The following is a 115,343-nucleotide window of genomic DNA, read 5'->3' on the forward strand; positions in this document are numbered from 1 at the left end:
GTTACAGGATCTACAGAAACCTACACAACAGAACTTAATTATTTATCAATACCTATAAACAATAAATTTTATATTAAAGATAGCGGTATTAATTTTCAGATCGCACCTGTAATCGACATTTTATTAAGTCATAAAAACATCTACAAACCACAATCTGTAGATATCGCTTTTGCTGCAGCTGTAGGTTATGATATTAGTAATGGATTAGTTATGTCTATAGGTTACAAACAAGGATTAACTGATTTATTTGGTAGAAATGTAGATGATGGTTATGGCTATGAAACGACAGAGGTTAGTGACTTAATCTTAAACAATGTTATTCAACTAAGTGTTGGTTATCAATTTAAACTATAAGCTTGTGCTCATTAAAGATTTTTACACTAAATTAACAACTTCTATTGTTGATACAGACACAATCCACGTTACTATTAAACTGAATAAGGATCACGATGTGTTTAACGGTCATTTCCCTGGAAATCCAATAACACCCGGCGTTTGTATGGTTCAGATTATTAAAGAAATCACTCAAGGTTATGTCAATAGTCCTTTATTCTTACAGAATATTTCTAACATAAAATTCACAGCTTTAATTAACCCAAATGCAAACGAAGATCTCATTTTAGAACTTTCTATTATAGAAGAAAACGACACGGTTAAGATTAAAAACATCACTAAATTTACAGACGGTACTGTTGCATTAAAATGTAATGGTACATTTATAAAAAACAAAGAATTAGTTTAATCTTACGCCTAATTCTAACAACAAAATGAAGGATATTACCACACATCATAAACTAAGCAGCTTAAAATGTTGTGTAATTGTACCAACCTTTAACAACCCTAAAACTTTACAACGTATTATTGAAGGTGTTTTAAATTACACAGAAAATATTATAATTGTTAATGATGGATCTACGGATAATACGCCAAAAATTTTAGAAAGTTTTTCTGAATTAGAACAGATTCATTTTGAAGAAAATAAAGGCAAAGGAAAAGCTCTACGTACCGCTTTTAAACATGCCGAGAATTTAGGGTATCACTATGCAATAACTATAGATTCTGATGGACAACATTTCCCTGAAGATATACCTCAATTTATAGAAGCATTAGAAAGTTCTGAGGATAAAAATTTACTACTTATTGGCGCAAGGAATATGAGCCAAGAAAGTGTTCCTAAAAAAAGTAGTTTTGGAAACAAGTTTTCTAATTTTTGGTATTGGGCAGAAACCGGAATTAAACTGCAAGACACACAATCTGGATTTAGACTCTACCCTATTCAACATTTAAAAAATTTAAAATTTTATACTTCAAAATTCGAATTTGAAATAGAAGTCATTGTAAAAGCTGCTTGGTCTGGTACTAGCGTTAAAAATATTCCAATTCAAGTTTTATATGATGAAGATGAGCGTGTTTCTCACTTTAGACCTTTTAAAGATTTTACACGAATAAGTATCCTAAACACATGGCTCGTTATACTTACTTTACTTTATATAAAACCTCGTGATTTTTTCAGGAAATTAAAAAAAAAAGGATTTAAGCGTTTTATAACTGAAGATGTTATTGGCAGTAAGGATTCTCCTCAAAAAAAAGCACTATCTATAGCTTTGGGTATTTTTATTGGTATCACACCTCTATGGGGAGTTCAAACTGTGACCGTTATTTTTTTAGCTTTGATATTTAAACTGAATAAAACTATTGCTTTTGCTTTTTCAAACATTAGTCTTCCGCCTTTTATTCCCTTTATTATCTTTACAAGCTTTCAGTTAGGAAACTTTATTCTAGGCGAAAATGTAACGTTTCATATTACTGAAATTGTAGCTGATTTTGAAGTTTTAAAACATCTTAAATCTTATATCATCGGAAGTTTAGCTTTAGCATCTCTATCAGCAATATTTATTGGAATTTTAAGCTATTTACTTTTTTTGATTTTTGAAAAGAAAAATGTAATCCCAACTAATGTATAATATATTTTACAATACATACAACTATTTTAATTCTAAAAAATGGCTTGGTTTAAGCATTTTAGGAATCTTGCTATTGACTTTAGTTTTTGTGGCTTCTAAAATTGAATTTGAAGAAGACATCACTAAACTAATACCTAGTAATGCAGAAAATTCAGAACTACAGAAGGTTTTAAAAAACGTCAACTTTACAGATAAAATTATTGTAAACATCACTAAAAGTAAAGATGGTTCTGTTGAAGATTTAACCCAGTACGCATCGCAATTTATTGACAGTATCAATGCGTCTTCAAGTCCATATATAAAACAAATTCAAGGACAGATTGATGATAAAGAAATTCAGAAAACAGCCAGTTTTATATATGATAATTTACCGCTTTTTCTAAATGAAGCAGATTATAGAACTATTGCGAACAAAATTGAGAAAGATAGTATTGATGCTATTACTCTAAAAAACTATAAAACACTAATTTCCCCTTCGGGCATTGTTGCTAAAGATTTTATCTTAAAAGATCCTTTAGGATTATCATTCATTGCTTTAAAAAAGTTACAAGAGTTGAGTTTCGGTGAAGATTTTACGCTACAAAACGGTTTCTTAGTTAGTAAAGATAAACAGCATATACTCTTATTTATCACACCTGCTTTAGGTTCTAACGAAACCGCTGAAAACACACAATTTGTAAAAAATCTCTACGATACTAATGCGAAATTAAATCTCACTTTTAAAGATAAGGTTAATGCTGAATATTTTGGAGGAACTTTAATTGCTGTCGCAAATGCCAATCAAATAAAAAGCGACATTCAACTTACGGTTGGGATAGCTTTAACGGTTCTATTACTCATATTTATACTTTTCTATAAAAAATTAACAGTCCCAATTATCTTATTTGTGCCTACTATATTTGGTGGACTTTTAGCCATTGCTTTACTCTTCTTAATCCGCGAAAAAATATCTGCCATTTCCTTGGGGATTGGCTCAGTACTTCTCGGTGTTACACTCGATTACTCTTTACATATCCTTACCCATATTAGAAGTAATAACAATGTAAAAAACCTCTATCAAGAGATTACAAAGCCTATTTTAATGAGTAGTCTAACTACGGCTTTAGCGTTTTTGTGTTTGTTATTTATCAACTCACAAGCTTTACAAGATTTAGGGATTTTTGCAGCCATGAGCGTTATGGGTTCGTCTTGTTTTGCTTTACTTTTTATTCCTCAAATTTATAAAGAGCAAACTAAAACGATTAAAAAAAGCACCGCTTTAGACAAAATAGCCTCTTACAATATTCATAAAAACAAATGGGTAATCATAGGCGTATTCTTATTGTGCTTTGGTAGCTTATTCACTTATAACACCGTTATTTTTAATAATGATCTAAGTGAAATGAATTACATGCCAAAAGATATCGAGGCTGCAGAATTAAACTTAGATAAACTTATTAATAGCACCTCGAAATCTGTATACATTGCTGCTTATGGTGATTCTGAAGAAAAGACACTTCAAATTAATGACGCCATTTTAACGAAGCTTCAAAATTTAAAAACCGAAGGCAAACTTATTAACTTTAGTTCTATCAGTACATTTGTACATTCTAAAAAACAACAAAAACAACAAATTGAACGTTGGCAATCTTTTTGGAATAGAAATACTATTGAAAACACAAAACAACAGATTATAGAAAGCGGAACTGCTTTAGGTTTTAAACCCGAAACTTTCAACTCTTTTTACACGCTTTTAAACACCAAATTCAAACCTCTAGAAAGTAAAGATTACAAAGCAATAAACATCTTTTCTGTGGATGATTATATTGCTACTAAAGACAATTACACCACCATTACAACTTTAGTAAAAGTAGAACAAGCAGATGCTGTAATGGATGCTTTTAAAGCAGATTCTCAAACGTTAGTGATTGATAGAAAACAAATGAATGAGACCTTATTAGGGAATCTAAAAAACGATTTTAATAGTTTAATTGGGTATTCACTAATTGCAGTCATTCTTATTCTTTTACTTTTTTACAGAAGCCTTTCTTTAACTTTAGTAACGGGAATTCCTATTTGTTTAACTTGGTTATTAACCATTGGAATAATGGGATTATTTCATTTAGAATTCAATATTTTCAACATTATCATTTCAACTTTTATTTTCGGGTTAGGGATTGACTATGGCATTTTTATGACCAACGGTTTATTACACGAATATAGAACGGGTGAGAAATCTTTAACCACACATAAAACGTCTATTTTACTTTCGGTAATCACTACCATTTTAGGTGTTGGTGTTTTAATTTTTGCCAAACATCCTGCATTATATTCTATATCTTTGGTATGTTTAATTGGCATTACATCTGCCGTTCTTGTTGCATTTGCTATTCAACCTTTATTGTTCAAATTATTTATTGGTAGTAAGACCAAACGACCAATATCATTACGATTATTAATTCATTCTATCATCTCATTTACCTATTTTGGCTTAGGCGGTATTTTATTATCTCTGTTTAGTGTTACCATTTTAAAAATCATTCCACTTCCTAAGAAAACAAAGATGAAATGGTTTCATGTATGCATTTCAAAATTCATGAAATCCGTATTGTACACACATCTTTTTCTAGTAAAAAAAGTGATTAATGAACCGAAAGAGGATTTTAAAAAACAAGCCATAATTATAGCAAACCACACGTCGTTCTTAGATATTTTAGCTATTGGAATGTTACACCCAAAAATTATTTTCTTAGTAAATGATTGGGTTTACAATTCGCCTGTATTTGGAAAAGCCGTACAATTAGCTGGCTTCTATCCGGTATCTAGTGGTATTGAAAATGGATTAGACCATTTAAAGAAAAAAGTAGAACAAGGTTACACTTTAATGGCTTTCCCTGAAGGCACACGCTCTAAAACCCATAAAATAAAGCGTTTTCATAAAGGCGCATTTTATTTAGCAGAACAATTTAATTTAGATATTGTACCTGTACTTATTCACGGTAATTCCGAAGTGATTCCTAAAGGCGAATCTATGATTAGAGATGGTCATATTACTCTAAAAATAATGGATAGAATTACACCAAACGATTCTAGATTCAGCAATAATTATTCGCAGCGGGCTAAACAAATTGGCGCTTATTTTAGAACTGAATTTAGCACCTTCAGAAAAGAAAGAGAAGGTGCAACTTATTTTTATAAAACACTTTTAGATGATTATAGATATAAAGGAGATTTACTTTACAAATGCGTTAAAAACGATATTAAAATTAACAAAGATATTTATTTAAAGGTGCTACATACGGTTGGTGTAAAAGATACTATTTTACATTTGTCAGACGATGCAGGTCAGCTCGATTTCTTATTAGCTTTAGATGGTGTAGATCGAAAAATCGTTTCTTATATTAAGAATATTGAAAATAGAATTATTTTCAAAAACAGCTTTATCACCAATTCTCGAAATATTACTTGTCCAGATTCTATAGAAGAAACATTCGCTTTTAAACCAAATACTTTAATCATAAATAATATTGATATTACAGAAACACAACTAAAATCGATGCTACATCCTAACTTAAATTATATTATATTTTTGAAAGAAAACAGTTCTAAATTCACTTTAAATAAAATTGATTTGGGATTCGTTAGCACATACGAAACAGAAAATTTGACTATCTTATCAAAACAGTAAAAAAGCATGAAATCTCATTACGATGTTGTTATAATAGGAAGCGGTTTAGGTGGTTTAGTTTCTGCCAATATATTAGCAAAAGAAGGCTATAGCGTTTGTGTTTTAGAAAAAAATAATCAGTATGGTGGTAACTTACAGACCTTTGTTCGCGATAAAACTATTTTTGATACAGGAGTCCATTACATAGGAGGCTTAAACAAAGGTCAAAATCTATATCAGTACTTTAAATACCTAGATATTATAGATGATTTAAATCTAAAAAAACTAGATGAAGATGGTTTTGATGTCATTACGTTTGACAATGATGACAATGAATACAAACATGCACAAAGCTATGATAAATTCATTAAAAATTTACTAATTGAATTTCCTGATGAAGAAAAAGCCATTGTAACCTATTGTGATAAACTTCAGGATATTTGTAATCAATTTCCTTTATACGGATTGAAGCACGGCAAGCCTTACTATGAAAATACAGATATTTTCAGCTTAAAAGCAAAAGACTATATCGACTCTATAACAGATAATAAAAAATTACAAGCTGTCCTGGCTGGCACCAATTACCTATATGCAGGTGATGCCAATCGCACACCTTTTTACGTGCATGCGCTTACCGTCAATTCATATATAGAAAGTGCTTACCGTTGTATAAATGGAGGTAGTCAAATTTCTAAATTATTAATTAGACGTTTAAAGGAAAATGGTGGTGATGCTTTTAAGCATCATGAGGTGGTTAAATTTGGATTCGAAGACAAGAACATCAATTCTGTTTTTACCAAAAACGGTAAAGAAATTAAAGGAGATCTATTCATTTCTAATATTGAGCCAAAGCTGACTATAAAATTAGTTGGTGAAGATAAATTTAGAAAAGTTTACACTAAACGCATCAATAATATCGAAAGTATCATCGCTGGTTTTAGCCTTTATATTGTTTTAAAACCAAATACTTTTAAATATCAAAACAAAAATATTTACCACATAAAAGATCCTAACAAGATTTGGGACGGACAAGATTACACTACAGAAACTTGGCCTGAGGGCTATATGGCATCTATGGGGATCAATAAAAAAACAGACCTTTATGGAGAAAGCTTAACCGTAATGACCTACATGCGCTATGAAGAAGTAGAAGCTTGGGAAAACACTTTTAATACAGTCGCAAATAAAAATGACCGTGGACAAAACTATGAAGAGTTTAAAGCTGAAAAAGCTGAAAAACTTATTCAAGAATTAGAAAAAAAATATCCAAATATTAGAGACTGCATTCAAGAAACATATACCTCAACACCATTATCGTATCGCGATTATATTGGCTCTAATAGAGGCTCTATTTATGGCTATGTAAAAGATGCTAATAATCCTTTAGCGTCCTTTGTTTCACCACGTACAAAAATTAAAAATTTATTACTTACAGGACAAAGTTTAAACATGCATGGCATTTTAGGAGTTACCATTAGCGCCGTACTCACCTGTTCTGAAATTATTGGTATGGAACCCTTATTAGAAAAAATATTAGATGCTAATAAAATCGACGAAAGCATCGAAAATTAAATGCTATGAAGATTAACTTAAGCATATATTACGGGCTTTTACTTCTTCTTTTTGTAAGTCTAACCTCGTGCGGAATTTCAAAATCATTACATGATGTTCCCGATGTAAGTGCTTATAATTCGGTAATTCCAGAACGCGTTAAAACTTCTGATTCTACCTTCACCCTAGGAAATAATCACCTAAGCAAAAACCAACAAGGTTTATGGGAACTTTATGTTGAAGGAAATCCTTATCAGAGAGGTTTAATTACAGGAAGTCTTACTCAAGAATTATTCCATAAGCAAGAAAGTATTTTTGTTTCTAAAATAGACAAATTTGTACCTTCTAAAACTAAACAAGCTTTATTAAGACGCTTTTTGGCTTGGTATAATAGAAAACTATATCTTAATGTTCCATTAGAATATAAAACAGAAATTCTAGGCCTTTCTAAATATGCTTCCCCTGATTATAATTACATTGCAGATCCTTATTTAAGAGTTCTTTATTTTCATGGCGCCCACGATATTGGACATGCCTTACAAGATTTAGCCTTAGTTGGTTGCACATCATTTGCTGCCTGGGATGAAAAAACCGCAGACGGAAGTCTAATTATTGGTCGGAATTTAGATTTTTATGCTGGCGATGATTTTGCTGAAGAAAAAATTATATCCTTTACAAATCCCACAGAAGGCAATAAATTTATGTCGGTAACTTGGGCCGGAATGCTAGGTGTTCTTTCAGGTATGAATGAACACGGCTTAACCGTAACCATAAATGCAGGAAAATCTAAAATTCCGCTCATAGCAAAAACACCTATTTCTATTTTAAATCGTGAAATTTTACAATACGCTTCCAATATTAAGGAAGCCATTGCTATTGCAAAAAAACGTCAAGTATTTGTTTCCGAATCTATTTTAGTGGGAAGTGCTGAAGATAGAAAAGCTGTAATAATTGAAGTGTCACCTCATAATTTTGGTGTGTATGACGTTGAAAACTCAAATCAATTGATATGCTCTAACCATTTTCAAAGTGAAGCTTATGCAAATGATAAAAATAATTTAAAACATATAGAAGAAAGTCATTCGCAATACCGCTACGAACGCATGGAAGAACTTCTGGACCAGAACCCAAAATTGACACCAGAAATAGCCGTAGATATTTTAAGAAATAAAGAAGGTTTACACAACAAAGCTATTGGTTATGGTAATGAAAAAGCTTTAAATCAACTATTAGCACATCATTCAGTCGTTTTCAAACCCGAACAACGTTTAGTTTGGGTATCTTCAAACCCTTATCAATTAGGCGAATTTGTCGCATACGATTTAAATGAAATATTTAAAACCCCCACAAAAACTGCTCTTGCAAATACGGCTTTAAATATTGAGGAAGACCCTTTTCAATACACAGAAGCTTATAAAAATTATCAAAGCTATAGACATCTTAGACATGAAGTACTCACAGCAATTGGTAATAATGACACTATAGATTTAGAAAAGCTTTTACAGTTAGAAAAATTAAATCTAGAATACTGGGAATCCTATTATATCGTTGGCACTTACTATTATAAAAAAGGATATTACACAGCAGCTTTAGAGGCTTTCAAAATCGCTAAAACAAAAGAAATTACTACTGTTCCTGACGAAGAACAAGTAGATAAATACATTAAAAAATTAAAAAGAAAGTTAGAATTATGATTCCTGAAATAGAATATGCTTCCAAAGCTGAAATAAATAACTTTCAAGTTGAAAAACTAAAGGTTCTTTTACAGTATTTAAATACAAATTCTGCTTTTTATAAGCGTTTATTTAGCACTCATAAAATTGATATTTCAACTATTAATTCGCTTGAAGATTTAGCTGCAATTCCAACGACCACAAAAGACGATTTACAGCAATATAATGACGATTTTATTTGTGTCCCAAAAAACAAAATTGTGGATTATGTAACGACTTCGGGTACTTTGGGTGATCCAGTACTTTTTGGACTCACAGATAACGATTTAGACCGTTTAGCATATAACGAAGCCATCTCTTTTGCTTGTGCTGGAGTTGGACAGGATGATGTGATTCAGCTTATGACCACAATAGATCGACGTTTCATGGCAGGTTTGGCTTATTTTTTAGGAGCAAGAAAACTTGGTTCTGGAATTATTAGAGTTGGTAATGGTATTCCAGAACTACAATGGGATTCTATTTTAAAATTTAAACCCACATACATTATTGCAGTGCCTTCCTTTTTATTAAAATTGATAGAATATGCCAAACAGCATAACATAGACCTCAACAACTCAGGAATAAAAGGAGCAATTTGCATTGGTGAACCTTTAAGGGCTCAAGATTTTTCGTTAAACACCTTATCTAAAAAAATAAAAGAAAGCTGGAATATTGAATTGTATTCTACTTACGCTTCTACCGAAATGAATACAGCTTTTACGGAATGCGAACAACAAAAAGGAGGACACCAACACCCAGAATTAATTATTACAGAAATATTAGACGATAACAACCAACCTGTAGCCAAAGGAGAGTCTGGAGAACTTACCATTACCACCTTAGGTGTAGAAGGTATGCCTCTACTTAGATTTAAAACAGGAGATATTGTAAAAGCACATTATGAAAAATGTGAGTGTGGCAGAAACACCAAGCGATTAGGACCTGTGATTGGCAGAAAAAAACAAATGATAAAATATAAAGGCACAACTTTATATCCACCAGCAATGCATAATATTTTAAACGATTTTAACGAGGTAGAAGCGTTTGTTATAGAACTTTCTCACAATTCCATAGGAACTGACGAAATCCTCATTAAAATAGCCGTAAACACACCAAGCGAAAGCTTGTTACAAAGCATAAAGAATCATTTTAGAGCAAAGCTACGCGTATTACCAAAAATTGAATTTAGCGACAAAAAGGAAATTCAGAAATTACAATTCCCAAAAATGAGTAGAAAACCAGTAATGGTTATTGATAAGCGGAAGTAATTTTAGAATAATAAATGGTGCTCTATCGAGTATTAATGGTAATCTATAAAAAAGCAATTCAAAGTACGGAATTGCTTTTTTTTAGATTTTAGAAATCCATCAACTAGTATTCCTGAAATTTTAAAATGAAAAAAGCCTCTATCTTTCGATAAAGGCTTTAGTACTGAAGACGGGACTTGAACCCGTACGTCCTAATGGACATTGGATTTTAAGTCCAACGTGTCTACCAATTCCACCACTTCAGCATTATAATTACAAATAAATGTAATCAAATTGGTATATTTTTGTATTCAGAGCGAAAGATGGGATTTGAACCCACGACCTCCACCTTGGCAAGGTGATGCTCTACCCCTGAGCTACTTTCGCAATTTTAATGAACGTTTCGCTCTGTAAGCGGGTGCAAATTTACACTTTATTTTAGAATCACAAAACATTTTTTAAAAAAAATTAAAAAAAATTTAACCTTGCTTTTTCTTCATCAACATTCTTTTAATTTCATTGAGCTTCATTAAAGCCTCAACAGGTGTTAAGGTATCTATGTCCGTATGGATGATTTCGTCCTTAATTTCAACGAGTAATGGGTCATCTAAATTAAAAAAGCTGAGCTGCAAATCGTCTTTTAAGCCTTTTACTTTATCAGTTAGCTCTTCACTAGAATGCGATTTCTCTAATTTCGATAAAATTTTGTTTGCACGTCGGATGACTTGCTGAGGCATTCCCGCCATTTTAGCAACATGAATACCAAAACTATGCTCGCTTCCACCTTCAACCAATTTCCGAACAAAAAGCACATTGTCTTTTAATTCCTTTACAGCAACATTGAAATTTTTAATACGACCAAAAGTCTCAGTCATTTCATTTAACTCATGATAATGCGTTGCAAAAAGCGTTTTAGGCTTAGAGGGATGTTCATGTAAATATTCACTAATAGCCCAAGCGATAGAAATACCATCGTATGTACTAGTTCCTCTTCCTATTTCATCTAATAACACTAAACTTCGGTCTGAAATATTATTAAGAATAGAAGCCGTCTCATTCATTTCTACCATAAAAGTAGATTCACCCATCGAAATATTATCGCTAGCTCCTACTCTAGTAAAAATCTTATCTACTAATCCTATACGCGCTTCGCCTGCAGGCACAAAACTTCCTATTTGCGCTAATAATACAATTAAAGCAGTTTGTCTTAAAATAGCCGACTTACCAGACATGTTAGGTCCGGTAATCATAATAATCTGTTGCGTTTCTCTATCTAAAAAAACATCATTTGCAATATAAGGTTCACCAATGGGTAATTGTTTTTCAATCACCGGGTGACGACCATCTTTAATTTCTAAATCGTAACTATCATCAATTTGTGGGTAGACATATTTATTTGCATTTGCTAAACTTGCAAAACCACATAAACAATCTAATTGCCCAATAAGTTGGGCATTCTGTTGTACCGAAATAATAAATTGATGCATCCAAGTGACCAACTCACCAAATAATTGTTGCTCTATAGCTAAAATACGTTCTTCTGCTCCTAAAATCTTTGCTTCATACTCTTTAAGCTCTTCAGTAATGTAACGCTCTGCATTTACTAAAGTTTGCTTTCTAATCCATTCTTCAGGAACTTTATCTTTATGTGCATTTCTAACCTCTATATAATACCCAAAAACGTTGTTCGACGCTATTTTTAAAGATGTGATCCCCGTGCGTTCGCTTTCGCGCTTTAACATATTATCTAAATAAGTTTTTCCGGATTGAGACAAACTTCTTAATTCATCTAACTCTTCTGAAAAACCAACAGCAATTGTATGCCCTTTCAAAACATTTACAGGAGCTTCTTCGTTTAAGGTTTCCTTAATTTTTTCGCGCAATAAATCACAACGATGTAAATTATCACCCAGTATTTTTAAAGCTTCATTCTCGCAAGTTTCTGCTACCGATTTAATAGGCACAATAGCATCTAACGAGTTTTTAAGTTGAATAACTTCTCGTGGGGAAACTTTTACCGTTGCTATTTTTGAAATAAGACGTTCAATGTCTCCTATTTGTTTTATTTGTGTTTGAACCTTTTCTAAAACCGTTTCGTTTTCAAGCAAATATTTAACGACTTCATGACGCTGTTTTATTTTTTCAGCATGCTTAAGAGGCAATGCTAACCAACGTTTTAGCATACGCCCACCCATTGCCGAAATCGTTTTATCAATAACGTTAATTAAAGTTACCGCATTGGCATTGGTAGAATGGTATAATTCTAAATTCCGGATAGTAAATTTATCCATCCACACATAATCATCGGTAGCAATTCTCGAAACCGTAGCAATATGTTCTAATTTATTATGGCGTGTTTCTCCTAAATAATGAAGCACTACCCCTGAAGCAATAATTCCTTCATATAAATCTTCAATTCCAAAACCTTTAAGCGTTTTTGTGTTGAAATGCTTGGTTAAAGTTTCATTAGCATAATCGGCTTGAAATACCCAATCCTCTAAATAAAAGGTATGAAAATCATTTCCGAAGGTTTCAGAAAACACTTTTCTACTTTTCTTAGAAATTAAAACTTCACTTGGATTAAAATTTTGAAGTAACTTATCTACATATTCCGCATTTCCTTGCGACGTTAAAAATTCACCTGTAGAAATATCTAAGAATGCAATTCCGATACGTTCCTTTTCAAAATAAACAGCTGCTAAAAAATTATTCGATTTAGAGTGTAAAATATCATCATTAAAAGCCACACCAGGCGTTACTAACTCTGTAACTCCACGTTTTACAATAGTTTTGGTTTGCTTAGGATCTTCTAATTGGTCGCAAATAGCCACACGTTCACCTGCTCTAACTAATTTAGGTAAATAAGTATTTAAAGAATGATGTGGAAAACCAGCCAACTCAATTTCACTCTCACTACCCGCACCACGCTTGGTTAAAATAATATCTAAAATTTTAGACGCTTTAACAGCATCACTACCAAATGTTTCGTAAAAATCACCAACTCTAAACAATAACAATGCATCCGGATATTTCACCTTAATGGCATTATACTGTTTCATTAGTGGGGTTACTTTTTTTGCGGATTTAGCCAATGGTAATCTGGTTTTAAGTTATATTTTTGCCTTGAAAAATTTCAGAATTGCAAGTTTGCTAAATTACTTATATTTTGAGGCTTATTAAAACCGAAAGACTAGAAGTTATTTACAGATATTGGTAATTACACTTTTCAGACCTGCAAGGTTTTAAAAATCTGCCAGGTCTCCAAAACGATAAAAATGCGTAAATTAAAAAACGAAGAACTAGACCGATTAGAAGTTTCAGAATTTAAAACCGCTGAAAAATCGCCAATCATTATTATACTCGATAATATTAGAAGCCTAAATAATATTGGTTCTGTGTTTAGAACTAGTGATGCTTTTTTAATCGAAAAAATCTATTTGTGTGGTATTACTGCACAACCTCCACATAACGACATTAGAAAAACAGCCCTAGGAAGTACAGAAACCGTGGATTGGGAATATGCAGAAAACACTTTAGATGTTATTGAGAAACTAAAGGCAGAAAGCGTTAATATCTGTTCAATAGAGCAAGCTGAAAATGCTACGATGTTAAACAAATTTGCACCTCAACCTCATAAAAAATACGCTTTTGTATTTGGAAACGAAGTAAAAGGTGTTGCACAAGATGTTGTGGACGCAAGTGATGTTGTGATTGAAATTCCGCAATACGGCACCAAACATTCCTTAAATATTTCTGTGAGTTGTGGTGTGGTGATTTGGGATGTGTTTTCGAAGATAGAAGATAGAAGATAGAAATTTTCTATTTAGGCTTTTATTTCTTGAATGAAGCTGAATAACTTCGCTTTTTATTTACCTTAATAAAAAACAAATGAAAAACCCTTGGCCTACTAAAGCCGTAATGGAACAGATTTACGACAAGAAACTTTGGGGCGGAAAAGACTTTGATTTTTATTCAGGTGAAGGTTCTCATCTTACAGAAATCACTCAACCTTATTTATATTCGGTTATTAGCTTCCTAAAATCTCATGATAATGATTTAGTGGTTTGCGATTTAGGTTGCGGCGATTTTAATATTGGAAAAAATTTAACCAAATACACTAAAACATATATTGCGGTTGATATTGTTGAAAGTCTTATTGAAAGAAATAAAACACTTTTTAAAAATGAAAATTTAGAATTTCATTGTTTAAACATTGTAGAAGACGAACTTCCTAAAGCAGATTGTGCGATTATAAGACAAGTACTTCAACACTTATCGAATTCTGAAATACTTAAGATTGTAGAGAAATTAAAAAACTATAAATACATTATACTAACAGAACATTTACCTATAGGTGACTTTGAGGCTAATAAAGATAAAATTGCAAGCCAAGGCATTCGATTAAAACAAAATAGTGGTGTTGATCTATTGAAAGCACCTTTCAATTTAGAAATTAAAAAAGAAAAACAATTAGCTGAAACTATTTTAAAAAACAGTAAAATAGCTACAAAATTGCAAATCTTACAAACTACCAACCTTTAAATATAAACCTCTACATATAATTAAAGCAAAGCACCGAAGCAAATACATTTAACGCACCCTACTTTTCTTAAAGAAACCTTGCTTCATGCGTTCTGAGTATGTTCTTGTTTTTCCAGATTCTGGATTAGCTCCTTTATCTATCTCAATATTTAAATTAGATTCTTCTTGATTTGGAATACTATCCTCAATTGTTGATTCAATTTCCTTTAACAATATAGTATCTTCAGAAATAACAACCTCACTCACATCTGTTATTTCCGCCAGTTTTTCATCTACTTTTTCTTCATCTTTTTCTTCATCTTTTTCTTCTTCTTCTTTTTCTGGAATAAAATCAACTTGTTTAAACTTATCGAAATCGCCAATTATATCATCGAATTCTTCGGTAAAAACATATTCATTCTCTTCACTCGGGCTAACCCTAAATGAATTAAACTTTTTTTTCCTTTCATTCAAAATCCTAATTAACTCTGACTTAATAATAATAACCATTCTTGAAATATTTTAAAAATCAAAAGTAGTAGTTTTTTTTAATATTTAGACACATCTACGTGAGTTAAATATTACAAATTATGTTTTTTTGTCTGAAAAAATTGCATTTCATAGGATTTATATTACTTTTGTCGAAGAAAATTACAATAATAAAATGATTAATCTAGATAAAGTAAAACAAGATACAGGTGCCACCATCGCAATACTGATGGATGAAAACGGCAAATTATTAGACTCTACAACCACTGATTACGCAGAAAATTTTGCCCTCATGGCAGAAACGGCATTCTCCATGTGCAACGATTTGTTAAATGACTTAAAAAACAGTGATCTACAACAATTGATTGCAAAATCAGATGAACATTACTTTATAATAAATAAATTAAAATCTAATTCTTTTTTATTAATAACATCTAGTGACTTATCAAAATTAGGCTTATTAATAAAATACATGAGCTCATTAAATAAATAACCTTAATTTCTAATTAAAAATAACCAATTATGTCAAATTTTTTAAATCAATTTACAAAAGACGTTGAAGCCAACTTACCTGGATTTATCGCAGTATGTGTTACTGAAGTTAGTACAGGTATCTGCTACGTATCTCACTCAGTTAAGGCTGATTTTGATCCTGAAATAGCAGCTGCATTTAACTTAGAGGTAGTAAAAGCAAAGAAAAATGCAATAAGCCAACTTGGTTTAGACAGTAAGATTCAAGATATTCTTATTACATTAGACAATCAAATTCACATAATTGATGTTTCTGAAAATGGTGAATATTTTATATACTTAGCTGTGGATTCATCTAAAGCCAACTTAGGTATGACTAGAGCGTTATTAAAAAAATACAAGAAAGATATAGTTAGCGAACTATAGTATTCTACAAAAGCAAGCATGGGATTAGATAAATAATTTATTTAATCCCATTTTATTGTTTACAATTTAAATGGTTATCTCATTAAGTAACCATAAATAATCTTCACGAGATTTTACAAAATCCTTATCTGAAATATCAATAATCTTGACATTCATATCTTGTTGACTCTTTAAAAATTCAAGATAACCAGCGTTTATTTTTTCGAGATAATCGTCTTTAATATCCTTCTCGTAATTGCGCCCACGTTTTTTTATATTAGCTTGTAAACGTTCTGTATTTTGATACAGATAAATGTACAAATCTGGCTTAGCAATATCTTTATAGACTTGGTAAAATAATTTTCGGTATAATCTAAATTCATCTTCTTGCAAAGTAATCTTAGAAAAAATTAAAGACTTAAAGACATCATAATCACTTACCATAAAATCTTTAAATAAGTCGAGTTGCGATAAATCGTCACTAATTTGTTGGTAGCGATCTGCTAAAAAAGACATTTCTAAAGTAAAGGCATAACGCTCTGGTTCTTTATAGAATTTTGGTAGAAATGGATTATCTGCAAAACGTTCTAAAATTAGTTTTGCATTAAAGTCCTTGGCTATCTTATTTGCTAAACTAGTTTTACCAGCACCAATATTTCCCTCAATAGCTATATAACTGCGGTTATTAAAAGTGTATGCTTTTCCTGGATTTTCTAAGCAAAAATTTAAAGGTTCAATTTCAGAATCATCATTACATTCTGAAAGTAATAATTCAACAGATTTCTTCAAAACAGGATGTACAAAATCTTTTGAAATATCTAAAAGTGGTTCTAAAACAAATTTTCGTTTATGTAATTCTAGATGCGGAATCGTTAACATTTTTTCTTCAAGGATTTCATCTTCGAAAAATAAAATATCTAAATCAACTTCACGAGACTCATAACCTTTGGTCATTTTTGGTTTTCGTCCTAATGCTACTTCAATGGTTTGAAGTTCTTTCAGTACTTTTTTAGGTTTTAGATCCGTTTCTACCGCAATACAAGCATTATAAAAATCATCTCCTTCAAATCCAAAAGCAGGTGTTTTATAGACCTTAGAAATTTTCACCACTACACCAATACATTTAAAGACCGCATTAATAGCTAATTGCAAATACTGCAATTTATTGCCTTTATTACTTCCTAATGCGATGTGAATGGTTTTGGTTGGCTTCATAAATAGATGCGGATTCTATGCAGAATCTAGATAAACAAAATAACTAAAACAAAATCTATTATACTAATGATTTAAGGACAGTTCTTTTAAAAATAAAATCTTTTGCTTTTCATCATACTTTTCTAATCTAGAGTAAAACTTAAGCATTAGTCGCTCTTGCAACAGAATCAAATTCTATATCTTTACAGAAAACAACTTATAACCACAGCTTAATGACATTAAGAGACAAACTTTTAGCACAACGCATTTATCTCTTACTCGGTAGCCTTTTTATTACATCGCTTGTCGTTTCAAATTTAATATTTCAAAAATTCTTTTATTGGTACCCGCTAGACGTAGAAATATTCGGTTCTAAATTATTTGAAATTTCTGTCGGAATACTTCCCTACCCTATCACTTTTCTAATTACCGATTTAATTAGTGAGATTTATGGAAAAAAACGAGCCAATGATATTGTCGTTGTTGGTATTTTTGCTTCCTTATTTTCATTATTAATAATTTTTATTTCAAGCAATGTGCCGGCCACAGAATGGTCTTATGTAGACAATAAAATGTTTGATACCGTTTTTGGAAACACCACTATTGCTGTTTTTGCAAGTATGCTAACTTATCTGTTTGCCCAATTTATAGATATTCAAATTTATCATTTTTGGAAACGTGTTACCAAAGGCAAACACTTATGGATTCGTAACAATTTTTCCACATGGTTTTCTCAATTTATAGATACCTTTACTATTGTCTTTTTACTTTGCAGCTTTGACATTATAGATTGGGCTAATTTTAAAGGCTTACTTTTAAGTGGTTTTATTTTTAAAGTTATTGTCGCCATATTAGACACTCCATTTTTATATTTTGGAGTCTATTTATTCAGAAAACGTTTCAATTTAAAAGTGAATCAAGAACTAAATTTACTATAGTTAGAATTTTAGCCTGAACAAACAGACGCGTATAAATAGATTCTTAAATCATTAAAATCTTCTTAAACTTATTGACAATAGAAACTTTTATGCAGAAATTTGCGTATCTAGTACTGAGAAGTTATTTTACCAATCCAAACACAGCTTATGAAAAAATTTTTGAAAATTATCGGAATCGTATTAATCTTTTTTATTGCAATTCTTGTAGCGATACCTTTTGTCTTAGAATCTAAAATAGATACGATTGTTCAAAATTATGCAGATGAAAACCTAAATGCCGATTTATCTTTTGATGATATTAGTCTTAGTCTTATAAGCAGTTTTCCGCAAGCTGAGGTTAGTATAGAAAATTTAAAAGTAATAAATAGAGCACCTTTTGCAGGAGAAAGTTTAGCGATAGCGAAATCAATTTCTTTTGAAATGGGAATGATGCAACTATTAAAAGGAACAGAAGATCCTTTAGAAATCAATGAAATTATTGCTAACGAATTACTTTTGGTTATAAAAACTAATAAAACAGGAGCCGTAAATTACGATATAGTAAAAGAAAGCGAAACGACTACTGAAACACCAACAGAAACTGAAAGTTCAGCTGGTTTTAGTTTTGATATTGATAACTACGAATTAAACAATAGTGCCTTTACATATATAGACGAAACATCTAATATGGCATTTTATCTTACAGAAATTAACCATAAAGGAACAGGTATTTTCTCTGGTGGAAAGTCGGAATTAGACACCAATACAGATGCAAATGTTAGTTTTGTAATGGATAGTACCTCTTACCTAAATAACACTCATATTAAATTAGATGCATTAATTGATCTAGATTTAGAGCAACAAAAATATACGTTTAAAGAGAACAAAGCCTACATTAATGCATTACCATTAGAGTTTGATGGCTATATACAATTAGTGGAAGCAGGACAACAAATAGATATTTCTTTTAAAAATCCAGGATCAACTTTTAAAGATTTTTTAGCAATAATACCGGAAGCTTATGCTAAAGATGTTGCTGAAGTAAATACTACAGGAAACTTTTCATTTACAGGAATCGTAAAAGGACTGGTATCTGAAGAGACAATCCCTACTTTAGATATTAATTTACTTTCTGAAAATGCTTCTTTCAAATTTCCACAACTTCCAAAAAGCGTTAAAAATATTGGCATAGATGTCTCAGTAAAAAACACAACTGGAAATGTAGATGACACCTTTGTTAATATTGACAAGTTAAATTTTCAAATTGATGAAGATATTTTTAAAGCAGAAGCCTCTATTAAAAATTTAACTAAAAACATGTTGGTCGCAGCCAAATTAGATGGTTCTTTAAATTTAGCTAATATCACCAAATCATACCCAGTTGAGTTAGATAATGAACTTAGTGGTATTTTAAAAGCGAACATAAGCACCTCTTTTGATATGGATGCTATTGAAACTAATGCTTACCAACGAATTAAAAGTGTTGGTAATGTATCTTTATCTAATTTTGTATTTTCTTCAGATGACATCTTAAATCCGATTCAAATTAATAAAGCAGACTTAAGCTTTAAACCAGGAACCGTAAGTTTAAATAGTTTTGATGCTTTAACTGGTAAAAGTGATTTTTCTGCAACAGGAACCATCAATAATTTACTCGGTTTTATGTTAAGTGATAAAAACTTGGAAGGAAATTTCAACTTAAACTCTAACACGTTTGCACTTTCAGATTTTATGTCTGAAGATACTGTTACTACTGAAACAGAAACTTCTACTAATAACAAATCAAACGAAACTGCAGCTATTGCAGAAGCCCTTAAAATCCCTGCCTTTTTAGATTGTACCATAACCGCCAATGCTAAAACCGTTATTTACGATAATCTAAACTTGAAAAACGTAAAAGGTCAATTGGTAATAAAAGACCAAACAGCGAGTCTTAACAATATGACTACAGATATTTTTAATGGTCAGTTAGGAATTACAGGTAATGTTTCTACTAAAGGAGAAAAACCTACGTTTAATATGAAGCTTGGAATGCAAAATTTTGACATTTCACAATCCTTTTCTGATCTAGAAATGCTAAAAGCATTAGCACCAATAGCAAAGGTATTACAAGGCAAATTTAATTCAACTATAGATATTAGTGGCTTATTAGATGATAGTCTTTCCCCAGACTTAAGTACTATTTCTGGGAGTGCCTTGGCTAAAATTTTAACGGACAAAGTTGATACAAGTAACAGTCCTTTATTAACCAGCTTAGATAGCAAACTAGATTTTATCGATTTTGACGGACTCAACTTAAAAGATATTGTTGCTAATTTAAGCTTTGAAAATGGTAATGTTTCTGTAAAACCATTTTCAATCAATTATAAAGATATTCCTATTGAGATTTCAGGTTCTCATAGTTTCACAAACGTTATGAATTATAGCGCTGTTTTACAAGTACCAGCTAAATATTTAGGAAGTGAAGTCAATCAATTAATAGGAAAAATTAACGATAGCGAAGTAAGTAACCTTACTGTTCCAATTACAGCAAACATTGGTGGTACATTTACGAGTCCAAATATAAAAACAGACTTAACAAGTGGTGTAACAAACTTAACAAAACAATTAGTTGAAATTGAAAAGCAAAAATTAATTGGGCAAGGAAAAGATAAGGTTAAAGATCTATTGAGTGGCCTTGTTGGAGGAAGTTCTAATACAACTAAAACAGATTCTACAGCGACAACTACAGATGAAACCACAAAGCAAACCACAGAAGATAAAGTAAAAGAAGGTGTTGGTAGTATTTTAGGTGGATTATTAGGAGGTAGTAAAAAAAGCAACACTAATAAAACACAAGATTCGACCAAAAATTAACCGTTCATCGCATAAAATAAATAAATTTCCCTAAATTGTGTTAATAAATGCACAATTTTTTGGAATTCTTAATAATTAGGTTACATTGAAGGTTCACAAAATTTCAAAGGATACATGAGGCAATTAAAAATCACCAAGCAGGTTACCAATAGGGAAGATAAATCTTTAGATAAATATCTACAAGACATCAGTAAGATTCCGTTGATAACTGCTGATGAAGAAGTGGAATTAGCACAACTTATTAAAAAAGGTGATCAAGCTGCACTAGATAAATTAACAACAGCCAACCTTAGATTTGTTGTTTCAGTTGCAAAACAATACCAGAATCAAGGATTAAAGTTACCCGATTTAATTAATGAAGGTAATGCAGGTTTGGTAAAAGCAGCAAAGCGCTTTGATGAAACTAGAGGTTTTAAGTTTATTTCTTATGCTGTATGGTGGATTAGACAAGCTATTTTACAAGCTTTAGCTGAGCAGTCTCGTATTGTACGTTTGCCTTTAAATAAAATTGGTACTATTAATAAGATTAATAAAGCCTTTTCTCATTTAGAACAAATAAACCAAAGACCACCAAATGCAGATGAGATTGCTGGCGAACTAGATCTTAGTGTTCGTGAAGTAAAACAATCTATGAAAAACTCTGGTCGTCACCTTTCTATGGATGCTCCATTAAAAGACGGGGAGACGTTTAGTTTATATGATGTAGTAAGCTCTGGTGAATCACCAAGACCAGATCACGATTTAATGCGTGAGTCATTAAATGTAGAAGTAGAACGTGCTTTAGAAACATTGACACAGAAGGAAAGCGACGTTATTCGTTTAAACTTCGGTATTGGAGATCAACCACCAATGACATTGGAAGAAATTGGAAGCATCTACGATTTAACACGCGAACGTGTAAGACAAATTAGAGAAAAAGGAATCCGTAGATTAAGACACGCAAGTAAGAGTAAAATCTTAAAAACATATTTAGGATAGATTAACTGTTTCAGAATAAATCTATTTTTAAAGTCTGAAACATAGGTCACACTGCTAATAGTTTAGGTTTAGACTGTTATTTTTAGAGTTGAAACTTTTAAATATGAAAATAAATGTTTAAAAGTTTCAATTAATTTTTTATTTTCAAATAGTTAAAGTATATTTGCCGACCATTTGCAAGAATTAGTTAACAAAAATATATCGATATAATGATTAAAATCGAAATCAAAGAAGGAGAAAATATAGAACGTGCACTTAAGCGTTACAAGCGTAAACACAGAAATGTGCAAATTATGCAGAACTTAAGAGAAAAGCGTTATTTCGCTAAACCTTCTGTAACAAGAAGAAGAGAAATTCAGAAAGCTGAATATATTCAAGGCTTAAGAGATGCTGAAAACGTATAGTTTTCTCATTCATAAAATTTAAGATTAAAGAGTAGCAAATATGCTACTCTTTTTTGTGTCTTATTTTATCATATTCGAGTTTTTCATTTTATCTTTAAGGTATAATAATTCACTAAAAAAGAAGTTATGCCACTTATAAAAACTGTACAAGGAAAACATCCTCAAATCCCAGAAGATTGCTACGTTGCAGAGAATGCAACTATTGTTGGAGACGTTATATTAGGAAGCCAATGTAGTGTTTGGTTTAATGCCGTAATTAGAGGGGATGTGCACTACATAAAAATTGGAAACAAGGTAAACATCCAAGACGGAGCTATCATACATGCCACATATCAGAAATCACCAACAATAATCGGTAATAATGTCTCTATTGGCCACAATGCAATGGTGCATGGCTGTACGATTCAAGATAACGTGCTTATAGGCATGGGTAGCATTATTATGGACGATTGCGTTATTGAAAGCAATAGCATCATCGCTGCAGGGGCTGTGGTAACTAAAAATACAATCGTAAAATCTGGAAGCATTTATGCTGGTGTTCCTGCCAAAAAAGTAAAAGATATTAGTAAAGAATTGATTTCAGGAGAAATTGATCGTATCGCAAACAATTACGTTGAATACTCGAGCTGGTTTAAAGAAGAGTAAAAAGGGGAATGAAATCTTAATCTTTATAAAAATCTAAAGACTCTCTTTTAATTTTTCAATTAAAGTATCTACAGAAGAAATTTCCGTTAATATATCTGGAGTTAGAACCGTAGTAAACTGTGTCATTTCAAGTTTTAAAACTGTAGGATAATTAAGCTTTACTTTAGGAAATTTAGTTTCAAATTCATCTTTATGATAAAATTCCATTTGAAACTGACTTTCCGCTCTAAAGTTCTTCCATGTTGTATTTTCCTTAAAAACATCATGTGTTAGTGCACAAAGACTGCATTGGTATGTTGAGGGACTTAATAACTTATGGCCAATATCGAATAAGCCATTTAACTTTCCTGAATTTGCGTTATATATAAATAGTAATTTCATAAGGTCTTAGTATATAAAACTTAATGAACCTTACTAAAATTTTAAATGATTTACATTGAATTTATTTTCCAATATTGCATTTAGAACCGTAATATCACTATTTGAAAAAAATTCAATTTTTGGAATTTCTGAATAAGTATTAAGCAAGTCTTGAGATGCTAACACTAAGTTTGTTTGATTTGCTACAGCCCTACCTGAATCAATTATTTTAATATGCTCTGGAAGCATTTTAGAGAGCATAGGTATGAGATATGGGTAATGCGTGCAACCTAGCACTAGGTAATCAATATTTTGCTCTAACATAGGCTTTAAATAAATTTCTAAAAGAGACTGCAACTCTACCGAATTAAGTTGACCTGCTTCTATTAATGGTACAATACCATCACCTACTTGTTCTATAATCTTAATTCTTTCTGAATAAAGATCCGTAGTTTTATGAAAAAGTTGACTACTTAAAGTGCCTTTTGTAGCTAAAATACCAATTGCTTTAGTTTGCGTATTTAAAGCTGCTGGTTTAATTGCTGGTTCTATTCCTATAAATGGAATACTATAATTTGCTCTTAAGTAATCAATAGCATTTGTAGTAGCCGTATTACAGGCTATCACAATAATTTTGCATCCTGTATTAATCAGATATTCCGTATTCTTAATACTGAGTCTAAGAATATCTTCTCTAGATTTATTTCCGTATGGTGCATTTATACTATCTGCTAAATAAACACAACTTTCATTTGGCAATAGTGCATGAATCTCTTTAAATATTGAAGATCCACCAATACCAGAATCAAATATACCGATAGGTTGTTTATTACTCATGACTACAAAAATAAAAAGTCGCTTTATAATAAAAGCGACTTTCTAAATAATTATTTTATTAAAGATTACATCGCTAATTGCTTCTTAACATCTGCCATAAGATCTTTTCCATCGGCTACAATAAGCATTGCAGAATCTACAACATACTTAATACCTTGAGCTTTTGCAACAGCTTTAATTGCGTTATCAGCCTTTTCTACGATAGGCTTTAAAAGATTAAATTCTTTTTCTTGCAAATCTTTCTGAGCTTGTTGCTGAAACTCACCTAAGCTTTGCTTAATGCCTTCAACTTCTTGCATACGCTTCATGTTTTCTTCTTCTGTCTTAGTTTCAGCTTCAGCATTATATTGCTTTAACTTAATATCTAATTCTTTAATTGAAGTTTGAATATCAGCCTCATATGTTTTACCTAATCTTTCAAGCTCAGCTTGTGCTTGAGCATAAGCTGGCATTGCTTTAATTAATTCTTGCTTATTAATATGAGCAACACTACTCTGCGCAGAAGTATAACTTGTAGCTCCAATAAAAAGTACTGCTGCAAATAATAAAGATTTTAAATGTTTCATTTGATTTAAATTGATTTTAATGTATTATTAATTATTCTCTTCGTTTTTCTTAGCTTTCGCTATAGAATCATTTCTTATAACTTGTTCTTCACGCTCTTTTCTTGCCTGTAAGCGTTGTTCTATAATTTTTTGTTTTCTTTCTTCTAATTCTCTCTGTCTAGCTTCTCTTTCCTTCAATTTTTTAGCACGTTCTTCCGTTGCTATTTCTTTGGCCGTTTTAGGTTCTAATAGAGATAATGAATCACTCTTTTCAACTGTATTAACTTTTGTACTATCTGTTTTAATTATTTGCTTAACCTTAGATGTTAGACTATCTGTTTCTATCCTTTTAGATTCAACTTCACTAGATTTTTCATCTGAACTAATGCGTTTGGCATCTTCAATAGCTTGTCTTCTTTCTTCAGCTTCTTTCGCTCTAGTTGCTCTAAGCTCCTCTTGTGCTTTCTTTCTCTCTTCAACTGCCTTTTCACGTTCTGCACGTTTGGCTGCCAATTGACTTTCTCGTTGTGCTTTACGATCTTCTAATGCTTGTTGACGCGCATCCTTATCTCCATTTACCTCTGGCACCACTTCCTCTTCTTCTAAAGCTTTACGTTCTTTTTTATTCTTAGCTTGTGTACGTTTCGACGTTCTGGTAATAGTTCTTAAAACCTGCTCACTCATATCGTAACGTTCAGCGGAATATAACATAACAACATCTGCAGATCTATCAAATACAAAATCATAACTTTTAGTTTCTGCAATTTCTTGAACTGCTGCAAAAATTTGATCTTGTATAGGTTCAATCAACTGACGTTTCTGAATCATTAAATCACCTTCTGGCCCAAAACGTTTTTGTTGATAGTCTAAAACTTCAGCTTCTTCAAATGAAATATCTTCAAAACGCTCATCATATAATTCTTTTGTTAGTAAAACACTTTCATTATCGAGTTCATTTTTTTTCTGTTGAATAGCATTAAGCTTTGTTTCAATCTCAGACTTCCACTGTTGTACTTTTTTAGCTAACTGAGAATTAGCTTCTTGATATTCAGGAACATTTTGTAATATGTATTCTGTATCTATATAACCTATTCTAACTCCACGTTGCGCATTTGCACTGAAGCCCATAACAACAACTATTAGTAAAAAAAGAACTTTAAATTTCATCATTTTAATTTTCATATTTTGAGACAATTTAATTGTAAAACTAATTGTGTAATCAAGTTAGAGTTACTAATCTTCAAATTTAACGAAATATATTCTTAAAAATTTTAACAATGTGATGAAATACTTATTTAGATATTAGAAAATATCATGCCAAACTTAAAATTGTTGCCCTATTATAAAGTGTGTTTCCCAATTTTTAACCGTAGTTCCAAAAGGAGACTCATCAAATGCATGACCAAAGTCAATACCAAGTAAACCAAATGCTGGCATAAAAATCCTTAGACCAAAACCTGCAGATCTTTGAAGTTTGAAAGGGTCAAAGTCTTTAAATTCATTTACAGAAGAACCGGCTTCTACAAATGATAAAGCATATATCTTAGCTTGTGCGCCTAAAGTAATAGGGTAACGAAGCTCTAATGAGAATTTATTATAAATAGATCCACCGTCTGTATCTGAAAGTGATTGATTAGGATAACCACGCAATTGAATAACTTCTCTACCATCTAATGAGTAGTTTGCTAAACCATCTCCACCTAAGAAGAAACGTTCAAAAGGAATTACACCACGATCATTATTATAAGCTCCAAGGAATCCAAATTCAACACTTGGGCGTAAAACAAGCTTTTTAGTTAAAGCTTGATACCAATCTGCTTTAAATTTAATCTTATAAAACTCTAACCATTTAAAACGTTCTTGATCAATCTCTGAAATTCTTTCAGCTGTAGTATTTGAATCTTCTCTTTCTTCAGCTAAAGCTTCATAATCTACACCGTTAACCAATGAATATGGGAATGAAAATTTGGCTGATACAGATATATTAGATCCACCTGTTGGATATATCGGGTCTGTGTAAAGGTTATTTCTACTTAAACCAATAGTATAAGATAAGTTATTTGCAGAACCATCACCAAATGTAAATAGACCAGTGTTATAATTTTTTAGATCATAATGTTGATAACTTACCGCCTGAGATAACACAAAATAATCATCTGGTTCTGATAATCTAGTTGACAGCCCTAAAGTTAAACCTGTAATATTGAAACTACTATCTCTATCTGCACTTCCAGTTGACGAATTATATAAGAATTGTCTTGAATACGAAAGTGAAGATGATAATTGAAAAGGTTTTTTACCACCTAACCATGGCTCACTAAAAGAAAAACTATAGGTCTGAAAATATTGACTCGCCTGAAGCCTTAAAGCTAAGCTTTGACCATCACCTCTAGGTACAGGCTTATAAGCATCTTTTTTAAAGACATCTCTTATTGAAAAGTTGTTAAATGACAGCCCTAAGGTACCAATGAAACCACCACCACCATAACCACCTTGTAGTTGTATCTGACTAGATCCTTGTTCTACAACAGAATACTCAACATCTAATGTTCCGTCTACTGGGTTTGGGTTTTTAACATTTGGTACAATCTGTTGTGCATCAAAAAATCCTAATTGACCAAGTTCTCTAATTGTTCTAATTATTTGAGATTTTTTATAAAGCTCACCTGGACGTGTTCTAATTTCTCTATAAATAACATGATCATTAGTAATATCATTACCGACTACTGTAATATTATTGTAATATGCAGGTTTACCTTCAACGACACGAATCTCCATGTCTATAACATTCCCTTCTGCACTAACCTCTACTGGATTAATACTAGAAAACATATATCCATAATTCTGATAAGCGTTTGTTATATCATTTGCATCTGGATTACTCTCATCTGCAATTCTTTCTCTTAATTCAACTCCATTATAGGTGTCACCCTCTTTAATTCCGAGTAACAGAGATAATTGCTGATCTGTGTATACTGTGTTTCCAACAAAAGTTATCTTACCAAAAGTATATTTATCTCCTTCTTCTACTTTAATATCTAAACTAATAGTTTTGTCATCTAAATATGAAATAGAATCAGATATGATTCTAGCATCTCTGTAACCATTTTCTTTATAATAATCTACAACACTAATTAGATCGGTTCTGAATTCATCTTCAATGTATTTAGAACGTTTTAAAATTCTTAAAAACATTTTTTGCTTCGTACTTTTCATTGCTTTACGAAGCTTTTTGTCAGTAATTTTCTCATTACCTTCAAAATTAATTGACTTTATTTTTACTTTCTCACCTTTATCAATAACGAGGCGCATATCAACACGCTCTTTTTCTATAGAATCAACAACTGCTGAAGTTATAATTTTAACATCTGTATTTAAAAACCCTTTTTTTCTGTATTTATTAGTAAGGTAATTTTTAGTTGTTGCGATTAAGTTTTCGGTAACTTTTTGCCCTGGCTTAAGTTTATTTTCATTTATAATCTCTTCCTTTTTGTTTTTCTTTACACCTTCAATAGTTAACTCTTTTAACTCCGGAAGATCACTAAGATTAATTTCTAAATTAGCAGTTTTTCCTTCTATATTAGTTATATAAATATCAATACTACTAAACAAGTTAGATTTCCATAATGTTTTTACGGCATTGGCTATCTTTTCTCCACCAACTTGAATTTCTTCATCTTTTCTAAGTTTAGAATAGGCAATGATAGTTTGAGCACTAAAATTAGTGTTTCCAGTAACATTAATTTCCTTTATTAGATAAGTCTCACCGTCTTCTACTTGACCGTAACTACTAATTGAAATTGTAAAAAGGAACGCAATAAAAATTCTTTTAATAAATGAATTCAATACTACGTAATTAGGTAAGTTGTTCGCTTGTTTTTCCAAATCTTCGTTCTCTGTTTTGATAATTTATAAGGGCCTCGTATAGATCTTCTTTTTTAAAATCTGGCCATAAAATATCTGTAAAATATAATTCTGCGTAAGCTATTTGCCATAGCAAAAAGTTACTTATACGCTGCTCCCCACTTGTACGTATAAGTAGGTCTACGTCTGGTAAATTTTGCGTGTAAAGATGCTTATTAATAATTGATTCGTCAATACTTTCAGAAGAAATTATATTATTTTTAACTTTAACTGATAATTCCTTAATAACATTAACAATTTCCTCACGAGAACCATAGCTAAGCGCTAGTGTTAATGTCATTCTCGTATTATTTTTGGTTTTCTCAATGACATCCAAGAGTTCTAGATGAGCTTTCTTAGGTAAATCATTTAAACACCCAATAGCACCTAACTTAATATTATTGTCTTGTAAAGTTTTTATTTCTTTCTTAAGAGACTTTACTAAAAGCTTCATTAAAGTTTGAACTTCTAATTTTGGCCTGTTCCAATTCTCTGTAGAAAATGCATAAAGCGTTAAATTCTTAATTCCTAATTTGGCACAGCTTTCAACGGTTTGTCTAACAGATTTTGTTCCGTTTTCATGACCTATAACACGCAATAAGCCTTGTTGTTTAGCCCAACGACCATTCCCATCCATAATAATTGCTATATGATTGGGCAACTTCTCTATATTTATTTGTTCTCTTAAGCTCATTTAAAAATTGCAATAGCATGGTCTTCTGCCAAAGGTGTAAGTTAATGTAATTCCTGAAAACATATACCAATCATTATTATTTGTATTTCCAAAACTTAATGATTCTAGATCAACTGAATCTGGAACACTACCATCTAATTCATCAGAAAAGGTATAACGTGCGCCAATTTCTGCTGCTAAAATAATATGATTGCTAATGTTTGTTTTATAACCTAATGCCATAGGAATACCTAAAGCCCAACTGGATGTATCTTCTGAAGTATATTCTCCTGTGTTAGAAAAATAATAATTATCATGACTTGTTAGCGTTATTCCTGAATATAGATAAGGAGTTCCTTTCATCCCCGAAGAATGCAGATCGAAATCTAAAAATGTAAACTCCATACCTGCTGAAAGCTCTATGATGTTTGAATTAAACTCGTACCCACGTTCTTGCCTTCTTGGATCGTCAGACTTTAAATCATCACCATTTAATTCTGAAAATATTATGGAAGCTCTAAAGGAATGTCTCGGACTTCTGTTCCATCTTGCCAGAACACCCAATGCCAACTGATTTGGTGATATATAATCAGTAGCACCCACATCTCCAATAAAATTACTCCCACCAGCAAACACGCCAATCTCATAGATTTGAGCATCAACGTTATTCGTGATAAAAACACTTAATATAAACAGTAAAAAGTACTTCATAAATTTTTCAAAGTTTGCAAATATAACAATTCTGATTTGTGTAAAGAAACTTGACACAAATAGGTACTACAAATAAACAGCTTTTGGAAGTAATTATTGTACTAAGAAGTGCTTAGTTACGACGATCTTCGCCCCAAAGTAATTTTTTACGGAGTGTTGCTAAGAAAGATTCATCTAAGAGTTCTACCATTTTAATTACAAAATCAGCTTTTTTAACCGTTACAGTAGTAATATTAGAAAGTGTAACAATTCTTGAATCTAAAGACATTAAAAACTGATCTTCTCTACCATTCACTCTTAATTTTACAGTTTTACTATCTGGTATAACTAACGGACGCGCACTTAAATTATGAGGAGCAATAGTTGTGAGCACAAAATTTTCGGCATTAGGTGCTATAACTGGCCCTCCACAACTTAAAGAATACCCTGTAGAACCTGTTGGCGTAGACAAAATAAGTCCATCGGCCCAATATGTAGTTAAAAACTCATCATCGAGATGGGTTTCTATTGTAATCATAGAAGTGGTATTTTTTCTACTTATAGCAATTTCATTTAGTGCAAAATGCGTATTTACCACATCTTCGTGTTCTGGATCTGTTGAGACACTAAGCAATGATCGCTCAGAAATTTTGTATTCTCCTTTAAAAATTTCTGTTAAGGCAGATTGTATATCATCTATTTGAATGGTCGCTAAAAAACCTAGACGACCAGTGTTTATACCAACAACAGGAATATTTAAATCTCTAACATAAGTAATAGCTCTTAGAATAGTACCATCACCCCCAACACTTATCAATAAATTAAAACTTGTATCTAATTTCTTAAACGTGCTTAATCTAGAATTTTCTTTAATATGATTAAATTGTGTTTCTAAAAATGCTTCTTCAACATAGACTTCAGCATCTTTTTCTAACAAGACTTCTATTAATTTCTCAACTGCTTGCTGAGTAATTTCTTTTGAATAATTCTGACCGTAAACTGCTACTTTTATCATTACATATTAAGGTATTTGTCTAAATACTGAGAGCGCGATTTTAAACTTTCTATATAAGAATCATCTTCATGACCAGAAATAACATTATAACTATAGCGCCTAAAAGTTTGAATCACTTCATTTAAACTAACATTTCCTATTTTCAATGTTATTCTTGCCAACTCCCCTTCAATTTTAGACACAAACGCGCCTAATATTTTAGCATCATTAGATTCTACAATTTGGCTGATTTCACTAAATGAATAATCGTTAATTCCTTTTTCAACAATTATAATTCCACCTGGCTCAGCAAAGAAAGGTGTTTCATTAAATAAGTGAATAACATCGTTTAATTCATAATATCCCTGATACTTATTATTAATGTCTAGAATAGGCATTATATTAGTATCGTTCTGAGCAAAAGCTTCTAAAACATCTAACCAAATTGTCTCTGGTCTAACAAAAAAACCTTCTATGGCATAATGGCAATCTTCTATCGTTTTTTCAGACTCAAAACAATGGGCATCAGTTTCCGAAATACATCCCATATATATACCGTCCTTTTCGATAGGAATATGCGAATAAGTTAACTGATTAAAGAGCATTTTTATATCACTCACTTTATCAGTAACACTTAGTGGTTTTATATCGTTTATTATATAGTCGTGAAGTTCCATAAAACTGTATTAAAATATAATGCAAATTACTGAAAAATAAACACAAAAAATCATGAGTTGACCTGAGAACTCAATACAATTTCTCTTTTAACGTTAAAATCAAGGTTTCGGCTTTAAAGACTCTAAATTAAATCTTGTTATTAAGCACATATTACCTTTAAACAAAAGTGAAACTTTTAAGATTACAATTAAAACTAAACCTGAGTTCTGTATTTTTGCATTATCAAATGATAAGCAAATGACCAAATTAAGTGTTAACATAAATAAAATCGCTACGCTAAGAAATAGCCGAGGCGGAGATGTACCAAATCTAATACAGTTTGCAAAAGACGTTCAACGCTTTGGTGCAGAAGGCATAACGATTCACCCAAGGCCAGATGAAAGACATATTCGTTATCAAGATGCATACGATTTAAAGCCTGAAGTTTATACAGAATATAATATTGAAGGTAATCCTATCCCAAAATTTGTGGACATGGTTTTAAAAATAAAGCCTACACAAGTTACTCTAGTACCAGACTCTATTGATGCTATAACTTCTAACGCAGGTTGGGACACAATTAAGCATAAGGATTTTTTGGAAGAGGTCATTAAAGAATTTAAAGACAACGGAATAAGAACTTCAATATTTGTAGATCCGGATTTACATCAAATAGAAGGAGCAAAAGCTACAGGTGCAGATAGAGTTGAATTATATACAGAAACATTTGCTCACCAATATAATTTAGGAAACAAAGATGCTATTAACCCATATATGGAATGCGCTGGCTTAGCAAACACATTACAAATGGGCATTAATGCTGGTCACGATTTATCCTTAGATAATATTAAATTCTTCAAAGAAAACATTACGGGGCTATTAGAAGTATCCATTGGCCACGCATTAATAGCTGAAAGTTTATACATGGGTGTTGAGAATGTAATTAATATGTATCTTAAAAAATTGAAATCATAATCCTAAGAAATTCATAAAGAAAAATAACATGACATTACATTCTAATATAATAGGAGAAGGAAAACCATTTATTATTCTTCATGGGTTCTTAGGAATGGGAGACAACTGGAAAACTTTGGCTAAGCACTTTTCGGAATCAAACTTTGAAGTTCACCTTGTTGATCAACGTAACCATGGTCGCAGTCTTCATTCTGATGATTTTGATTATGAATTATTAGCAGAAGATTTAAAAACCTATTGCCAAACCAATAACTTAGAAGATATTATTTTATTAGGGCATTCTATGGGAGGAAAAACAGCAATGCTTTTTGCTTCAAAATACCCCGAACTGTTAAGCAAGTTAATTGTTGCCGATATTTCGCCTCGCTACTACCCTATTCATCACGATGCTATTTTAGATGGGCTTAGTCAATTAGATTTCACTACAATTAAAACAAGAGGAGAAGCAGACCAAGTATTAAGATACTATGTTAGTGATACAGGAACACGAATGTTTCTGCTCAAAAATTTATATTGGGTAAAAAAAGGACAATTAGGGTTACGTATTAACTTACAATCTCTAAAAAAGCATGTTTCTGAAGTTGGAGAAGCACTTCCTATACACGCCACCTTTAATAAAGACACTTTATTTCTTAGAGGAGATCGTTCAGAATATATCGCTGAAGCTGATGAAGCTATAATTCATCGTCATTTTCCAAATGCTAAAATTACAACCATTTCAAATGCCGGGCATTGGTTACATGCAGAGAATCCTAAAGATTTTTACACAGCTGTAATGAATTTTGTATCTTAGATAGATTAAAAATAAAAAAAACATGAATTTAATAATAAGACTTTTACTAAATGCATTAGCCGTATTTATATTAGCTAATATTCTTAGCGGCGTTAATGTAGATGGTTATTTAGGCGCTATAATTGTAGCCCTTGTAATCTCTATCCTTAATTTATTAGTAAAACCTATATTGGTTATATTAACATTGCCTGCAACAATATTTACTCTGGGTCTTTTCCTTTTAGTCATCAATGCTATAATCATATTACTAGCAGATAAACTAATCGATGGATTTAGTGTTTCTAGTTTCTGGACAGCCCTACTATTTAGTATTCTATTGTCTATTTTACAATCTTTATTACAATCTTTCTTAAAAGATGATAAAAAGTAGCTTAAAGCCAAACATTTAAAACAATTGTTGGGTTGTAAAAAATATTGTATTTTTGCAGCCCAATTTTAGTTTCAATAAAAATGAACATTACAAGAGAAAATATCGATGCATTAAATGCAGTTGTAAAAGTGGATATCGCTAAAGAAGACTATAGCGACAAAGTAGAAAAAATCTTATTAGATTACCGTAAGTCTGCTAACATTCCTGGTTTTAGAAAAGGCCACGTACCAATGGGAATGGTAAAAAAGCAATATGGTAAAGCGGTATTGGTTGATGAAGTAAATAAATTATTACAAGATGCTCTAGGTAAATATTTAGTTGAAGAAAAACTAGATGTTTTAGGTAATCCTTTACCAAAAGCACAAGATGATTTAAACTGGGATGCTGAAGCATTTACATTTGAATTTGAATTAGGTTTAGCACCAGAATTCGAAGTAGAATTGAAAGGTAAAAAAGCTATTACGCACTATAATATTGTAGCTGATGACAAGATGATCAATGATCAGATTGAGCACATCCAAAAGCAATATGGCAAAATCATTTCTCAAAATGAAGTTACTGAAGCTTCTGAAATTACAGGAACTTTTGCTAACGAAGAAAAAGAAATCGATAATACTACAATGATTACTTTAGATAAATTAAAGGGAAAAACAAACCCTAAGAAATTTATCGGAGCTAAAGTTGGAGACGTTATTACATTAAAGACAAAAGGATTATTTAACGATGATCACGATTTAATGAATGCCCTAAAAGTATCTCATGATGATGTTCATGGTTTAGAAGTTGAGGTAACTTTTACAATCACTGAAATTAACGAACGTGAAGCTGCTGATTTAGATCAAGAATTATTTGATAAGCTATTTGGAGAAGGGAAAGTAACTTCTGTATCTGAATTAAAAGATAAAATCAAAGAAGATTCTGAAAAGCAATTTACACAACAAGGTGATCAAAAATTATTAAATGACGTTACTGAGAGCTTAGTTGAAAACACTAAATTCGATTTACCTTCTACATTTTTACAAAAATGGATGCAAACAGCAGGTGAAGAAGTAATGACAGAAGAGCAAGCTAAAGAAGAATTTGAAAAGTCTGAAAAAAGCATGCGCTACCAACTTATTGAAGGTAAATTAATTCAAAAGCACAACTTACAAGTTCAGTTTGAAGAACTAAAGTCATTTTCTATGGAAATGATAAAAGGTCAAATGGCGCAATTTGGTCAAATGAATCCTTCAGATAAAGAATTAGAAGACATCGCGGCACGTATCTTAGGAAACCAAGAAGAAGTAAAACGTATGTCTGAGCAGTTAATGAGCCAGAAATTATTAAGTTTATATAAGACAGAGGCTAACACAAAGACTAAAGAGATCACTTACGATGATTTTGTAAAAGAATTCTATAGTTAGTTTTAATTTTTTTAAGACAAAGTCTTAAAAAGTTAAAATGTCATTACCGTGAAAACGTTAACCTAAAAATTATTAGTATCTTTAAGGCGTAAAACTGCAATAGTTTTACGCTTTTTTTAGCACTATGTTTTATTGAAACTCGTGCAACTCTGACTTTACATCTGTCAGAGTATAAAAAATAACCTTATCATTAATTAAAAGCATTAGAATTTATATGGATTACGGAAAAGAATTTGAAAAATTCGCAACTAAAGACCAAGGCATCAATGGTAATTATTATCAAAAGATAATTACAAGTATGAATCCTACTAATTTAACGCCAAACATTATTGAAGAGCGCCAAATGAATGCGGTTTCAATGGATGTGTTTTCACGTTTAATGATGGATCGTATTATCTTTTTAGGAACAGGTGTTAACGATCAAGTTGCAAATATTATACAAGCACAATTATTATTTTTACAAAGTGTAGATGCCGTTAAAGATATTCAGATTTACATTAACTCTCCAGGAGGAAGTGTATATGCTGGTTTAGGTATTTATGACACTATGCAATTTGTTAAACCAGATGTAGCTACAATTTGTACAGGTATCGCTGCATCTATGGCAGCTGTATTATTATGTGCTGGAGAAAAAGGAAAGCGTTCTGCTTTAAAGCACTCTCGTGTAATGATTCATCAGGTAAGTAGTGGTACTCAAGGACAATTAAGTGACATGCAAATTGCCTTAAAAGAAACCATTAGAGTAAAAGAAGAATTGTACGAAATAATAGCAAACCACTCTGGTAATACTTTAGAACAAGTAGAAAAAGATTCAGATAGAGATTATTGGATGCGCTCTCCTGAAGCTCTAAAGTACGGAATGATTGATGAAATTTTAGAACGCAAGTAAGTCACATTACTTTCGACTAATAATTTAAAAGTAAAATGAGATTTCTGCTTAGGCAGAAATTAAAAAAAATAAAAATGGCAAAGGAAGAACTAGAATGTTCATTTTGTGGTAGGAAAAAGCCAGAAACAAGTCTGCTTATAGCAGGTTTAGACGCTCATATTTGCGACCGCTGTATTGAACAAGCACACGGTATTGTAATAGAAGAGTCTAAACAATCTGATAATTCAGATTTAAGTGCAGAGTTAATGCTTAAGAAGCCTAAGGAAATTAAAGGCTTTTTAGATGAATATATCATAGGACAAGAAAACACTAAACGTGTAATGTCTGTTGCAGTATACAACCACTATAAACGTTTATTACAACCAGCAACTGATGATGATATTGAGATTCAAAAAAGTAACATCATTATGGTTGGGCAAACAGGTACTGGTAAAACATTAATGGCAAAAACTATTGCTAAAATGTTAAATGTACCATTAGCAATCGTAGATGCAACGGTACTAACTGAAGCTGGTTATGTTGGTGAAGATGTAGAAAGTATATTAACGCGTTTATTACAAGCAGCAGATTACAATCTTGAAAAAGCAGAACGTGGTATTGTTTTTATTGATGAAATTGATAAAATTGCACGTAAAAGCGATAACCCATCTATTACTAGAGATGTCTCTGGTGAAGGTGTACAACAAGCATTATTAAAGCTTTTAGAGGGAACAGTTGTTAACGTACCACCAAAAGGTGGACGTAAACATCCAGACCAAAAATTCATTGAAGTTAACACTGAAAATATTTTATTTATTGCAGGTGGTGCTTTTGATGGTATAGAGCGTGTAATTACAAAACGACTAAACATGCAAGCTATTGGTTATAGCGCCATGAAAACAGAGGTTGTTGACAAAGACAATATTCTTCAATACATCATTCCTAGAGATTTAAAAGACTTTGGACTGATCCCTGAAATCATTGGACGTTTACCAGTATTAACTTACATGGATCCTTTAGATGCAAAAACACTAAGAGCAATTTTAACGCAACCAAAAAATGCTATTATTAAACAATATCAAAAATTGTTTGAAATGGATGAAGTTGAGTTTACTATTACTGATGGTGCTTTAGATTACATCGTAGGTAAAGCCATTGAGTATAAACTTGGTGCTCGTGGATTAAGATCGCTTTGTGAAGAGATCTTAACTGAGGCTATGTTTGATCTACCTAGCTCTGATGAAACTAAGCTAAACGTTACAAAAACTTATGCTGAGGATCGACTAAATAAATCGACACTAAAGAAATTGAAAGCAGTTTCATAAACTTTAGTAAAACATCATAAAAAAAACCACAATTTCAATTTTAGAAATTGTGGTTTTTTTATTTTTTTAGGAAATGGTTAATTAATAATAGTAGCTCAATTTATACTTCGACAATTTATACGCTTAAATTTAAGTTTAAGCCAGCCATGTTTATTATTAGTTGATTCTACCTAAACTAACTACACAATTCAACTGTGTCTTAAATATGTTACTTAAGAATATTAAAACTAGATGCTTTTAAATATTATTTAGAAGTAATAATTCTTCCATATAAACTCTAGAATTAGATAATCGCGGTACTTTATGCTGCCCCCCAAGTTTGTTATTATCTCTCATCCAATCATAGAACAAATTAGCTCTTCCTATATGAATTTTAGGTTTGTTCAACGTCATATTATTAAAACGCTTAGCTTCATAATCTGAATTTAAGGATTTTAATGCATTATCAAAAAGCTCTTCAAAATAAGGCATATTTTCTGGCAGAGTTTTAAATTCAATAACCCACTCGTGTGCCCCTTTCTCTTTGCCTTCCATAAATATTGGAGCAGCTGTGTAATCTACAATTTCAGATAAAGTACGCTTGCAAACATTTTTAAATGCTTCTTCTGCATTTTCAATAATTAACTCTTCACCAAAAGCATTAATATGATGTTTTGTTCTACCAGAAACCCTAATTCTATGAGGACTTAAGCTTACAAACCTAATAGTATCACCAATTTTATACCTCCATAAACCTGCATTAGTTGTGATTACCACAGCATAATTGGTATTCAATTTTACATTACCTAAAGGAATTACCTTTTGTGTTTCAGTTCCGTAACCATCCATTGGTATAAACTCATAGAAAATACCATAATCTAGCATTAATAATAAATCCTTAGAATTATTCTGATCTTGTATTGCAAAGAACCCTTCAGACGCATTATAAATTTCATAATACCTAAATTTATTAGATGGCAATATGGCTTTATACTGTTCTTCGTAAGGATTAAAACTTACACCACCATGAAAGTAAACTTCTAGATTTGGCCAAATATCAAAAATACTATCTTTACCTGTTTTATCTAAAACATTATTTAATAACACCAACATCCATGAGGGAACACCCGCAAGACTGGTAACGTTTTCTTCAATTGTTTCTTCAACAATAGCTTGCATTTTAGTTTCCCAATCACTCATCAGAGAAACACGATTACTAGGTGTGCTACTAAATTCTGCCCAGAAAGGCATATTATCAATAAGAATAGCACTTAAATCACCAAATACAGTTCCGTTTTCTTTATAAAGTTCTTTACTTCCACCCAAACGCAAACTCTTCCCCGTAAATAGTTGAGCATCTTCATTATTATTTAAATACATGCACAGCAAATCTTTACTCGCCGCATAATGACAGTCTTCTAAAGATTCGAAACTAACAGGAATAAATTTACTTTGAGCATTAGTGGTTCCACTAGATTTAGCAAACCATTTAATCGGCCTTGGCCAAAAAATATTTTGTTCACCGTTTCTAGAACGTTCAATTAAAGGATGAAAACCTTCGTAATTAACAACAGGAACACGTTCATTAAAATCTTTATAGCTTTTTATAGAATCGAAATCAAATTGCCTACCTATTTCAGTATCTTTTGAGAGCTTTAATAAACTAAAAAGTAATTCATTCTGTACTTCATTAGGGTATTTTAAAAACAATTCTATTTGATGGAATCGTTTTTTCAAAAACCAAGACGCAATAGAATTTACAATAGGAATTGGCATGGATTGGCTATCTTTACGCTATTAATTAATGATAAAAATACTAAATTCTTTTATGGTTTACTCAGGAGTTCTCACAAAAATGCAAACTGAATTTTTAGAGCCAATTCAATATTATCTTGTCTTTAAAAATGACTTTATTAATGTGAACCAATTACTCAACAAAACCATTGAAATTAAGCTTATTGGACACCAATGTTTAAGTTGCGGATTAGATAGACCAATATACCGACAAGGTTTTTGTAAATCTTGTTTTTTTGATAAACCTTTTGCTGGCGACTGGATAATGCGCCCTGAATTAAGTACTGCACATTTAAACAAAGAAGATCGGGATTTAGATTACGAAAAGAAAGTACAACTACAGCCACATATTGTATATTTAGCTAACTCTAGTAACGTAAAAGTTGGAGTAACTAGAAAAAGTCAAGTTCCTACACGTTGGATTGACCAAGGTGCACACGAGGCTGTAGAAATTGTAGAAGTACCAAATCGATATTTAGCAGGAATAACTGAAGTAGCACTTAAAGATTATGTTGCCGACAAAACAAATTGGCGAACAATGTTAAAAAATGATGTTAAGGATGAAGACCTACTAGAATGGAAACAAAAATTAAAAGCTTTTATTCCCGAGGAAGCTCTGCCCTATTTTATAGAAGGTAACACAGAGACACACATTAAATTTCCAGTAGCACAATACCCTGAAAAATTAAAAAGTCTCAATTTAACTAAGACACCCGAGTACAAAGGCAAACTGGCAGGTATAAAAGGACAGTATTTAATTTTTGAAGATAACACCGTTTTTAATGTAAGAGCTAATGAAGGATCTGTTGTTGAGTTAAGCATGTAAAAAATTCTGATACCTGTAAGGACTTTGATTACTGATTTTAAATTTAACAATTGAAATAAAATTGGACTATAAAATACTTTATCCTTTTTGTAATTTAGAATACTTTTATGAGACTTAGTATTCAACTATGATACATGCCTTCAAAGAATTTTCTACAAACGCCATTTTTAATATAGGGAATGAAACTGACCTGATCCCTTTTAAAAAAGCGAAACAAAGTGAATTCTATACTTTTATTTGGGCAAAATCTGAAGCTGTAGATTTAATCATAGACAGTGTTCCTTTTACGGTTCAACCACATAGTATATTAGCCCTAACACCTATTCAATATCTTCAATATATTAATGGTAGTAATATCACCATTTACCAATTTAATCAAGAGTTTTATTGTGTTAAAGATCATGATGAAGAAGTTAGTTGTGTAGGTATTCTTTTCTTTGGAAATATTAATATTCCCATTATCCATTTAGACCAAACTGAACAAAATAAATTTGAAACACTCCATGAAGTCTTTATAGATGAATTAGAAACAAAAGACAACATTCAGGCTGAAATGCTTAGGATGCTTATGGCAAGATTTATCATTAAAAGCACCCGATTATTAAAAGCAAAAGAAGGTATCATAGAAACTCCTAAAAGTTCTAAAGTAGACTTACTAAGAGAGTTTAACTATCTTGTTGAACAACATTTTAAAACAGAACATGGGGTTGCATTCTATGCAGACAAACTGTTTAGATCACCAAAAACTTTATCTAATAATTTTGCCAAATTAAACAGAAGTCCATTACAAATTATACATGAACGAATAGTTTTAGAAACACAGCGTTTATTAAGTTACACCGATAAAACAGCTAAAGAAATTGCTTATGATATTGGTTTTGATGACGCTTCACATCTTAGTCGTTTATTTAAAAAGCACACTTCTTTATCTCCTTCTGAGTACAAAAAACGGTTAAAAACATTAAGTTAGGAAAAATTGACATGCCCTAGGGCAAATTCTTCATTTTATAATATCGGCTTCCATCGCATCTTTGCATTGTAATATTAAAACAATAAAAAGATGAAATTTAAAAACATATCCATATTCAATCTAATAGAGATCTTCGCAAACAATAAAAAACGCGTTATAAATACTATTAGCCCAAAAACACATTGTGCACAAAAACACATTCATGACTACTATTGTGATGCAGAAAAACCCTTTATAAGCTAAAACAGAAACAAAGGAAAAAATGACATGCCCTAGGGAATAAACACCATTTTAGAATCCTATTAATAATCAGAACTTTGTATTATCAAAAAAAAATTAAATCTCTGAAAATTATTTCAGAATAAAAATATTAAATATGAATATAATTAACGTCCCAACCAAAGAAGAAGTAAGTACTAATAATCAAGTTATCTTTGACAATCTTGACAATGCCTTAGGTTTTGTTCCTAATTTATATGCAACATTTGCACATAGCGACACTGCTTTAGAAAACTATCTATCCTTTGCCAACGCAAACACTTCACTTTCTGCAAAAGAAAAAGAAGTTGTAAACCTAGCTGTAAGTCAAGTAAACGATTGTATTTATTGTCTTTCAGCTCATACAGCAATTGCAAAAATGAACGCCTTTACAGATGAACAAATCTTAGAATTAAGAGCTGGATTTTCTTCTATAAATAACAAATTAGATGCTTTAGCGAGATTAGCTAAAAATATTACCGAAACAAGAGGTAAAACCAACGACTCAGTATTAAAAAACTTTTTTAACGCTGGTTACACAACAGGAAATTTAATTGATACTATTGCCCTAGTCGGGGATAAAACAATATCTAATTACCTACATAGTACAACCAAAGTACCTGTAGATTTTCCAATAGCACAACCTCTTTAATTAAAAACTTATAATCCAAAATAATCTTTAAAAATTCAAAACAAAATGAAAAAAATCATCACAATTATCGTTATTGCATTAACCTTTACATTAACAGGAAATGCCCAAGACGCAATGAAAGTTAAAACAGTTTCATTAGAACAAACCTCAGGAGAATTTACTCAAAAATCACTTAAATTATCAGAAGGCGATTATATCTTTGAGATTGCAAATAAAAACGTTGGTCATCAAGTTGGTTTTGTATTAGTTCCTAAAGGCAAAGATGCATCTAAGCCAGAAAATCACATAAGCACAGCTTACGTCACTAAGGCTGTAGAAAATAATACAAAAGAGACAAGTAAAGTAACCTCATTAACTAAAGGCGAGTATGTTTATTTCTGTCCTTTAAATCCAACTCCTCAGTATACATTAACAGTAGAGTAAATAAGACCACAAGTTTTAGCTTATAAAAAAGAGTAATCTATTAGATTACTCTTTTTTTTTGTTTAAATATTTAGATCAATTAAACGATTGTTAACTCAACACCTAACTCTAATAACCTCTGTTTCGTTTTTTTATCAATGCCAGAATCTGTAATAATCTGATCTACTTCGCTTAATTCACAAATTCTTCCAAATCCTTTCTTATTAAATTTAGATGAATCTGCCAAAACAATAATTTTCTGAGATGATTTTATCATCTCTTTATTTAGCGAAGCTTCCATTAAATTAGTTGTTGTTAGTCCGTAATCGAGATCAATACCATCAACGCCCAAAAACAATTTGGTAAATGTAAACTCCGTTAACATTTTCTCTCCTATAGGACCAATTACTGAAGCAGAGCTTGGTCTTACCATACCACCCAACTGCATAACGTCAACTTCCTTTATTTTAGACAAAATAAGCGCAATATTTAAAGACGCGGTCAAAACAGTCAATCCTTCTAGCGGTTTTATTCGTCTAGCAAATTCAATAACAGAAGTACCAGAAGCAATAATAATACTGTCATGCGGTACTAAAGTTTTCACTGCAGCTTTAGCAATCCTATTCTTTTCACTAGCATTTATCTTTTCCTTTATTTTAACTGGGTTTTCAGTTATATAAGGATTTACTGGTATTGCCTTTCCATGAGACCTGAATAATAATTTTTTTTCTTCGAGTAGCTTAAGGTCCTTTCGTATCGTAACTAAGGATACTTTAAAATCATCGCTTAAGTCTGTAACATTCACAAATCCATCTGCATTTAATTTCTTTAAAATAAGCTTGTGGCGATCTATGATATTGAGTGTCATAACCTTCATTTTACACAAAAATAACAGATATCACAATCATATTAATAATTAAATGATTTTATTTTCAAATTATTTCGGTCAAAACGAAACTCCAATTTATAAATTCCAAAAAAATATAACAAAATTATCCTAATTACTAAATGAAATCATCAAATTTTTACGAAAATCTAACTTTTTAAAATGTAAAAACTAAAAATAACAATAAAAAACTTTTTTTTAGTTTCGTTTTGTTGTAGTTTTATACTCAGAAAGAAAAATAACAAAAAGATAACAACATATTAATCTAGCTAGTCATGGATAGAAAAAAAATGATAAATAAGTTGAGAAGCGATTCTACAACTTATGATTTCGTAATTATAGGAGGAGGAGCAACTGGAATAGGTATTGCTCTAGAAGCATCAGCGAGAGGATATTCAGTGGCATTACTTGAGAAATCAGATTTCACAAAATCCACATCAAGTAAAGCAACAAAATTATTACACGGTGGGGTAAGATATTTAGCGCAGGGTGATATTGGCTTAGTGAGAGAAGCTGTTATAGAAAGAGGATTGATGTTAAAAAACGCACCTCACATAACTAAAACTCAGTCTTTTATAATACCAACACATGGTCTTTGGGATGAAATACTTTACACTGTTGGATTAACATTTTATGATTTATTAGCAGGGAAATTAAGTTTAGGTAGATCTAAACGTATCTCAAAAGAAAAAACTCTAAAACGAATTTCTCTAATAAACCCAGATAAGATATCTGCTGGAGTTGTTTATTATGACGGACAGTTTGATGATTCTCGTATGGCAATAAATGTTCTTCAGAGTTCTGTTGACATGGGAGCACTAGCCGTTAATTATTGTGCAGTTGAAGGTTTAACCAAAGATGTAAATGGTAAAGTAATAGGTGTTAAAGCATTAGATGAAGTAGACGGAACAACTTTCGAAATAAAAGGAAAGCAAGTCGTTAACGCCACAGGTGTTTTTGCAGATGACATCTTAAGAATGGATCATCCTGAAGCAGAAAAAACCATTGCACCAAGTCAAGGTGTACACTTAATGTTAGATAAATCTTTTTTACCTGGAGATGATGCTATAACAATACCAAAAACAGATGATGGACGTGTATTATTCTTAGTGCCTTGGCATAATAGAGTAATTGTAGGAACAACAGATACACCCTTAGAAAAAGAGTCATTAGAACCAGTTGCTCTTGAAGAAGAAATTGGATTTATTTTAAGTACAGCAAGTCGTTATTTAACCAAAGCACCTCAAAGAAGTGATGTATTGAGTGTATTTGCTGGCTTAAGACCTTTAGCCGCACCAAAAGCCAAAGGAAATAAAACGAAAGAAATTTCTAGAAGTCACAAGATTTACACAGCAGAATCTGGACTATTAACTATTGTTGGAGGTAAATGGACAACTTTTAGAAAAATGGGAGAAGACCTAGTAGATAAAGCTGAGCATAACCACCAATGGAAACACATACCTACTAAAACTAAGCATTTGAAAATACATGGTTATAAAGAAAATATTAACCATAATGATCCTTTGTATTTCTACGGAAGCGATGAAGAAAAAGTTTTAGAATTATCTAAAGAAAATGGTTGGGATGCATCGTTAAGCGATTCAATGGGTGTTATAAAAGCACAAGTTGCTTGGTCTGTAAGACACGAAATGGCTTTAAACGTAGAAGATTTCCTTGCAAGACGAGTGCGTTGTCAACTATTAAACGCTAAAGAAAGCATTGAAATGGCACCTGAAGTAGCAAAAATAATGGCAAAAGAGCTTGGTAGAGACGAAGCTTGGCAAGCCCAACAAGTAAAAGACTATACAAAAGTAACCTCTAATTATATCTTATAACAACAATTCAAATAACTAAATTTAACTGTAATGAAAGACAAACTAATTTTAGCCTTAGACCAAGGGACTACATCGTCTCGAGCTATTCTGTTTAACCACAGCGGAGAGATTGTAAAAGTTTCACAAAAACCATTTGAACAAATATTTCCAAAACCAGGATGGGTAGAACATGATCCTAATGCTATTTGGTCTTCACAAATATCTGTTGCTGCAGAAGTTATTGCACAACATGGCATTAATGGAGAATCTATTGCGGCTATAGGTATTACAAACCAAAGAGAAACTGTAGTAGTATGGGATCGTGAAACTAGCGAACCTATTCACAACGCAATTGTATGGCAAGATAGAAGAACAGCAAGATACTGTGACGAGTTAAAAGATGCAGGTCATACAGATATGATTAAAAAGAAAACAGGCTTAGTTATTGACGCCTATTTTTCTGCAACTAAATTAAAATGGATTTTAGATAACGTAGAAGGAGCAAGAGAAAAAGCTGAAGCCGGAAAACTATGTTTTGGTACTGTTGATTCTTGGCTTATTTGGAAGCTTACTCGAGGAAAAATGTTTATTACAGATGTTTCAAACGCAAGTAGAACAATGTTATTTAACATTCATACTATGGCGTGGGATGAAGAATTAATGGAGTTATTTAATATTCCTAAATCTATGCTGCCAGAGGTAAAACAAAGTAGTGAGGTTTACGGAACGACAGCAACAACTTTATTCTCTACAAAAATTCCAATCGCAGGTATTGCCGGTGATCAACAAGCTGCATTATTTGGACAAATGTGTACTAAACCAGGAATGGTTAAAAACACTTACGGCACAGGGTGTTTCTTATTAATGAACACAGGTGAGGAAGCTGTTTACTCTAAAAACAACTTACTAACTACTGTAGCCTGGAAAATAAACGGAAAAACGACTTACGCTTTAGAGGGTAGTGTTTTTGTTGGTGGTGCTGCAATACAATGGTTACGTGATGGTGCTAGAATGGTAAGAACTGCTCCTGGTATAAATCATTTAGCTGAAATGGCAGAAGATAATGGAGGTGTATACTTTGTACCTGCTCTTACAGGTTTAGGCGCACCATACTGGGATCAATATGCACGTGGGGCTATGTTAGGAATTACTCGAGGAACTACTGACGCACACATTGCGCGTGCAACTTTAGAAGGTATTGCTTTTCAAGTTTACGATATCGTTAGAGCTATGGAAGCTGATGCTGGAAAGAAAAGTATTGAACTTAGAGTTGATGGTGGTGCAGCAGCAAGTGATTTACTAATGCAAATTCAATCTGATTTATTTGGGTTTAAAATTATTAGACCTAAAACCCTAGAAACAACAGTTATGGGTGCTGCATATTTAGCAGGTTTAGCAGTTGGCTATTGGGAAAGTATAGACGACATTCAATCTCAATGGGAAGTTGACAAAGAGTTTTATCCTAAAGCTCCCCAAGAAAAAGTGGACAACATGCTGCATTACTGGCATAAAGCAGTTAAGTGTGCCCAAAACTGGATCGAAGAATAAACAAACTCTAAACAACAACTATAAACTCAAAAACCATGTCAATATTATTAGCAGAAATATTAGGCACCATGATCCTCATTATATGTGGTAATGGTGTCGTAGCAAATGCCATATTAAAAGGCACAAAAGGTCACGGCTCTGGCTGGATTGAAATTACCACAAGTTGGGCATTAGGTGTCTTTCTCGGTGTTATCATTGCTGGCCCATATAGTGGAGCTCACTTAAACCCAGCAGTAACTGTAGCTTTAGCTACTACTGGCGGTATCTCTTGGGCTGTAGTCCCTGAATATCTTGCTGGAGAATTAATTGGAGCTATGTTAGGTTCATTTTTTGTGTGGTTGGTTTACAAAGACCACTTTAAAATAACAGATGATGAAGGAGCAAAATTGGCTTGTTTTAGCACAGGACCAGCAATAAGAAACACGGTCTCTAACTTAACTAGTGAGATTATTGGAACATTTGTTTTAATATTCGTGATTTTTTACATCGCAGGACCAACTATCAATTTAGGAGTTTCAGGAAGTACTGAAGCAGCTATAGGACTAGGATCAATTGGAGCAATACCCGTTGCTTTTCTTGTTTGGGTAATTGGTTTAGCTTTAGGTGGTACAACTGGTTATGCTATTAATCCTGCAAGGGATTTAGGACCAAGAATTATGCACACTATCTTACCTGTAAAAGGTTCGAGTGATTGGGGTTATTCATGGATCCCTATAGTAGGCCCTATTATAGGTGCTTTAATCGCATCGTTTTTATACATGGCTATAAACTAATATATTTCTCTTATAACAAAAACAATGAAAAAAATATTCATAATATTCGTAGCACTAATGGCTGTGCAAATAGGCCATGCTCAAGATACAGAGCTAAAAGACAGTCCTATTGACTTTCATTTAGATATAAAAACAAACCACTTATGGAGAGGTTTAGTAATTACAGATAAGCCAATGGCTGCTGTTTTCTCAAAATTGAATCTGAATGAATCCGGAAGTTTTACTACTGGTTTTTGGGGCGGAATGGCCTTCTCTAATGACAGTGACGGAACATCATATAAAGAGATAAATTATTATGTTCAGTATGCTGACAATGGTTTCTCTATTGCACTGTGGGATTTATTTAACACCAGAAGCGTAGAGAATCCAGATGTTTGGAATTACGATGAGAACACAACGACTCACTTAATAGACCTACGTACTTCTTATGCTTTTCAGGGAGATTTTCCTTTAAGGTTAGAAGCTGATGTGCTCTTATATGGTAGTGCTGACTCTCAAATTAATGAAAATGGAGACAGAGAACAAAGATACTCTACTTATGTAGAAGCATCTTATCCAATAATTACAGAGTCTAAAGTTAACTTGAGCGCTTTTGCAGGTGCTGCATTTTCTTTAAACGGGGACACGCACTTATATGGTGATGGTGAACAAAATTTTGATTTTGTAAACGTAGGCCTAACAGCTACGAAAGTTTTAAAATTTTCAGATTTAACTTTCCCTGTATCTGCTACAACGATGTGGAATCCTTCACAAAAAATAGCTAGAATACAATTAGCAGTTAGCTTATTCTAACATATCTAAATTATTTATTTAAAACCCATAGTTTGATAAAAATCAAACTATGGGTTTTTTACTATTAAAACGAAAAAAACAACGATATAAAAAAAAGGATCCAATATATGGAATACTAAACTTTTTAAATTCTGAAAAAAATTACCAAAATTTAATCTTTATACATAAGCACCGTATTACACCCTCAATTAAGTTAATAAGGTTTTGTGTGTTCGTGCGAAGCATAAAAAACAAAAACCTCTGATGGAGCCTATAATATTAACTATATCCTACAATCAAAGGTTAAATCTTAAACTATTTATCAAGCTATAGTACAGTTAATATACAATCACTGTATCATCTTGCACTAGTTTTTAAATCATTTTTAAAGTATTCACTTCTTGCTCTGTCAGGTGTTTCCAGTGACCACGAGGAATATCTTTTTTTGTTAAATGACCAATAGCAACACAATCAATTCTAACGATATCATAACTAAGTTCATCAAATATGGTACGTAAAATAGTGTTTCCTGTATTTTTAATTTTAATACCTACTTGATTTTTAGATTCCCCTTGTATGTAGCTGATTTCTTCTACAGAAACAAGTTTACCTTCAACTTTAAACCCTTCTTGTATCTTTTTTAAATCTTCGTATTTCAAATTCTTATCTAACTCTACTTGAAATAGACGAGCTACACCATTTTTAGAATTAGTGAATTTTTGTACTACTTTATCATCGTTAGTAAATAACAACAATCCTACAGAGTTTCTACCTAAACGGCCAATAGGCTTTATACTAGCATTAGTAGCATTAGCAACTAAATCCATAACGGTTTTACCTTTACCTTCTGCGGTTGTTGTTGCAAATCCTTTTGGTTTGTTTAATAAGACATAAACACTAGGCTCTGGAGTAATACGTTGACCATCATAACGCACCTCATCAGTACGTTTTACTTTGTGCCCCATTTCGGTAACAACCTTACCATTAACCGTCACTAAACCAATAGCTATATTTTCATCAGCTTCGCGACGCGAGCAGATACCAGAATTCGCTATATATTTATTTAAACGCATCTCATCGGGATTAGATGGCTTACTTGCTGCTGTTTTCTTTTTTACGGGAGCATTACCTCTAGCTAAACTATCGGTTTTACTATTAGCATTTCCTCTTCCTGAAGTTTTTCCTTTTCCTTTCCCTTTGCTATCTTGATTTCTGCTCATGTTCTAAATTTTTCGCAAAGATAAACAATAGTTTACATCTTGCACTTAATTATTAAAGTTGTTTAATCCCTTTGACTTACAATACTCTAAAAATAGTAAGTGAGCACTCTAAATTCTATTTAACACTATGGAAACATCAATTAGTAAAATTGAAAAAACACCACTAACAATTATAAATTTCAGAGTATTATGGAGTATTAAATAATGGGTTTTCGTATTTGATTTTAATAGTATAATAAGATAAACCAGTAATAATACAATACTGAGATAAAAGAAATAATACATGTGTCCAATTTTAAAAAAAAGTATCAGTATTACTGCCGAAATAATAGTTAAAACAGCAACAATAGTCAGCATTAACTTAGACATTTTTTCACCGTAAACTACAGGAATCGTTCTGTAATTTAAAGCTAAATCCCCTTTTATATTTTCTAAATCCTTAGTGAGCTCTCTCATTGAGATTAATAAGAATAGAAATATACCATGAGCAAAAACAACATGTTCAAAATTCTGATAATAAATAAAAATTGCAAAAAAGGGTGTTACAGTAAGTATTGCCGACACCAAGTTACCAACTAAAGGTCGCTTTTTAAGACGATGAGAATAAAACCAGATTGCAAAAATGTATATTGAGAAGAAAACAACAGCTTTAAATGATACGTAACTAGCAAAAACAACAGCAACAAAATTCAATACAAAATAAAAAGACAGTTTTGTGTTTTGACTAACCAAACGGTCAAGCATTGTTTTTCGAGGTTTGTTTATTAGATCTTTTTCAGAATCGTAGAAATTATTAATAATATAACCCGAAGCAATTGTTGCAGAAGACGCTAGAACCAGCATTAATAAATTAATATCTAAAAGCACTGATTTTACAGGTTTATTATGTGCAAAAATATAAACCGATGCTAAATACTGAGCTATAACGACAACTAAAACATTGTAACCTCTAACAACAGAAAAGAGACTGAAAAATTTTAATAGAATGTGTTTCCGCCTTCTAGTTAACATAATTTGATTAAGAAAAATTAGAAATAAAACTTCAATCTACTTTAGTAAAACCCATTACTTAAAGCATACTTGAATAACGGAGTACTAAGTCTAGAAATTGTAAACAACTTCTAATTTCTGACCTTTAAGTGCTTCTCTAGCTTTATCTATATTTTCAGTGAACCCTAAGATATAACCTCCACCACCAGAACCACAAAGTTTTAAATAGTAGTCATTAGTATCTAAGCCTTTTTTCCATAAGTCATGAAATTGAGCAGGAATCATAGGTTTAAAGTTATTTAAAACAACTTTAGATAATTGCTTCGTATTTTTAAATAACGATTTCATATCACCCTTTAAAAAATCATCTACACAAGCATCTGTATGCTTTATAAATTGATCTTTAAGCATGCTACGGAAACCTTCATTTTTCATGCTTTCCATAAAAATACTTACCATTGGTGCAGTTTCGCCAACAATACCACTATCAATTAAAAATACAGCCCCTTTTCCTTCTGCTTTCTGTGAAGGAATACCTGTAGCTTCAATATTATCTTTTGAATTGATTAAAATAGGAAGACTTAAATAACTATTTAAAGGATCTAATCCTGAAGATTTACCATGAAAAAATGATTCCATATCAGAAAAAATGGCTTTTAACTTTAAGAGTTTTTCACGTGTTAAATTTTCTAAAACTGTAATTTTATCACTTGCATATTTATCATAGATTGCAGCAACTAAAGCACCACTACTTCCTACTCCGTAACCTTGTGGAATTGAAGAATCAAAATACATTCCGTCATTAAGATCACTGTGCAATTGATTGGTATTAAAAATCACCAAATTCTTATCTAAGCTTTCTAAATACGTTGCAAACCGTTTTAAACTAGCATTAGAATCTAAAGCTTCTTTAGTTTGGTTATCGCTAAGCTTTAGCGCACCATTATAAAAATTATATGGAATAGATAAGCCTTTAGAATCACGAATGATTCCGTACTCTCCAAATAAAAGAATTTTAGAATAAAATAATGGTCCCTTCATAAATTAAAAGCAATTACTTTAACAAATATACGTATTAAAATTAGATTTGGTTCGCACCCAAACCAATTTGATCGCAAATATAATGTTCATTTTGACAATAGCTAACCAATTCATTTTTAATAAATTCAAGAACAATTTCGGTTTCACTTTCAGGATATAAAACATGTACATTTGCACCTGCATCTAGCGTAAAACAAACTTTAGAATCTGTCTTTGCTCTAAAAGCCCAAATTTTATTAATAATTTCTAATGTATTTGGTTTCATTAATATAAAATAAGGCATACTTGTCATCATCATAGCATGAAGCGTTAAGGCTTCACTTTCTACAATTTTTACAAATTCATTTAAATTACCCGAAGCTAAAATTGTTTTTAAATTCGCTAAATTATCATGTGCTTGCTTAAAACGTTCTTGAGCAAATGGATGTCCGTACATTAACTGATGACCAACTGTACTACTCACCTGCTTTTCTCCTTTATCAACTAACAAAATAGTGTCTTGGTAATTCTTGAAGTTAGAATGTACATCACCTTCAAATTTTACACCAAATAAATCTGAACTATCGGCTATACTTTCATTCTCTCCCCAAACAACAAGTTCTCCTTCAATACTTCTGCATGCACTCCCAGACCCTAATCTTGCTAAAAAAGATGCTTTTTGATTAAAATAATTAATATCGGAAGACCTTTCGACTGTATTCAACTTATCTTCAATACTCATTAAACACAAAGCAATTGCACTCATACCAGATGCAGATGAAGCAATACCAGAACTGTGAGGAAATGTATTTGAAGTATCTATTTTAAAATGATAATCTCTTAAAAATGGCATATAAGTTTCTATACGCTCAAAAAATGTTTGAATTTTTGGTTTGAAAGCTTCATTTTTTTCACCTTCAAAATATACATCAAAACTAAATTCTTTGTCTTCCTTTTTAGTATAAGTAACTTCCGTTATAGTTTTACAATTAGAAAGAGTAAAACTTATAGATGGGTTTTCTGGAATTTGATCTTTCTTTTTCCCCCAGTATTTTACCAAAGCAATATTACTTGGTGAAGCCCATTTGACTGAACCTGTTTCAAAATTAGTGTGGTATGATTTTAGAATAAAGTCTTGTGCTGTCATTACATATTAAATATTGGACAAAGATAAGAGTTTTACCATTGTTTTATAGTTTCTGGCTGTAGCATTGACATCTAGATTTTTTTCGAAGTAACTTAAATTGAATTTAGATTTACCATAACCTTTAGAACAGAACAAATAAATACAGTTATTTAAAATCTTATAAACATCATCTGGATATGTTTTTTCTGAAGTTGTTTTTATCAAATTTTCATTTGGAATATTACTCAAAATAACAAAATAACTACTCTCTTTTTTATCATCACTAAAAGGGCAATTATTAAATATAATTTCTAATTCACTTCCTAAAAGCACCAAAACAGGAACTTCAAAACCAAAATGAGTTAATATTAAATTTTGAATCTTATTTTCTAAAGCTGTTTTATCATCTATATGCGATTGAAATAAAATATTACCACTTTGAATGTAAGTTTGCACATTTTCTAATCCAGATTTAGATAATAAAGTTCTAAGCTCTTGCATTGAAACTTTTCTATGTCCACCAACATTAATCCCTCTTAAAAGTGCTATATAATTTCGCATATTACATCATGTTAAAGTATTAGCTATTGCTTATTAATAAAACTTATTGTGAATAATATTCATTTTACAAAAATCTACTAAAATATATTTACACAACAAAAAGACACAATACCACCAATATTATAGGCACTTCATGGCTTTTAATTATTTAAAAACATTATCAATTAACTAATTAATATCTTTAAAATACAAATAAAATCGATTAAATGTTGCAAAAGCTTCGTAAAAGTTTAGTTTTACACTCTTAATAGTTGAATTACATGTGTTTCCCCAGATCCAATGCTATTATTATTTTATTTGTTTCCTTTTTTTTTACAGCTTTAAATGTAAATGCGCAAAAAAAGAATCTAACAGATAATAAAAGTGCATTTTATTCTTTTGATAGTTATACACTAGATCGGTTAGTTTCTAAAGACAGCCTCTACAAAGCTACTATACTCGTTAATGAAGCTATAGATTTCTCGAAAAAAAATAATTTCAAATTAACTGAAGCCAAGGCCTACAACGCTTTAGGGACAGTTCTAGTTAAAACTTCTAATTTTAAAAAAGCGGAAAGTTATCATGAAAAAGCATATCAAATATTTGATTCACTGCATAATAAAAAAGGAAAAGATCTTGCTCTAGCAGGATTAGTAAATACTTATGTTCACGAAAAAAACTATAAGAAATTTGATAGTATATACCCTATAGCTCAAGCATTATCAAAATCTTTGAATAGTGAAATTTATTTTATAAATTTTGAGAATTTAATTAAAAGGAACTATTACAATTTAAAAAACAATAGTCTTTTAGAAACTTCTACAAAAGGATTAGAAATTATCAATAATACAGATTTCAGTACTCTAAACAACTCAAAAGATTATCGTACCGAAAATTTAAAGCAAGCTTTAACTTTATCTTATAAATACTACAACAGTATTGCTAGAGTAAAAGTGGACAACGTTACTTCTGAAGATTATACGGCTCTATTATCAATAAATGATAAGGATTTAATGTCTGTTTTAAAAACAGATATGAGTACTTATAGAAAAGTTGCTACACTAAATTATTATAAATATTCATATTTCACTTATGCTAATAAAAATTTAGACTCAGCAAATAAGTATCTTTTAAAGTCTGACAACTACAAATACACTGCATTAAGACTCAATGAAAAAAAAGAGGCCCGAAATGGCGAGTTAATTTCTAAGATAATTAATGCTGAACAACAACTAAATTTAGCTAATGAGATTCAGAAAAAAGATATTAATAATTCTAAAATTTTTCTACGAAGTACAATCATAGTTAGCATCTTATTTATTATTACATTGGTTAGTTTCTTTTTCTACTTTAAAGTTAAAAAGAATATTGAAAAAATGAATAAAGCATTAACAGCTTCTAATTTAAAATTTGCAAAAATTGACAAAGATAGGCTAGAGTTTTTCTCTATTTTAAGTCATGAATTACGTACACCAATTTATGGCATTAATGGTTTAGCGACACTTATTGACCAAGAAAAGGATGATAAAAAGAAACAATCTTACTTAGACTCACTTATATCCTCAAGTAACTATTTATCTATTTTAATTGATAATATCCTACAAGCTAATCGCTTAAAATTTGACAAACAAAGCCTCCGTTTAAAACCGGGGAAAATAAATACTATTGTCAATCATGTAGTAAGTACCGTTGCCGTTGCTGCAAAGAATAAAGGTTTAGATCTTAAAATTCATATTGATAAATCTGACGAACAAGAACACATTTTAATAGATAAAGTAGCCTTTAGTCAAATATTAATAAACTTAGCATACAATGCTATTCGCTATACAAAAAAAGGCCATATTGGTATTAATGTTTTTGAAAAAAAGCGAGACGCAAACAATATCACCTTACGTTTTGAAGTAAAGGATACAGGTATTGGAATAAGGGAAGAGCACAGGTCTATTGTATTCAGTGCCTTTGAAAATAAGGCGTTTTTAAATAAAAATAGTAGTGGCTCTGGATTAGGTCTTCATATTGTAAAAACATTACTCGAAAGTCATAATTCGCAAATAGACTTCACATCTGTTCTTAATGAAGGCACTTGTTTTTTCTTTGAAATTACATTTAAGCTTGTCAATATCTCTGATGAAACTCAAAAAATAATATCTATATTACCGCATAGAGAGATGCGCGTATTGGTTGTTGATGACAATAAAATTAATCTTTTAATTACCAAGAAAAATATAGAGAAAATTGAAGGTTACAGTTGCGAAACAGTATCTAATGGCAAAGAAGCTATAGCTGTCATAAAAAATAAAGATTTTGACATCATCTTAATGGATATAAACATGCCAGATATGGATGGCTACGAAGTTACTAGACACATTAGAATATTTAATTCTGGAACTCCTATTCTGGCACTAACGGCTTTAAATTCTAATGAAATTTTACAAAAAGCTGAAGAAGCAGGTATTAATCACATCATTACTAAGCCTTACATTTTTGAAGATTTTAAAGCTGTTATTATGTCGTACAGTGGCGATAACGACAACTACTGTAAAATTATCGATGTCGATGCAATGTAAGCACTTGTCCAAGCATTCTGAAAGTTAAAACCACCCGTTACCGCATCTACATTAATGACTTCACCAGCAAAATAGAGATTAGGAATTCTTTTGCTCTCAAAAGTTTTAAAATTTACTTCCTTTAAATCAACTCCGCCAGCTGTAACAAATTCATCTTTAAAAGTACTTTTTCCTGTGACCTGAAAAACAGCACTTGTTAATTGGTTAGCTAATGCTTCTAATTGTTGCTTATTAAGATCTGCCCAACGTTTATTATCTTCAATATCTGAAGCTAAAACTAATTGTTTCCATAACCGTTTTGGTAAATCGAAATGCGATAGATTAATTACAGTCTTCTTTGCAAATTCTTGTTTAAAAACTTTTAGTTCGTCTAAACAAGATTCAAAATCTAGATTAATAAAATTGATTTCAATCTTAAAATCATAATCCATTTTCGCCAATTCTACAGCTCCAAAAGCAGAAAGTTTTAAAATGGCAGGCGCACTCATACCAACATGGGTTACAAGTATTGGCCCCTGTGATTCTAGATCCGTGCCAACAACTTTAATGTTTGCATTTTTAGCAACAACGCCAGGAATATCTTTAATGCGTTTATCTTTTATATCGAAAGTAAAAAGTGATGGAACGGGATTAATAATAGTATGCCCTAAACCTTCAATAAGTTTCCAAATTTTAGGATTACTACCCGTAGCGATCATTACTTTATGAGACTGAAAATCGCCTTGAGATGTTTCTATTTTAAATCCACTTTCTAAAGCATCCATAGATTTAACCGAGTGATTATATAAAATCTCTACGTTATGCTTTTTAGCTTCATATAGAAAACAATCGATTATAGTTTGAGATGAATTTGATGCAGGAAACATACGTCCATCTTCTTCAATTTTAAGTTCTACACCACGTTCTTCAAACCAAGCAATTGTATCACCTGTCATAAACTTATGGAAGGGTCCTAAGAGTTCTTTTTCGCCTCTTGGATAGTTGTGCACCAATTCTGAAGGAATAAACTCAGCATGTGTTACATTACAACGCCCTCCTCCAGAAATCTTTACTTTTTGCAAACCTTCTTTACCACGCTCTAATAAAGCAACTGATAATTCTGGGTTTTGTTCGGCAATATTAATCGCTGCAAAAAAACCAGCAGCACCTCCACCTATAATAATGACATCTTTGATAATAGACATAAATTTATTTAAGAAATTGAGTAATTCAGTCTATCAGCTACTAATTTCACCTGTTAAATCTCTAAGGAGTATTCTGAAGGAATTACGGTTTTAAGTTTTGCAATATAGGATTTAATCACCTCAATATCTCTATCATTCTGATGATTATTTAAAGCATCATTTCTGAGATTTACGACTTCTTTTATAATAATTTCTTTGTAATTTTCTTTTAAAACATCATTTTGCTGCAACAAATATTGAAACATGATAAATAATTTTTGAACAATTATAATATCATGTTTACAATAAGTCCTCATGGCAGCCATTACATTATAAAGTAATTCCTCAAAATCTACAGTTTTAATAGAAATAATTGCTTTATCATCTTCATTAAAATAGTAACTTTTATCTTTTTTAGTCATCCTTAACGCAAACAATTCCGTTAAATAATCAATTGCATTGATGCATGTACCTGGATCATTAACTCCTGGCGACATTGCTTTTAATGCAATCTCAGTAATCTGCTTAAAAGCCAAAATATAATTATCTTCAATAAGCTCACTGTTAGAAAATGTAACAGCTTCTATCAACTTTTTTTCAAGATCTATGTGATCTTCTTTTTCCTCAGCGACTTCACCTTTGTATTTTAGAACAGGTATACCTTTAAGAATATACATTCCTTTTACAGGCACAATATCAATTTTTAAATGATGTTCTTCTGCTAGTGTCGCCAAAGTCTTCATGTTTACATCTTGCATGTAACCTGTTGTGTTAGCGATAATACTCTTCCAGTCTGAGGAATCTTCAAATTCTACATCAATGTACTTTTCATTTTCAATTAACCCTTCTAAACGTTGCTTCGATTTTTTAAATATTTTATCCATAATTGTATTCACTTGAATTTCTTGAGAAATAGAATGAATAAAATAAATAAAAGCTCCTAAACTAAAGGTCATGAAAATAATAGCCAACAGCACAGAGAACCCTGGTAGTTGGTATTTATCTCCCTCTGGTGCAATTGAAACTAAAGTAAAAATACAGTATAGTAAAGAAGAATTATAAATACCAAGTATCACTTGATGTCTACGATTAGAAATTAATCCTGGCAATACTCTAGGCGAAAAATTACTTGAAGCTTGGTTGAGTAAAATCATTACCAAAGAAAAACTAAAAACCATTATTGATATAAGCCCAGCAATAAATGTGGTTAATAAACTTCTAGCAGTCTCGGTATTATTAACAACCAAAATTGGCGCATGCTCTACTAAATATTTAGAAATCCCTATGCTCTCTAAATAGATCATAAAAAAAGCAAATAACACCCCAAATAGGCTAATTATTGAAGGATAGAAAGCAATATTACTTTCTAACTTTTCCAACGTATCCCATATTTTATAAATGTAGTTTTTCAAATTATGTTTTTAAAAACTAAGCCCTAAGCCAAATGAAAATCTAAGACCATCTTCTCCAGTAAATAAATTAAAAGTTCCTGAAAGAGATTCTGCTGCAGTAACCCAAAAACCACCACCGTAGTCATTATGCCATTTATCTGAAACATCATTTTTTAACCAAACTCTACCAACATCAAAGCCTCCAAAAACACCAATTTGTAATGGCATTACACTTGTTCTAAACGAGTCGAAGCTATATCTTAAATCCGCACTACTAACAAAAGATTTTTTACCTGTAAATCGTTCTGTTCTGTAACCACGTAAACCTGTATCTCCACCAATATTAGCGGCTTGATAAAAAAGCATATCATCACCAATTCTAAATTGACTTTTTACGTCTGTTTTTAAAACCAGTTTTCTGTCTTCAGATAGTGCATTGTAAAAACCTAGATTTGCATTAATATAGCCATAAGTATTATTAGTATCCTCTAATTCGGTCTTAGCCCCTGCATTGATCATGAATTTCATTCCTCGTGTTGGATTTATTTCAGAATCAAAACTCTTATAATTGAATTGCCCCTCTAAACCACCAAAATATTGTCTTTCATAAAATTCTGATGTAGCATCTGGTATAAAATCTGTAATAAATCGATTATCTGTGGCTTCTAATTCTATGCCTTCAAATATTGCTTTTACTCCATAATCACTACCAAAATCACCTTTTTTAGAAATCCCTGCATAGGCCTGAATAATACTGGTTTTTACACGGTTATAATCGCGATCTAAATCATCTTCAAGATTTACAGTTTCGTTTCCATAACCAAAGAAATTATTAGTGTAATTTTCTGAAGTAAATTGCCCTCCAACTTGTAAATTCCAATTACCAAAGATATTAGAAAACTCACCATCGTAGGTTAAAGAAAACCCATCCGTTGCAAAGAAATAACCTCCATTAAATCTATGTTGACTAGAAAATGGATTGCGTTGAAAACCGTTTTTAGTAATTACATGAGATATACCAAGAGAAATACCATCATCTGGATTATAACCTATAGCTGGGGTTGTAACACGCTGATTCAGAATGTTTTTGTTAAAATCGAATAAATTAAGATTATAAATATCTGTTAATCTTACAGCAGCTCCGCCCTTTTCTTCAATTATATTCTTTTTACTTTCGTGATCGTAAATCTTTATTTTACTCCCCGATTTGATTTTATATGTATCGTTTTCTTGACCGCCAATTAGCCGTGTAAAGATCTTATGACTTCCATTTCCTGTAACTTCAAAAATATCTTTATCATCTAATCCGTAAATCCATAGCTCTTTTGTTACATCTTTATTCAGTACCTTATCTACAATAACATCGGCTTTTTCACCGCCTTTAATTCTAGATATAATAACACGAGTTTCTTTATCTCCTTGACGAATCACCTCAATATAATCATCCTTATCTGTTCCTGTTAAAATGACTAATTCATTTAAATATTCGTAATATCTAGTAGCAATATCTACAAGATTTTTGCGACGTCCTTTTAAATTTCTCTTAATATCTTCTAAGGTTTTATCTTGAACTTCTTTAGGAACTTTAGAAAATGCTTTTTCTATCACCTCATCCGTAATATGCTCTTGAAGAAATTTAGCATGCTCTAACCATTCTTCTTTTCCTGATTGTTGGATTAAAGTACGATCTAGTTTTATACCAGCGTTATTCATCCATTTTATATTCTCTAATTTATCATCATAAATCTGAAGTTGGTTAGCTGCACCTGCAACCACACGAGCGACATCTAATAAGGCTCCATCAAAATTAGAAAACACCTGATCTCGGTCTCTAGGGATTGGTCTGTATAATTTGTCTCCATTTGGCTGATCGAATTGTGCCCAACGCCACTGATCTTGATGCCTATCCCAATCACCAATTAACATATCAAATAAACGTGCTCTTATAAATGCGTTCTCATCAATTTTATATTCTTCATCCTCTCTTACTTTTTCAATAATATCATGCGTACTTTCAATATCATCTGCATAACCAAAATTACGTTCATCTGTATAATTTTCTTCAGGTCGCTCTTCAATCATATAGAGCTCATCCCCATATTCTTCATTAAAATCACCTAAATATTTATGCTTAGGTATAAAGAAAAGTCTTGGATTGGTATGGTAGACCTCTGCTGCATCTGATAAATCTGGCACCACAGTAAAAGCATAAGGGTGTGCTGCTGTATAGAAATCTAAAACTAAACCTTCTACTTGTGTGCGTTCAAAATCATCTTGAATGTAATTCTCTTTAAATAGAACCGTCTGCAAGTATTGCGTGGCACTTTTCTTTAATGCTCGCATATTTAATTCTCTACCATCTTTAGTCTTTAGACGTAAAGACCTTGTTTGGTGCCCACCACCTTTACGCACAATCTCTAAGCCACCGTATAGAGTATCTAATGTGGCTACTTTCGCTTTTATTTTAGTACTGTAGACTTCTCTGTAATGATCCCCCCAAACGGATTTAAAAAAACCTGTTCTATCCGTCTCTTCTTCATCATAAACAGAAACACTAATTTCATTTGGAAATGTATCGGGTAAATTAGAAACATCGTAAGGTTCTTTAACACCTATTATTTCATGTTCAAAAACAAGTTTTGGATTGTCATTTTCTACACTAAAAAACTTAACCCAAGAACTGCCGTCTTTATAAACCACAAGTTCTGCAAAACCTTGCCCACCGTAACTAAATAACCCTTTTGTCCCTAAAGCTGCTGCACCGTCTTTAGACCCCGACCCTGATACAATTTGTTTTATATTTTCATTTTCGAGATATTGAAGTGTATGCTCGTGACCAGAAACAAATACAATATTTTCTTTATCGAACGTCAGCGTTTCAATACGTTTCATTAACTCGTTGTAACGTTCGTTATAACGATCTTGAATTGAAACACCACCTTGCGTCCTTACTTGTGTAATAAGAGTTGCTAAAATTGGCAATGGCACATTACCTTGCGTTGGATAAAGGTGTTTTTTTGCACCATAATAACCACCATGAACTCCATTGGTATACATTGGATGGTGCATGGCTATAATGGTTGTTTTATTTTGAGCTTTTTTAATTTCGCCTTCTAATTCTTCAAAAAAACGATCTCTGGTCTTTATTTCACACTTATCATTTATAGTAGGATTGTTATTCCAATTTTCTAAATACCACTGTGTATCTACCACAATAAGCTTTATATTATCTCCTATATCAATATCCTCAATTGGGCAACCATTTTCTGGTTGAAACGTATTTTTACCTAAGGCATCTTCAATATATTTCTCTTGACGTTTTAGCCCTTTTAGTCCGTTTGAATACCAATCATGATTTCCAGGAATAAATAAGACCTCTCCTTCAAAATCTTTTACCGCATTAATTTGTACATCTAAAGCCTGTTCTGCCTCTGCTCTATCTGAATCATCTTTATCTGGCAGACCTACAGGATAAATATTATCACCTAGAAAAAGAGCAACATCGTCTTTTGTTTCCTTTGTTGAAATATAATTTTTGAAGGCAGACAAGGCACTAGACATGCCACCATTATCCACTAAACCAGCATCACCTATTAAGTAAAATCGTCTATCAACGTCCTTTTCTGGTGATTTATTTACTTTTAATTTTTCTTCTTTATACTGCGCTTCGTATGTAGCACAAGCATTAAAAAACAAAGTAAAAAGTATAACAAGTAGTGTGTATTGTTTTCTCATATTTTAAAGTAAATCACAAAATAATGCTATTTTTATTGAAGAACTTGACTGTTATACAATGAATTTTAGTCTTTATACTTTCTCCCAAAGACTATCTGTAAAGTAATGTTTACAATCTAAGAAATTAGATTTGACATCAAAATTAGTAGCACCTGCTAATTTTTCAATTTCATTGAGTGCATATTTTTTTGATAGCTCTGTCCATATTAACTCATTGTAACCAAAGGTAATCGTTTTATTTATAGCTTTGAGCTGCACCGTTTGTTCTCTAAGGCTAACAATATAACTTTTTACATCGCCTGTTAAAGGATTGTAATGTGCATAAAAATCGAAATCATCAATTTTAAAATCGGCATCTAATTCTCTATTGATTCTTATTAGTAAATTAAGATTAAATCTTTTGGTTATTCCATGTTTATCGAAGTAAGCATCATGAATAGTGATCGGATTTTTCTTTAAATCGAAACCAATTAAAAGCTTATCTCCCTTTTTCATGTTTTTATTAAAAAGCTGAACCAATTCTTTAGCTTTATCTTCAAGATAATTTCCAATATTACCGCCTAAAAACAATAATAGACTAGGATGTTCACTTTGTTTATTTTCTTTTAAAATCTCAAAATAATCACCTACCTGTGGCTTAATACTAATACCTGGCAAACGTTCTTTTAAGCGCTTTTCTAATATATCCATGGCCTCTTTAGAAATATCAATAGGCAAATAATTAAAATCGATATTATTAGCTACTAAATATTCTAAAAGCTTGAAGGTTTTTAAGCCATCTCCTGCTCCTAATTCTAAAATATTAAACGGTGTAGAAAACTGTAAAGCCTCTGTAATTTGCTGACATTGCATGGATAAAATCTCAAATTCAGCGTTAGTGAGATAATATTCTGGCATATTCATTATATCTTGAAATATGCGACTACCATTATCGTCATAAAAATATTTTGAAGGTAAATGTTTTTCCTTAGCGGTTAAGCCTTCAAGGATATCTTGTGCAAATGTATTAGTCATAAAAAAGTTTAAAGTTTAAAACGGATCTAAAGTTCTTTGTATAATGATTGTGGTTATTTGGCAAGTCTGATTCCTGAAAACTGCCAGCGTAAGTTTGCTTGAAAAAAGTTACGATAAGTAGCTCGGCTATGATTTTTAGATGTTGCTACTGAGGCGCCACGCAAAACCATTTGATTCACCATAAATTTACCGTTATACTCTCCTAAAGCACCATCTACTTTGGTGTAATTAGGATACGGTAAATAAGCACTATTGGTCCATTCCCAAAGCTGACCATATTTAAATTGAACGGAAGCCACTTCCCATTCAAATTCCGTAGGCAAACGCATACCTTTCCATTGTGCATAAGCAAAAGCTTCATAAAATGTAACGTGACTTACCGGTAAATTACCATCAACTTCTACAAAACCATTAAGTGTATATTGCATCCATTTCTCTTCTACATAATGCCAATACAAGGGTGCTTTGAGTTTATTATTTTGAACAAAATCCCAGCCTTCCGCATGCCAAAGATTAAAATCGTTATAACCACCTGCTTCTATAAATTGAATATATTCTGCATTAGTAACCAATCGGTTGGAAATTTGATACTCATGAAGATACACTTTATGCCTTCCTAACTCGTTATCAAAACAAAAGCCATCGTTATTATGTCCAATTTCATAAACGCCTTCTTTGATTGGAATAAATGTTTGTGTTTGTGTTTCTACCTGTAATTGAATTGTGTAATCTAATTTTGGAAATGAAGGTTGATTACCAAAAATATATTTAATATCATAAATTAATAATTCTTGGTGTTGTTGCTCGTGCTGAAGGCCAATTTCAATAATATTTGAAATTTCTTCTGATATTCCTTTCGCTATAAATTGTGCTAAGTGCTCATTTACATAAGCTCTATATTCTAAAACCGATTGTAATGTAGGTCTAGTCATTAAACCTCGTTCTGCTCTCAAAACACGTTTTCCTACATTATTGTAATAACTATTAAAATAATAGGCATAATCTTCATGAAAAATCTTGTAATCTGAACAAAAATCAGACAGTATAAATTGTTCAAAAAACCAGGTGGTATGTGCTAAGTGCCATTTTGGTGGCGACACAAAATCGGCTGGTTGAATAGAAACATCTTCGGGCTCAAGCGAACTACAAATTTGTTCCGTTTGTTGTCTTATTTCTAGAAATCGTTCAGATGTTATGGTGTTGGTGGTTATAGCTTGCACGTGTATAATTTATAGGATTTCTGTTTCAAAAATAACTTCGCTAGCAATCGTTTTATGTACTGGACAACGCGATGCTATTTCTTTTAATCGTTGGGATTGTTCTTCACTTATATCTCCTATAAATTTTAGCTTTTTACTAATATGATCTAAGTACTTAGGCTTTTCTAAAACAAGATTTAAGTCGTCACTATGTTTTCTAGAGTGCGATATGTAAACATAAACCTCTTTTAAATCCCACTTTTTTCGTTCGGCATACATTTTTAAAGTCATCACCGTACATGCAGCTAATGCAGCATTTAGGTATTCGTATGGTGAAGGTCCAAAATCCTTACCACCAACACTTGCTGGTTCGTCTGCAATTAGCGTATGATTTTTAGTTTGAATAGAAGTGGTAAAATTATCTTCTACAATATTAAGATGCCCAACTAATTGATCTCCTTCGGTATCGAGCATTACATTTTCCACCTTAGGGAAATATCGTTTTGCCCAAGTCCCTATAATTTCACCAACATACTGACTATCCTCTTCTTTAGTTAATAAATGATCTGCATTATCTAATGAGACAAAGCTTTTAGGGTGATGTGCATTTTTATATAACTGCTCTGCATTTGCTATACCTACTGTTTTATCAAAAGGCGAATGCATTATTAACAAAGGTTTACGCAGTGTTTTTACAAGTGCTGGTAAATCTGTTTTATCAAACTCTTCAACAAAGTCTTGATTAATAACAAAAGGGCGTCCTCCAATATTAACTTTAACATCTCCCTTTTCTTCCGATTCTTCAACCTGATGAGAAAATAAATGTTTTACATGATCTACTGTAGCTGGTGCTCCAACGGTGGCAACTGCTTTTACAGCTTCTATTTCTGAAGCCGCTACCAATACTGCTGCACCTCCAAGAGAATGACCAACAAGTAAACTTGGTGCTTGATAATGTTGAGACATATAACTATGTACGTCTAACAAGTCCTCTACATTTGCAGAGAAATGACTATCGGCAAATTCGCCTTCACTTCTTCCTAGTCCTGTAAAATCGAAACGCAGAACCGCGAATCCATTTTGCGTTAATGCTCTACTCACATTTCTAACAGCTTTTAAACTGCTACTACAAGTAAAACAATGTGCAAAAATGGCGTAGTAATTTGGTTTCTGATTGGCTGGTAATTCTAAATTAGCATTTAGAGTTAGACCTTTTCTATTTTGTATTTTAAGCTTCGTACTTTTCATTACCTAATTTTAATCTTCAATTTGCACACCGCGCCAAAAAGCCACATGATTTTTAATCCCTTTTGCCAATTCTGATACTTCTGGATAAAACCAAGCTGCATCTTTATTTTGTTTTCCATCCACTTCTATAGTGTAATAAGAAGCAGTTCCTTTCCAAGGGCATACGGAGTGTATTTCACTCGTTTTGAAAAATTCTTTATTGATACTCTCGTGAGGAAAATAGTGGTTTTTTTCAATAACTATCGTTTTATTACTTTCTGCTATGACTTTATTATTCCAAATTGCTTTCATCTTTGTTGTTTTTTAATACCTAATAAGGACTTTTATATTACCCTATTTATGCACACGTAATTTCTATCTGTATTCAGGATTTTCGAAAGACCAATGCGTCCCACTATCCCAAGCTTCTCGAGAGTTACCATAATTACTGTAACCTTTGTTTTCCTTTAATAATTTTGCCAAGTGTAATAGATTGTAAGTCATAAAGGTCGTGTTTCTATTTGTAAATTCCGAATCAAAACCTACAGGTGGATTAATGGATTTATCCTTCCATTTTGTATCACCATAACTAGGCCCAGGACCAACTTCACCAATCCATCCAGAATCGGCCTGCGGCGGAATAGAATAGCCAACATGTTGTAAAGCATACAATATACCCATTGCACAATGTTTTACCCCATCTTCATTACCTGTTACCATACATCCACCAACTTTACCGTAAAAAACATATTGGCCCTTTTCGTTGGTTTCTCCACTCATTGCATACAAACGTTCTATTAACTTTTGAGCCTCTGAAGATTTTTCACCTAGCCAGATTGGGGTTCCCACTATTAAAACATCTGCCTCACTTACTTTTTTATAAATACTTGGCCATTCATCTTTATCCCATCCATGCTCTGTCATATCTGGATAAACACCAACAGCAACATCACGATCTATAAATCGGATAGTTTCAAACGAAACTTTTTCCTTTTTTAGAATGTTCTGTGACACTTGCATAAGCTTTTCTGTGTGGCTTACAGCTGGTGATTTTTTTAACGTGCAATTAATATACAATACTTTGAGTTTCGAGAAATCCATTATTTTGTTTTTTTAATTATTAATTTTTTTTAAGAACTACATGAAAGCATTGAGCAACCCACTTTATGTCTTGCCCACTCTGGTCGTTTGGCAAACCATTTTTCGTTTTTGGGTTGCTCATCGTATGGTTTTTTTAATAGTTGAAATAATTCATCTATTAAACTATAATCTCCTTCATCAGCTTTATCAATGGCTAATTGCGCCATATAATTACGAAGTACATATTTAGGATTTACAGCATTCATCTTTTGGTGACGTTCGGCATCAGTTGCTTCCTCCTTCTGCAATCTTTGGTCGTAAGCATTAAACCAAACTTTCCATTGGTCTAGAACTTTACTTTTTACTTCTTCTAACTTATAAAATGCTTTACGTATAATTTCTATCCCTTTTTCAACATCACCTTTTTTGTAATGACCTAATTGTCTGAAGAAAATAGTCATATCTGTTTCCGTAAGAAGCAAACAATCTTCAAGATCTGCCATTAATTTTGCATCCTTTTCAGCTTCAAATTTTAATCCTAACTTAGAACGCATCATTTGAAGCGATTGCTTTTCAAAATCAGTTTGGTATTGATTTAAAATAGTCTCTATCGGTTCTGCTTCTTCTACAAGTAGGTAAAGTGCATTGGCGAGTTGTAATAAATTCCAAAGCCCAATGTTTGGTTGGTTTCCATAACGGTAACGTTTATTCTGCTTGTCTGTAGTATTTGGCGTCCAACCAAAATCAAAATCTTCTAACCAGCCGTAAGGTCCATAATCTATCGTTAATCCTAAAATAGACATATTATCGGTATTCATAACTCCGTGTACAAAACCTACGCGTTGCCAGTGAATAATCATCTCTAAAGTCTTTTTAGTAACAGCTTCAAAAAACTTAATATACGTTTCTTTTGAAGGCTTACCTAATTCTGGATAAAAATATTTTATAGTATAATCCGTTAGTTTTTTTAAATTTTTAATATCATTTCTTGCTGCGAATAATTCAAAATTCCCAAATCGAATAAAGCTTGGAGCTAACCTAGAAACAATGGCTCCTTTTTCATAATCGGGATTTCCATTGTAAAGCATATCTCTTAACACAGCATCTCCAGAAGTTATTAAGCTTAACGCCCTAGTAGTTGGCACACCCAAATAATGCATGGCTTCACTACACAAATATTCACGAATAGAAGATCTTAAAACTGCAAAGCCATCACCTTGCCTTGAATACGGTGTTTCTCCAGAACCCTTAAGTTGTAGCGCCCAACGTTTATTATGATGTTCTAATTCAAATAAATTAATTGCTCGTCCATCTCCTAATTGCCCTGCCCAATTACCAAACTGATGACCAGCATAAGCCATAGCGTAGGGATTAGTTTCTGGATAAACTTTAGCACCTGAAAAAACTTCTAAAAAATCATTTGATTTTACATCAAGTTCTTCTAAACCTATTGCTTCTAACATCTCATTTGAAACATGAAGCAATTTTGGTTGCGATGGAACCTTTGGTGTCACATAAGAATGTGTCGCTTCAGAAACCTGCCGTCTAGAATTTTGAGTATTAGGATCTGAAGGTAGCTCTTTGTTAAAAGAATCTTTTATATTTAATTTCATGTACGGAAATATTGCGCTTTGTAAAATTCAGTAAAATAACATTGAAATGTTACTGCATATAAGTCGACTATTGACTCAGATCATTTCAAAATTTGAATTTTTATAAAAATACGATTTGATTGTAACTCATATAGCAAACAAAATGTTAAGTCTTAGAACTTTTTTGTAATTTCACATGATTCTTAAAAATTATTTAACCCAATGTCACAATCTCTAATTGAAGAAACTCAAGAATTTGTTTTTAACTTACTTAAAGACGAGCTCCCTAATACCTTTTTGTATCATAATTATACGCATACACAACGTGTATTAAAAAGTACGAAGGAGATTATTGAGCATTCTTCTTTGAGTGAAGAAGAAATCTTAATTTTAGAATTAAGCGCTTTGCTTCATGATACTGGCTATGTAAAAAGTTGCGAAGAACATGAAAAGGAAAGCGTTAAGATTGCTAAGACGTTCTTAAAAGACAAAAAAGTTGATGAAACTATTATTAATGCAATCTCAAGTTGTATTATGGCAACAAATGTTAACGTTGAGCCCCAAAACGAGCTTGAAAAGATTTTAAGAGATGCAGATGGCTCTCATTTTGGAAAAACATACTTCAACGAAGCCAGTGAGTTTTTAAGAAAAGAACTCGAATTACAGGGAAAGAAAAACTTTTCACCATCTGAATGGAGGAAGGAAAATATTAAAGTTTTAACTGAGAAACATCATTACTATACCGATTATGCTCTAAAAAACTGGCAAGCGGTTAAGGAGGAAAACTTAGCTAAACTTCTTAAAAAGAAGAAAAAGCATAAAAAGAAACTTAACGTAGAGAAGCTAAAAGCGAAGTACAAAACGCAATATAAAAACGAAAGTCCAGAGCGTGGTGTACAAACGTTCTATAGAACAGCATTGAGAAACCATATTAAGTTAAGTGATATAGCAGATACAAAAGCTAACATCTTATTATCTGTAAATGCTATTATTATTTCTGTAGTCTTAGCCAATCTTATTTCTAAATTAGATAACAACCCATATTTAACATGGCCAACGGTAATATTTACCTTGTTTTGTGTTATTTCTATGATCTTATCTATTATTGCTACTCGCCCTAATGTAACTAGCGGACAATTTACCAAACAAGACGTTATAGACCAGAAAGTGAATTTAAGTTTCTTTGGTAACTTTCATAAAATGAAACTTGATGAATTTGAGTGGGCCATTAAAGAAATGGTAAAAGACAAAGATTACATCTATAAAGCCCTCACTAAAGATTTATACTTCTTAGGTGTTGTGTTAGAACGAAAATATAGGTTATTGAGGGTCACTTATACCGTTTTTATGGTTGGTATCATAGTCTCTTTAATTTCATTTGCTGTCGCTATAAAAAATAACCCTGGCGTTGATATTGATGATGTGATTCCTGAATCTGTCCAAACCAATTCCTTTAATAATTTACCACCAAAAACCATCCCTATTAAGAGGCTATCGTAGTTATTAAATCATCGTAAGTATAAAACATCTTCTCGTCGTTCTCATTATGATATAATAGACTTACGCGTAATGCCTTTAAGCCAGTTACACCTTGTAAGTCTTCAAGCTCTATAAATTCTAAATCGTCTGACAATATATTTTTAGATTGTAAAAACTTAATATATCTTACATATTCGGCTTCATCCTCTTTTTGAGAATACACTATTGTTATCTTTCCTTTTTGAGTGATACGTTCTTCCGTACCTTTTATAAAGGCCTTATCTACACGTTTTTTAACCACTTCGTAGCGCGCGTTATAAGTACCATCTACATCAAAACGCTTCTCATCCATTCTAAAACGAACAGACAGAGGTTGATTGAAAACCAAGATCATAGAAGCCACATCTAAAGCCATAGGATAGTTGTGCTGCTCATGGTAATATTGATTCTCCATCTCGCACATTACCTGTAATTGCCATAACCTTAAATTATAAAGATAAAGCATATTGAAACTGTCTTCTTTGGTTATAGACTCACCGATATACATATTGTGCTCTACACCATCAGTCTTAAAACGCTCAAAGAAATGCGGATACATTTTTTGTGCTTCAACTTGTTTTTCATCTAATAATGAAGACATATTTCTATTGATGAGCTTAACAGTATCATCATAATGTTTTCTGTAATAATAAATAACTCCTAAATCGGAATCTATTTTATTAAAGTAATCTTCAATTTCATATTTAATTGAAGATTGTGTTTGTGCTATTAATTCAAAAATCGGTTTAATTTCTTCCTTTAAATAAACAGTAATCTCATGTTCACTATCAACTTTAAAGTTTGCATTTAAATCATTAATATACTCAGTAATCTGAAACTTAACCTGTTCATATATAGGCAATTTTTTTTCTTGAATACTATTTTCTAAAACCTTTTTAACTAGATTTAGTTGTAGCGATAAATCTTTTTGAGTCGCAGAGTTTCGAGCGTCAGAAGATCCTTTTACATCAATTTGTCCATATAAAGGGTAAACATTTTCAAAGGCTATCTTCTTAAACGTTGCCGATTCATTAGAAACCGCTTTAGCTCTTATGTAACTTTTAGCTTCTTCAACAAACTTCCAATACACACTAGAGTGAATAGACGTACATTCTTTCTGAATAACGGCTTCAATTAAATTTTCTTCCTCGTTTTTAGAACGTTGTATAGCCGATTCTATAAAAGGCATTACATCTTCTAACTTATTGGCATTAATACTATTTAATACTTTTGGTTTTTCCGAAACAATTTCAAGAATTCCCATTAGACCGTTATCGTTTGCTATGGGAGCAAAAATAGCACTTTGTATACCTTGTTTGTCTAAAACCTCGATATGCGGTGGGCTAGATTTAGGGGTTTTCAATGTTTTTTTCACATTAGAAACAGAGAAATATTTTTTTTCATTAAGCAATCTGTTGTAAGACCAATCACAAAGCGCATCAGAACATTGAGCTGTATCTAATTCATTAAGTAAAAAGCTATTTACACCAACACCATAAAGTCTCTCAAAAGTATCCGTTTCTTTATTATACATTGAAAAACCAACTTTTACAGACTTCAACCCTAAGAGTGAACGAAATATTTCTTGAAAATTATCTAGAAAATTATTATCCTTCCCTTTAACTTCTTTAATTAAACCCGACTTAATATTTGAAATAGACTGATCATCTGTAACATCAAACATGTTTGAGATTATAAATCCATTAAACTCATAGCTATTAGGCGGAAATTTTTCTTTCCAAAGATCTATATTATCGAAGTTATCTAATAACTCATCATAATCTTCTTGAGTTATTTTTGGTGCGTGAGCCTTAGGTTTTATCTCAGTAAAATCTGCATTATACAAAATCTTGTAGTAATGCATCACTCCGTTTTCATCAGGAATTTCATAAAAAAATGGACGTTTAAAATTTAAAGAGTATCCATAGCAGAAATTTAAAACAATACTACAGGCAATAATATAAGTTTGCTCGGTAGGCATGTTTCGTATTTCTAACTCATAATTATCTCCTGCAGCTTCTATAATAGATTTGAAACGCTCAGTAGGATTAAATATAAAATTATAAAAAGGCAATGCTGCTGTTTTAATTTCATTATGAGTTAGTAGCGGATTAAAGGTATCTTGCAGAATCCCTTCTATTTCCTTTTCATAAGTTTTAAATACAGAGAACTTACTAAAACCTTCCCTTAATATAGGATTATTTTCAGCAATTTTAAGCACACGCCGCGCACTAGCTGCAATAAAATCGTTATCAATATGAATTAATTCTTCATACTTTTCTAATAATTTATTAAAACTAACCTTAATTGTAAAAGGGGATTCTATATGATTGTTAATGTCCAATACTTTATTTTTGATGTTAACCTAAGTTACGAATATTTTTTTAGTCGTAAAACAAGGCGCTTTATTACATTGCAAAATTAACATTTAATCTCAAATAGAGCAGCTATTATTTCTTCTTTAAGCTGATAGCAAAACCACCTCCTTCAGCTAATTTCACACTTAATTTAGAATCTTTTTTAACCTCTATTTTTTCGATAGAAATATCTAAAGGATTGTTATCCCAATGCGCATTTTCACCATCTTTATAAATAACAACCTCATACTCTTGATTCTCGCCTAAAAAGTCGAATGTTAAATCTACAGTTCTAGCTTTTTCATCTGTAATTCCTCCAACAAACCAGTTTCCTGTTCCTCTTTCTTTTCTAGCAATAGTAACATAATCACCAACCTCACCGTTTAATACTTTGGTTGTTTCCCAATCTACTCCAACATCTTTTATAAACTGAAGTGGTTCTGGATTCGCTTCGTAATGCTCTACCAAATCGGCAGCCATTTGCACCGGACTATAAATCACCACATACAATGCTAATTGTTGAGCAATAGTAGTATTAACTTGATTATCCTTTTTGTACTCATCAAATTTAATATTAAAAATACCAGGTGTAAAATCTATCGGTCCCGATAACATTCTTGTAAAAGCAACAATTGGTAAGTGCTCTGGTGGATTTCCGCCATCTGTAGCCCAAGCGTTAAATTCTTGCCCTCTTAAACCTTCTCTCGATATAATATTTGGATACGTTCTACGCAATCCTGTTGCTTTTATAGGCTCGTGCGCATTAACAGCAACCTCATATTTTGCGGCCTTAATTGCTGCGTTATTATAATGATTCACCATATATTGTCCATGATGATATTCACCTTTTGGTAAAATCTTACCAACATAACCAGATTTTACGGTATGCATGCCGTATTTCTGCATCAATGCATAAGCAGTATCTTGTTGTTTAGTATAGGTTTCCGTTGCTGCAGAAGTTTCGTGATGCATAATAATATCTACACCTTTTTCCTTTCCGTAACGCACTACTTCATCTATATCGTAATCCGGATAAGGGGTTACAAAGTCAAAAACACCTTCGCGGTCTTCAAAACCAATCCAATGCTCCCAACCGGTATTCCAACCTTCTACTAAAACACCTCCCATGTTATTTTTAGCGGAAAAATCAATAAATCGTTTTACGTTTTCAGTATTAGCACCGTGTGTTCCATTAGATTTCCCTCCGTCAGTCCATGTACTCATATCTTGCGTCATTCCATAATCCCAAGATGATTTACCCAAGTGCATTTCCCACCAAATACCTGTGTATTTCATGGGCTTAAACCAAGATACGTCATCAAGTTTATTAGATTCATTTAAATTTACAATAAGTTTCGATTCTATTAAATCTGGCGCATTATCTGAAATTTGAATCGTTCTCCAGGGCGTATTAAACGGCATGGTACGTTTCACCTTATAATCCGTGTTTTCAGAACCTACTAAATTACTTACTAAGTTTAAATTTTCTGTATCTACTTTTAAAGTCATACCTGAATAATCCACTAAAGCAGCTTCATGGAAACTTAAATGTGTTCCATCGCTACCAACCATCGTTACCGGTGTATTTACAGCATTTTCAGGAATATACGTTTGTGCTAAATTAGCATGATTTGCTAATTTTAAAGCATCAATTTCAGATAACTTAGTTGTATTATACAAATGCTCGTAAATATCCCAATCTCCAGGAATCCAAAAGGTTTTGTAATCTTCAGTAAGATTAAATTCAGTATGTTCTTCAGTTATAAAAATATCACCTTTTAATCGTGCTTGCTTTGGGAATTCGTATCTAAAACCAATACCATCATCATAGACTTTAAATACAATATTTAAAAAGCGTTCTGGACTTGTTTTTTCTTGAAGCTCAACCTTTAATTCGTTATAATGGTTAACTACATCTAACTGTTCTCCCCAAGGCATTTGCCATGTTTCATTAAACGTTGAGGCTGTCGTGCTTTTAATTATAAAATTCTTATTAAAAGATGGAACATCTTTAAACTCGAAACCTAAGTAAGAGGTATCAACAACCGTTTTATTATTGAATTGAACCGTATAAAATGGTCGTCCTTCATTATTAATATTGAAACTAATGGCAACTTCTGAGTTTGGCGACTTAGCTTCTAAAATTGTTTTTTCTGTTTTAGAACAAGAGAAAAAACCAATAGTTATTAGAAGTATGGCGAATTTAATTTTCATGTTTATCTTTTTTCGATTAATACTATATTGAAATCTGAGTCTACCGTTATTTTTCCATTTTCTACAGTTGCTGTTTCTCCAGAATATGCATCACGTAGCATTACTCTTTCTTGAAAAACTTTAGAGACATCAATTACTTTTTTACCTTTTTCAAGATCTAAACCAATGACAACTCTATCTTTAAAATCCCCTTTTTTAAAGCTTCTAGAAAAATAATAAGGCGAAGCTAAAATCATCTGATGAGTTCCTGCACCAACTGCTGGATGTTTAGCTCTAAATTGTCCTAATTTTTGCCAATGCGTTAATACTTTTTTCGTTGTTGGATTATTAGCTATAGAATCCCAATTCATAAATGAGCGTAATGTTGCATCTCCTTCTGTTCCTTCAATAACTAAAGACCTAGCCGATTCATCACCATAATAAATTTGAGCTGTTCCTGGTGCCAATAACAATTTATTAGCCGTAACATAAGGCTTTTTTCTTAAAGCATCAAACGGACTGCCATCATCATGAGAACTTAAGTAATTTAAGGTTCCAAAACCTTTTAATTCATGTTGTAAAATCTGAGAATAATTAGAAAATAAATCTTCATAGCTTTTATCTTTTGAATTGTATTTGAACTCAAAATTAATCAAACTTTGAAAACTTGGTGGATTAAAATAATTCACTTTTTTATCTCCAAAATCATAAAATTGACCGCTACTAATTCCGTAGTTATAAATCTCTCCAACTAAATAAAAATTGTTATCATCTATAACTTTATCTGGATTGCTTTTCTTGAATTCTGCAAACGCATAATCACATTCTACTTTAAATTCTTGCCAAACATATTCTTCCGTATGCTTTACAGTATCTGCTCTGTAACCATCTACACCAAATTCTGTAATGTAATCCGTTAACCATTTCATAATATAAAAACGCGGTGCCCTTGGGTGACCTGTACGCTCAAAAAAATCATCGAGCTCTTTTACTTCTTGATCGTAACGTCCTTCTGCTTTCCACTTTTCTACTAATTGTGGTGGTAAAGCAACAGCTTCATTACTTTCGGTTCTAATATCTGGAAGATTTGCTACCAACGTACAACTGATGGTATTGTTGTAATTCTCGTAAGAACATTGTTTGTCCGTACGTACCCATTCTTCTGGCCAAACTGGGTCTTTTTCCGTTACTGGACCTGTGTGATTTATTACAGCATCTAATACAATTCTAATCCCTTTAGCATGTGCTTCTCTTACTAACTCATGCAAATCTTCTTTGGTTCCAAAATTTGGATCAATAGTAGTCCAATCCTTAGCCCAATACCCATGATAACCATAAGTAGTTCCTGTTCCTTCATCAGTTCCACCATGAATTTGCTCTACAATTGGCGTCATCCAAATAGCATTAATTCCAAGATCGGTAAAATAACCTTCTTTTACTTTTTGTGTAATCCCTTTAATATCTCCACCTTCAAAACCTCTCAGCTTTCCTGCTTCTTTTGTTCTATCAAAATTGAGATCATTAGACGTATCACCGTTATTAAAACGGTCTGTCAATAAAAAATATAGATTTGCACCTTCCCAAACAAATGGCGTTTCTATAATATCCGATACCTCTGTAGCAGTTGTCTTTTTTTCTGTATCCTTATTTTTACAACTCAAAGTGATTAGGATTATGGTGAATAAAATTAGTTTTTTCATGTATTTTTATTATTTCTTCTCGATACAAATTTGTTCATACTTCTCAAATTCACTCGAAGTGACGATTGTTTATTATTGTAAGACTTACTAAAGCTTTATTTAATTTTTAGGATGAACGACTCTAAAGGCTTCACATCAATTCTCACTTCAGCCTTACCATTTGCTACTTTTAATGTTGAAGTATAGGTATTGTATAATTGATCTTTTACTTCATATTCTCCATCTTGAAGCTGTAATTTCTGAACTAAATCTTCAGGTAACTGCAACTCAAATCCGTACGCATTATCTGCATTAAAATTTGAAATAATAATCAACTTCTCATCTTCACTCCAACGCACAAAAGACAATACTTTATCGTTATACCATTCCGTATGTTCTTGATTATACCATTGAATATCTTGATAATCTCCCATCAATGCAGAACTATTAATGGTGAAGTTTAATAAACGCTTATAAAAATCACGAAGTTCTTTTTCTGCTTCAGTAGATTGTCCGCCATCAAACCAATAATCATTTACCCAACGCACTTGACTTGGCACAGATCCATAATCAAAAATAGAGGTTCGGCTTGGATCTCCAAAACCTAAATCTTCTGCTCCTGGCTCTCCTAATTCTTGCCCAAAATAAATCATCGTTGGTGCTGTAGACGAAGTTGCAGAAACCACCATTGCAGGTTTTCCTTTAACTGCACTGCCTGCAAATTCGGGACTTGCAATACGTTGCTCATCATGGTTTTCTAAAAAGTGAAGCATTTGGTGTTCAATATCACGCAATTCATTTAAAATTGGTGGAATATTATTTGTACTTCCGTGACCTTGCACCACGTTTTTTAATGTATCGTACAACTGAACTTTATCGTAGAGATAGTCCATTTTACCTCTTTTAATATAATCTCTATATAAACTTGGATTGTAAACCTCAGCTAATAAAAAGGCATCTGGATTTTTCATTTTTATATGAGAATTCATATAACTCCAAAACTCCACAGGCACCATTTCTGCCATATCATAACGAAAACCATCAATACCTTTTTCTGTCCAATACAGAGCGATATCTTTAAATTTTATCCATGAACTAGGAACGATTTTATCACTCCAAAATTCATAATGTTTTTTGTAATTTTCATTCTCAAAACCATCTGGCAATTCGTCAAAGTCTTTTCTCCCATCTGGACTAATTCCGTAATTAACCTTTACGGTTTCGTACCAATCATTCATATCTGGTTGCGATGCTCTTGAGCCATTTCCAGTCCATTTTGCCGGAATCTCTTCAAACTTACTGTCTGCTAAAACTGTTTTTTCACCACCTAAAGGTTGGTAACCATTTTTCCATTTGGGTACTTTAAAAGCTTCACCTGGATTGTAATAAAAGTTATTATTAACGTCGTAAGTTTTGGTTTTATCATCTTCTGCTCCAAAATCGGTAACACCCTCAGGGTTGGATAAACTTTGGTAATTACGAGCCACGTGATTAGGCACTATATCAATAATCACTTTTAATCCTGCTTCATGAGAACGCTTTATTAAGTTTTCAAATTCTAGTAATCTATGATCAATATTTATCGCTAAATCCGGATTTACATTATAATAATCCTTTACCGCATATGGTGAACCTGCTCTTCCTTTTACAATATCTGGATCGTCATTTGAAATGCCATATTTAGTGTAATCTGTAATCACATCATGATGTGGAACGCCTGTGTACCAAATGTGAGTGACTCCTAAATCTTTAATTTCAGCTAAAGCTTTATTTGTAAAATCATTAAACTTCCCAACACCATTCTCTTCCAAAGTTCCCCAAGGTTTATTGGTGGTATTTGTGTTTCCAAACAAACGTGTAAAAACCTGATAAACGACTTCCTTTTTCTTCATTTCCGTTTTAATTACTTCTGATTTTGGCGATTCTTTTACTTCATTTTTACAACCGACAAACACCGTAAAAACAAGAGCAATTAAGATAAGATTTTTTATGTGCATTCGTTTATTTTTTTAGTTTGATTTTAATTTCTTTTACTTCAGTAGTATCCCAAGTTACAGGAACTATCAATGTATTTGTTTCTTCATTATAAAAGAAAGGAATTTTACTACCAATAATCTTTACATTTTTTGGACTCTCTAGAATATTATGAATAATTAAATCTATTGATTTAGTTTTCGATTCAAACTGAGAATCCTTACTTGTTTCGAATTTAAATTGCAGGTTAGGCCCTTTAAATGTTGCTTTAAAATCTAGTAATTCAAAATTCTCTGTATCAGCTTCAAGTCCGTTATCATTGTATAATTTGTATGTAGTTTTTGGCGTACTTGAATCGAAATAATAATGTAACTCAAAATTATCACTATTAAAATCCGTTGTCGATTGCATCGGTTTTGCCATCGGAATAAAAGCACCTGCTCTTACATAAGTTGGAATCGTATTTTCTTTTAGTTGAACGGTTTTACTTTGTCCACCTTCTACTTTTTCATTGGTATAAAAATCGAACCATACATTATCCTTTGGAAAATAGATTTCTTGTTCCGTAAGCTCAGCTTCCAAAACTGGCGACACTAAAATAGCATCTCCCCATAAATAGGTTTTTGAATAATTAAATAGAGCTACATTATCCGCTTCTTCAAAAAACAAAGGTCGCATTAAAGGTTTACCAGATTGGTTATTTTCATAAACCAAATTGTAATTATATGGCAATAATTTATAACGCAACGTAATTGCTTCTTTGGCCAATGCTTTTGTTTTTTTACTTCTAAAAACGGGTTCGCTTGGTACGTCTTCTTGCGCGTGTGGTCTAAAAATAGGGTTAAAAACTCCGTATTGTAACCAACGCACATATAATTCATCATCTAAATTAGCGCCTGCAAATCCGCCTAAATCACTATGCATATAAGCCAAACCTTGCATGCCCATTTGTAGGGCAATTTCAGGTTGACTTTGTAAACCTCCCCAAGTTCGGTTAACATCTCCAGACCATGGAATCATTCCGTAGCGTTGTGAGCCTGAATAACCTGCTCGCATTAAAATGAAAGGTCTTGCATTTGGAAAATCACGTTGATAACCTTCGTGGATTAATCGTGCCCAATCGTGTCCATAAATATTATGAACCTCATCTGCAGAACCTGTATGATGTTGTACCCAACTTGGATGTACTTCTGGCTCTCCTAAATCACCCCAAATACCTGCAACACCCATATTAGCGATATCTTTATAGATGTTCCAAAACCATTTTTCGCCTTCGGGTTTATATATATCTATGAGTCCCGTATTTCCGAAATAGAAATCATATTTAGCAGGATTCCCTATAGAATCTTTAGCTAAAACATCTTTTTCAACAGCTTCTTCCCATTTTTTAGACGTAGTAAGCACAAAAGGTTCTGTAATAGTTATGGTTTTTACACCTTTATTATTAAGACGTTTTACCATGCCTTCAAAATCAGGAAAAGAATCTCTGAAGACTTCCAAATTCCCCATCGTTCCTTTTAAGTCTTTTCCGAACCAATATAAATCTAGAATGATAGCATCAACCGGAATTTCTTCTTCTTTAAATTTATCGATGGTCATTTCTACTTCTTCCTGCGAATGATACCCAAAACGACTAGAGAAATTCCCCAAAGCCCAACGTGGCAACATAGGCTGTTTCCCTGTTAGATTTGTATAATTATTAGTGATGTCGTACCAAGATTCCCCTACGATGACTTGATAGGTTTTTCGTCCTGAAATCGTTTCATATTTCAACGTATTATCGCCTTTACTATCTAAGTCTAAGAAACCAATTGGTGCATTATCAAAGTGAATCATGTATTGGTTAGAAGACAATACAATTGGCAAAGTAAAGTTCATTAATTCACTATGGGTTTCGTAACCATAATGCGCTCTATTATAAAGCTGAAGTCGATATCCACGACGATTCATACCTAAAGCTCTTGCGCCTCCTCCATATAAAACCTCATCTTTAGTAAGGTTAAATTCTATGGTTTCTAGACTGTCGTTTTTAACATAACCTCCTTTTTCAGATGTTATGAGTTTGTCTTTGTAGTAATATGAAATTTGAAATGGATTTTTAGTGATTTTGATAGCAATACCATCTGTTTTAAGATCTATAATTTCTTCACCTTCTAAAACTTCAAAAATTAAAAAATTAGGTTTTGCTATAACGGCATGAGAATCTGAATTTATAGTTTCACCATTTGGAATAAATGAAGTTTCTACCACTTCTGAAGCATAAGCTTGAAAAATATAAACACCATCATTTACTTTTATAGATGGCACACCTTTATTTACCCAAGCGAAGGATTGAAATGTGCGTTCTGTATTTTGTGCATTAATTAAAAATGAGCAAAGTATACATGCTAAGAATAGAATTATTTGCTTCATATTAAAACTTATAATTACAGAATTTATTTCTTCAAACGCAACGAAAAATTTATTCTATTTCATTTCATTATGAAAAAATACCTACAAGGTTTTAGAAACCTTGCAGGATATTAAATTTATTTGGTTTTATACTTCGTTTGCACTTAACTACCGACTAAATCTACAGTATTACACCGTCATTAACTTATTAGGACTGATAGTCACTTCTTTTCCGTTGACAAAAATCTGTAAATCCTTATCGCCTTCTAATTCAAATTTCGTTTCATTTTGATTGACACTTACTTTTACAACTTGGTGTCTAAAATTCACTTTAAAAGAGTAACCATCCCACTGTTTTGGAATTTTTGGCTCAAATGATAAAGTGTCATTTTTAACACGCATACCTCCAAAACCTTCTACAATACTCATCCACGTTCCTGCCATGGAAGTAATATGTAATCCTTCGTGAACTTCGTGGTTATAATCGTCTAAATCTAAACGCGAAGTTCTTAAATAGAATGTATATGCTTGGTCCATTCGGTCTAACTTAGCCGCCTGAATACTGTGTACACATGGCGATAATGAACTTTCGTGAACGGTGAATGGTTCATAAAAATCGAAATGACGCTCTAATTCTTCCGTTGTAAATTCATCTTCAAAGAAATACATCCCCTGAAGTGTATCGGCTTGTTTTATATATGGTGAACGTAAAATTCTGTCCCAAGACCATTTTTGATTAATTGGACGTTGCGACTTGTCTAAATCTGTAACTGTAATTAATTCTTTATCTAAGAAACCATCTTGCTGTAAGTATACATTATGTTTTTCAGAATAAGGAAAATACATATTGTCAGCAACCTTTAACCATTCGCTAACTTCTGCTTTAGATAGCTTGGTTTTATCCATTACACGTGTGTAGTCCGCACTGTACTCTGCCTCTACTTTTTCTATACTTTGAGCTGCATATTTAATACACCATTGCGCGATATAGTTGGTATAAAAGTTATTATTTACGTTATTTTCATATTCGTTTGGCCCCGTTACACCTAGAATAACATACTTATTTTTATTCGTAGAGAATGTGGCGCGTTGATGCCAGAATCTTGCAATACCAATAAGTACTTCTAATCCCATTTCGGGGATATAACTATAATCTCCAGTATATCTATAATAGTTAAAAATAGCAAAAGAGATAGCTCCGTTTCTATGGATTTCTTCGAATGTAATTTCCCATTCATTATGGCATTCTTCACCATTCATCGTTACCATAGGATACAATGCAGCACCATTTTTAAAGCCTAATTTTTCAGCATTTTCAATAGCTTTTTGCAAATGATTATGTCTGTAAGCTAATAAATTTCTTGCAACACTTTGGTCTTTTGTAGCCATGTAAAATGGTATACAATACGCTTCTGTGTCCCAATACGTACTTCCACCATATTTTTCACCTGTAAATCCTTTTGGACCAATATTTAAGGTTTTATCAGTACCTAAATAGGTTTGATTTAAGTGAAATATATTAAAACGAATACCTTGTTGTGCTTTTACATCGCCTTCTATTGTGATATCTGCGGTATCCCAAATATTAGCCCATGCTTGTTTTTGATCTTCTAATAATTTAGTGAATCCTATTAAGGTCGATTTATCTAAAGTTGATTTTGCTACCGTAATTACTTCGGTTTTATCAAGATTTCGATCTACTGTATAACCACCAAATTTATGGATAGAAAATGTATCGCCTTTAGTTACCTTTTGTGTATATGAAAATGCAATAGTCGTATCTGTTTCTTCTTTTTCTGAAGCAATTTCTACTTGATTTCCATTATGAAATAATTGCGATTCCATAAACGTACAGGTATAAAACTCAGTTTTCATGGTTTTAGCTTCTATAAAAGCTTTTTCACCTTCTTGAGATACTTTTACGGTATCCCAAAATTTATCGTCCCAGTTAGTATCTTCATTAGTGATGCCACTATCTAAATAAGGTTGGTAAGTTATAGTTGCATCTGCATTTAATGGCTTAACAGAATAATCAATAGCACCTAATTCGTCTATATCTAAACTTAAAAAACGCTTTACATTGACTTCTACTTCTATATCATTTGGAAGTGTTGCCGTAAAACTTCGAGATAACCAACCTTCTTTCATGTTAAGTTCTCGCTTAAAATTTTCTATGTTTTTACACGTATGAAGATCTAAAGCTTCTCCATTAATAGAAACATTAATCCCAATCCAACTTGGTGCATTTAATACCTTTGCAAAATATTCTGGATAACCGTTTTTCCACCAACCTACTCTAGTTTTATCTGGATAGTAAACACCCGCGATATAACTACCTTGAAATGTTGGTCCTGAATAGTGTTCTTCAAAATTAGCACGTTGTCCCATAGCTCCGTTTCCGATACTAAACAAACTTTCTGATGCCTTAACTTGTTGAGGATCGAATCCTTCTTCTAAGATTGACCAATTGTTTGGTATGATATAATCTAGATTCATTATGATGATATTTTAAACCTCTTTACGAGATACTTATTTTTAATTTATTTTTCTATTAGAGATTTTAAAAAATCTTCTGATATTTCTGTAAAATCATTGAATACATAATCCGCATGACCTAAAATAGTTTTGCTTCCTATTCCGATAGAAATCATATTTGCTGTGTTCGCAGCTTCTACTCCTGCCACTGAATCTTCAAAAACAATACAATTTTCTGGTTTCATATTAATTTCCTTAGCCGCAATTAAAAACACCTCAGGATCTGGTTTTGCTTTTGTAACATCATTTCCATCTACAATAGCATCGAAATCAGACATGATATGAACACGTTCTAAAATTGTTCTCGCATTTTTACTTGCCGAGCCTAATGAGATGGGTTGTTTATTTTCTTTTAAAAACTTTAAAACCTTTGGTACATCTGGTAATATTTCGCTTTCATCCATTTCTGCGATGTAACCTAAATATTCTTCATTCTTTTTTCCCATAAGGTCATTGAACAGCTCTTGAGAAATGGTTTTATTTCCCCATGCTAATATCTTTTCTAAAGAACGTACACGGCTAACCCCTTTAAGTTGCTCGTTTTCTTCCTCAGTAAAATTTATACCTAAACCTTTAGCGAGTTGTTGCCACGCTAAAAAGTGATATTTTGCAGTATCTACGATGACACCATCTAAATCGAATATGAATCCTTTTTTGTTCATTTACTTTTATTTTTGAATAACGTCATCAACGTCTTTTACTTTTGATACTAAAGCTGCAGCGATTAAAAAGCTGACACCACTCATTACTAATGCAAATATGGCTTGGTCACCATAAGCGTATTTTATAAGAGGTCCGCCAATTAATGCGTTAATTATTTGTGGAATTACTATGAAGAAATTAAAAATCCCCATATAAACCCCCATCTTTTTAGGTGAAATGGAACCTGCTAAAATAGCGTAAGGCATAGCCAAAATACTTGCCCAAGCAATACCGATACCAATCATAGAAACGATAAGCCAATTTTTATCCGGCATAATATAAATGGAAAGTAATCCGAGTCCACCAATAATTAATGAAATAGAATGGGTACGTTTTCTCCCTATTTTCTTAGCGATATAAGGCAATGCGAAAGCATAAAATGCAGATACAAGATTATAAATACCAAACAAAATACCTATCCAATCGCCAGCATCTTGATACGCAGAACTAGTGCTATCTGTAATTGGCAATCCATAAATATGCTGTGCTATTGCAGGTGTGGCAAATACCCACATACCAAAAAGACCAAACCATGAAAAGAACTGCACCCAACTTAATTGGCGCATGGTTGTTGGCATTTTTTTAAAATCTTCTAAAATATCTAAAAGACTAGATTTTTCTTCTGCTGGAATTTCGAGGTTATCAGTATTTTGATGTTCGTTTTCAAAAGCATGTAATTCTTCTGGTGAATATTCTTTAGTGGTAATTACAGTTACTAAAATTGAAATAATCAGCATCACTGCTCCTACAACAAAAGACCAAATTAAATTTGAAGGCACAACACCTGCTACAGTTTCATTTGAAACACCAAACCAATTGGTTAATGCATAAGGTAACCAAGACCCAATTACAGCTCCGAAACCAATTAATGCTGTTTGTATACTAAAACCGGCTGTACGTTGATCGGTTCTAAGATTGTCTCCTACTAAAGCGCGGAAAGGTTCCATGGCAATATTGAAAGAGGCATCCATAATCATTAACATCCCTGCTCCAACCCAAAGTGCTGGCAAAAAAGCAATAAACATATCTGCTTGTGGCATAAGTACCAAACCAACAGACGCTAAAATAGCACCGACTAAAAAATAAGGTTTTCTACGACCGAATTTCCCCCAGGTTTTATCGCTATAATGACCTACAATAGGCTGAACGATTAACCCCATTAGAGGTGCAATGATCCAAAACCATGACAGTTCGTGAACATCTGCTCCGAAAATTTGAAGTATTCTACTTGCGTTGGCATTTTGAAGGGCGAAACCCATCTGTATTCCTAGAAACCCAAAACTCATGTTCCAGATCTGCCAGAAATTTAATCTACGCTTTTCCATTAAATAGTATATTAGTATTAATACTATTCTGACAAGCTTAGCTTATCAAAACTTTTTTCATTGAGAAGTGAAAATATAAGTTTTGATTATGGTACAAAGATATAAAAGATTTTAAAATAGCAATGTTAAATTTCTATTTGGTGGATTCTCGTTCAATTAAATCAGTCGTAATAACCACTGTTTGAAATTCTTCATCGGCACTATTAAATTCACTTTCTAACTTATCTATTAAAAGTTCTGCCGCCTTCTCTCCCATCTGTTGTGCATGTTGGCTAACTGTAGTAAGACTCGGGGTTGCGTGCTTAGAAAGTACTCCGTCTGTAAACCCAATAACCTGAACATCGTTAGGTACATTTAGTCCTAATTTACGCGCTACTTTCATAGCCAATAAAGCATAGATTTCATTGACTGCAAAAACACCATCCAAAGTAGGATTCGACTGAAATAATTGCTCTATTTCTTTTTCAAGTTCTTCTAAATGGGCTTCATAATCGAGAGATTCATCAATTTTAAGAATTAATTCAGCTTTAGGCGTCATTGTATGCTCATCCAAGGCTTCAAGATACCCTTGAGTTCTTAATTTACCCACACTAACATAATCCTCAGTAGTAATTAAAGCAATAGATTTACAGCCGTTTTCTATTAATTTTTTAACCGCTTTTTTAGCCCCATTAAAGTCATCAACGATTACTTTATCACATCTTAAATCAGACACCACACGATCAAACATCACAATAGGCATACCCTGTGTCATTGTTTCATTGATATGATGATAATCTTGCAGTTTCAAAGTTTCTTTAGACATAGAAAGCACAAAACCATCAATACTACCATTAGCCAACATTTCCATGTTAATAACCTCTTTAGCAAAAGACTCATTAGATAAACCTATAATAACATTATATCCTCTTTTATTTGCCACAAGCTCTACACCACTAATAACCTTTGAGAAAAAATGGTGAACAATTTCGGGTATAATTATACCTATCGTATTGGTTCTTCTGTTTTTAAGGCTTAACGCAATATTATTAGGCTTATAATTATAGAGTTTGGCAAATGCTTGAACTTTCTGTTTTGTATCATCACTTATTTCTGCACTATTACGTAATGCTTTGGATACTGTAGAAATAGAAACATCTAGTTCTCTTGCTATTTGCTTCAGTGTAATTTTCCTTTTCATGCGTTTAATTTAATATTTGATAATCTATTTATTGAGCTTGGCTTTTATGGCTTATTTCAGGCGATAAAGGACTGCAATTTACCCTCTATAATTGTAGCTAAGATACGGCGAAAATAAACGAAAAATTAGTTTTATAATTTATGACTTCGTAATTTTTAGATATAATTAATAAAATATGCTCAGTATTTTGTAATTGTTCTGAGAATCTCAATATTTTTAAGAAAGTTTTTAACACGAAAACGTTTTCGTGACTTTCGTCATGTTTATTAATAGCTGATTGATATTAAATTTACATAGATTTAACCCGAGAAGTGAAAATATAAACTAATTAAATAAGCAATTAACTTAAACATATTGTATGAAAACAATCTTAAATGCTTTACTATTCTGTCTCATATTATTACCAGCATCCTTGATGGCACAATCAACTGCCATTGGTAATGTTACAGATAAAGCGAACGCCATGCCTCTACCTGGTGTAAACGTTATAATAAAGGGAACTTCCCGAGGAACATCGACGGATTTCGACGGTAATTATTCAATAGAACTTAATCAAGGTGAAATTTTAGTAATCTCTTATGTAGGCTACACCTCGCAAGAGGTTGTATTTAACGGTCAATCTCCAATTGATGTTGCCTTAGTCGAAGATTCAGCTCAATTAGATGAAGTTATTCTTATTGGATATGGTTCTGTAAAAAAGGATGATTTAACTGGTGCAGCAGACTTATTAAAGGCCGAAGATTTTAATCAAGGACCTTTAGTTTCTGCCCAACAATTAATTTCAGGAAAGATTGCAGGTGTGTCTGTAACTTCTGCAAGTGGGTCTCCAGGAGATGGTCAAAATATTGTAATAAGAGGGAATGGGTCTTTATCTTTATCTAGTAATCCTCTTATTGTATTAGACGGTATTCCTTTAGATCAAGGAGGTGTTGGAGGATCTAGAAATCCATTAAACCTTATTAACCCGAATGATATTGAAAGTATGACGGTATTAAAAGATGCGTCTGCCACATCTATTTATGGATCTAGAGCGGCTAATGGAGTTATATTAATTACCACCAAAAAAGGTAAAGACTCTGAGTTTAAATTTAATGCATCAAGTTCTACAACAGTACATACATCTGTAGATAGAGTTGATGTTTTAAACGCAGATCAATTTAGAAGTATTGTTAACAATCACCCGGGAGCAAATGCAGAAACAATCGCACTTTTAGGCAATTCTAATACAGATTGGCAAGATGAAATTTACCAAACAGCTTTTGGACAAGACCATTCATTTAGTGCTTTAGGTAGTCTTTATGGAGTACCAATGAGAGTTTCTCTAGGACACTCTGATCATGATGGTAATTTAAAACGCGATAATTTTCAAAGAACAACAGCGTCTTTAAATTTATCACCAAAATTATTTGATGATCATTTAAAACTTGATATTTCAGCAAGAGGAAACTATACAGAAAATTTCTTTGCAGATCGAGGCGCTATTGGTAGTGCTAATAATTTTGATCCAACACAATCTATATATGATTCTAGCTCACCTTACGCAGGTTATTTCTCATGGATTGATGCTTCAACAGGCAATCAACCTACATTAGCAGGCACAAATCCTGTTGCATTACAAAATTTAAAAGATGATAGTTCTGAAGTAAGACGTTTTGTATTAAATGCAAAAGCAGATTATAAGCTACATTTCTTTCCAGATTTAACAGCAACAGTTAGTACTGGTATTGATCAATCTAATAGTCACGGTAGAACACTTGTTTCAGAATTAATTCCGACATCAGATCTTACTTGGAATGGATCTAGAAGTACATTCACTAATGAGTCTACTAATAAATTATTTGATGCCTATTTTACATATAACAAATCCCTGAGTGACATCCATAATATTACAGCAGTTGCTGGGTATTCTTACCAATCTTTTGAGTATGATAACTTTAGTTATGATAGTGAAGCAGAAGAAGATGGAAATGATTTTGAATTTATAGACAAATCTAAAAATGTATTGCTATCTTATTTTGGTCGTTTAAATTATGATTATGATGGCAAATATTTATTAACGGCTACTTTAAGAGCCGATGCATCTTCAAAATTAAACCCAGATGATCGTTGGGGTTACTTCCCTTCTGTTGCATTAGCTTGGAATTTACACAATGAAGATTTCTTAAACGATATCAATAACGTAAATGAACTTAAATTACGTATTGGTTATGGTGAGGTAGGTAATGTAAATGGTTTAGGTGACTATTTATTCTTAACACGATATACAGGAAGTCAATCTACGGCTAATTATCAATTTGGAAATTCTTTTTACCAAACCTACAGACCAGAACCTTTAAATGAAGACTTAAGATGGGAAATTGGTAACACATTTAATCTTGGTTTAGACTATAGTTTCTTTAATAGAAGAGTCTCTGGTTCGATTAACTTATACCAAAAACAAACTAAAGACTTAATTGCTTTCGCTTCTGTAGACCCGTTTACAAATTTTGGTTCTAAAATTCAGAAAAACATTGGTGATATGCAAAATCGTGGAATTGAGTTTGCACTAAACTTAATACCTATAAGAACTGATGATTTTGAATGGTCTGTTAATTACAATGTTTCATTCAATGATAACGAGATAACTAGCTTACCTTTTGATCAAGATACAGGAGGAATTAGTGCTGGAACAGGTAATAACGTTCAAATACATACTGAAGGTGCTGCCCCTTATAGTTTTAATGTTTTTCAACAAGTTTATGACAATAATGGAAAACCAATTGAAGGAGCTTTTGTAGATCGAAATGGAGACAATGTTATAAATGATGAGGATAAATACTTATATAAAGATCCTTATGCAGATATTATTATGGGTTTAAACACTAACCTGAGTTATAAAAAATGGGATTTGGCTGTTGTAACGAGAGCCAATATTGGAAATTATGCATACAATGATGTATCTGCAAGTAACTCTTATTTAGATGGAGTAATACCAACCACCAATAACTTCTTAACAAATCTACATTCTAGTTATTTAGAAAATGGATTTACAAACCAATCTAATGAAAACACTTTTTTAAGTAGTCATTACATTCAAGACGCTTCATTCTTTAAAATTGATAATATCACGTTAGGTTACACTTTAGATAACGCAATTAAAAACGTATCTCTACGACTTTATGGTTCCGTTCAAAATGTAGCAACAATCACAGATTATGAAGGTTTAGATCCAGAAATCACAGGTGGTATTGATAGTAATTTTTACCCAAGACCAAGATCTTATGTTTTTGGAGTAAATGTAGATTTTTAAAAAAATTGAATTATGAAAAACAGAATAAAACAAATTATATTTTTAGCAACGATCTCACTTTTTATGACCGCATGTCATGATGATTTAGATCAAGATCCTATTGATCCAGATAGTTTTACAGAACAAGATGTTTTTGCTAATGCTACAGAAGCAAAAGGAGCTTTAGCTAAACTTTATGCTAGTTTAGCATTAACAGGGCAAAAAGGACCTTCTGGACAAGCAGATATAGCAGATATTGATGAAGGCTTTTCACAATACACACGTATGCTATTTAACTTAAATGAATTAACAACAGACCATGCAGTAGTGGGTTGGGGAGACGCAGGTTTACCAGATCTACATGGTTTATATTGGTCAGCTGGTAATGATTTTACTGGTGCCATGTATGTGCGCTTAGCTCAAGAAGTTTCTTTTACCAATGCTTATATTAAAAATGCCTCTGAATTGCCAGACGCCGAAGCACAAACCTTTATTGCTGAAGCTCGTTTTTTAAGAGCTTTTGCATACTATAACCTCATTGATTTTTATGCTAATGTGCCATTGGTAACTGAAATTACCACAGACTTACCTTCTCAAAATTCAAGAACAGAACTTTTTGATTTTGTTGAATCAGAGTTATTAGAAATTCAAGATCTATTATTAGAGTCTAATGAATACGGACGTGTAGATAAAGTAGCTGCATGGGCATTACTTTCTAAGTTATATTTAAATGCAGAAGTATGGACAGGAACACCTAGATATACCGATTGTATTACGTATTCTGAAAACGTACTGAACTCTTCATACTCTATTAACACAACTGATACTAACGGAAATGGCAATGCTTATGATGAATTATTCTTAGCAGATAACAATACTAACGGAGCTCAAAACGAATTTATTCTTGTCTTAAATTTCGACGGCATACAATCTCAAACTTTTGGTGGCTCAACATTTTTAGTTCATGCTGCAACAGGCGGAAGTATGGATCCATTGAGTTTAGGTATCAACGGTGGTTGGGGTGGTTTAAGAACAACCAAAGCTTTAGTTGAAAAGTTTGAAACAAGTGAAATTAATATTCCACAATTAAATAGTCAACTTGGTGGTACACTTTCTAACTGGGGACTTATAGGTGATTTAAATGAATGGGGAGATGAAGATGTAAAATTATACGAAACTTCTACAGACCTATACAAATTATATGTTGAATTACCTGATGGAGAATTAAAATTCAGATTTGATGAAAACTCGGGTAATAATTATGGTGACACTGGCGCTGATGGTATATTAGAATTTGGTGGTGATAACATCGTAGTAACAGCAGGCACATACTTAGTGACTTTTAATTTAGCTAATCTAACTTATAGTTTTGATCCTGTTATTTCAGAAGGTGATAAAAGAGGTATGTTTTATACTGATGGACAGAATTTAGAAATAGGGAGTATCCCTCCATTTGCTGAAGGTTATGCTGTTACTAAATTTAAAAACATAGACTCTAACGGTAACCAAGGAAGCGATAGTAGTGGTGATTTTGTAGATACCGACTTACCTATTATTCGTTTAGCTGAAATATATTTAAACTATGCAGAAGCTCACTTAAGAGGAGGAGGCGGAAGTCTAAGTACAGCCGTTGAAAAAATAAATGAATTAAGAACAAGAGGCTATGGCGACAATTCTGGAAACATAATATCAGGAGATCTAGACTTAGATTTTGTATTAGACGAACGCTCAAGAGAGTTATACTGGGAAGGGCAAAGACGTACCGATTTAATTCGTTACAATTATTTTACAACGAACTCTTACTTATGGCCATTTAAAGGAAACCAAGCTAATGGAACTTCTGTAAGTACATTTAGAAACATATTTCCTATCCCTACAAATACAATTTCAACAAACCCTAACTTAATTCAAAACAACGGGTATTAATAAACTAATTTAAACAACAACACTATGAAAACAATTAAATATCTAGCGCTACTGCTTATCACCGTAATCAGCTTCAATGCTTGTGAAAGTGACGATAGCATAACATATATAGCACAACCTACAGGAGACTTAACATTTACAAATGCCTTCTTAGAAGAATACATTCTAATACCTTCTGCTTCAAGCAACATAGGAGAACGTTTTACTTGGAGTGATGCTGATTTTGATATACAAACAAATATTAATTATGAATTACAAAAATCTATAATTGGTGATTTTACGGATACAGAAGTTATTGGTACAACTGGAGATAACTCTTATGCGGTAACAATTGGAGACTTATTAGGTTATGCAGAAGAAGCTGGTTTAGATAGTGATGATGCTACAGAAATGCCAGATACTGGTAATGTTTATTTTAGAGTAAGAGCCATTTTAGGAACGGATGCAGCTTTAGAAATAATTTCTCCAATTCAAGCATTAGTTTTAGTACTTCCTGGAGTTAATGAAGTTGAAGTTCCTGAATTACCAAAATTATATGTTGTTGGTAGTTTTTTAGAAGCTAGTGGTTACGGTAGTAACTGGACTGCGAGTGACGCGGTACCAATTGCCGCTTCTGAAGTTGGAGATAACAATTATGAAGGGTTTGTATATATGAATATGGATACTACTGAATTTAAATTCTTACCAACAAATGAATCTTTTGATGGTGATTATGGTGACGATGGCACTTTTAGCGGTGTATTACTTCAAGAAGGTGAATCTAACTGTTCTATTACTGGTTCTGGTTATTATTATGTAAAGGCTAATTTAGATGATCTTACTTACACCACCGAAGCAACAAGCTGGGGCATTATTGGTAACGCTACTCCAGGTGGCTGGGATTCTGACACAGATATGACCTATGATCAAGACTCTAAAACATGGTCTGTAATAATAGAATTAACTTCTCAAGAAGCACCTGATAATGGGTTAAAATTCCGTGCTAATGATGATTGGGCTTTAAATATTGGTGATACTGATGCTGATGGTACTATGGAGTTTGATGGACAAAACATTGGTATTGATGAAGCCGGAACTTACTTAATCACATTAGATTTGAGCAACGCAAGACAATATACATATTCTATAGAATTACAATAGTTTAATATTAAAAAAAAAGGCTATGAAAACTCATAGCCTTTTTTTAGATATCAAAAATATTATGAAAAAAATATTACTTAATATATTGTTGCTATTACCCTTAATTGCAATAGCACAAGTAACAACAAATCCTAGTCCAATCTTAATTGACGAGTCCGTTACTATAACTGTAGACATTAATAGTAGTGATACAAATTGCAATAGCATCAGCAACCCTTCAAAAGTATATGCTCATTTAGGAGTTGGTAATGATAGTGATGAATATGGCATTGGTGTTGTTGGAAACTGGGGCGAAGATGATGGTATTGGAGAAATGACCAACAATAATGATGGTACATGGAGCATTACCTTTACACCTAACACTTATTTTAGCCTAACAAGTGAAGAAGAAAGCCTTGTTACCAAAATGGGAATGGTTTTTAGAAGTGCTGATGGATCTCAAGAACTTAAAGCTACTGATTGTATAAATTTTATATTTAACATTGGTGCTTTCCAAGTTAATATGATTAATCCTTCTTCAAGTTCTAACGGAATCATAGTTGCAAATAATGGAGATAACACTCAAATTTTAGCACAAAACACAGGAGGTGCTGCAGACTACGAACTCTTTGTTGATGGAGTTAGTGTCCATACACAAAATAGTACAACGTTTTACAATGGTTATATCTTTACAAATTTAACTGAAAATAAATCTTGTGAATTAGTCATTACCCAAGATGGCGTAAACATCATAAAACCATTTTCAATTATTGTAAACAACACGGTATCTGAAGCTTTACCAGCAGGATTAAAAGATGGTATTAATTACGATTCTACAGACAATACAAAAGCGACTTTAGTTTTAACAGCACCAAATAAAGACTTTGTATACTTATTAGGTAGTTTTAACAATTGGGAAGCGTCCAATGAATATGCTATGAAAAAAGATAGCGCTACAGATCAATTTTGGATTGAGTTAACAGGTTTAACTTCTCAACAAGTTGAAACTTATCAATATTGGGTTGGAGACGCAAGTCCTATATCTGGTTCACCAGCATTGGTTAAAGTAGCAGATCCTTATTCACCTCTAGTTTTATCACCTTTTGATGACCAATACATCCCTGAAGCTTCTTACCCTAATATGCCTGTATATCCAGCAGGTCAAGAGTTTGAAGTAACTGTTTTACAAACCGGTCAAACACCATACGATTGGCAAGTTTCTGAATTTGATAAACCATCTAAGGAAGATTTAGTGATTTATGAAGTTTTAATTAGAGATTTTGATACCGATAGAAACTTTCAAGATATTATAGATCGTATCGATTATTTCAAAAATCTAAACATCAACGCTATTGAGTTAATGCCAATTATGGAATTTGAAGGCAATGAAAGTTGGGGTTATAATACCGCTTTTCATATGGCTATTGATAAATTTTATGGTAGTCAAGAAAAATTTAAAGAACTCGTAGACATTTGCCACCAAAATGGTATTGCCGTAATTTTAGATATTGCATTTAACCATGCTTACGGTAGAAATCCGATGGTTAGAATGTGGATGGATGATCCTGATGGTGATGGTTGGGGAGGACCTTCAACAGAAAACCCATACTTTAATGTTCTACCTACACACTCATATAGTGTTGGTAATGATTTTAATCACAGTTCTACATACACTAAAAACTATGTAAAACAAGTTGTAGATTTTTGGATTGAAGAGTATAACATTGATGGGTTTCGTTGGGATTTAACCAAAGGATTTACTCAAAATTGTGGTAACGGTAGTGATGGTGGAGATGAAGGTTGTACAGGTAGTTACCAACAAGATCGTGTTGATGTTTTAAAAGAATATGCAGATCACTCTTGGAATATAGACCCTGATCACTACGTTATTTTTGAACATTTAGGTTCTGATAACGAAGAAAAAGAATGGGCTAATTACCGCCTAGATGAAGGTAAAGGAATTATGATGTGGGGCATAATGAATTCAGCCTACAGTGAGCTAACAATGGCAGAATCGGGTAATAAAAACATTAGCCGAATGGGACATAATGCACATATTGGTTTTAATGGACCTCGCGTTGTTGGTTATGCAGAAAGCCATGATGAAGAGCGTCTAATGTATAAAAACATTGCTTACGGTAGCACTAGTAATTCATCTCATAATGTGAGAGATCTTAATACCGCTTTATCTCGAATGTCTGCTTTAGGTGCTGTTTCTGTTATGGTTCCGGGTCCAAAAATGATTTGGCATTTTGGAGAATTAGGTATGGAAAATTCAATTTTCACTTGTGAAGATGGAAGTTACAGTAACGACGGTTGTAAACTCTCTACCAAACCGCAACCACAGTGGACAAACAATTGGATCACCGAAGCTTTAAGAAGTGAAATTTATAACGATTGGTCTAAGCTACATCTATTAAAAATTGAAGAGCCAGTATTTGAAGGAGATTACACCATTACTTCTGGAGATTTAACGCCCAGAATTGATATATATGATAATTCCATACCTGCTTCTCTGCTTAGCAACGTTATTATTTTAGCGAATTTTGATGTCGTTTCTCAAACGGTAAACACTAATTTCCCTAGTGGAGTAACAACAACGTGGTATGATCTTATGGATGCTTCAGGAAACACAACTGTAAGTAATTCTTTGAGTACAATTACAATTCCTGCTGGGCAATTTAGAATATTAGGAAATACTTCTTCAAGTGTTTTAAGTGTTGATAACGAAGCATTACTTAACTTTAGTATTTACCCTAACCCAACGCAAACATCTTTTAGTATTAATACTAATGCTTCTAATCTTGAAGTATATGATTTAACAGGAAAATTAGTGAAATCATTTAAAGGTGATTTTACCAATACAGATACTTTTGATATTTCATCTTTAAATTCTGGAATGTATATTGTTAGAATTGAAAAAGGAACAAATCAAACGTTAACAACTAAATTAGTAAAACTCTAATTACTAAATTAACAATCTATAAATATGATAAAGGTGCTCAATTGAGCACCTTTATTTATTAAAATTAAAGTCTAAATGTTTTAAAAATTAAACATAAAATGTATTTGATGAAATATTCGAACTAGAGATTAGATCACTTAATACTTTAAAAATCTTATTGAATTTGAATGGTACAAAATCAAATTTTAATACAACCTCTGAAGATTCTTGATTATTTATAAGAAGTCCTCCTTCAATTTGAAAATCTAAGTATTCTAAATTAGAAATACGCTCTAATGATCTATCACTTGTTTTAATACTATTATTTTCAGCATCTAAATAAAATCTAAAACTTTTATAACTTCCAGCACTTAATTGTAACCCTGTACTTGCATTTATAAAAAGTCCTGCATGCTGCCCTTTTAAGTTTAAAACTTGAGGATTAAAACCTGATACTAAATTTTCATTGTTATTAGTGTCCAAGGCAATTAATTTTATAGTATTCAACGTCATTTCGCTAACTTCTTTACCAAGAAAAAGATTATTTTTAAGAACTAAATCTTTTGAAGTATTACTTGTCTTCGTTTTATTTTTATACCCACTAACAGATGTAAAAACTGTTGGCTGCCAAATTGTTGGGTTAATTGCTATATTTTTCATAATATTCTATCCACTTTTTTTATTAGAAATACGTCATATTTCTGTGGCAAATTTCGGAAGATAAACACAAAAAGAACATTACACTTTTATCAGATAACTATACTATTTTAACCACTTCAAAAAAACCACAAAACAACAGTTGTTAATATAGAATACTTTTATGGTAATTACGCAAATAAAACTGAGGCTAAATGAAGAGAATTTAAATTGAAGACATACATTAAAAACGCAATAACATCCTAAAAATGATACAGGTTACTTTTAAGTTGCTATTACTTTTTATGTTGTCTATAAAGTAATATCAAAATTGCTATTATTGCACCAGAAAAAGCAAGAGCACTGCCAACCAAAGAAGACGACATAACGCTGTAACCATAGGCAATTGGTAAACCTGCTAAATAGGCACCCATAGCATTTCCCATATTAAAAGCACTCTGATTCATGGAAGACCCTAGCATTTCTGCACCTTTTGCTGTATTAATTATAGCCATTTGTATCGGTGTAGATATTGTAAAAGCAATTAACCCTATTAAAAATGTCATTACTAAAGCTAATATTCCATTTGAAGCAAAAAATGAATTTATAATTAAAATAACGGTCATAGCTAAAAGACTAATCATTACAGAACGTAGAGGTGTAAAAGCATCTGCCATTTTAGCTCCTAAAAAATTACCAATAAACATCCCCAACCCTGCAAGAATCATAGCATAGCTCACGACATTTTCAGAAAAATGTGCCACATCTGTTAGCAAAGGAGCGATATAACTATACCACGCAAAAAAACCACCTGTTCCAATTGTGGTCAGTGCTATTAACGCCCAAAGCTCAGGGTTTTTAAGCCCTTTATGATCTTCATCTTTAGGCTGCTTTCCTTCTTTTTTAAAGTGTGGCATCCAATAAAATATACTTCCCAGAGTAATAATACCCACAACACCCACCATTAAAAAAGAAGCACTCCAATGGTATTGATTCCCCAGATAAGTTCCGATAGGGACACCAATAACATTAGCCACCGTTAGTCCTGAAAACATAATAGCAATGGCTTGTGATGATTTTCCTTTCTTTGCTAATTTACCTGCAATTACGGCTCCAACACCAAAGAACGCTCCATGTGGAAGTCCTGATAGAAAACGCATTATAAGTAACATGTTATAGCTTGTAGAAAAAGCTGAAAGTGTATTAAAAACGGTAAACCAAACCATAAGAAATAAAAGCATACGATTGGCAGGAAACTTATGACTAAAACTAGTTAACAAAGGAGCCCCAACAACAACACCTAAAGCATAAGCCGAAATAAAATGACCTGCTTCTGGTATTGTAATCGCTAATGCGTTTGCAACATTGGGTAAAATTCCCATAATTACAAACTCTGTAAGACCTATTCCAAAACCACCAATAGCTAAGGATAACAGTGCTTTTTTATTAGAAAACCCCTCTTTCATATTACGTTATTTACTTTCTAAATTTTAGACTGCAAATTTCCGTACAAAAATTTAATATAACTATTAATTGTTTATCAGATACACTGTTTAATCAGATTGATATTCTTTAAAGCTAATATTCAGATAGGTGGAAAATAACATCTGATAAAAAAACTGAGATAATCAGCCTCTTATATATAATAAAAACACTCAGTATTAATAAAAAATATTTTCAGATTAACAAACCCCTATTTTATTAGCTTGATAGTGAGCAATTAGTTCCGATAACTCTATGATTTTTAATTGAATCTCTTTTTTTAATTTTAAATATTCCTGTAATCGTTTTATATTACAACAATCTTTAGAAGCCAACTTCACTAAAGACTCTTCTATTCCAATGATAAAATCCAAATGATTTAAACTCTTGTTAAGCTCCATCTTTGCTTCTCTTATTTTGTCATCTATATTAGGAGTATCATTTACAAAATTGGTTTTTAATCCATTATTTGTATTATTTACGCTGTCTCTACTGCTCGAAAAACGATGAACATAATGTATTTTTAAAACAAAATTTGGATTAAAAAAAACCACGTATGCATATTCTGCTAAAAGGAAAAAAGAACATATTAAAAGTATTGAAAAAAAAATTATAATTAGCATAGAGTTCCATATTAGATTACACTAGTAAAATTACTTTGCTATAATTCCACTGCTGTAAATATAATTTGAAGAAAAAGAAGTAAGTATACAAAATCGATGGAAGTAAAACATAGTGTAGACGAATGGTATTTCTTATAAGGTAAATAGATTTAGGACCACCTAAAGCAATTCTAAACGCTAAAAATTCAAAATTCTTAAAACGATATTTATATATGAAAGTAATTTATATCTAAATCTTATAACAAAAAAAAAGCTAACTCGTTAAAGTTAGCTTTTCTTACTCTGTACAGGCGGGGAGACTCGAACTCCCACACATTGCTGCATTAGATCCTAAGTCTAACGTGTCTACCAATTCCACCACGCCTGCAGGATCTCCAATTATTATCGGGATGCAAATATAAACAATAGTTTTAATATACAAATATTAAATATTCAAGTTTTAGCAATGAATTTGAATTATTTTACACTATCGAAGTAAACAATTGATTATCAGAACCTATTAACGTCAGTAAAATTCCATTTAAATAAAACTTAAAATTTAGAGCAGTCACCCTTATCCATCTTATAATTCTTACTTTTGTTACAAACCGAATTCTTAATTATGCAAACCATTCAATCTTATATCGAAGAGAATAAAGATCGTTTTCTAAGCGAGCTTATCGATTTATTAAAAATACCGTCAATCAGTGCCGACTCTGCTTATAAAAGAGATGTTTTAAAAACTGCCGATGTGGTAAAATCTAGTCTTGAAAAAGCAGGTTGCGACCATGTTGAAATCTGTGAAACAGAAGGCTACCCTATTGTTTACGGTGAAAAAATTATAGACAAAAATTTACCAACTATTTTAGTTTATGGTCACTACGATGTGCAACCACCAGATCCATTAAACTTATGGAATTCACCACCATTTGAGCCTGTAATTAAAGCTACAGAATTACACCCAGAAGGTGCTATTTTTGCTCGTGGTGCTTGTGATGATAAAGGACAAATGTATATGCATGTGAAAGCCATGGAATACATGACTACGAATAACGAATTACCTTGTAACGTAAAATTTATGATTGAAGGTGAAGAGGAAGTTGGTAGCGTTAATCTTGCAAAATTTGTTGCAGCAAACAGAGAGAAGTTAACCAATGATGTGATTCTTATCTCAGATACTGGAATGATTTCTAAAGAAGTACCTTCTATAACTACAGGACTCAGAGGTTTAAGTTATGTGGAAGTTGAAGTTACGGGTCCAAACCGCGATTTACATTCTGGATTATATGGAGGTGCAGTTGCCAATCCTATAAATGTATTAACAAAGATGATTGCATCGCTTCATGATGAGAACAATCATATTACTGTTCCTGGATTTTATGACAAAGTAGAAAACTTATCGGATGCTGAACGTGCTGAAATGGCAAAAGCTCCATTTTCACTTGACGCTTATAAAAAATCTTTAGATATTGATGCTGTTTATGGTGAAGCAGGTTACACCACTAACGAGCGTAACTCTATCCGTCCAACGTTAGATGTTAACGGAATTTGGGGAGGTTACACAGGCGAAGGAGCTAAAACAGTAATTGCAAGTCAAGCTTTTGCTAAAATATCAATGCGTTTAGTGCCTAACCAAGAATGGGAAGAGATCACTGAATTATTTAAAACGCATTTTGAAAGCATTGCACCAAAAGGAGTAAAAGTGAAAGTAACACCGCACCATGGTGGCCAAGGTTACGTAACTCCTATTGATAGTTTAGGTTACAAAGCAGCTTCAAAAGCCTATGAAGAAACCTTTGGAAAAACACCAATTCCACAACGTAGTGGAGGAAGTATTCCTATTGTGTCGCTTTTTGAACAAGAATTAAATAGTAAAACAATCTTAATGGGCTTTGGCTTAGATAGCGATGCGATTCACTCACCAAACGAACATTTTGGAGTATGGAATTACCTAAAAGGCATTGAAACTATTCCATGGTTTTATAAATATTTTACAGAATTATCAAAATAATTAAGTGATTTAAAAACACTTATTTAATTTCAAAAAAGCCTTATGATTAGCACTAATCATAAGGCTTTTTCATTTTAAATCACCCAAAACTAATCACTTAATAAAACTATTCACACACTTAATTCCAACTCTACACTTGTAGAATTAAAATATATATTCTACATTTATAGAGTTAATTCTAAAAACGTAGAGCATGCAACTATCAAAAACCGAAGAACAACTAATGCAACACCTCTGGAAACTCGACAAAGCATTTATGAAAGATTTGCTAGAGAGTTACCCGGAACCAAAACCTGCCACTACAACCGTTGCCACCTTACTAAAACGAATGATTGGTAAAGGTTTTATTGATTATAAAACCTTCGGTAAATCTAGAGAGTATTTTCCATTAGTAAAAAAAGATGATTATTTCTCTAAGCATGTTAACGGACTCATTAAAACCTTTTTTAATGATAGCGCCTCACAGTTTGCATCCTTTTTTACACGTAAAACGGACTTAACAACAGAAGAGTTAGAGGCGTTAAAGAAAATCATAGATACTGAAATTAAAAACCGATAAGTATGGAAACGTATGTATTAAAATTTTCAGCATGTTTAGGTGTATTTTGGCTAGTCTATGTGTTCTTTTTAGAACGCCAGAATATGCACCGTTTTAAGAGGTTCTATTTACTAGGTGTATTAATCTTGTCATTAGTAATCCCTGCGTTAACCATAACAGAATATGTTGAGCCGATTGTTACCAATTTTGAAACTGCTCCTGAATATTTTCCAATGGAATTAGCATTAGAAGAAGCAACCATTGAAGAGACTCCTTTCCTTAATTTAGAAACCACACTTTGGTTCATTTACGGTTTTGGTGTCTTATTATTTACATTACGTTTTGTTATAAATCTATTTAAAATGCAACATCGGATTTCTAAGAATGAAACCGTAAAAAACCAATCTTTCATTTATGTGTTGCTGCAGGAAAATCTGATTCCACATTCCTTTTTTAGATATATCTTTCTTAATAAAACAAGCTATGAATCTAATCACATTCCAAAAGAAGTATTGTTACATGAAGAAACCCATGCCAAGCAATTACACAGTTTAGATATTATTATTTTAGAAGTATTACAAATTGTATTTTGGTTTCATCCATTAATATATATTCTGAAACATCATGTTAAATTAAATCATGAGTTTTTAGCAGACCAAGCCGTTTTAATGCAAGGTGTGAACACTAAAACCTATCAAAATATATTATTACAATTTTCATCAAACACTCAAGATTATCAATTCTCGAGTGCCATCAATTATTCATCAATCAAAAAACGATTTACAGTTATGAAAACACAAACCTCAAAAACCAGAGTTTGGCTAAGTACTTTATTAGTGCTGCCCATTATTGCGATTCTTTTTTACAGTTTTGCTGAAAAGGAATATGTTGAAAAAGAAGAATCATCCACTATTGACCATGTTGAACACATTAAAGATGAATTAAAAAAAGCGAAGGAGTTGCAAATTCATTATGTAGACCAAAAGGTTGTTGAAATCTATTTAAAAAAATACGATATCTATGAAGCGCTTAGAACTACTGAACCACATTACATTAACAAATCAAAGCAACAACAAGAAGGGTTAGATGATATGTTTTCAGATTTAGGAGGCCTATATTTTAGAATATCTAAAGAAAATAAAGCAAAAGTAAAAAGACCTATTTCACCAATAAAACCTTATGTGCAAATTACCCTTAATGGTAAAACATATTACAAAAAACGTAATGAGTTAACAGCAGAAGAAATAGCGACTTTACCTCCACCTCCTCCACCTCCTGCAAAACAAAAAACATCTAAAGGAGGCCCCAACGCAAATGACACTCAAAGTATATATAATCCTTCCTTTTTAGAATTTATAATAGAGATGGAAAACGAAGGTGCTTCTTTCTATTTAGATGATGAAGAAATTTCTGCTAAAGAAGCAAAAGCTATTGCAGCAAATAATAAAGGTAAGCGTACAGATATCCTAACACAATTAGACGCTAATGAAAAGTATGTTGTAAAGCTATCTAATCGTAGAAATAATGTATCACCTGATAAAGAAGTAAGCGAAGACAAAGAAATCCAAGAAAAACCAACACTAAAGGAAGTGGCAGAATACAATGATTGGGCTAAACAACTAAAAAAAGAAACGCTGGCTGCTCAAGAAGACGAACGTAATGGCAAAACTGACAACTATCCTATTGTAAAACAAAAAGACTTAATTAAATATGTTGGAATCTACAAACGTATGACTTCAACCCAGAAAGAAAATTCTGTAGAATTACCAATTGCGGATGATGAACTAAAGACCACGGGCTTAAAATTTCCACCTCCGCCTCCGCCAACAAAACTAAACCAATCATTTACCAATACCAATGATAAGGGGGAAATTATGGAAGTGGTGGAAGACCCTCAGCCAGAAAAACAAGAAAGCATCTTACCCATAGTTAATGCTAAAACAATTAAAACAGGAAAAATATCTTTGACAAGAAATGAGATTAAGGATATAATGCTCAGCACTAAAAATGGAAAAGTAACTGAATTTAAGTTTAAAATTCCTGGTCAACCAACACAACATATAAAGAATAATGTGCTAGATGCTGATGCCCTAAAACATCTTGTAAGTGCAAAAAAAGATGATCAGCTTGTGCTGTTTGCACTTAAAGATGGTACTAATTCAGAGATAGCACCTATAGTTATTACTGTCACGGATTAAATCTAATTACAGTACCACTAATTTTAAAATTTTCATGACTAAAGCCTCTTAATTGAGGCTTTTTTTTATCTAAAAATGTAACAAAAAGTATGTTTTAGCGTTCTAATAGTCAATCAATCAGCCTGAATTTTAGGTCAATCAAAAAACAAACACGTATGTTAAAGCAATTCTTCATCCTTTGCTCTGGCGCTGACACCGACATTTTAAATGACTGCTCCATTGGCGAACAGAACAAATATGCTGGTATTGGAGCTACCGTTTTCTTTACCGCTGTTATGGCAACCATTGCAGCTAGTTATGCACTTTTTACCGTATTTGACAATCTCTATACTTCAATTTTATTTGGACTCATTTGGGGTTTACTCATTTTTAATCTCGATCGCTATATTGTTTCAACGATTAAAAAACGCGACAATATTTTAGATGAAATCCTTCAAGCGACTCCACGACTCTTTTTAGCGTTAATTATTGCTGTAGTCATTTCAAAGCCTTTAGAATTAAAGATTTTTGAAAAAGAAATTAATCAAGTTTTATTAGAACAAAAAAATGATTTAACCTTAGCGAATCAGAATCAAATCGCTGAACAGTTTAGCCCTAAAATTGCTGCGCTTGACAATGAAATTTCAGGCTTAAATGCTCAAGTTGATGCCAAAGAAGCGGAAGTCAATGATTTATATAATACTTATATTTCAGAAGCTGAAGGCACAACGGGTTCTAAACTTTTGGGCAAAGGTCCTGTGTATAAAGAAAAGCGCGATAAACACGATGCTGGATTAGCCGAGTTACAAGAATTAAAATCTGATACTAAAACTAAAATCGAAGCGCTTGAAACCCAAATTGCAACGCTTCAAACGGATTACACCACTAATGTTGAAACCTCACAACCTATTATTGATAATTTTGATGGCTTAATGGCTCGCATTACCGCTTTAGGCGAATTACCTTGGTTACCATCCTTCTTTATTTTTCTATTGTTTTTAGCGATTGAAACCTCTCCAATCATAGCCAAATTATTAGCACCAAAAGGTGAATTCGATTATAAATTACAAGATCAAGAAACCACGATTCAAACCTGGACCATGCAAAAGGTTGCTGAACGCCAACTCCTTTTAAAAACGGATAACGCTATCAACAATAAAATTTATAATGAAATTGCTGATGAAGAAGAAGTGATGAACTATAAGCGGAAACAAGCAAAAATTCTTATGCAAAATCAAGCCGATGCGTTTTTAAAACAACAAAAGGGTATACTTTAGAAAATTAGTTGTTATTTTTAAATGATAAATAACAACCAATTCTTATGAAATATATTCTCCCCATTGCCATAGCCTTATCGTGTTTTAGCTGTATTAGTATTAAGACTGATGTAACCACAGAAACAACGCACAACAGTGAATCTAACGAACTTGCTGAAGCAGGAATCCGTATCGTTATGGCCGAACAAGAAATTGCTTGGAACAACCACGATTTAGAGGGTTTTATGCAAGGCTACTGGAAAAGCGATTCGCTTAAATTTTATGGTAGCAATGGACTTACTAAAGGCTGGCATCAAACCTTAGCGAATTACAAGAAAGGCTATCCGACAAAAGCAGAAAGTGGCACCTTAAAATTTGTGATTAATGATATTTCAAAAATTGAAGGTGATAATTATTGGGTAATGGGTGAATACCATCTAAAACGTGAAGTTGGAAATGCCAATGGTGTTTTTATGATAATTTTCAAAAAAATAAGTGGTGAATGGAAAATAGTCGCTGATATGTCTTGTTAAAGCTTCCCTTTAAAAGCTATAATCAACAAATACTAAATCAATAAATAATGAGAATAATTTAATAATCTTGTATCAATACTAAGAGGTATTAGAGTTTCAAAATAAAGCTATATTATTTCATTTAAACCTGTGCAATTTCACTTCGGAATAAAAAAAGGAATTGTAAAAATTCATATTTTTACAAAATGAAATATAAGTACAAAATAATACTAATGGTGTTACTAGCAGCTTTAACTATTTATGGCTTAGTAACCAAAAAATACTTATTTATGGTATTTCTAATACCTCTTAGTTTCGATTTTTTTAATAAAAAAAATAAAGATTAAGTTTTTTTAACGTATTCTGTTATAATTACAATTTGCTGAGCACCAACGCGGCCTTCAATGTAAGTTTCGTTTTCGTGATCTAATCTAATATTTCTAACTGCAGTACCTTGCTTTGCAACCATGCTAGAACCTTTTACCTTAAGGTCTTTTATTAAAACGACAGAATCCCCATGTTCTAAAATAACACCATTAACATCGCGATGAATTAGTTTATTCTCTTCATCTTCTCCATCACCAGAAGCTTTAGCTAACTCTAAGATATCATCTTCCATATATATCATACCCAACAAGTCTTGTGTCCAATCTGCTTTAATACGATTTAGCATTCTCCACGCCATAATTTTTACGGCATCGTGCTCACTCCACATACTATCATTTAGACACCTCCAATGGTTGGCATCAATAGCATCTGCATCGTTCATTTGTTCTATGCAAGTTTTAGATGCATATAATGCTGTTTTTAACCCATTTTCCGGTATATCTGGAACGATATAGACCGATAGGTTTTCTTCGCTTCCACTGAGCTCACATTTTGAGCCGCTTCGTTTCTGTAGTTCTCTTTCTAATGACATAATAAATTCTTGTATTCTGCAAATGTAAAATTATTATGATATTTTGATTGGTTTTTTGAGTAAACCTTTTATGATCACTGTTTCAGGCTAAGCTATAAACACTTCTAAAAGTTTTGCTTGTTGTGAATTGAAACTAACTGCTTTTGCGTTTGCAGGAATTAAAATAGTTTCGCCCATCTTAAGCTGTTCAGTATAATTATCTACTGTAATCTCTACGCGGCCTTCAACACACATAAAAATTATAAAACTATCGCGATGATTATATTCCCTTTTCTGAAATGCTTTAACTTCAAAAATATTAGTAATAAAGTAGTCGCATTCTACAAGATTACTGGTTGTATTAGGTTGTAATTGATAATCACTTTTTCCGTTTGAAGCGAAAGATTTTGTTGCTTTTTGAGCTAATTCGGTATGTAATTCTCTTTGTACTCCGTTAGCATCTGCGCGGTCCCAGTCGTAAACACGATATGTTACATCACTTGTTTGCTGAATTTCGGCTGCTAAAACACCTGCGCCAATGGCATGAATTTTTCCTGCGGGAATAAAATAGCTATCTCCTTTTTTTACTTTTTCAGTATTAAAAATAGCATCTACATTAGAAGCATTAATATCTGCTAGCACATTGTTGTCTAAAGTTTCATTCTTTAAACCCAAAACAATTTCAGCATCATCATCGCTATTCATTATATACCACATTTCTGTTTTCCCAAAAGCGTTATGATGTGCTTTTGCCATCTTATCGTCTGGATGTACCTGCACTGATAGATTAGTTTTAGCGTCTAAAAACTTTATTAGTAATGGAAAATTCTCTCCGAAGGTCGCAATATTAGATTTCCCTAAAAACTCACTTTTATACGTCTTTATCAAGTCGTTTAGTGTTTGTCCTTTGTAGATTCCATTTGCTACGACAGAAATATTATTATCTACTCCAGAAATTTCCCAACTCTCACCAATATTTTTAGAATTTGTAGATTTATTTAGAAGTGTAGATAGTTTTTCTCCTCCCCATATTTTTTCTTTTAAAATGGGTTCGAATTTTATAGGATAAGCATGCATAATTTAATTAGGTTATAAGTTATGTCATTGGAATTACTTGAGGGGAAGTTTCAATATTTTGCAAATATTCTACAACAGAAAAAACACTTTTAAAGAATGTTTTCTTAATCTCTTGATTTTTTATTTTATTCAAGTTAAAATCTATAATTAGATCTTTATGAATACAAAAACTCTTAATTAATGTATTTAAAGTAAGCCCTTTTTGTTTTAAAGCATTCGCATTAATATATCCAATATGCTTTAAATTAAACTCATTAAACATATATCTGGCACCTGCTTTGGTTGCTGCAATCTCTGACACATTTCTTTTAATTTCTATGACAGAAACCTTAGTGGGACAGACTTCTTTTATGTCTTCTAAAAAACTTATGGTTTCATCTTTACTTTCGTTATCGACTAAACATAATTCAATATGCTCTGAGCTCTTAATTTGGTCTATAAAAAACGACTTATCTATGTCTAATTCATTGTTATGAAATATGATTATAATTCCAATCTTCATTAATCTTTATCTTAAATAGGTTATGCAACCTCAATTTTAGCTGTTTTTGTATCTGATTTCTTAGACCTATACACCCAAGCAATTTGCGCTAATTGACCAACAATTTTTATCGAATCTTTCATAGACAGTTTTGAACCATCGGCATGAATCCAGCGTTTTAAAGGTTGTTCGCACAACATAGATTTAGCTTTTTTAAGACCAAAGTGAATACTCATTCTTTTAAATATTTCAACATCAAAAATCCATTGCGTTACAAACTTTTCACCAAATGCAATCTCAATACTATCTTTACTAAAAATTTTTGCACCACATTGTGTGTCTTTAAAGTCCATTTTTAAAATCTTTCTGATAATAAAATTGATGGTAAGGCTTATTATTTTTCGTGCAGATTCCTTCGTAATATCTGCTCCCATTCTAGAGATTCTAGATCCACTTACAATTTTGAAATCGGAAGTTTCAATTGTTTTTACTAAATCATCAAAATCTGCTAAATCTGTAGACAAATCAGCATCCAAAAATCCTATATAATCTAAATCTAATTTTTTAGACATATGTAACATTCCTAAGCGTACAGCTTCAGCTTTTCCTCCATTTTTCTCGCAATCATAAACAGTAATAAAATCTTCTCTCCCCTTCTGTAGATCTTTTAAAAGCTCTAATGTTTTATCCTTACTACCATCATTTACAAAACATAAATGATAACCAGAATTTTTATCTATATAATTAATAAATTCATCTGTAAATAATCGTTCTTCTTCATTATAACAAGGAATTACAACACCTACACAACGTTCTTGAATCATTACATCACTCTTAGCGACAGAGCTTTGGATTTCTGGCGCACCAATTAAACGTTTTACTCGTGCACTAATTTCATTAAGACTCAATGGTTTTTTCATGTAATCATTAATACCTAACTCAAAACCTTCTGTGATAGTTTCATCTTGTGTATTACCAGACAAAACCATAATTGGAGTTTGCGAATTCTTAGTAATTCTAATATGTTTTACAAAATCTAACCCAGATATACCTGGCATATTAATATCTACAATTACTAAATCTGGTTGAAACGATTCATACAACTTTAATCCCTTAGTTGCATCTGTTTCTATTTTTACCTTATAACCTAATTCAACTAACCTTTTTTGTAAAGGAAGTAATACTAACTGTTGGTCATCTACGGCTAAAACTCTCATAATAAGCAGGTTTTTATATTATTGATACCTCAAAAGTACTCTACAGGGCGTTTACAAAATTCTTATTTAGTTTAACCTATAGACAAGTGTAGATGAATGGTAGATTACTGTAGATAATTAAAAACAGAAGCACTATTTAAATTCTATATCTTTACCATGTTGTTATAGCTTAGGCTTTAAATGAAGGAAACCTCGAATAAATACTTAATATCTGCGCTTCTCCTAGGACTAGCTTTTCATGGTAGTGCCATATTTTTTACGTTGGAAACAACTTATGATGCTTTAATACATCTATTTTTTGCAGACCATTATGCTAATAGTTGGTTTGAACCATGGAACTATGAATGGTATACAGGTTTTACAGTTCAAAGTTATCCACCTTTAGTACATCAATCTATAGGTTTACTCTCTTTAATTGGTGGCCTAAAATTCGGAATGTTTAGTGTTGCATTAATTGCTATTGTTCTATTTATTACAGGCACATATCGTTTTTCTTTAATGATGACTGGGAATAAAACGGTTGCTGGTTATGCCTCTGTTTTAGCTGTATTTTCATCCTCTTTTGTAGAAACACTTCACATATTTGGGCAATTACCTAGTATTATTGGTGTTTCGGTTTTAATGCATGCTTTACCAGAAATCTACTTATGGTTGAAAACAGGTAAGAAATGGTATTTGGCAACTTCATTATCACTGATTGCAGTTACGGTTACGTCGCATCATGTGACACCCATTTTCGGAATGGTCTTCTTTATCTTTCCTTTAATAGGTATGGTTATTATGGATGTGTCGAGAGAGCAAGTCAACTCAATGAAAGAAGTGACATTCAAACTCTTCTTAAATACTTTTTTCAAACTTTTTAAACGCATTGTAAGCTTTGGAATGCTGTCCTTAGTTTTAATTATAGGCTGTATTTTTCCGTATTGGTTAAATTCTAAAGCCAACCCAATTACCCAAGTTCCTATTCCACATGGTTCTCGTGATAACTTTTTAGAAATCACATCTTCTGGATTAGTCTTCTTTTTAATTCCTTGGGGAATTTTACTCGTCCTTTTACCGTATATATTTTACAGATATTACAGCAAACGCTATTTGTTTTTTGGTTTATCTGTTACCATTTGTACCATTTTAGGAACTGGTGGAACAACACCAATTCCTCTAAAAATTTTAGGCGAAACTGCTTTCAATATTTTAACATTAGACCGATTTACGCTTTGGGCTTCTATCCTATCTATACCATTAATGGGTGAATTTACCTATCGTTTTGTTGAAGGTGATTTAAAAACACTCATTCAGTCTAAATTCGGTGCTGTATATCACAGAATTATTGGTGGATTATTAGCAGGATTAGCTGTATTTATGGTCGTTTTCACCATGAGCTTAAACTACTTTAGACCATCGCAACCTCAAAAAATAAAGATGTTACCTATTGTGAATTTCTTAAACCAAGATGACCACGATAAATGGCGCTTTTTAACACTAGGTTTTGGCGACCAAATGGCTTGGTTAAGTGCACAGACTAATGCAATGACAGTAGATGGAAACTACCATTCTGCAAGACGATTACCAGAATTAACGACAAGACCAATTGAGCGTTTAGAGAATTCTAAATTTAAAGGTGTTGCAGGCATCGGTTCTTTACAACAATTTTTAACCACACCAGAAAAATACAATCTCAAGTACATATTTTCTAACGATAAATTTTACGACCCAATCCTCTACTTCTGTGGTTGGCAACGTTTACGGCAATTAGAAAATGGCATTATGGTTTGGGAACGGCTCAATATTCCACCTGTGTCTTCTATTTTACCCAAAGAAGATGTTGCCACTTGGTTAAAAATAATGTGGGGAGTTATTCCTTTTTTAACTGTATTAGTAGCCTTTGTTTTAAACATACAGATGCTCTGGGTAAATATGTTAAAGACACGATTTAAACCTTTGCCAGACTTTTTAAACTATTCGGTTACCTATGATAAATTTAATCGGAATGTCTTACGCGTCACACATATTTGGTCGCTCATATTAATCGTTGTGGTTTTTTATGGCATCTATTTGTTCTATCTCAAAAATGACTCGCAACGCAGTCCCGAAAATGCCATTATTGCCTATTACGATGCTTTAGATTTTAAAGAATTTGAAAAAGCACATAGTTTAATTGACCCAGAAAGTCAACTACCAATTGCGCAATACATGTTAGAAATTTCAGTTACCGATGGGCTTTTGAGTAGTTATGCCAAAATGGACGCTATTGAAACTGAAATCACCAAACATAACGACAGTACGGTTTCTGCCAAAGTGGTTAGTCAATGGATTACACCTTTAGAAAAAATTGAAAAAGTAGATTACAAAACACTATCTAAACACAAAGGGAAATGGTATATACAGCCAGATGATTTAAACAATGATTTGCCACCAGACCAACTGTATTCTGATAATACAACCAAATATTTTAACCAAGGTAGACGACGCATTACCACAGAACAAACACATCATGAAGACATTTTAAAACAACCTGTTTTAGAAGTAGTTTCGGCTAAATTGGTACAACACGATGGTAGCTATGCTATTATTGGTGAAGTACAAAACATAGATAATGTCCCTGCAGATATTATTTTGAAAGGTACTTTGTACAACGACGATAACAAAGAGTTGGCAACATACAACGCCAAATATCATGTGAAGCATAAATTAATGCCAAAAGAATCGAGTAGTTTCCGTATTAATTTTGAGGGTATTGCCTGGTCTAAAACACAAGATTCTATTCCAGATACTTTTAATCCAGATGAATTTACGCCTATTGAATTTGAAGAACAACCCACAAAATTCAATTTGCAAGTCGCAGGAAATGTTTCTGGTTCTGATTTATACAAAAATGTAGTACTAAGTGCTATTGATATTAAAGACAACCTTATAAACGGGAATTTATTTAATAGTGGCATCCAAGAAATTACCATACCTCAGCTATTAATCACCTATTATGATGCTAACAAAAATATGGTTTGGGTAGACCATTTATTTGTAAAAGAAGGTGTAAGACAACAACGAAAGCAAGATTTTGAATACGCTATTTTAAACGATGGAAAAGTAAACATCATAAATGATAGCATGAAAAACATTTTTGTAAACGGTTTACCAAACGAAAATATATCAGATAAAATAGTACCAAACAGAATACAAAATCATACCAATGCGCAATTACAAGCTATTGAGCATCCTGATTTTAGTTATATTAAAATAGAAATTAACACGTATATAGGAAGCCCGAATTAATGCAACTTAAACGCACATATCTATTTCTTTTAGGTTTGATTTTATTATCATCATTTGCTGTTGTACAGCAAAATGAAACGGTTAATACCATTGAATTACTTACCACACAAACCGATTTTAAAGTTGGCACTAACATCGTTTTAAAATTTTCAATTTCTGAAGTAGAACAACCCTTATTGTATTGCTCTAATAGTTATGGCTCAACAGTGATTTCTTCAACTTTAAAAAATAACACGTTAGAATATTTTATTCCTGAAAACATCACTAAAAAAATAGGTGTTGTTAATTGGAAATTGTTGACTAAAAACGAATCTATTTCAGGTCAATTCAACATCAATCCAAAAGCAGAAGTTGCGACTTTAGAAACCTATATTGGACCACCAAGTATTGAAGCTGGCGGAACAGATTACACCATGTTGGTTGTAATCCCAACAGACTCACTAGACAATCCTGTACCAACGAATACATTGGTAAAAACGAAGCATCAATTTTTAGCCTCAGAAGAAACCAATGATATTTACACGAAGAATTTAATTTCGTGGAGGAATATGTATTCTAAAAAAGAAAGTGGACGTATGTTGGTCTCTTCAGAAAGTCTTGGCATCAATTCTAAAGAATTTACCGTTAATGTGATGCCTGCAATTCCGACGGATTTCAAAATTTCGGCATCACGACCTCATAATTATGCAGATGGCAATCAAATCACAACGTTCACCACGTCAATATTAAAAGACAAACAAAATAATGTGATTAGCGATGGTACTTTCGTCACCTTTTTTATCACCAATTCTGAAGGTAATATTTTAAAAACCACAGGCACAACAATAGATGGTGTTGCGACTTCAAAAATGATTCATCCAGATTATGAAGATACTTGGAACATTAAAGCCTATGTTGATGGCATGGCAGAAAGTGATAATATTTCTCTTAACTACAAACAAGTTATTGAAGATTTCGACGTTGCTTTTTCAGACCAAAACAGAACCATAACCGTTGGTCCTTTGCAAAGTTTTATGCAACAAATGATTCCGGATGGATTGCATGTAAAATTGAAAATATATCAAAACGAAAAACTCATTAATACCATAACCAAAACATCATTTAATGGTTATGTAAATTTCAAATTAAAACCAGCTATTTACAACAATGGCACTTACAATTTTATCATTGAAACGGCTGGTTTATCAAAAGAATTTAAATCAAAAGAACTATGGTAGGTCTTAACAAAAACATACTACGTTCTATATTAATTGCCTCATACATTATGATTGTAGCCCTAATCATTTCTGGTGTAAGCGCATTATTTAGTTATCTAAATACAGGTGCAGACCGAAGCACCATGTTGCACACAGAAATACAGAAAGTAGAACAGTATTTACCCAAAATAGATTGGGAACCTTTACAAAATGAAGGTCGGTCTATGGACAACCAAACGTTAAACGCTTTACAAAGCAATTATTTAGACGCTTGGTATGTAAAACAAATAGCCTATAAAACCAATAAACCAGCCGGAATTAAAGATTATTACACCGATAGCGCTAGAGAAAATTTATACCGTTTTATTGAATTAAATAAAGCCGAAGACATTACTATTGAAGCGACGACACTAAAACACAATCCTACTTTAGAATTTTTTAGTGAAGACGGCCAAATGGCTGTGATAACAGACCGAAATGTTATAGAATACAAACGTGTTTTTAAAGCTGAAAAGGTCATTTTAGAAACTACCGAAACGTCTAACTACAAAATGGTGTTTTTACTAGAAGATGGCTTTTGGCGCATTAGACATTTAGTAAAGGAACAAGCTGAGACTTATGATGCTAAAACGGAACCTATTTCGGTTGATGATTTGAATATAAAAGGCATTAACTATTATCCGCAGGCCAATCCTTGGAATATGTTTGGTGCCGAATTCTCTGCAGATACCATATCTAAAGATTTTAAGATTATTAAGGATGCTGGTTTAAATTCGGTACGATTATTTGTGCAATATGAAGACTTCGGCAAAGAACATGTAAATCCTAAAAAACTTGAAAAGCTTAAAGAAACTTTAGATTTAGCAGAAGCGCATCATTTAAAAGTGGTGTTAACCTTATTCGATTTTTATGGCGATTATTCTGTGATGAGTTGGACGTTAAACCAACGTCACGCAGAAACCATAGTTGAAGCCGTAAAAGACCACAGCGCACTCTTAGCTTGGGATATTAAAAACGAACCCAATTTAGATTTTGAATCTCGACAAAAAGCCGTTGTGATTGCTTGGTTAGATAATATGATTGATTTGGTAAAATCGGTAGATACTATTCATCCTGTAACTATTGGTTGGTCTAACACGCAAAGTGCTTCCACATTAAAGGATAAAGTAGATTTTATATCGTTTCATTATTACGAAGATTTAGAACATTTAGACGATGCCATAGAAACCATAAAAACTGAAATACCTAATAAACCCTTAGTACTTCAAGAATTTGGAATATCTTCTTACTCTGGTTTTTGGAAACCTTTTGGCTCATCTGATGAAGACCAAGCTAATTACCACAAAAAAATCCAAGAACAAATTGCCGCTAATAATTTGCAATTTATGTCTTGGACTTTATATGATTTTACGGATGTGCCAACGGATGTTGTAGGTAGTCGTCCTTGGCGTCGTAATACCCAAAAACACTTTGGGTTTATTGATAAAAATGGGGCAAAAAAGGCATCGTTTAAATATATTTCTAATTGATTAAGATTAATTAGAATAAGTTCTGTTTTTGAAATTAAATTTACCTAGTCATGGTAGACTTCAAATGCACTGCGTTTTCTGTTGTTTTTTTTGTTATGATATCTGAAAAGGTTTCTAAATACATCTCTGCTATTTGAGACATTGGATGTGCTGTTGCTGCATTATAATTAATTTTAGAAAGCTTTACTCTGTAAGCTTCATTTGTTAATATAGCTTCTATAGCAGACGCTAAACTTTCAACACTAGTGGGGTCAAAAAATTCACCTCCATAACCTTCATCTTGTACTAATAAAGCTAAATCTCCTAAATCTGGCATTACAACTGCTTTACCGTAACTTCCTGCTTGGTGTAAAACCCCTGAACTCCCGGTTGTAGAAGTATAAGGAAATACGACTACTGCACTTTCATTAAATAAGGTAGGCACTTCGTGTTCTTCAACGTAACCTGTAAACCTTACCTGAGGGACGTGTTTATAATCTTCTTGTACTTTAGCTAAATAACCTGGCACATTAGGGTTATCTGTTCCTGCAATGACAACTTCTAAATCGAGTCCTGTTTTTGCTCTAACTAACTCTACTGCTTCAATCATACCTTCTACTTTTTTGTAACTTCCAAATTTTCCGAAGGTCATAATTTGCATTGGCCCTTTTGGTAATCTATAACTAGGTTCTGCTGCTATTTCAAAAGTACCGTGAGGTATTAATTTTACATTAGGGGCTAAATATTTTATCTCTAAAATATTCACATACTTCTGCATTGTTACTGCTACTGTATCAGCTTGCAAAATAAGTCTTGTTAAGTTAGTTCCTATAAATCCATAGATTTTCTGCATTAATTTATTAGATGTAAAACCTGCACTTCCTAAATCTACTTCTTCAAGAATATTGTGTAGTAGAACGATGTTAGGAATCTTTTTCAACTTGCACACTAATGGTAACATAAGGCCCAAGGCAGCTGCTATTTTTTTATCACCAAACTTCATGAACTGTAAATTAAACAATACAGCATCTGGTTTTGTGTTATTGATGGCTTTTGTTACTAAAAAGATATTTTTATAACTATTAAAAGACCAACATTCTTTTACGGTTATTTTACAACCTTGCTCTGTAAATTGAATATCCTTAGCTCCTTCTGTTTTATCTGTTAGTAAGATCAGTTCTGTAACTGCTTCCTTTTGTCTAAACTGTTTTACTAAATGGTAAGCATACTCATTTAGAGTGACTTTACTTGGAGGGTATGCTGTTACTATGGCTAGTTTCATAATAGATGAAATTTAAATGTTTTAATTAATTACAATGCAAATTTCAGATTTTATTTCTCTAAAAATCAACACTTTCTTTCGAAGACACTTTACTGTCGACGAATGGAATTATTCTTTAGATAAAGCTTTTTTATGTGTCGTTATTTCAATCTTAAAAAA

The 115,343-nt window shown here is 32.2% G+C and carries 90 protein-coding genes and 3 tRNA genes (2 of these 93 running past the window's edge); 44 read left to right on the forward strand and 49 right to left on the reverse strand.

The window, feature by feature from the left end:
- The 7 genes in view from HM985_RS04415 to HM985_RS04445 are tightly spaced (at most 25 nt apart) and all read left to right on the forward strand, a layout consistent with a single transcriptional unit that may run on beyond the window.
- Nucleotides 1-354 carry the 3' portion of a porin family protein gene (locus tag HM985_RS04415; RefSeq protein WP_179375096.1) on the forward strand. The gene continues 249 nt to the left of window position 1, outside the view, so the window shows 354 of its 603 coding nt (coding positions 250-603); the start codon falls outside the window, past its left edge; it ends in the stop codon at nt 352-354.
- Nucleotides 355-358: 4 nt separating this feature from the next.
- Nucleotides 359-742: a 3-hydroxyacyl-ACP dehydratase gene (locus HM985_RS04420; protein WP_179375097.1), complete on the forward strand. Its 384-nt coding sequence runs from the start codon at nt 359-361 to the stop codon at nt 740-742.
- Between the two features lie 25 nt (nt 743-767).
- Nucleotides 768-1,964, forward strand: a complete 1,197-nt coding sequence (locus HM985_RS04425; RefSeq protein ID WP_179375098.1) for a DUF2062 domain-containing protein — start codon at nt 768-770, stop codon at nt 1,962-1,964.
- Complete coding sequence (locus HM985_RS04430) at nt 1,957-5,631, forward strand: MMPL family transporter (protein WP_179375099.1); 3,675 nt, start codon at nt 1,957-1,959, stop codon at nt 5,629-5,631. Before HM985_RS04425 ends, HM985_RS04430 begins: the two co-directional genes overlap by 8 nt.
- A gap of 6 nt (nt 5,632-5,637) precedes the next feature.
- Nucleotides 5,638-7,182, forward strand: a complete 1,545-nt coding sequence (locus tag HM985_RS04435) for a phytoene desaturase family protein (protein ID WP_179375100.1) — start codon at nt 5,638-5,640, stop codon at nt 7,180-7,182.
- Nucleotides 7,183-7,187: 5 nt separating this feature from the next.
- Nucleotides 7,188-8,855, forward strand: coding sequence for a C45 family autoproteolytic acyltransferase/hydolase (locus HM985_RS04440; RefSeq protein WP_179375101.1), 1,668 nt, complete (start codon nt 7,188-7,190; stop codon nt 8,853-8,855).
- Nucleotides 8,852-10,141 carry a phenylacetate--CoA ligase family protein gene (locus tag HM985_RS04445; RefSeq protein WP_179375102.1) on the forward strand — a complete coding sequence of 430 codons (1,290 nt, stop codon included), beginning with the start codon at nt 8,852-8,854 and terminating at the stop codon, nt 10,139-10,141. Before HM985_RS04440 ends, HM985_RS04445 begins: the two co-directional genes overlap by 4 nt.
- Before the next feature lie 161 nt (nt 10,142-10,302).
- On the opposite strand, the gene HM985_RS04450 is transcribed toward HM985_RS04445, so the two are convergent.
- From HM985_RS04450 to mutS, 3 genes are all read right to left on the reverse strand, one after another.
- Nucleotides 10,303-10,386 (reverse strand) — tRNA-Leu (locus HM985_RS04450).
- Between the two features lie 49 nt (nt 10,387-10,435).
- Nucleotides 10,436-10,507, reverse strand: a tRNA-Gly gene (locus HM985_RS04455).
- Nucleotides 10,508-10,599: 92 nt separating this feature from the next.
- Nucleotides 10,600-13,212 carry a DNA mismatch repair protein MutS gene (mutS, locus tag HM985_RS04460; RefSeq protein WP_179375103.1) on the reverse strand — a complete coding sequence of 871 codons (2,613 nt, stop codon included), beginning with the start codon at nt 13,210-13,212 and terminating at the stop codon, nt 10,600-10,602.
- Between the two features lie 183 nt (nt 13,213-13,395).
- Here mutS and HM985_RS04465 point away from each other — a divergent pair, with 183 nt between their 5' ends.
- Both HM985_RS04465 and HM985_RS04470 read left to right on the forward strand, forming a co-directional pair.
- Nucleotides 13,396-13,932 carry an RNA methyltransferase gene (locus HM985_RS04465; protein ID WP_179375104.1) on the forward strand — a complete coding sequence of 179 codons (537 nt, stop codon included), beginning with the start codon at nt 13,396-13,398 and terminating at the stop codon, nt 13,930-13,932.
- Between the two features lie 76 nt (nt 13,933-14,008).
- Nucleotides 14,009-14,662 carry a class I SAM-dependent methyltransferase gene (locus HM985_RS04470; RefSeq protein WP_246284955.1) on the forward strand — a complete coding sequence of 218 codons (654 nt, stop codon included), beginning with the start codon at nt 14,009-14,011 and terminating at the stop codon, nt 14,660-14,662.
- Nucleotides 14,663-14,710: 48 nt separating this feature from the next.
- Here the strand turns inward: HM985_RS04470 and HM985_RS04475 are convergent, their stop codons facing one another.
- Complete coding sequence (locus HM985_RS04475; protein ID WP_179375105.1) at nt 14,711-15,115, reverse strand: hypothetical protein; 405 nt, start codon at nt 15,113-15,115, stop codon at nt 14,711-14,713.
- A 124-nt stretch (nt 15,116-15,239) separates the two neighbouring features.
- Here HM985_RS04475 and HM985_RS04480 point away from each other — a divergent pair, with 124 nt between their 5' ends.
- Together HM985_RS04480 and HM985_RS04485 are read left to right on the forward strand one after the other, a co-directional pair.
- A complete protein-coding gene (locus tag HM985_RS04480; protein ID WP_179375106.1) occupies nt 15,240-15,623 on the forward strand; it encodes a roadblock/LC7 domain-containing protein in 384 nt (127 codons plus the stop codon).
- 29 nt (nt 15,624-15,652) lie between these two features.
- Nucleotides 15,653-16,027 (forward strand): hypothetical protein, encoded by a 375-nt coding sequence (locus HM985_RS04485; protein ID WP_179375107.1) that lies wholly within the window; start codon nt 15,653-15,655, stop codon nt 16,025-16,027.
- A gap of 66 nt (nt 16,028-16,093) precedes the next feature.
- On the opposite strand, the gene folK is transcribed toward HM985_RS04485, so the two are convergent.
- Nucleotides 16,094-17,221: a 2-amino-4-hydroxy-6-hydroxymethyldihydropteridine diphosphokinase gene (folK, locus tag HM985_RS04490; RefSeq protein ID WP_179375108.1), complete on the reverse strand. Its 1,128-nt coding sequence runs from the start codon at nt 17,219-17,221 to the stop codon at nt 16,094-16,096.
- Between the two features lie 212 nt (nt 17,222-17,433).
- On the opposite strand from folK, the gene HM985_RS04495 reads away from it, so the two are divergent.
- The 5 genes from HM985_RS04495 (at nt 17,434) to HM985_RS04515 (ending at nt 23,000) form a co-directional block, all read left to right on the forward strand.
- Nucleotides 17,434-18,138, forward strand: a complete 705-nt coding sequence (locus tag HM985_RS04495; protein ID WP_179375109.1) for a queuosine precursor transporter — start codon at nt 17,434-17,436, stop codon at nt 18,136-18,138.
- A 147-nt stretch (nt 18,139-18,285) separates the two neighbouring features.
- On the forward strand, nt 18,286-20,973 hold the full coding sequence (locus HM985_RS04500; RefSeq protein WP_179375110.1) for an AsmA-like C-terminal region-containing protein: 2,688 nt from the start codon (nt 18,286-18,288) through the stop codon (nt 20,971-20,973).
- A 114-nt stretch (nt 20,974-21,087) separates the two neighbouring features.
- Nucleotides 21,088-21,951: a sigma-70 family RNA polymerase sigma factor gene (locus tag HM985_RS04505; RefSeq protein WP_179375111.1), complete on the forward strand. Its 864-nt coding sequence runs from the start codon at nt 21,088-21,090 to the stop codon at nt 21,949-21,951.
- 209 nt (nt 21,952-22,160) lie between these two features.
- Nucleotides 22,161-22,355, forward strand: a complete 195-nt coding sequence (gene rpsU, locus HM985_RS04510; RefSeq protein WP_173587106.1) for a 30S ribosomal protein S21 — start codon at nt 22,161-22,163, stop codon at nt 22,353-22,355.
- 126 nt (nt 22,356-22,481) lie between these two features.
- Nucleotides 22,482-23,000: a gamma carbonic anhydrase family protein gene (locus HM985_RS04515; protein WP_179375112.1), complete on the forward strand. Its 519-nt coding sequence runs from the start codon at nt 22,482-22,484 to the stop codon at nt 22,998-23,000.
- Between the two features lie 33 nt (nt 23,001-23,033).
- Here HM985_RS04515 and HM985_RS04520 read toward each other — a convergent pair whose 3' ends face one another.
- From HM985_RS04520 to HM985_RS04560, 9 genes are all read right to left on the reverse strand, one after another.
- A complete protein-coding gene (locus tag HM985_RS04520) occupies nt 23,034-23,381 on the reverse strand; it encodes a GTPase (protein WP_179375113.1) in 348 nt (115 codons plus the stop codon).
- A 33-nt stretch (nt 23,382-23,414) separates the two neighbouring features.
- A complete protein-coding gene (murI, locus tag HM985_RS04525; RefSeq protein ID WP_179375114.1) occupies nt 23,415-24,197 on the reverse strand; it encodes a glutamate racemase in 783 nt (260 codons plus the stop codon).
- Between the two features lie 65 nt (nt 24,198-24,262).
- On the reverse strand, nt 24,263-24,763 hold the full coding sequence (locus HM985_RS04530; protein ID WP_179375115.1) for an OmpH family outer membrane protein: 501 nt from the start codon (nt 24,761-24,763) through the stop codon (nt 24,263-24,265).
- A gap of 27 nt (nt 24,764-24,790) precedes the next feature.
- The gene (locus HM985_RS04535) at nt 24,791-25,924 is read right to left on the reverse strand and encodes an OmpH family outer membrane protein (protein ID WP_246284956.1); all 1,134 of its coding nucleotides are present in this window, start codon (nt 25,922-25,924) and stop codon (nt 24,791-24,793) included.
- A 141-nt stretch (nt 25,925-26,065) separates the two neighbouring features.
- A complete protein-coding gene (bamA, locus tag HM985_RS04540) occupies nt 26,066-28,627 on the reverse strand; it encodes an outer membrane protein assembly factor BamA (RefSeq protein ID WP_179375116.1) in 2,562 nt (853 codons plus the stop codon).
- On the reverse strand, nt 28,599-29,339 hold the full coding sequence (locus HM985_RS04545) for an isoprenyl transferase (protein ID WP_179375117.1): 741 nt from the start codon (nt 29,337-29,339) through the stop codon (nt 28,599-28,601). The genes bamA and HM985_RS04545 overlap by 29 nt, the downstream gene beginning before the upstream one ends.
- Entirely contained in the window at nt 29,340-30,029 is a 690-nt protein-coding gene (gene porG, locus HM985_RS04550) for a type IX secretion system protein PorG (RefSeq protein WP_179375118.1), read from the reverse strand.
- A 112-nt stretch (nt 30,030-30,141) separates the two neighbouring features.
- On the reverse strand, nt 30,142-31,020 hold the full coding sequence (locus HM985_RS04555; RefSeq protein ID WP_179375603.1) for an NAD kinase: 879 nt from the start codon (nt 31,018-31,020) through the stop codon (nt 30,142-30,144).
- A gap of 2 nt (nt 31,021-31,022) precedes the next feature.
- Nucleotides 31,023-31,679: a CBS domain-containing protein gene (locus HM985_RS04560; protein ID WP_179375119.1), complete on the reverse strand. Its 657-nt coding sequence runs from the start codon at nt 31,677-31,679 to the stop codon at nt 31,023-31,025.
- A gap of 238 nt (nt 31,680-31,917) precedes the next feature.
- On the opposite strand from HM985_RS04560, the gene HM985_RS04565 reads away from it, so the two are divergent.
- The 6 genes from HM985_RS04565 to clpX all read left to right on the forward strand — a co-directional run bounded on the left by HM985_RS04565 (nt 31,918) and on the right by clpX (nt 37,393).
- Nucleotides 31,918-32,634, forward strand: a complete 717-nt coding sequence (locus HM985_RS04565; protein WP_179375120.1) for a pyridoxine 5'-phosphate synthase — start codon at nt 31,918-31,920, stop codon at nt 32,632-32,634.
- Nucleotides 32,635-32,662: 28 nt separating this feature from the next.
- On the forward strand, nt 32,663-33,427 hold the full coding sequence (locus HM985_RS04570) for an alpha/beta fold hydrolase (RefSeq protein WP_179375121.1): 765 nt from the start codon (nt 32,663-32,665) through the stop codon (nt 33,425-33,427).
- Between the two features lie 22 nt (nt 33,428-33,449).
- A complete protein-coding gene (locus tag HM985_RS04575) occupies nt 33,450-33,797 on the forward strand; it encodes a phage holin family protein (protein WP_179375122.1) in 348 nt (115 codons plus the stop codon).
- Nucleotides 33,798-33,877: 80 nt separating this feature from the next.
- Nucleotides 33,878-35,200: a trigger factor gene (gene tig / locus HM985_RS04580; RefSeq protein WP_179375123.1), complete on the forward strand. Its 1,323-nt coding sequence runs from the start codon at nt 33,878-33,880 to the stop codon at nt 35,198-35,200.
- Between the two features lie 214 nt (nt 35,201-35,414).
- Nucleotides 35,415-36,089: an ATP-dependent Clp protease proteolytic subunit gene (locus HM985_RS04585; protein ID WP_179375124.1), complete on the forward strand. Its 675-nt coding sequence runs from the start codon at nt 35,415-35,417 to the stop codon at nt 36,087-36,089.
- Nucleotides 36,090-36,163: 74 nt separating this feature from the next.
- The gene (gene clpX / locus HM985_RS04590) at nt 36,164-37,393 is read left to right on the forward strand and encodes an ATP-dependent Clp protease ATP-binding subunit ClpX (RefSeq protein ID WP_179375125.1); all 1,230 of its coding nucleotides are present in this window, start codon (nt 36,164-36,166) and stop codon (nt 37,391-37,393) included.
- Between the two features lie 237 nt (nt 37,394-37,630).
- On the opposite strand, the gene HM985_RS04595 is transcribed toward clpX, so the two are convergent.
- Nucleotides 37,631-39,148, reverse strand: coding sequence for a GH3 auxin-responsive promoter family protein (locus tag HM985_RS04595; RefSeq protein WP_179375126.1), 1,518 nt, complete (start codon nt 39,146-39,148; stop codon nt 37,631-37,633).
- Nucleotides 39,149-39,200: 52 nt separating this feature from the next.
- On the opposite strand from HM985_RS04595, the gene HM985_RS04600 reads away from it, so the two are divergent.
- The 4 genes from HM985_RS04600 (at nt 39,201) to HM985_RS04615 (ending at nt 42,295) form a co-directional block, all read left to right on the forward strand.
- The gene (locus tag HM985_RS04600; protein ID WP_179375604.1) at nt 39,201-39,992 is read left to right on the forward strand and encodes a DUF2797 domain-containing protein; all 792 of its coding nucleotides are present in this window, start codon (nt 39,201-39,203) and stop codon (nt 39,990-39,992) included.
- Between the two features lie 127 nt (nt 39,993-40,119).
- On the forward strand, nt 40,120-40,962 hold the full coding sequence (locus HM985_RS04605) for an AraC family transcriptional regulator (RefSeq protein ID WP_179375127.1): 843 nt from the start codon (nt 40,120-40,122) through the stop codon (nt 40,960-40,962).
- Nucleotides 40,963-41,338: 376 nt separating this feature from the next.
- Nucleotides 41,339-41,872, forward strand: a complete 534-nt coding sequence (locus tag HM985_RS04610; RefSeq protein WP_179375128.1) for a carboxymuconolactone decarboxylase family protein — start codon at nt 41,339-41,341, stop codon at nt 41,870-41,872.
- Between the two features lie 45 nt (nt 41,873-41,917).
- The gene (locus HM985_RS04615; RefSeq protein WP_179375129.1) at nt 41,918-42,295 is read left to right on the forward strand and encodes a cupredoxin domain-containing protein; all 378 of its coding nucleotides are present in this window, start codon (nt 41,918-41,920) and stop codon (nt 42,293-42,295) included.
- 79 nt (nt 42,296-42,374) lie between these two features.
- Here the strand turns inward: HM985_RS04615 and HM985_RS04620 are convergent, their stop codons facing one another.
- Complete coding sequence (locus HM985_RS04620) at nt 42,375-43,142, reverse strand: DeoR/GlpR family DNA-binding transcription regulator (protein ID WP_179375130.1); 768 nt, start codon at nt 43,140-43,142, stop codon at nt 42,375-42,377.
- Nucleotides 43,143-43,435: 293 nt separating this feature from the next.
- On the opposite strand from HM985_RS04620, the gene HM985_RS04625 reads away from it, so the two are divergent.
- From HM985_RS04625 to HM985_RS04640, 4 genes are read left to right on the forward strand one after another with little or no spacing between them, the layout of a single operon-like run.
- Nucleotides 43,436-44,995, forward strand: coding sequence for a glycerol-3-phosphate dehydrogenase/oxidase (locus HM985_RS04625; RefSeq protein ID WP_179375131.1), 1,560 nt, complete (start codon nt 43,436-43,438; stop codon nt 44,993-44,995).
- A gap of 30 nt (nt 44,996-45,025) precedes the next feature.
- Nucleotides 45,026-46,522, forward strand: coding sequence for a glycerol kinase GlpK (gene glpK / locus HM985_RS04630; protein ID WP_179375132.1), 1,497 nt, complete (start codon nt 45,026-45,028; stop codon nt 46,520-46,522).
- Nucleotides 46,523-46,557: 35 nt separating this feature from the next.
- Complete coding sequence (locus HM985_RS04635) at nt 46,558-47,295, forward strand: MIP/aquaporin family protein (protein ID WP_179375133.1); 738 nt, start codon at nt 46,558-46,560, stop codon at nt 47,293-47,295.
- A gap of 24 nt (nt 47,296-47,319) precedes the next feature.
- Nucleotides 47,320-48,087 (forward strand): hypothetical protein, encoded by a 768-nt coding sequence (locus tag HM985_RS04640; RefSeq protein WP_179375134.1) that lies wholly within the window; start codon nt 47,320-47,322, stop codon nt 48,085-48,087.
- A gap of 353 nt (nt 48,088-48,440) precedes the next feature.
- Here HM985_RS04640 and HM985_RS04645 read toward each other — a convergent pair whose 3' ends face one another.
- From HM985_RS04645 to HM985_RS04665, 5 genes are all read right to left on the reverse strand, one after another.
- Nucleotides 48,441-49,286: a pseudouridine synthase gene (locus HM985_RS04645; protein ID WP_179375135.1), complete on the reverse strand. Its 846-nt coding sequence runs from the start codon at nt 49,284-49,286 to the stop codon at nt 48,441-48,443.
- A gap of 108 nt (nt 49,287-49,394) precedes the next feature.
- On the reverse strand, nt 49,395-50,297 hold the full coding sequence (locus HM985_RS04650; RefSeq protein ID WP_179375136.1) for a geranylgeranylglycerol-phosphate geranylgeranyltransferase: 903 nt from the start codon (nt 50,295-50,297) through the stop codon (nt 49,395-49,397).
- Between the two features lie 90 nt (nt 50,298-50,387).
- Entirely contained in the window at nt 50,388-51,317 is a 930-nt protein-coding gene (locus HM985_RS04655; protein ID WP_179375137.1) for a mevalonate kinase family protein, read from the reverse strand.
- A gap of 40 nt (nt 51,318-51,357) precedes the next feature.
- Nucleotides 51,358-52,443, reverse strand: coding sequence for a diphosphomevalonate/mevalonate 3,5-bisphosphate decarboxylase family protein (locus HM985_RS04660; protein WP_179375138.1), 1,086 nt, complete (start codon nt 52,441-52,443; stop codon nt 51,358-51,360).
- A gap of 6 nt (nt 52,444-52,449) precedes the next feature.
- Nucleotides 52,450-52,983: a DUF1697 domain-containing protein gene (locus HM985_RS04665; RefSeq protein WP_179375139.1), complete on the reverse strand. Its 534-nt coding sequence runs from the start codon at nt 52,981-52,983 to the stop codon at nt 52,450-52,452.
- A gap of 260 nt (nt 52,984-53,243) precedes the next feature.
- Between HM985_RS04665 and HM985_RS04670 the strand changes: the two genes are divergently transcribed.
- Nucleotides 53,244-55,529, forward strand: a complete 2,286-nt coding sequence (locus tag HM985_RS04670) for a response regulator (protein WP_179375140.1) — start codon at nt 53,244-53,246, stop codon at nt 55,527-55,529.
- Here the strand turns inward: HM985_RS04670 and HM985_RS04675 are convergent.
- From HM985_RS04675 to HM985_RS04715, 9 genes are all read right to left on the reverse strand, one after another.
- Nucleotides 55,496-56,713, reverse strand: a complete 1,218-nt coding sequence (locus HM985_RS04675; RefSeq protein WP_179375141.1) for a BaiN/RdsA family NAD(P)/FAD-dependent oxidoreductase — start codon at nt 56,711-56,713, stop codon at nt 55,496-55,498. The two genes, HM985_RS04670 and HM985_RS04675, sit on opposite strands and share 34 nt — an antisense overlap.
- 53 nt (nt 56,714-56,766) lie before the next feature.
- The gene (locus HM985_RS04680; RefSeq protein WP_246284957.1) at nt 56,767-58,071 is read right to left on the reverse strand and encodes a DUF2254 domain-containing protein; all 1,305 of its coding nucleotides are present in this window, start codon (nt 58,069-58,071) and stop codon (nt 56,767-56,769) included.
- A gap of 42 nt (nt 58,072-58,113) precedes the next feature.
- Nucleotides 58,114-61,818, reverse strand: coding sequence for a metallophosphoesterase (locus HM985_RS04685; protein WP_179375143.1), 3,705 nt, complete (start codon nt 61,816-61,818; stop codon nt 58,114-58,116).
- A 72-nt stretch (nt 61,819-61,890) separates the two neighbouring features.
- Nucleotides 61,891-62,832: an L-histidine N(alpha)-methyltransferase gene (locus HM985_RS04690; protein WP_179375144.1), complete on the reverse strand. Its 942-nt coding sequence runs from the start codon at nt 62,830-62,832 to the stop codon at nt 61,891-61,893.
- A 53-nt stretch (nt 62,833-62,885) separates the two neighbouring features.
- A complete protein-coding gene (gene egtB, locus HM985_RS04695) occupies nt 62,886-64,043 on the reverse strand; it encodes an ergothioneine biosynthesis protein EgtB (protein ID WP_179313620.1) in 1,158 nt (385 codons plus the stop codon).
- Nucleotides 64,044-64,061: 18 nt separating this feature from the next.
- The gene (locus HM985_RS04700; RefSeq protein ID WP_179313475.1) at nt 64,062-65,279 is read right to left on the reverse strand and encodes a bifunctional alpha/beta hydrolase/OsmC family protein; all 1,218 of its coding nucleotides are present in this window, start codon (nt 65,277-65,279) and stop codon (nt 64,062-64,064) included.
- Nucleotides 65,280-65,288: 9 nt separating this feature from the next.
- On the reverse strand, nt 65,289-65,570 hold the full coding sequence (locus HM985_RS04705) for a DUF427 domain-containing protein (RefSeq protein ID WP_173586343.1): 282 nt from the start codon (nt 65,568-65,570) through the stop codon (nt 65,289-65,291).
- Nucleotides 65,571-65,633: 63 nt separating this feature from the next.
- The gene (locus HM985_RS04710; protein ID WP_173586342.1) at nt 65,634-66,359 is read right to left on the reverse strand and encodes a flavodoxin family protein; all 726 of its coding nucleotides are present in this window, start codon (nt 66,357-66,359) and stop codon (nt 65,634-65,636) included.
- A gap of 29 nt (nt 66,360-66,388) precedes the next feature.
- Nucleotides 66,389-67,951 carry a protein adenylyltransferase SelO gene (locus HM985_RS04715; protein WP_179375145.1) on the reverse strand — a complete coding sequence of 521 codons (1,563 nt, stop codon included), beginning with the start codon at nt 67,949-67,951 and terminating at the stop codon, nt 66,389-66,391.
- Between the two features lie 201 nt (nt 67,952-68,152).
- On the opposite strand from HM985_RS04715, the gene HM985_RS04720 reads away from it, so the two are divergent.
- Nucleotides 68,153-69,430 (forward strand): Pycsar system effector family protein, encoded by a 1,278-nt coding sequence (locus tag HM985_RS04720; protein ID WP_179375146.1) that lies wholly within the window; start codon nt 68,153-68,155, stop codon nt 69,428-69,430.
- On the opposite strand, the gene HM985_RS04725 is transcribed toward HM985_RS04720, so the two are convergent.
- The 9 genes from HM985_RS04725 to HM985_RS04765 form a co-directional block, all read right to left on the reverse strand.
- Complete coding sequence (locus HM985_RS04725) at nt 69,414-71,792, reverse strand: GAF domain-containing protein (RefSeq protein ID WP_179375147.1); 2,379 nt, start codon at nt 71,790-71,792, stop codon at nt 69,414-69,416. The two genes, HM985_RS04720 and HM985_RS04725, sit on opposite strands and share 17 nt — an antisense overlap.
- A gap of 106 nt (nt 71,793-71,898) precedes the next feature.
- Nucleotides 71,899-74,019, reverse strand: coding sequence for a glycoside hydrolase family 97 protein (locus tag HM985_RS04730; protein WP_179375148.1), 2,121 nt, complete (start codon nt 74,017-74,019; stop codon nt 71,899-71,901).
- 2 nt (nt 74,020-74,021) lie between these two features.
- Entirely contained in the window at nt 74,022-75,698 is a 1,677-nt protein-coding gene (locus tag HM985_RS04735) for an alpha-amylase family glycosyl hydrolase (protein ID WP_179375149.1), read from the reverse strand.
- A gap of 95 nt (nt 75,699-75,793) precedes the next feature.
- Complete coding sequence (locus HM985_RS04740) at nt 75,794-77,674, reverse strand: alpha-amylase family glycosyl hydrolase (RefSeq protein ID WP_179375150.1); 1,881 nt, start codon at nt 77,672-77,674, stop codon at nt 75,794-75,796.
- A 4-nt stretch (nt 77,675-77,678) separates the two neighbouring features.
- The gene (locus tag HM985_RS04745; protein WP_179375151.1) at nt 77,679-80,063 is read right to left on the reverse strand and encodes a TIM-barrel domain-containing protein; all 2,385 of its coding nucleotides are present in this window, start codon (nt 80,061-80,063) and stop codon (nt 77,679-77,681) included.
- Nucleotides 80,064-80,231: 168 nt separating this feature from the next.
- Nucleotides 80,232-82,538: a glycoside hydrolase family 65 protein gene (locus tag HM985_RS04750; protein ID WP_179375152.1), complete on the reverse strand. Its 2,307-nt coding sequence runs from the start codon at nt 82,536-82,538 to the stop codon at nt 80,232-80,234.
- A gap of 44 nt (nt 82,539-82,582) precedes the next feature.
- Complete coding sequence (pgmB, locus tag HM985_RS04755) at nt 82,583-83,239, reverse strand: beta-phosphoglucomutase (RefSeq protein WP_179375153.1); 657 nt, start codon at nt 83,237-83,239, stop codon at nt 82,583-82,585.
- A 6-nt stretch (nt 83,240-83,245) separates the two neighbouring features.
- On the reverse strand, nt 83,246-84,604 hold the full coding sequence (locus HM985_RS04760; RefSeq protein ID WP_179375154.1) for an MFS transporter: 1,359 nt from the start codon (nt 84,602-84,604) through the stop codon (nt 83,246-83,248).
- Between the two features lie 133 nt (nt 84,605-84,737).
- Nucleotides 84,738-85,784 carry a LacI family DNA-binding transcriptional regulator gene (locus tag HM985_RS04765; protein ID WP_179375155.1) on the reverse strand — a complete coding sequence of 349 codons (1,047 nt, stop codon included), beginning with the start codon at nt 85,782-85,784 and terminating at the stop codon, nt 84,738-84,740.
- A gap of 358 nt (nt 85,785-86,142) precedes the next feature.
- On the opposite strand from HM985_RS04765, the gene HM985_RS04770 reads away from it, so the two are divergent.
- The 4 genes from HM985_RS04770 to HM985_RS04785 all read left to right on the forward strand — a co-directional run bounded on the left by HM985_RS04770 (nt 86,143) and on the right by HM985_RS04785 (nt 95,062).
- Nucleotides 86,143-89,073, forward strand: coding sequence for a SusC/RagA family TonB-linked outer membrane protein (locus HM985_RS04770; RefSeq protein WP_179375156.1), 2,931 nt, complete (start codon nt 86,143-86,145; stop codon nt 89,071-89,073).
- Between the two features lie 12 nt (nt 89,074-89,085).
- The gene (locus tag HM985_RS04775; protein WP_179375157.1) at nt 89,086-90,978 is read left to right on the forward strand and encodes a RagB/SusD family nutrient uptake outer membrane protein; all 1,893 of its coding nucleotides are present in this window, start codon (nt 89,086-89,088) and stop codon (nt 90,976-90,978) included.
- Between the two features lie 24 nt (nt 90,979-91,002).
- Complete coding sequence (locus HM985_RS04780) at nt 91,003-92,118, forward strand: SusF/SusE family outer membrane protein (protein WP_179375158.1); 1,116 nt, start codon at nt 91,003-91,005, stop codon at nt 92,116-92,118.
- A 61-nt stretch (nt 92,119-92,179) separates the two neighbouring features.
- On the forward strand, nt 92,180-95,062 hold the full coding sequence (locus HM985_RS04785; RefSeq protein ID WP_179375159.1) for an alpha-amylase family glycosyl hydrolase: 2,883 nt from the start codon (nt 92,180-92,182) through the stop codon (nt 95,060-95,062).
- 87 nt (nt 95,063-95,149) lie between these two features.
- On the opposite strand, the gene HM985_RS04790 is transcribed toward HM985_RS04785, so the two are convergent.
- The 4 genes from HM985_RS04790 to HM985_RS04805 form a co-directional block, all read right to left on the reverse strand.
- Nucleotides 95,150-95,701 carry a hypothetical protein gene (locus HM985_RS04790; protein ID WP_179375160.1) on the reverse strand — a complete coding sequence of 184 codons (552 nt, stop codon included), beginning with the start codon at nt 95,699-95,701 and terminating at the stop codon, nt 95,150-95,152.
- A gap of 272 nt (nt 95,702-95,973) precedes the next feature.
- Nucleotides 95,974-97,143: an MFS transporter gene (locus tag HM985_RS04795; RefSeq protein ID WP_179375161.1), complete on the reverse strand. Its 1,170-nt coding sequence runs from the start codon at nt 97,141-97,143 to the stop codon at nt 95,974-95,976.
- A 216-nt stretch (nt 97,144-97,359) separates the two neighbouring features.
- Nucleotides 97,360-97,782 (reverse strand): hypothetical protein, encoded by a 423-nt coding sequence (locus HM985_RS04800; RefSeq protein WP_179375162.1) that lies wholly within the window; start codon nt 97,780-97,782, stop codon nt 97,360-97,362.
- 285 nt (nt 97,783-98,067) lie between these two features.
- A tRNA-Leu gene (locus HM985_RS04805) sits at nt 98,068-98,149 on the reverse strand.
- Between the two features lie 234 nt (nt 98,150-98,383).
- Here HM985_RS04805 and HM985_RS04810 point away from each other — a divergent pair.
- The 5 genes from HM985_RS04810 to HM985_RS04830 all read left to right on the forward strand — a co-directional run bounded on the left by HM985_RS04810 (nt 98,384) and on the right by HM985_RS04830 (nt 104,276).
- A complete protein-coding gene (locus HM985_RS04810) occupies nt 98,384-99,772 on the forward strand; it encodes a dipeptidase (RefSeq protein ID WP_179375605.1) in 1,389 nt (462 codons plus the stop codon).
- Nucleotides 99,773-99,965: 193 nt separating this feature from the next.
- Nucleotides 99,966-100,331 carry a BlaI/MecI/CopY family transcriptional regulator gene (locus HM985_RS04815; RefSeq protein ID WP_179375163.1) on the forward strand — a complete coding sequence of 122 codons (366 nt, stop codon included), beginning with the start codon at nt 99,966-99,968 and terminating at the stop codon, nt 100,329-100,331.
- Nucleotides 100,332-100,333: 2 nt separating this feature from the next.
- A complete protein-coding gene (locus tag HM985_RS04820; RefSeq protein WP_179375164.1) occupies nt 100,334-102,508 on the forward strand; it encodes a M56 family metallopeptidase in 2,175 nt (724 codons plus the stop codon).
- Nucleotides 102,509-102,663: 155 nt separating this feature from the next.
- Entirely contained in the window at nt 102,664-103,764 is a 1,101-nt protein-coding gene (locus HM985_RS04825) for a DUF4407 domain-containing protein (protein ID WP_179375165.1), read from the forward strand.
- 44 nt (nt 103,765-103,808) lie between these two features.
- On the forward strand, nt 103,809-104,276 hold the full coding sequence (locus HM985_RS04830) for a YybH family protein (RefSeq protein ID WP_179375166.1): 468 nt from the start codon (nt 103,809-103,811) through the stop codon (nt 104,274-104,276).
- Nucleotides 104,277-104,598: 322 nt separating this feature from the next.
- Here the strand turns inward: HM985_RS04830 and HM985_RS04835 are convergent, their stop codons facing one another.
- The 4 genes from HM985_RS04835 to HM985_RS04850 form a co-directional block, all read right to left on the reverse strand.
- Nucleotides 104,599-105,174: a PhnA domain-containing protein gene (locus HM985_RS04835; protein WP_179375167.1), complete on the reverse strand. Its 576-nt coding sequence runs from the start codon at nt 105,172-105,174 to the stop codon at nt 104,599-104,601.
- Nucleotides 105,175-105,261: 87 nt separating this feature from the next.
- On the reverse strand, nt 105,262-106,230 hold the full coding sequence (locus HM985_RS04840) for a type I phosphomannose isomerase catalytic subunit (protein WP_179375168.1): 969 nt from the start codon (nt 106,228-106,230) through the stop codon (nt 105,262-105,264).
- A gap of 19 nt (nt 106,231-106,249) precedes the next feature.
- A complete protein-coding gene (locus HM985_RS04845) occupies nt 106,250-106,732 on the reverse strand; it encodes a glycosyltransferase (RefSeq protein ID WP_179375169.1) in 483 nt (160 codons plus the stop codon).
- A gap of 20 nt (nt 106,733-106,752) precedes the next feature.
- Complete coding sequence (locus tag HM985_RS04850; protein ID WP_179375170.1) at nt 106,753-107,928, reverse strand: response regulator; 1,176 nt, start codon at nt 107,926-107,928, stop codon at nt 106,753-106,755.
- Nucleotides 107,929-108,108: 180 nt separating this feature from the next.
- On the opposite strand from HM985_RS04850, the gene HM985_RS04855 reads away from it, so the two are divergent.
- From HM985_RS04855 to HM985_RS04865, 3 genes are read left to right on the forward strand one after another with little or no spacing between them, the layout of a single operon-like run.
- A complete protein-coding gene (locus HM985_RS04855; protein WP_179375171.1) occupies nt 108,109-111,198 on the forward strand; it encodes a hypothetical protein in 3,090 nt (1,029 codons plus the stop codon).
- The gene (locus tag HM985_RS04860) at nt 111,198-112,415 is read left to right on the forward strand and encodes a hypothetical protein (protein ID WP_179375172.1); all 1,218 of its coding nucleotides are present in this window, start codon (nt 111,198-111,200) and stop codon (nt 112,413-112,415) included. Before HM985_RS04855 ends, HM985_RS04860 begins: the two co-directional genes overlap by 1 nt.
- The gene (locus HM985_RS04865; RefSeq protein WP_179375173.1) at nt 112,409-113,923 is read left to right on the forward strand and encodes a glycoside hydrolase family 2 TIM barrel-domain containing protein; all 1,515 of its coding nucleotides are present in this window, start codon (nt 112,409-112,411) and stop codon (nt 113,921-113,923) included. Before HM985_RS04860 ends, HM985_RS04865 begins: the two co-directional genes overlap by 7 nt.
- Nucleotides 113,924-113,963: 40 nt before the next feature.
- On the opposite strand, the gene HM985_RS04870 is transcribed toward HM985_RS04865, so the two are convergent.
- Both HM985_RS04870 and HM985_RS04875 read right to left on the reverse strand, forming a co-directional pair.
- A complete protein-coding gene (locus HM985_RS04870) occupies nt 113,964-115,184 on the reverse strand; it encodes a glycosyltransferase (RefSeq protein WP_179375174.1) in 1,221 nt (406 codons plus the stop codon).
- Nucleotides 115,185-115,292: 108 nt separating this feature from the next.
- Nucleotides 115,293-115,343, reverse strand: partial view of an oligosaccharide flippase family protein gene (locus tag HM985_RS04875; protein WP_179375175.1) — the 3' portion only. Its footprint extends 1,215 nt past the window's final position; only the last 51 of its 1,266 coding nucleotides appear in the window; the start codon falls outside the window, past its right edge — the gene reads right to left on this strand; the stop codon is at nt 115,293-115,295.

Source organism: Winogradskyella wichelsiae (assembly GCF_013403925.1).
Lineage (GTDB): Bacteria > Bacteroidota > Bacteroidia > Flavobacteriales > Flavobacteriaceae > Winogradskyella > Winogradskyella wichelsiae.

Bases quoted from the DNA above. Each gene is read 5' to 3' on its own strand.
- HM985_RS04425 (WP_179375098.1), top strand. From the start codon at position 768: ATGAAGGATATTACCACACATCATAAACTAAGCAGCTTAAAATGTTGT.
- HM985_RS04430 (WP_179375099.1), top strand. From the start codon at position 1,957: ATGTATAATATATTTTACAATACATACAACTATTTTAATTCTAAAAAA.
- HM985_RS04435 (WP_179375100.1), top strand. From the start codon at position 5,638: ATGAAATCTCATTACGATGTTGTTATAATAGGAAGCGGTTTAGGTGGT.
- HM985_RS04440 (WP_179375101.1), top strand. From the start codon at position 7,188: ATGAAGATTAACTTAAGCATATATTACGGGCTTTTACTTCTTCTTTTT.
- HM985_RS04445 (WP_179375102.1), top strand. From the start codon at position 8,852: ATGATTCCTGAAATAGAATATGCTTCCAAAGCTGAAATAAATAACTTT.
- HM985_RS04465 (WP_179375104.1), top strand. From the start codon at position 13,396: ATGCGTAAATTAAAAAACGAAGAACTAGACCGATTAGAAGTTTCAGAA.
- HM985_RS04470 (WP_246284955.1), top strand. From the start codon at position 14,009: ATGAAAAACCCTTGGCCTACTAAAGCCGTAATGGAACAGATTTACGAC.
- HM985_RS04485 (WP_179375107.1), top strand. From the start codon at position 15,653: ATGTCAAATTTTTTAAATCAATTTACAAAAGACGTTGAAGCCAACTTA.
- folK (WP_179375108.1), bottom strand. From the start codon at position 17,221: ATGAAGCCAACCAAAACCATTCACATCGCATTAGGAAGTAATAAAGGC.
- HM985_RS04495 (WP_179375109.1), top strand. From the start codon at position 17,434: ATGACATTAAGAGACAAACTTTTAGCACAACGCATTTATCTCTTACTC.
- HM985_RS04500 (WP_179375110.1), top strand. From the start codon at position 18,286: ATGAAAAAATTTTTGAAAATTATCGGAATCGTATTAATCTTTTTTATT.
- HM985_RS04505 (WP_179375111.1), top strand. From the start codon at position 21,088: ATGAGGCAATTAAAAATCACCAAGCAGGTTACCAATAGGGAAGATAAA.
- rpsU (WP_173587106.1), top strand. From the start codon at position 22,161: ATGATTAAAATCGAAATCAAAGAAGGAGAAAATATAGAACGTGCACTT.
- HM985_RS04515 (WP_179375112.1), top strand. From the start codon at position 22,482: ATGCCACTTATAAAAACTGTACAAGGAAAACATCCTCAAATCCCAGAA.
- HM985_RS04520 (WP_179375113.1), bottom strand. From the start codon at position 23,381: ATGAAATTACTATTTATATATAACGCAAATTCAGGAAAGTTAAATGGC.
- murI (WP_179375114.1), bottom strand. From the start codon at position 24,197: ATGAGTAATAAACAACCTATCGGTATATTTGATTCTGGTATTGGTGGA.
- HM985_RS04530 (WP_179375115.1), bottom strand. From the start codon at position 24,763: ATGAAACATTTAAAATCTTTATTATTTGCAGCAGTACTTTTTATTGGA.
- HM985_RS04535 (WP_246284956.1), bottom strand. From the start codon at position 25,924: ATGAAAATTAAAATGATGAAATTTAAAGTTCTTTTTTTACTAATAGTT.
- HM985_RS04545 (WP_179375117.1), bottom strand. From the start codon at position 29,339: ATGAGCTTAAGAGAACAAATAAATATAGAGAAGTTGCCCAATCATATA.
- porG (WP_179375118.1), bottom strand. From the start codon at position 30,029: ATGAAGTACTTTTTACTGTTTATATTAAGTGTTTTTATCACGAATAAC.
- HM985_RS04560 (WP_179375119.1), bottom strand. From the start codon at position 31,679: ATGGAACTTCACGACTATATAATAAACGATATAAAACCACTAAGTGTT.
- HM985_RS04565 (WP_179375120.1), top strand. From the start codon at position 31,918: ATGACCAAATTAAGTGTTAACATAAATAAAATCGCTACGCTAAGAAAT.
- HM985_RS04570 (WP_179375121.1), top strand. From the start codon at position 32,663: ATGACATTACATTCTAATATAATAGGAGAAGGAAAACCATTTATTATT.
- HM985_RS04575 (WP_179375122.1), top strand. From the start codon at position 33,450: ATGAATTTAATAATAAGACTTTTACTAAATGCATTAGCCGTATTTATA.
- tig (WP_179375123.1), top strand. From the start codon at position 33,878: ATGAACATTACAAGAGAAAATATCGATGCATTAAATGCAGTTGTAAAA.
- HM985_RS04585 (WP_179375124.1), top strand. From the start codon at position 35,415: ATGGATTACGGAAAAGAATTTGAAAAATTCGCAACTAAAGACCAAGGC.
- clpX (WP_179375125.1), top strand. From the start codon at position 36,164: ATGGCAAAGGAAGAACTAGAATGTTCATTTTGTGGTAGGAAAAAGCCA.
- HM985_RS04595 (WP_179375126.1), bottom strand. From the start codon at position 39,148: ATGCCAATTCCTATTGTAAATTCTATTGCGTCTTGGTTTTTGAAAAAA.
- HM985_RS04600 (WP_179375604.1), top strand. From the start codon at position 39,201: ATGGTTTACTCAGGAGTTCTCACAAAAATGCAAACTGAATTTTTAGAG.
- HM985_RS04605 (WP_179375127.1), top strand. From the start codon at position 40,120: ATGATACATGCCTTCAAAGAATTTTCTACAAACGCCATTTTTAATATA.
- HM985_RS04610 (WP_179375128.1), top strand. From the start codon at position 41,339: ATGAATATAATTAACGTCCCAACCAAAGAAGAAGTAAGTACTAATAAT.
- HM985_RS04615 (WP_179375129.1), top strand. From the start codon at position 41,918: ATGAAAAAAATCATCACAATTATCGTTATTGCATTAACCTTTACATTA.
- HM985_RS04620 (WP_179375130.1), bottom strand. From the start codon at position 43,142: ATGACACTCAATATCATAGATCGCCACAAGCTTATTTTAAAGAAATTA.
- HM985_RS04625 (WP_179375131.1), top strand. From the start codon at position 43,436: ATGGATAGAAAAAAAATGATAAATAAGTTGAGAAGCGATTCTACAACT.
- glpK (WP_179375132.1), top strand. From the start codon at position 45,026: ATGAAAGACAAACTAATTTTAGCCTTAGACCAAGGGACTACATCGTCT.
- HM985_RS04635 (WP_179375133.1), top strand. From the start codon at position 46,558: ATGTCAATATTATTAGCAGAAATATTAGGCACCATGATCCTCATTATA.
- HM985_RS04640 (WP_179375134.1), top strand. From the start codon at position 47,320: ATGAAAAAAATATTCATAATATTCGTAGCACTAATGGCTGTGCAAATA.
- HM985_RS04645 (WP_179375135.1), bottom strand. From the start codon at position 49,286: ATGAGCAGAAATCAAGATAGCAAAGGGAAAGGAAAAGGAAAAACTTCA.
- HM985_RS04650 (WP_179375136.1), bottom strand. From the start codon at position 50,297: ATGTTAACTAGAAGGCGGAAACACATTCTATTAAAATTTTTCAGTCTC.
- HM985_RS04655 (WP_179375137.1), bottom strand. From the start codon at position 51,317: ATGAAGGGACCATTATTTTATTCTAAAATTCTTTTATTTGGAGAGTAC.
- HM985_RS04660 (WP_179375138.1), bottom strand. From the start codon at position 52,443: ATGACAGCACAAGACTTTATTCTAAAATCATACCACACTAATTTTGAA.
- HM985_RS04665 (WP_179375139.1), bottom strand. From the start codon at position 52,983: ATGCGAAATTATATAGCACTTTTAAGAGGGATTAATGTTGGTGGACAT.
- HM985_RS04670 (WP_179375140.1), top strand. From the start codon at position 53,244: ATGTGTTTCCCCAGATCCAATGCTATTATTATTTTATTTGTTTCCTTT.
- HM985_RS04675 (WP_179375141.1), bottom strand. From the start codon at position 56,713: ATGTCTATTATCAAAGATGTCATTATTATAGGTGGAGGTGCTGCTGGT.
- HM985_RS04685 (WP_179375143.1), bottom strand. From the start codon at position 61,818: ATGAGAAAACAATACACACTACTTGTTATACTTTTTACTTTGTTTTTT.
- HM985_RS04690 (WP_179375144.1), bottom strand. From the start codon at position 62,832: ATGACTAATACATTTGCACAAGATATCCTTGAAGGCTTAACCGCTAAG.
- HM985_RS04700 (WP_179313475.1), bottom strand. From the start codon at position 65,279: ATGAAAAGTACGAAGCTTAAAATACAAAATAGAAAAGGTCTAACTCTA.
- HM985_RS04705 (WP_173586343.1), bottom strand. From the start codon at position 65,570: ATGAAAGCAATTTGGAATAATAAAGTCATAGCAGAAAGTAATAAAACG.
- HM985_RS04710 (WP_173586342.1), bottom strand. From the start codon at position 66,359: ATGGATTTCTCGAAACTCAAAGTATTGTATATTAATTGCACGTTAAAA.
- HM985_RS04715 (WP_179375145.1), bottom strand. From the start codon at position 67,951: ATGAAATTAAATATAAAAGATTCTTTTAACAAAGAGCTACCTTCAGAT.
- HM985_RS04720 (WP_179375146.1), top strand. From the start codon at position 68,153: ATGTCACAATCTCTAATTGAAGAAACTCAAGAATTTGTTTTTAACTTA.
- HM985_RS04730 (WP_179375148.1), bottom strand. From the start codon at position 74,019: ATGAAAATTAAATTCGCCATACTTCTAATAACTATTGGTTTTTTCTCT.
- HM985_RS04735 (WP_179375149.1), bottom strand. From the start codon at position 75,698: ATGAAAAAACTAATTTTATTCACCATAATCCTAATCACTTTGAGTTGT.
- HM985_RS04740 (WP_179375150.1), bottom strand. From the start codon at position 77,674: ATGCACATAAAAAATCTTATCTTAATTGCTCTTGTTTTTACGGTGTTT.
- HM985_RS04745 (WP_179375151.1), bottom strand. From the start codon at position 80,063: ATGAAGCAAATAATTCTATTCTTAGCATGTATACTTTGCTCATTTTTA.
- HM985_RS04750 (WP_179375152.1), bottom strand. From the start codon at position 82,538: ATGAATCTAGATTATATCATACCAAACAATTGGTCAATCTTAGAAGAA.
- pgmB (WP_179375153.1), bottom strand. From the start codon at position 83,239: ATGAACAAAAAAGGATTCATATTCGATTTAGATGGTGTCATCGTAGAT.
- HM985_RS04760 (WP_179375154.1), bottom strand. From the start codon at position 84,604: ATGGAAAAGCGTAGATTAAATTTCTGGCAGATCTGGAACATGAGTTTT.
- HM985_RS04765 (WP_179375155.1), bottom strand. From the start codon at position 85,784: ATGAAAAGGAAAATTACACTGAAGCAAATAGCAAGAGAACTAGATGTT.
- HM985_RS04770 (WP_179375156.1), top strand. From the start codon at position 86,143: ATGAAAACAATCTTAAATGCTTTACTATTCTGTCTCATATTATTACCA.
- HM985_RS04775 (WP_179375157.1), top strand. From the start codon at position 89,086: ATGAAAAACAGAATAAAACAAATTATATTTTTAGCAACGATCTCACTT.
- HM985_RS04780 (WP_179375158.1), top strand. From the start codon at position 91,003: ATGAAAACAATTAAATATCTAGCGCTACTGCTTATCACCGTAATCAGC.
- HM985_RS04785 (WP_179375159.1), top strand. From the start codon at position 92,180: ATGAAAAAAATATTACTTAATATATTGTTGCTATTACCCTTAATTGCA.
- HM985_RS04790 (WP_179375160.1), bottom strand. From the start codon at position 95,701: ATGAAAAATATAGCAATTAACCCAACAATTTGGCAGCCAACAGTTTTT.
- HM985_RS04795 (WP_179375161.1), bottom strand. From the start codon at position 97,143: ATGAAAGAGGGGTTTTCTAATAAAAAAGCACTGTTATCCTTAGCTATT.
- HM985_RS04800 (WP_179375162.1), bottom strand. From the start codon at position 97,782: ATGCTAATTATAATTTTTTTTTCAATACTTTTAATATGTTCTTTTTTC.
- HM985_RS04810 (WP_179375605.1), top strand. From the start codon at position 98,384: ATGCAAACCATTCAATCTTATATCGAAGAGAATAAAGATCGTTTTCTA.
- HM985_RS04815 (WP_179375163.1), top strand. From the start codon at position 99,966: ATGCAACTATCAAAAACCGAAGAACAACTAATGCAACACCTCTGGAAA.
- HM985_RS04820 (WP_179375164.1), top strand. From the start codon at position 100,334: ATGGAAACGTATGTATTAAAATTTTCAGCATGTTTAGGTGTATTTTGG.
- HM985_RS04825 (WP_179375165.1), top strand. From the start codon at position 102,664: ATGTTAAAGCAATTCTTCATCCTTTGCTCTGGCGCTGACACCGACATT.
- HM985_RS04830 (WP_179375166.1), top strand. From the start codon at position 103,809: ATGAAATATATTCTCCCCATTGCCATAGCCTTATCGTGTTTTAGCTGT.
- HM985_RS04835 (WP_179375167.1), bottom strand. From the start codon at position 105,174: ATGTCATTAGAAAGAGAACTACAGAAACGAAGCGGCTCAAAATGTGAG.
- HM985_RS04840 (WP_179375168.1), bottom strand. From the start codon at position 106,230: ATGCATGCTTATCCTATAAAATTCGAACCCATTTTAAAAGAAAAAATA.
- HM985_RS04845 (WP_179375169.1), bottom strand. From the start codon at position 106,732: ATGAAGATTGGAATTATAATCATATTTCATAACAATGAATTAGACATA.
- HM985_RS04850 (WP_179375170.1), bottom strand. From the start codon at position 107,928: ATGAGAGTTTTAGCCGTAGATGACCAACAGTTAGTATTACTTCCTTTA.
- HM985_RS04855 (WP_179375171.1), top strand. From the start codon at position 108,109: ATGAAGGAAACCTCGAATAAATACTTAATATCTGCGCTTCTCCTAGGA.
- HM985_RS04860 (WP_179375172.1), top strand. From the start codon at position 111,198: ATGCAACTTAAACGCACATATCTATTTCTTTTAGGTTTGATTTTATTA.
- HM985_RS04865 (WP_179375173.1), top strand. From the start codon at position 112,409: ATGGTAGGTCTTAACAAAAACATACTACGTTCTATATTAATTGCCTCA.
- HM985_RS04870 (WP_179375174.1), bottom strand. From the start codon at position 115,184: ATGAAACTAGCCATAGTAACAGCATACCCTCCAAGTAAAGTCACTCTA.